This is a genomic window from Streptomyces yaizuensis, from assembly GCF_034961445.1.
Classification (GTDB): domain Bacteria; phylum Actinomycetota; class Actinomycetes; order Streptomycetales; family Streptomycetaceae; genus Streptomyces; species Streptomyces yaizuensis.
On record NZ_BSBI01000017.1, the window covers coordinates 115,344 to 209,263 of the forward strand.

70 protein-coding genes and 2 pseudogenes (1 of these 72 only partly in view) are annotated in these 93,920 nt (G+C 72.9%); 47 read left to right on the forward strand and 25 right to left on the reverse strand.

The features are described from left to right. The 3 genes from SYYSPA8_RS32345 to SYYSPA8_RS32355 form a co-directional block, all read left to right on the forward strand. A protein-coding gene (locus SYYSPA8_RS32345; protein WP_323451041.1) for a thiamine ABC transporter substrate-binding protein crosses the window boundary here: on the forward strand, window positions 1-90 show its 3' end. The gene continues 1,011 nt to the left of window position 1, outside the view; 90 of the gene's 1,101 nt are visible here — the last part of the coding sequence; its start codon lies off the left edge, out of view; its stop codon occupies window positions 88-90. Between the two features lie 113 nt (window positions 91-203). Beyond that, entirely contained in the window at window positions 204-1,823 is a 1,620-nt protein-coding gene (locus SYYSPA8_RS32350) for an ABC transporter permease (RefSeq protein ID WP_323451042.1), read from the forward strand. Continuing rightward, window positions 1,823-2,845: an ABC transporter ATP-binding protein gene (locus SYYSPA8_RS32355; RefSeq protein WP_323450969.1), complete on the forward strand. Its 1,023-nt coding sequence runs from the start codon at window positions 1,823-1,825 to the stop codon at window positions 2,843-2,845. Before SYYSPA8_RS32350 ends, SYYSPA8_RS32355 begins: the two co-directional genes overlap by 1 nt. A 56-nt stretch (window positions 2,846-2,901) precedes the next feature. Here the strand turns inward: SYYSPA8_RS32355 and SYYSPA8_RS32360 are convergent, their stop codons facing one another. The 5 genes and pseudogenes from SYYSPA8_RS32360 to SYYSPA8_RS32380 form a co-directional block, all read right to left on the reverse strand. Beyond that, window positions 2,902-3,339, reverse strand: coding sequence for a nuclear transport factor 2 family protein (locus SYYSPA8_RS32360; protein ID WP_323450970.1), 438 nt, complete (start codon window positions 3,337-3,339; stop codon window positions 2,902-2,904). 123 nt (window positions 3,340-3,462) lie between these two features. Beyond that, entirely contained in the window at window positions 3,463-4,566 is a 1,104-nt protein-coding gene (locus tag SYYSPA8_RS32365) for a hypothetical protein (protein ID WP_323450971.1), read from the reverse strand. Next, window positions 4,548-5,192: pseudogene (locus tag SYYSPA8_RS32370) on the reverse strand (ABC transporter ATP-binding protein); the annotation flags it as partial. The gene SYYSPA8_RS32365 and the pseudogene SYYSPA8_RS32370, both read right to left, overlap by 19 nt. Before the next feature lie 328 nt (window positions 5,193-5,520). Then, window positions 5,521-6,900, reverse strand: coding sequence for an aspartate aminotransferase family protein (locus tag SYYSPA8_RS32375; RefSeq protein ID WP_323450972.1), 1,380 nt, complete (start codon window positions 6,898-6,900; stop codon window positions 5,521-5,523). Further along, window positions 6,885-7,400: an Lrp/AsnC family transcriptional regulator gene (locus SYYSPA8_RS32380; RefSeq protein ID WP_323450973.1), complete on the reverse strand. Its 516-nt coding sequence runs from the start codon at window positions 7,398-7,400 to the stop codon at window positions 6,885-6,887. Before SYYSPA8_RS32380 ends, SYYSPA8_RS32375 begins: the two co-directional genes overlap by 16 nt. Before the next feature lie 172 nt (window positions 7,401-7,572). On the opposite strand from SYYSPA8_RS32380, the gene SYYSPA8_RS32385 reads away from it, so the two are divergent. Then, window positions 7,573-9,012: a gamma-aminobutyraldehyde dehydrogenase gene (locus tag SYYSPA8_RS32385; protein ID WP_323450974.1), complete on the forward strand. Its 1,440-nt coding sequence runs from the start codon at window positions 7,573-7,575 to the stop codon at window positions 9,010-9,012. A gap of 132 nt (window positions 9,013-9,144) precedes the next feature. On the opposite strand, the gene SYYSPA8_RS32390 is transcribed toward SYYSPA8_RS32385, so the two are convergent. From SYYSPA8_RS32390 to SYYSPA8_RS32405, 4 genes are all read right to left on the reverse strand, one after another. After that, window positions 9,145-9,930: an SAM-dependent methyltransferase gene (locus SYYSPA8_RS32390; RefSeq protein ID WP_323450975.1), complete on the reverse strand. Its 786-nt coding sequence runs from the start codon at window positions 9,928-9,930 to the stop codon at window positions 9,145-9,147. An 85-nt stretch (window positions 9,931-10,015) separates the two neighbouring features. After that, on the reverse strand, window positions 10,016-10,780 hold the full coding sequence (locus SYYSPA8_RS32395; protein WP_323450976.1) for a glycerophosphodiester phosphodiesterase: 765 nt from the start codon (window positions 10,778-10,780) through the stop codon (window positions 10,016-10,018). 32 nt (window positions 10,781-10,812) lie between these two features. Further along, complete coding sequence (locus tag SYYSPA8_RS32400) at window positions 10,813-11,838, reverse strand: adenosine deaminase (RefSeq protein WP_323450977.1); 1,026 nt, start codon at window positions 11,836-11,838, stop codon at window positions 10,813-10,815. A gap of 135 nt (window positions 11,839-11,973) precedes the next feature. Beyond that, window positions 11,974-12,552 carry an NADAR family protein gene (locus tag SYYSPA8_RS32405; RefSeq protein WP_323450978.1) on the reverse strand — a complete coding sequence of 193 codons (579 nt, stop codon included), beginning with the start codon at window positions 12,550-12,552 and terminating at the stop codon, window positions 11,974-11,976. A gap of 294 nt (window positions 12,553-12,846) precedes the next feature. Between SYYSPA8_RS32405 and SYYSPA8_RS32410 the strand changes: the two genes are divergently transcribed. The 8 genes from SYYSPA8_RS32410 (at window position 12,847) to SYYSPA8_RS32445 (ending at window position 23,104) form a co-directional block, all read left to right on the forward strand. Next, window positions 12,847-14,358 (forward strand): gamma-aminobutyraldehyde dehydrogenase, encoded by a 1,512-nt coding sequence (locus SYYSPA8_RS32410; protein WP_323450979.1) that lies wholly within the window; start codon window positions 12,847-12,849, stop codon window positions 14,356-14,358. Window positions 14,359-14,626: 268 nt separating this feature from the next. Further along, a complete protein-coding gene (locus tag SYYSPA8_RS32415) occupies window positions 14,627-15,874 on the forward strand; it encodes a polyamine ABC transporter substrate-binding protein (RefSeq protein ID WP_323450980.1) in 1,248 nt (415 codons plus the stop codon). 154 nt (window positions 15,875-16,028) lie between these two features. Beyond that, window positions 16,029-17,234 (forward strand): ABC transporter ATP-binding protein, encoded by a 1,206-nt coding sequence (locus tag SYYSPA8_RS32420; RefSeq protein ID WP_323450981.1) that lies wholly within the window; start codon window positions 16,029-16,031, stop codon window positions 17,232-17,234. Continuing rightward, window positions 17,231-18,175 carry an ABC transporter permease gene (locus SYYSPA8_RS32425; RefSeq protein WP_323450982.1) on the forward strand — a complete coding sequence of 315 codons (945 nt, stop codon included), beginning with the start codon at window positions 17,231-17,233 and terminating at the stop codon, window positions 18,173-18,175. Before SYYSPA8_RS32420 ends, SYYSPA8_RS32425 begins: the two co-directional genes overlap by 4 nt. Beyond that, window positions 18,175-18,975: an ABC transporter permease gene (locus tag SYYSPA8_RS32430; protein ID WP_323450983.1), complete on the forward strand. Its 801-nt coding sequence runs from the start codon at window positions 18,175-18,177 to the stop codon at window positions 18,973-18,975. Before SYYSPA8_RS32425 ends, SYYSPA8_RS32430 begins: the two co-directional genes overlap by 1 nt. 50 nt (window positions 18,976-19,025) lie before the next feature. Continuing rightward, window positions 19,026-20,441: an NAD(P)/FAD-dependent oxidoreductase gene (locus tag SYYSPA8_RS32435; RefSeq protein WP_323450984.1), complete on the forward strand. Its 1,416-nt coding sequence runs from the start codon at window positions 19,026-19,028 to the stop codon at window positions 20,439-20,441. Between the two features lie 154 nt (window positions 20,442-20,595). Beyond that, window positions 20,596-21,057 carry a hypothetical protein gene (locus tag SYYSPA8_RS32440; RefSeq protein WP_323450985.1) on the forward strand — a complete coding sequence of 154 codons (462 nt, stop codon included), beginning with the start codon at window positions 20,596-20,598 and terminating at the stop codon, window positions 21,055-21,057. A gap of 208 nt (window positions 21,058-21,265) precedes the next feature. Beyond that, complete coding sequence (locus SYYSPA8_RS32445; RefSeq protein ID WP_323450986.1) at window positions 21,266-23,104, forward strand: chitinase; 1,839 nt, start codon at window positions 21,266-21,268, stop codon at window positions 23,102-23,104. Here SYYSPA8_RS32445 and SYYSPA8_RS32450 read toward each other — a convergent pair. Next, window positions 23,055-23,636, reverse strand: a complete 582-nt coding sequence (locus tag SYYSPA8_RS32450) for a phosphatase PAP2 family protein (RefSeq protein ID WP_323450987.1) — start codon at window positions 23,634-23,636, stop codon at window positions 23,055-23,057. The genes SYYSPA8_RS32445 and SYYSPA8_RS32450 overlap by 50 nt on opposite strands. Window positions 23,637-24,117: 481 nt before the next feature. Next, entirely contained in the window at window positions 24,118-25,452 is a 1,335-nt protein-coding gene (gabT, locus tag SYYSPA8_RS32455; protein ID WP_323450988.1) for a 4-aminobutyrate--2-oxoglutarate transaminase, read from the reverse strand. Window positions 25,453-25,797: 345 nt separating this feature from the next. On the opposite strand from gabT, the gene SYYSPA8_RS32460 reads away from it, so the two are divergent. The 10 genes from SYYSPA8_RS32460 to SYYSPA8_RS32505 all read left to right on the forward strand — a co-directional run bounded on the left by SYYSPA8_RS32460 (window position 25,798) and on the right by SYYSPA8_RS32505 (window position 41,291). Continuing rightward, the gene (locus SYYSPA8_RS32460) at window positions 25,798-28,005 is read left to right on the forward strand and encodes an ATP-binding protein (RefSeq protein WP_407706129.1); all 2,208 of its coding nucleotides are present in this window, start codon (window positions 25,798-25,800) and stop codon (window positions 28,003-28,005) included. 165 nt (window positions 28,006-28,170) lie between these two features. After that, on the forward strand, window positions 28,171-29,775 hold the full coding sequence (locus SYYSPA8_RS32465; protein WP_323450990.1) for a PucR family transcriptional regulator: 1,605 nt from the start codon (window positions 28,171-28,173) through the stop codon (window positions 29,773-29,775). A 168-nt stretch (window positions 29,776-29,943) separates the two neighbouring features. Then, window positions 29,944-31,389: an aldehyde dehydrogenase family protein gene (locus SYYSPA8_RS32470; RefSeq protein WP_323450991.1), complete on the forward strand. Its 1,446-nt coding sequence runs from the start codon at window positions 29,944-29,946 to the stop codon at window positions 31,387-31,389. 295 nt (window positions 31,390-31,684) lie between these two features. After that, window positions 31,685-33,649 (forward strand): acyl-CoA dehydrogenase family protein, encoded by a 1,965-nt coding sequence (locus tag SYYSPA8_RS32475; protein ID WP_323450992.1) that lies wholly within the window; start codon window positions 31,685-31,687, stop codon window positions 33,647-33,649. Window positions 33,650-33,852: 203 nt separating this feature from the next. Next, on the forward strand, window positions 33,853-35,115 hold the full coding sequence (dxr, locus tag SYYSPA8_RS32480; protein ID WP_323450993.1) for a 1-deoxy-D-xylulose-5-phosphate reductoisomerase: 1,263 nt from the start codon (window positions 33,853-33,855) through the stop codon (window positions 35,113-35,115). Beyond that, window positions 35,112-36,413, forward strand: coding sequence for a M50 family metallopeptidase (locus SYYSPA8_RS32485; protein WP_323450994.1), 1,302 nt, complete (start codon window positions 35,112-35,114; stop codon window positions 36,411-36,413). The genes dxr and SYYSPA8_RS32485 overlap by 4 nt, the downstream gene beginning before the upstream one ends. Before the next feature lie 166 nt (window positions 36,414-36,579). After that, window positions 36,580-37,734, forward strand: coding sequence for a flavodoxin-dependent (E)-4-hydroxy-3-methylbut-2-enyl-diphosphate synthase (ispG, locus tag SYYSPA8_RS32490; RefSeq protein WP_323450995.1), 1,155 nt, complete (start codon window positions 36,580-36,582; stop codon window positions 37,732-37,734). A gap of 256 nt (window positions 37,735-37,990) precedes the next feature. Next, on the forward strand, window positions 37,991-38,836 hold the full coding sequence (locus SYYSPA8_RS32495) for a GNAT family N-acetyltransferase (RefSeq protein ID WP_323450996.1): 846 nt from the start codon (window positions 37,991-37,993) through the stop codon (window positions 38,834-38,836). Between the two features lie 70 nt (window positions 38,837-38,906). After that, a complete protein-coding gene (locus SYYSPA8_RS32500; protein ID WP_323450997.1) occupies window positions 38,907-39,455 on the forward strand; it encodes a GNAT family N-acetyltransferase in 549 nt (182 codons plus the stop codon). A 138-nt stretch (window positions 39,456-39,593) separates the two neighbouring features. Beyond that, window positions 39,594-41,291, forward strand: a complete 1,698-nt coding sequence (locus tag SYYSPA8_RS32505; RefSeq protein ID WP_323450998.1) for a proline--tRNA ligase — start codon at window positions 39,594-39,596, stop codon at window positions 41,289-41,291. Window positions 41,292-41,684: 393 nt separating this feature from the next. Here SYYSPA8_RS32505 and SYYSPA8_RS32510 read toward each other — a convergent pair whose 3' ends face one another. Continuing rightward, the gene (locus SYYSPA8_RS32510) at window positions 41,685-42,572 is read right to left on the reverse strand and encodes an aminoglycoside phosphotransferase family protein (RefSeq protein ID WP_323450999.1); all 888 of its coding nucleotides are present in this window, start codon (window positions 42,570-42,572) and stop codon (window positions 41,685-41,687) included. Between the two features lie 99 nt (window positions 42,573-42,671). Continuing rightward, window positions 42,672-43,079, reverse strand: coding sequence for a ferritin-like domain-containing protein (locus SYYSPA8_RS32515; protein ID WP_323451044.1), 408 nt, complete (start codon window positions 43,077-43,079; stop codon window positions 42,672-42,674). Window positions 43,080-43,809: 730 nt separating this feature from the next. On the opposite strand from SYYSPA8_RS32515, the gene rimP reads away from it, so the two are divergent. From rimP to SYYSPA8_RS32560, 9 genes and pseudogenes are all read left to right on the forward strand, one after another. Then, entirely contained in the window at window positions 43,810-44,310 is a 501-nt protein-coding gene (rimP, locus tag SYYSPA8_RS32520; protein WP_323451000.1) for a ribosome maturation factor RimP, read from the forward strand. A gap of 2 nt (window positions 44,311-44,312) precedes the next feature. Next, window positions 44,313-45,392 carry a transcription termination factor NusA gene (nusA, locus tag SYYSPA8_RS32525; RefSeq protein WP_323451001.1) on the forward strand — a complete coding sequence of 360 codons (1,080 nt, stop codon included), beginning with the start codon at window positions 44,313-44,315 and terminating at the stop codon, window positions 45,390-45,392. 300 nt (window positions 45,393-45,692) lie between these two features. Next, complete coding sequence (locus SYYSPA8_RS32530) at window positions 45,693-45,977, forward strand: YlxR family protein (RefSeq protein WP_323451002.1); 285 nt, start codon at window positions 45,693-45,695, stop codon at window positions 45,975-45,977. 148 nt (window positions 45,978-46,125) lie between these two features. Then, window positions 46,126-49,233 carry a translation initiation factor IF-2 gene (infB, locus tag SYYSPA8_RS32535; protein ID WP_323451003.1) on the forward strand — a complete coding sequence of 1,036 codons (3,108 nt, stop codon included), beginning with the start codon at window positions 46,126-46,128 and terminating at the stop codon, window positions 49,231-49,233. A gap of 242 nt (window positions 49,234-49,475) precedes the next feature. Next, window positions 49,476-49,769: a DUF503 domain-containing protein gene (locus tag SYYSPA8_RS32540; RefSeq protein ID WP_323451004.1), complete on the forward strand. Its 294-nt coding sequence runs from the start codon at window positions 49,476-49,478 to the stop codon at window positions 49,767-49,769. Between the two features lie 37 nt (window positions 49,770-49,806). Then, a complete protein-coding gene (gene rbfA / locus SYYSPA8_RS32545; RefSeq protein ID WP_323451005.1) occupies window positions 49,807-50,328 on the forward strand; it encodes a 30S ribosome-binding factor RbfA in 522 nt (173 codons plus the stop codon). Next, a complete protein-coding gene (gene truB, locus SYYSPA8_RS32550; RefSeq protein WP_323451006.1) occupies window positions 50,325-51,224 on the forward strand; it encodes a tRNA pseudouridine(55) synthase TruB in 900 nt (299 codons plus the stop codon). The genes rbfA and truB overlap by 4 nt, the downstream gene beginning before the upstream one ends. Before the next feature lie 1,263 nt (window positions 51,225-52,487). After that, window positions 52,488-53,729: pseudogene (locus tag SYYSPA8_RS38430) on the forward strand (serine protease); the annotation flags it as partial. Window positions 53,730-56,407: 2,678 nt separating this feature from the next. Further along, a complete protein-coding gene (locus SYYSPA8_RS32560) occupies window positions 56,408-57,352 on the forward strand; it encodes a bifunctional riboflavin kinase/FAD synthetase (RefSeq protein ID WP_323451007.1) in 945 nt (314 codons plus the stop codon). A gap of 29 nt (window positions 57,353-57,381) precedes the next feature. Here SYYSPA8_RS32560 and SYYSPA8_RS32565 read toward each other — a convergent pair whose 3' ends face one another. The 9 genes from SYYSPA8_RS32565 to eccE all read right to left on the reverse strand — a co-directional run bounded on the left by SYYSPA8_RS32565 (window position 57,382) and on the right by eccE (window position 69,273). After that, the gene (locus SYYSPA8_RS32565; protein WP_323451008.1) at window positions 57,382-58,359 is read right to left on the reverse strand and encodes an ABC transporter ATP-binding protein; all 978 of its coding nucleotides are present in this window, start codon (window positions 58,357-58,359) and stop codon (window positions 57,382-57,384) included. Between the two features lie 40 nt (window positions 58,360-58,399). After that, a complete protein-coding gene (locus SYYSPA8_RS32570; RefSeq protein ID WP_323451009.1) occupies window positions 58,400-59,623 on the reverse strand; it encodes an ABC transporter ATP-binding protein in 1,224 nt (407 codons plus the stop codon). Beyond that, window positions 59,620-60,507, reverse strand: a complete 888-nt coding sequence (locus SYYSPA8_RS32575; RefSeq protein ID WP_323451010.1) for an ABC transporter permease — start codon at window positions 60,505-60,507, stop codon at window positions 59,620-59,622. Before SYYSPA8_RS32575 ends, SYYSPA8_RS32570 begins: the two co-directional genes overlap by 4 nt. Continuing rightward, window positions 60,504-61,523, reverse strand: a complete 1,020-nt coding sequence (locus SYYSPA8_RS32580; protein WP_407706135.1) for an ABC transporter permease — start codon at window positions 61,521-61,523, stop codon at window positions 60,504-60,506. The genes SYYSPA8_RS32575 and SYYSPA8_RS32580 overlap by 4 nt, the downstream gene beginning before the upstream one ends. A gap of 15 nt (window positions 61,524-61,538) precedes the next feature. Then, window positions 61,539-63,362, reverse strand: coding sequence for an ABC transporter substrate-binding protein (locus SYYSPA8_RS32585; protein ID WP_323451011.1), 1,824 nt, complete (start codon window positions 63,360-63,362; stop codon window positions 61,539-61,541). A gap of 161 nt (window positions 63,363-63,523) precedes the next feature. Beyond that, window positions 63,524-66,217, reverse strand: a complete 2,694-nt coding sequence (locus SYYSPA8_RS32590) for an SCO5717 family growth-regulating ATPase (protein ID WP_323451012.1) — start codon at window positions 66,215-66,217, stop codon at window positions 63,524-63,526. Between the two features lie 526 nt (window positions 66,218-66,743). Beyond that, window positions 66,744-66,977, reverse strand: coding sequence for a DUF397 domain-containing protein (locus tag SYYSPA8_RS32595; protein ID WP_323451013.1), 234 nt, complete (start codon window positions 66,975-66,977; stop codon window positions 66,744-66,746). Between the two features lie 257 nt (window positions 66,978-67,234). Then, complete coding sequence (locus tag SYYSPA8_RS32600) at window positions 67,235-67,945, reverse strand: hypothetical protein (RefSeq protein ID WP_323451014.1); 711 nt, start codon at window positions 67,943-67,945, stop codon at window positions 67,235-67,237. Continuing rightward, window positions 67,942-69,273: a type VII secretion protein EccE gene (gene eccE, locus SYYSPA8_RS32605; RefSeq protein ID WP_323451015.1), complete on the reverse strand. Its 1,332-nt coding sequence runs from the start codon at window positions 69,271-69,273 to the stop codon at window positions 67,942-67,944. Before eccE ends, SYYSPA8_RS32600 begins: the two co-directional genes overlap by 4 nt. Window positions 69,274-69,429: 156 nt before the next feature. Between eccE and eccB the strand changes: the two genes are divergently transcribed. The 7 genes from eccB (at window position 69,430) to SYYSPA8_RS32640 (ending at window position 76,785) form a co-directional block, all read left to right on the forward strand. Then, on the forward strand, window positions 69,430-70,959 hold the full coding sequence (gene eccB, locus SYYSPA8_RS32610; protein ID WP_323451016.1) for a type VII secretion protein EccB: 1,530 nt from the start codon (window positions 69,430-69,432) through the stop codon (window positions 70,957-70,959). Between the two features lie 104 nt (window positions 70,960-71,063). Continuing rightward, on the forward strand, window positions 71,064-72,266 hold the full coding sequence (gene mycP, locus SYYSPA8_RS32615; RefSeq protein WP_323451017.1) for a type VII secretion-associated serine protease mycosin: 1,203 nt from the start codon (window positions 71,064-71,066) through the stop codon (window positions 72,264-72,266). Window positions 72,267-72,391: 125 nt separating this feature from the next. Continuing rightward, a complete protein-coding gene (locus SYYSPA8_RS32620) occupies window positions 72,392-72,892 on the forward strand; it encodes a hypothetical protein (RefSeq protein WP_407706130.1) in 501 nt (166 codons plus the stop codon). Window positions 72,893-72,897: 5 nt separating this feature from the next. Then, a complete protein-coding gene (locus SYYSPA8_RS32625; RefSeq protein ID WP_323451019.1) occupies window positions 72,898-74,658 on the forward strand; it encodes a hypothetical protein in 1,761 nt (586 codons plus the stop codon). A 26-nt stretch (window positions 74,659-74,684) separates the two neighbouring features. Beyond that, the gene (locus SYYSPA8_RS32630; protein WP_407706131.1) at window positions 74,685-75,932 is read left to right on the forward strand and encodes a S8 family serine peptidase; all 1,248 of its coding nucleotides are present in this window, start codon (window positions 74,685-74,687) and stop codon (window positions 75,930-75,932) included. A 96-nt stretch (window positions 75,933-76,028) separates the two neighbouring features. Then, window positions 76,029-76,391 carry a WXG100 family type VII secretion target gene (locus SYYSPA8_RS32635; RefSeq protein ID WP_323451021.1) on the forward strand — a complete coding sequence of 121 codons (363 nt, stop codon included), beginning with the start codon at window positions 76,029-76,031 and terminating at the stop codon, window positions 76,389-76,391. Window positions 76,392-76,488: 97 nt separating this feature from the next. Next, window positions 76,489-76,785, forward strand: coding sequence for a WXG100 family type VII secretion target (locus SYYSPA8_RS32640; RefSeq protein ID WP_323451022.1), 297 nt, complete (start codon window positions 76,489-76,491; stop codon window positions 76,783-76,785). Between the two features lie 199 nt (window positions 76,786-76,984). Here the strand turns inward: SYYSPA8_RS32640 and eccCa are convergent, their stop codons facing one another. Next, on the reverse strand, window positions 76,985-80,953 hold the full coding sequence (gene eccCa / locus SYYSPA8_RS32645; RefSeq protein WP_323451023.1) for a type VII secretion protein EccCa: 3,969 nt from the start codon (window positions 80,951-80,953) through the stop codon (window positions 76,985-76,987). Between the two features lie 373 nt (window positions 80,954-81,326). Here eccCa and eccD point away from each other — a divergent pair, with 373 nt between their 5' ends. The 6 genes from eccD to SYYSPA8_RS32675 all read left to right on the forward strand — a co-directional run bounded on the left by eccD (window position 81,327) and on the right by SYYSPA8_RS32675 (window position 88,622). Next, entirely contained in the window at window positions 81,327-82,856 is a 1,530-nt protein-coding gene (eccD, locus tag SYYSPA8_RS32650; RefSeq protein WP_407706132.1) for a type VII secretion integral membrane protein EccD, read from the forward strand. A 214-nt stretch (window positions 82,857-83,070) separates the two neighbouring features. Further along, window positions 83,071-83,361 (forward strand): 30S ribosomal protein S15, encoded by a 291-nt coding sequence (gene rpsO, locus SYYSPA8_RS32655; protein ID WP_006346214.1) that lies wholly within the window; start codon window positions 83,071-83,073, stop codon window positions 83,359-83,361. Window positions 83,362-83,757: 396 nt separating this feature from the next. Next, window positions 83,758-85,974: a polyribonucleotide nucleotidyltransferase gene (locus tag SYYSPA8_RS32660; protein ID WP_323451025.1), complete on the forward strand. Its 2,217-nt coding sequence runs from the start codon at window positions 83,758-83,760 to the stop codon at window positions 85,972-85,974. Then, window positions 85,971-87,350, forward strand: coding sequence for a M16 family metallopeptidase (locus SYYSPA8_RS32665; RefSeq protein ID WP_323451026.1), 1,380 nt, complete (start codon window positions 85,971-85,973; stop codon window positions 87,348-87,350). The genes SYYSPA8_RS32660 and SYYSPA8_RS32665 overlap by 4 nt, the downstream gene beginning before the upstream one ends. A gap of 66 nt (window positions 87,351-87,416) precedes the next feature. Beyond that, window positions 87,417-88,169, forward strand: a complete 753-nt coding sequence (dapB, locus tag SYYSPA8_RS32670) for a 4-hydroxy-tetrahydrodipicolinate reductase (RefSeq protein ID WP_323451027.1) — start codon at window positions 87,417-87,419, stop codon at window positions 88,167-88,169. 3 nt (window positions 88,170-88,172) lie between these two features. Further along, window positions 88,173-88,622 carry a hypothetical protein gene (locus SYYSPA8_RS32675; RefSeq protein WP_323451028.1) on the forward strand — a complete coding sequence of 150 codons (450 nt, stop codon included), beginning with the start codon at window positions 88,173-88,175 and terminating at the stop codon, window positions 88,620-88,622. Window positions 88,623-88,633: 11 nt separating this feature from the next. Here the strand turns inward: SYYSPA8_RS32675 and SYYSPA8_RS32680 are convergent, their stop codons facing one another. Both SYYSPA8_RS32680 and SYYSPA8_RS32685 read right to left on the reverse strand, forming a co-directional pair. Then, complete coding sequence (locus tag SYYSPA8_RS32680; RefSeq protein WP_323451029.1) at window positions 88,634-89,182, reverse strand: hypothetical protein; 549 nt, start codon at window positions 89,180-89,182, stop codon at window positions 88,634-88,636. A gap of 96 nt (window positions 89,183-89,278) precedes the next feature. Continuing rightward, window positions 89,279-89,524: a hypothetical protein gene (locus SYYSPA8_RS32685; protein ID WP_323451030.1), complete on the reverse strand. Its 246-nt coding sequence runs from the start codon at window positions 89,522-89,524 to the stop codon at window positions 89,279-89,281. A gap of 197 nt (window positions 89,525-89,721) precedes the next feature. Between SYYSPA8_RS32685 and thyX the strand changes: the two genes are divergently transcribed. The 3 genes from thyX (at window position 89,722) to SYYSPA8_RS32700 (ending at window position 93,498) form a co-directional block, all read left to right on the forward strand. Next, window positions 89,722-90,462, forward strand: a complete 741-nt coding sequence (gene thyX / locus SYYSPA8_RS32690) for an FAD-dependent thymidylate synthase (RefSeq protein ID WP_323451031.1) — start codon at window positions 89,722-89,724, stop codon at window positions 90,460-90,462. A 300-nt stretch (window positions 90,463-90,762) separates the two neighbouring features. Further along, a complete protein-coding gene (gene dapA / locus SYYSPA8_RS32695) occupies window positions 90,763-91,662 on the forward strand; it encodes a 4-hydroxy-tetrahydrodipicolinate synthase (protein ID WP_323451032.1) in 900 nt (299 codons plus the stop codon). A 150-nt stretch (window positions 91,663-91,812) separates the two neighbouring features. Beyond that, on the forward strand, window positions 91,813-93,498 hold the full coding sequence (locus SYYSPA8_RS32700) for a ribonuclease J (RefSeq protein WP_323451033.1): 1,686 nt from the start codon (window positions 91,813-91,815) through the stop codon (window positions 93,496-93,498). Window positions 93,499-93,920 lie beyond the last annotated feature (422 nt).

The following is a 93,920-nucleotide window of genomic DNA, read 5'->3' on the forward strand; positions in this document are numbered from 1 at the left end:
ATCGCCACCCCGCCGACCGTGGCCCCCGAGAAGATCGCGAAGAACCGGGAGCAGTGGATCCAGTCGTGGTCCTCGACCGTTCTGAAGTAGCGGCCCCCGCACCGGAGCCCGCACCGGCCCCCGCCGCCGCCGCGTCACCGGCCGTCCCGCTCCGCACGCGGGCCGGCCGTGCGCTGCGGCGCGACGCGGGCCCGCTCGCCCTGATGGCCGTGCCGCTCGCGTTCTTCGCCGTCTTCTTCGCCCACCCCGTCGCCGCGATCGTCGGCCGGGGCCTGAAGGCGGACGGCGGGTGGCAGTTCGGCCGCTTCGCCGAGGTGCTGGGCCGCGACGACCTCCAGCGGGTGCTCTGGTTCACCACCTGGCAGGCCGTCGCCTCCACCGTGCTCACCCTGCTGATCGCCCTGCCCGGCGCCTATGTCATGGCCCGGTTCGCGTTCCCCGGCAAGAAGCTGCTGCGCGCGGTGATCACCGTGCCGTTCGTGCTGCCGACGGTGGTCGTCGGCAGTGCCTTCCTGGCACTGCTGGGGCGTGGCGGGCTCCTGGACGAGCTGTGGGGCGTACGGCTCGACACCACCGTCTGGGCCATCCTGCTCGCCCATGTCTTCTTCAACTACGCCGTCGTCGTGCGGACCGTCGGCGGGCTCTGGGCCCAGCTCGACCCCCGCCAGGAGGAAGCGGCCCGGATGCTGGGCGCGAGCCGCCTGGCCGCCTGGCGCCGGGTGACGCTGCCGGCGCTCGCACCCGCCGTGGCGGCCGCCGCGCTGATGGTCTTCCTCTTCACCTTCACCTCCTTCGGCGTGGTCCAGATCCTCGGCGGCCCCGGCTACGCCACGCTGGAAGTGGAGATCTACCGGCAGACCGCGCAACTGCTCGACCTGTCGACGGCCGCCGTGCTGACCCTGGTGCAGTTCGCGGCGGTCGGCACCGTGCTGCTGGTGCACGCCCGGACCGTACGGCGCCGGGAGGGCGCGCTGCGGCTGGTGGACCCGGCCCGGACCGCCCGCCGGCCGCGCGGCGCCGGGCAGTGGGCGCTGCTCACCGGGGTGCTCACCACCCTGGTGGTGCTGCTGCTGACCCCGCTGGGGGTGCTGGTGGAGCGCTCGTTTCGCACCTCCGGGGGGTACGGGCTCGACTACTACCGCTCCCTGGCCACCCTGGACGAGGCGGGCGGGGCGTTCCTGGTGCCGCCGATCGATGCGGTGGGGAACTCGCTGGAGTACGCGCTCGCCGCGACGGCCGTGGCCCTCGTGATCGGTTCGCTGGCCGCCGCCGCCCTCACCCGCAGGGCCGGGCGGCTGACCCGGGGCTTCGACGCGCTGCTGATGCTGCCGCTGGGGGTGTCGGCGGTCACCGTCGGCTTCGGCTTTCTGATCACCCTGGACGAGCCGCCGCTGGACCTGCGGTCGTCCTGGATCCTGGTGCCGCTGGCGCAGGCGCTGGTCGGCGTGCCCTTCGTGGTACGGATCATGCTGCCGGTGCTGCGGGCGATCGACGGGCGGCTGCGGGAGGCGGCCGCCGTGCTGGGCGCGTCCCCGCTGCGGGTCTGGCGGGAGGTGGACCTTCCGATGGTCGGCCGGGCGCTGCTGATCGCGGCCGGGTTCGCGTTCGCGGTCTCGCTGGGGGAGTTCGGGGCGACCGTCTTCCTCGCCCGGCCCGACCAGCCGACGCTTCCGGTTGCCGTGGCCCGGCTGCTGAGCCGGCCCGGCGAACTGAACTACGGGCAGGCGATGGCCCTGAGCACGATTTTGATGGTGGTGTGCGCGGTGGCGCTGTTCCTCCTGGAGCGGACCCGGGTCCGCTCCTCGACGGCCGGGGAGTTCTGATGGCACTGCTGGCACTGGACCAGGTGACCGTACGCTTCGGTGAGCGGGCCGTCCTGGACTCCGTGTCGCTCACGGTCGCCGAGCACGAGACGGTGTGCGTGCTCGGGCCGAGCGGCAGCGGGAAGTCCACGCTGCTGCGGGTGGTCGCCGGGTTGCAGCCGGTGGACGGCGGCCGGGTGACCCTGGCCGGGGTGGACCAGGCGGGTGTCCCGGTGCACCGCCGGGGCGTGGGCCTGATGTTCCAGGACCATCAGCTCTTCCCCCAGCGCGATGTCGGGGGCAATGTCTCCTTCGGCCTGCGGATGCGCGGGGTCGGCGGTGCCGAGCGGCGGCGCCGGACGGCGGGGCTGCTGGACCTGGTGGGGCTGCCGGGGTCCGAGCGGCGGGCCGTGGCCTCGCTCTCCGGCGGTGAGCAGCAGCGGGTGGCGCTGGCGCGGGCGCTCGCCCCGGAGCCCCGGCTGCTGATGCTGGACGAGCCGCTGGGCCAGCTGGACCGGGGGCTGCGGGAGCGGCTGGTGGTCGAGTTGCGCGGGCTCTTCGGGCGGCTGGGCACCACGGTGCTCGCCGTCACCCACGACCAGGGCGAGGCGTTCACCCTGGCCGACCGGGTGGTGGTGATGCGGGACGGCAGGATCGCGCAGACGGGGACCCCGCTGGAGGTCTGGCAGCGGCCCGCCGACGCGTTCGTGGCGCGGTTCCTCGGTTTCGACAACGTGGTGCCGGCGACGGTCTCCGGGGCGGTCGCCGACACCGTCTGGGGCCGGGTCCCGGTGCCGGCCGGTTCCCCGGAGGGCGCCCGTACGCTGCTGATCCGCCCCGGTGGGATACGGGTCGGGCCGGCCGCGACCGGTCTGCGCTGCGTCGCCGAGGCCGCCGTCTTCCGGGGGGACCATGTGGCGGTACGGCTCCGTCCGGCCGAGGGGCCGGCGCTGGAGGCGGAGCTGTCGCTGGGCGAGGCCCCCCGGGAGGGCGCGGAGGTGGGCGTGGTGTTCGCCGCCGGGGACGTCGTGGTGCTGGACTGACCCCGCTGCGACCGACGCACTCTGAGATCCGACCCGCCTCGCGCGGGGCCCGGGCCTCAGGGGGTGCAGGCCGCCGCGACGGCGAGACTGTCCTCGTACACCCGGAATCGGGTGATCTGTCCGCCCCTGACGGTCAGCCGGGTGGCGAACGGGGAACGGAAGTACTTGCCCGTGCTGTGGACCGTGCCCGCGAGGAAACCGCTGATCATGGCCTCCTCGCCCTCGACGACGACGGCCTCGATCGCCGTGCCGTCCGGATCGGCCCGCCGGCCGGCCGCCAGCGCGCGGAAGTGGGCGGCGACGTCCGACCGGGTGCGGCGGGGGCGGATCCAGGGGACGGCCGGGTTCTCGGCGATCAGCCAGTCCACCTCCGGCGCGAAGAGCTCGGTGATCAGGTCGGGGTCGCCGCCCCCGAGCCGCTCCAGGAAGAGGGAGACGGTGGCGCGGGTCAGCGCGGTGGTGGCGGCCTTGCTCCGGGTGGCGGCGTCGCTCATGGATCCCCCTCGTGATCGTCCGGGCGGCGGTCCCGCCCGGCTGCGACGATCATGCGCCGCCGGTCGGGGGCCGGTCGATGACCTCGCAGGTAATGCCGCCGCGCCCGGGACCGTATCCGCAGGTCAGCGCGGTGGGAGGGAGGCGGCCAGGGTGCCCACCGCCCAGACGACGGGGACGAAGACCAGCAGCACCGCCGCCACCCGCAGCAGGGCCGCCAGCCGCAGGGGTGCGGCGGGTGCGCCCAGGCCGCGCAGCCGGCCGGTGAGCGCGGCCCGGTCCTGACGGGCCTCGACGGCCGCCGTCAGCAGGGTGGCCGTGGTGCAGACGACGACCAGCCCCGCGCCGAGCCCGGTCAGCGGCCCGAAGGGGAGCGGCCGCGAGCCGTACAGCGACCAGGTGGTGACGCCGGCCGCCGCGACCGCGCTCACGACACCCAGCGGGCGCCCGATCCGGCGGGCCTCGGCCATCAGGACACGGCCCGCGAGCAGCCGGACCGCCCCGGGGCGCGCGGACTGGAGGAGCTGTCCGCAGAACCGGGTGAGGGAGGGCCCCGCGCAGGCGAGCCCGAGGGCGGTGAGCGCCCAGCCGACGAGGATCCCGGCCCGGTCGCCTGGCGCGTCCTGGCCGGTCAGGGAGGTCAGGGTGGAGGCCGCGAGACCCGCCGTGACCAGCGCGCAGCCCCAGGGCAGGCCGCCCGGCGGGGACCCGGGGACAGGGCCGGGCTCCGTGCCGCGCGGGCGCAGGGCGAACGCGGTGACGAGCGTGGTGACCAGCGGGGGCAGACAGAGCAGCAGGAGCACCGCCCCGGCGGGCAGCGGGATGTCCGCTCCGGCCGCCCCGCCCAGCAGGGGCAGGGCCCGCTCGCCGCGCAGCCGCAGGAAGAGCGGCAGGGCCAGCGCGCTGCCGAGGGCCGCGGCGAGGGCGGTGGAGACGGCGGCGAGCAGCGCCAGCCGGGCGGGCCCGAGGCCGAACGCGGTCAGCCCGTCGCGCGGGCGGGTCGCCGGGTCGGTGCGGGCCACCGCCACCGCCAGCTGGGCGGCGGCCGCGAGCGGGAGGGCGCACCAGGCCAGCCGGAGCAGGGCGGCGGCCGGTTCGCCGGGGTGGGCGAGCGCGTAGCCGAGCGAGGAGAGCAGCAGCAGGCCGACGCCCGTGCACGCGGTGGTGACCAGCAGCCGGCGCAGCAGCGCGAGGGGACCCGTACCGAGGGTCAGACGGAGAGCGAGCACGCGGCCACGCCTTCCGCTGCGGTGGCGGCCGGGGTGTCGGCGCGACGGCCGTCGAGCAGGACGACCGTGCGGTCGGCGAGGGCGGCGATCCGGGGGTCGCAGGTGGCGAGCACCGTGGTGACGCCGTGGCTGCGGACGGCGGCGAGCAGGGTACGGAGCATCAGGGCCCCGTCGGCGCCGTGCAGGGGGGCCGTCGGATCGTCGGCGAAGAGCAGGGACGGGGGGCCGGCGAGGGCGCGCGCGAGGGCGGTGCGCTGCTGCTGGGAGGGGGTGAGGCGGGCGGGCCGGTGTTCGGCGACGCCGTCGATGTCCAGGCGTTCCAGCCACTCCAGGGCGCGGGGTCTGGCCCGGCGGGCGCTTTCGCCGCGCAGCAGCAGGGGCAGGGCGGCGTTCTCCCAGACGGTGAGTTCGGGGACGAGCGCGGGTTCGGCGCCGATCCAGCCGAAGTGTTCGCGCCGCAGCCGTTCGCGCCGGGGCGGGCTCAGGGTGTGCACGGGGGAGCCGTCGTAGTGGACCTCGCCCCCGTCGGGGACGAGCTGGCCGCTGAGCGTGCGCAGCAGCGTCGTCTTGCCGCTGCCGCGCGGTCCGAGGACGGCCACCACCTCGCCGGGGCGGACCCCGAGCGAGACATCGGTGAGCACGGGTGCGCCCGCGCGCGAGCAGTGCAGGGAGCGGGCCAGGAGGACGTCGTCGTCCGGCGGGGCGGCCATGGCGTACACCTCGGTTCTGCGCTGCGGCACCGTACCGTCCGGCACATGGGGAACGCGGCGGTCCGGTCGGTCACCCGCACGCGGCGCTCCGGTCGGCCACTCGCGCGCGGGTCCGTCGGACCGACCCTAGGCAGCCGGGTGCGGGGTCCGGGGAAACACACGGCCCGGGTGCGCGCCATCCACTCGGATGGGCGTACCCGGGCCGGGGGGCGGGGCCGGTTTCGGTGACCGGCCCCGCAGTCGCTCAGAGCTTGGTCCAGGCCTCCGTGAGGACGGCCCGCAGGATCTGCTCGATCTCGTCGAACGTGGACTGGTCGGCGATCAGCGGCGGCGCGAGCTGGATGACCGGGTCGCCGCGGTCGTCGGCCCGGCAGTACAGACCGTTCTCGAAGAGGGCCTTGGAGAGGAAGCCGTAGAGGATCCGCTCGGTCTCCTCCGCGTCGAAGGACTCCTTGGTGGCCTTGTCCTTCACCAGTTCGATGCCGTAGAAGAAGCCGTTGCCGCGGACATCGCCGACGATCGGCAGGTCGTACAGCTTCTCCAGCGTGGCCCGGAAGGCGCCCTCGTTGTCCAGGACGTGCTGGTTGAGGCCCTCGCGCCGGAAGATGTCGAGGTTGGCGACGCCGACGGCGGCGGAGACCGGGTGGCCGCCGAAGGTGTAGCCGTGCAGGAAGGTGTTGTCGCCCTTGTAGAACGGCTCGGCGATCCGGTCGGAGACGATGCACGCGCCGATCGGGGAGTAGCCCGAGGTCATGCCCTTGGCGCAGGTGATCATGTCCGGGACGTAGCCGAACTTGTCGCAGGCGAAGGTGGTGCCGAGGCGGCCGAAGGCGCAGATGACCTCGTCGGAGACGAGCAGCACGTCGTACTGGTCGCAGATCTCGCGGACCCGCTGGAAGTAGCCGGGCGGCGGCGGGAAGCAGCCGCCGGCGTTCTGCACGGGCTCCAGGAAGACCGCGGCGACGGTGTCGGGGCCCTCGAAGAGGATCTGCTGCTCGATCTGGTCGGCGGCCCAGCGGCCGAAGGCCTCCGGGTCGTCGCCGAAGATCGGGGCGCGGTAGATGTTGGTGTTCGGCACCTTGTGCGCGCCGGGGACCAGCGGCTCGAAGGGGGCCTTGAGGGCGGGCAGGCCGGTGATGGACAGGGCGCCCTGCGGGGTGCCGTGGTAGGCGACCGCGCGGGAGATGACCTTGTACTTGGTGGGCTTGCCCTGGAGCTTGAAGTACTGCTTGGCCAGCTTCCAGGCGGTCTCGACCGCCTCGCCGCCGCCGGTGGTGAAGAAGACCTTGTTGAGGTCGCCGGGGGCCTCGTCGGCCAGCCGCTCGGCCAGCTCGACGGCCTTGGGGTGGGCGTACGACCACACCGGGAAGAAGGCCAGCTCCTGCGCCTGCTTGAAGGCGGTCTCGGCCAGCTCGGTGCGGCCGTGACCCGCGTTCACCACGAACAGGCCGGCGAGGCCGTCGAGGTAGCGCTTGCCCTTGTCGTCCCAGATGTAGGTGCCCTCGCCGCGGACGATGGTCGGTACGGGGGCGTTCTCGTACGACGACATGCGGGTGAAGTGCATCCACAGGTGGTCGTAGGCGGTTTTGGAGAGGTCCTTGCTCACGGCTATCGGGTTCCCCACATGTAGGTCTGCTTCTTGAGCTTGAGATAGACGAAGCTCTCGGTGGACCGCACACCGGGGAGCGCGCGGATCCGCTTGTTGATCACTTCGAGCAGGTGGTCGTCGTCCTCGCAGACGACCTCCACCATCAGGTCGAAGGAGCCCGCGGTCATGACCACGTACTCGCACTCGGCCATGGCCGTCAGCGCGTCCGCCACCGGGTCGAGGTCGCCCTCGACCCGGACGCCGACCATCGCCTGCCGCCTGAATCCCACGGTGAGCGGGTCGGTGACGGCGACGATCTGCATCACGCCCTGGTCGAGCAGCTTCTGGACCCGCTGTCGCACGGCCGCCTCCGACAGGCCCACGGCCTTGCCGATGGCGGCGTAGGGACGGCGTCCGTCCTCCTGGAGCTGCTCGATGATCGCGAGGGAGACGGAATCGATCGCCGGGGACTGTGCTTTCCCGGCCGACCCGTTCCTGGAGTCTGCGCTTCGACTGGCCACGAATTCACCATGCACCCGGACTCGTCTGTCATGCAAGTCCTGAGCGATGAAATTCGTTGTCGATCACGATGAATAGCACTGAATCCGAAGGAGGGGCGGGTCAGGGCTGTCGAAAGCGTCACTCCTGGGTCTAGGGTGGGTGTCTCACCCATCGGACATTCGGAGATTCGGACAGGAGGGTGGCACAGTGACCACCGAGCTGCGTCGTCTGCGCAACTACATCAACGGGGAGTTCCGGGACGCCGCCGACGGCCGGACGATCGACGTCATCAACCCGGCCGACGGCGAGGTCTACGCCGTTTCCCCGCTCTCCGGGCAGGCCGACGTCGACGCCGCCATGGACGCTGCCGAGGCCGCCTTCCCCGCCTGGCGCGACACCACGCCGGCCGAGCGCCAGCGGGTGCTGCTGAAGATCGCGGACGCGGTCGAGGAGCGCGCCGAGGACCTGATCGCCTGCGAGTCGCAGAACACCGGCAAGCCGCTGGAGCTGGTCCGCACCGAGGAGATCCCTCCGATGGTGGACCAGATCCGCTTCTTCGCGGGCGCCGCGCGGATGCTGGAGGGCCGCTCCGCCGGTGAGTACATGGAGGGCTTCACCTCGATCATCCGCCGGGAGCCGGTGGGCGTCTGCGCGCAGGTCGCCCCGTGGAACTACCCGATGATGATGGCGGTGTGGAAGTTCGCCCCGGCGCTCGCCGCCGGCAACACCGTGGTGCTCAAGCCCTCCGACACCACCCCCGCCTCCACCGTGCTCCTCGCCGAGATCATCGGCGCGCTGGTGCCCAAGGGCGTCTTCAACGTCATCTGCGGCGACCGGGAGACCGGCCGTGCCATGGTCGAGCACCCGACCCCCGCGATGGCGTCCATCACCGGCTCGGTCCGCGCGGGCATGCAGGTCGCGGCCTCCGCCGCCAAGGACGTCAAGCGGGTCCACCTGGAGCTGGGCGGCAAGGCGCCGGTCGTGGTCTTCGAGGACACCGACATCGCCAAGGCCGTCGAGGACATCGCGGTCGCCGGCTACTTCAACGCCGGCCAGGACTGTACGGCCGCCACCCGTGTGCTGGTGCAGGAGTCCATCCACGACGCGTTCGTCGAGGCGCTGGCCAAGGCCGCCGCCGAGACGAAGACCGGCGCCCCGGACGACGCGGACGTGCTCTACGGCCCGCTGAACAACGCCAACCAGCTCGCCCAGGTGTCCGGTTTCATCGACCGGCTCCCGGCGCACGCCAAGGTCGAGGCGGGTGGCCACCGCGTCGGCGACAAGGGCTACTTCTACGCCCCCACCGTGGTCTCCGGCCTGAAGCAGGACGACGAGATCATCCAGAACGAGGTCTTCGGCCCGGTCATCACCGTCCAGTCCTTCGCCGACGAGGCCCAGGCCCTCACCTGGGCCAACGGCGTCGAGTACGCCCTCGCGTCCTCCGTCTGGACCAAGGACCACGCCCGTGCCATGCGCATGTCCAAGGCGCTGGACTTTGGCTGCGTGTGGATCAACACCCACATCCCGCTGGTCGCCGAGATGCCGCACGGCGGCTTCAAGAAGTCCGGCTACGGCAAGGACCTGTCGGCGTACGGCTTCGACGACTACACCCGGATCAAGCACGTCATGACCTCGCTCGACGGCTGATCACACGGATCCCCGGTCACCGGGGGCCCGGTGGTACGGATGAGGGGCGCGGGAGGACATCCCGCGCCCCTCGCCCGTACCGGGTACGCCTCACCCGCATCCGGTACGCCTCACCGCATCCGGTACGGGGAACTACGGCTTGATACCCACCGCGCCGTACTGCGCCACCAGCGCGGGCAACTCCCCGGCAGGGTCCGGGTGCCACCGGGAGCAGGACACCACGCCCGGGTCCAGGATCTCCAGGCCGTCCAGGAACGAGGTGATCTCCGCGCCGGTGCGGGCGGTGATCGGCGGGGTGGCGTTCTCGTTCCAGAAGGCCATCGCTTCCTCGTTGCCCTCGCCGCCCAGCTCCAGCGTCGGGTGGGTCACCACCAGGAAGCTCCCCGGGGGGACCGCGTCCATCAGGGTGCGTGTGATGGCGCGGGCCTTGCCGGTGTCCAGGACGAAGTTGAGGATGCCGAGCATGATCACGGCGACCGGGCGGTCGAGGTCGAGCGTCGGCTCCACCGCGCGCAGGATCCCCTCCGGGTCGTGGGCGTCGGCGTCCAGATACTCCGTACGCCCCTCGGGCGCGCTGCTGAGCAGGGCGCGGGCGTGCGCCAGCACGATCGGGTCGTTGTCGACGTAGACCACCCGGGAATCCGGCGCGACCCGCTGGGCGACCTCGTGGGTGTTCTCGGCGGTGGGCAGCCCCGTGCCGATGTCCAGGAACTGGCGGATGCCCCGCTCGCCGGCGAGCCGGGTCACCACCCGGCCCAGGAACGCCCGGTCGGCGCGGGCCACCTCGCCGATGCTCGGGTAGAGGCCGGTGATGTGGTCCCCGACCCTGCGGTCGACGGGGTAGTTGTCCTTGCCGTGCAGCCAGTGGTTCCAGACCCTGGCGTTGTGGGCGACGTCGGTACGGATCCTGTCGGTCATCTGCTGTGCTCCTTCGCCGGGGTGCGGGCCCGGCCGTCCATGATGCCGGAAGGATCAAGCAGGCCGTACGGCGGGGGAGTTCGGCTCAGTGGCCGGCGGCCCGGGCGGCTCCGGAGGCTTGGGCGGCGGCCCCGGCGGCCCGGGCGTCCTGCGTGGCGCCGGTGGCCAGGAGGACCGAGCGCAGGGTGCCGACCCGGTTGGTGGTGATCGAGTCGACGCCCGCCGCGACCAGGGCGCGCATGGAGCGCCGGGTGTCCGCCGTCCATGCGGAGACCAGCAGCCCCTCGCCGTGCACCCGGTCCGCGAGGGCCCTGCCGACCAGGCCGAAACGGTAGTTCAGGGTGCGCGGGCGGAGCGCCTGGAGCAGCACCGGGCGCGGCGGGGCGAGCGAGGTCCAGGTCAGGGAGATCTCGGCGGCGGGGTCGGCGTCCCGCACGGCGAGCATGGTGCGCGGCCCGGCGCAGTAGTACGCGCGCTCTTGGGCGCCCGCCTCCCGCACCACGCCCACCACCGTACGGACCGTCTCCGCGTCGGCGCCCGGCAGATCGATCATGACCCGGGGGCCGCCCAGGTCCGCGAGGACGGCCAGCGCCTCGGCGAGGGTGGGGACCCCGCCGCCGGTCACCCGGGCCACCTGCTCACGGGTCAGCGAGCCCAGCCGGCGGTCATGGCCCCAGAGCCGTTTCAGCGTGGCGTCGTGGAGCAGCACCGGGACTCCGTCCCGGGTGAGGCGGACGTCGATCTCGACGGCGTCCGCCCCGTTGCCGACGGCCGAGCGCAGCGAGGGCAGCGTGTTCTCCCGGACGAGGTACGGGTCCCCCCGGTGTCCTACGGCGGTGACGGTACGCATGGGCCCATTCTCCCCCGGGGTCCCGGCGCCGCTCAGCGGGTGAGCCAGGCGGTGGTGTACGTGTCGATCTCGGCGCTGATCCGGGCCTTGCCCGCCGGGTCCAGGAACGACGCCTCCACCGCGTTCTTCGCGAGGCCGGCGACGCCCCGCGCGTCGAGGTCGAGCAGGCGCGCGGCGACCGCGTACTCGTTGTTGAGGTCGGTGCCGAACATCGGCGGGTCGTCGCTGTTGATCGTGACGAGGACCCCGGCGGCGACCATCTCCCGGATCGGGTGCCGGTCGAGGTCGGGCACGGCCCGGGTGGCGATGTTCGAGGTGGGGCAGACCTCCAGCGGGATCCGCCGCTCGGCGAGGTGGGCGAGGAGCGCCGGGTCCTGCGCGGAGCTGGTGCCGTGGCCGATGCGCTCGGCCCGCAGCTCGGTCAGGGCGTCCCAGACGGTCTGCGGCCCGGTGGTCTCCCCGGCGTGCGGCACCGAGCGCAGCCCCGCCGCGATGGCCCGGTCGAAGTACGGCTTGAACTGCGGCCGGGGCACACCGATCTCGGGGCCGCCGAGACCGAAGGAGACCAGGCCCTCGGGGCGCAGGTCGACCGCGAGCCGGGTGGTCTCCTCGGCGGCTTCGAGCCCCGCCTCGCCGGGGATGTCGAAGCACCAGCGCAGCACGATCCCCAGCTCGGCCTCGGCCGCCTTGCGGGCGTCCTCGATCGCCGCCATGAAGGCCCGGTCCTCGATCCCGCGCCGGATGGAGCTGAACGGGGTGATGGTCAGCTCCGCGTACCGGATGTTCTGCCGGGCCATGTCCCGGGCCACCTCGAAGGTGAGCAGCCGGACGTCCTCGGGGGTGCGGATCAGGTCCACGACCGAGAGATAGACGTCGATGAAGTGCGCGAAGTCGGTGAAGGTGAAGTAGTCCGCCAGCGCGTCGGGGTCGGTGGGGACCCTGGAGTCGGGGTGGTGGGCGGCGAGTTCGGCGACGATACGGGGGGAGGCGGACCCGACGTGGTGCACATGCAACTCGGCCTTGGGAAGGCCGGCGATAAAGGTGTGCAGATCGGTCATCGGGTCCTCCGGAACGGTGTCAGTGGTGTCAGTGTCGGTGGCGGCTGCCGGCGTCGCGCACCTCATCGTAGGCGGCGGGCCCGCCGTGCCTCTGCCGGGCTCCCGCCGGTCTCCCGGCACCCTCGCCGGCTCACGTCAGCCCGCCTGGGCCCGCTGCCGCAGCTCCGCGCGGGCCGCCATCAGCGCGAACCCCAGCAGATTGAGCCCCTGCCAGCGCGCCGGGTCCTCGGCCCGCTCGTCGCCCGCGGCCAGCCCGATGCCCCAGATCCGGTCACGCGGGCTGGCCTCCACCAGCACCCGCTCCCCGGTCGTCAGCAGGAACTCCCGCAACTCCTCGTGCTGCCCGAACTTGTGCACACTGCCCGCGGTCACGACGGCGAACCGCTCGCGCGCCCATATCTCCTCGTCGAAGCCGCGCACCAGCCGGCCCGCCCGCTTGGCCTCGGCCGGGCTTCCCGCCGCCAGCGCCAGCGCCTCGGCCCGGGGATCACCGAACAGCCGGGCCTTGGCCGCCATCATCCAGTGCTCGGCCGTGGCGTACTCCACCCCGTCGACCGTGAAGGGCGAGGGCCACCACTGGCTCAGACAGCTCGGGCCGATCCGCCCGTCGTGGCGCGGCGCGTGCCCCCAGAAGTGCAGATACCTCACCCGCTCACCGGCGCCGGCCCGGTGGAGCAGCTCTGCCACGCACAACGGTTCCCTCGCGTCGTTCATGTCCAGAAGTCTGGCACCCGCCACTGACACTCCGTACGGTCCGGAGCCCGCAGACCCGACAGAAGGTCCACCGATTCCGTCGCGTGACCAAAAGGCAACAACGGAATCACTTGTTGCCCAGGGGGCCCTCTGCCAGGATCGGCACTCAATTCGCGCTGGGGCGACACCTCGGCACCCATCGGAGGAGCGTCCGGGGCCGCGGCCCGGCGGCGGAGGTTCCCCGGTGGTGTGCGGACCGGGGTCCTGCGAGCGGGGATGCCGGGAGCACGGAGAGCCGGGAGTACGGAGAGCGTCATGAGCAACCGCTACCAGGTGCCGGACCGTTTCGCGGCGGGCGCGCAGTTCATCGGCGGCCGGCTGCGGCCGGGCACCGCCGGATCCACGCAGGACGTCGTGGACCCCGCCACCGGCAGGACCGTCCATACGTACGCGGCGGCCGGCCCCGCCGACGTCGACGCGGCCGTCGCGGCGGCCCGCGCCGCCTTCCCGGCCTGGGCGGGCGCGACCCCCGGCGAGCGCTCCGACGCCCTGCACCGGCTCGCCGCCGTCCTCGCGGACCGCTCCGGCGACCTCGCCCGGACCGAAACCCTCCAGTGCGGCAAGCCCATCAGGCTGAGCGGCGAGTTCGACGTCCCCGGCACCGTCGACAACACGGCCTTCTTCGCGGGCGCCGCCCGCCATCTGCCCGGCCAGTCGGCCGGCGAGTACAGCGGGGACCACACCTCGTACGTCCGGCGCGGGCCCATCGGCGTCATCGGTTCCGTCGCCCCCTGGAACTATCCGCTCCAGATGGCCGCCTGGAAGATCCTCCCGGCGATCGCGGCAGGCAACACGATCGTGCTCAAGCCCGCCGAGATCACCCCGCTGACCTCGCTGATGTTCGCCGAGGCCGCACAGGAGGCGGGCATCCCCGACGGCGTGGTCAACATCGTCTCCGGCACCGGCCGCCGGGCGGGCGAGCACCTGGTGGCCCACCCGGACGTCGCCATGGTCTCCTTCACCGGCTCCACCGCCGTCGGCAAGCGGATCGCCGCGCTCGCAGGCGCTTCCGTCAAGCGGCTCCACCTGGAACTCGGCGGCAAGGCCCCCTTCGTGGTCTTCGACGACGCCGACGTGGAGGCCGCCGTGCGGGGCGCGGTCGCCGGCTCGCTCATCAACGCCGGTCAGGACTGCACCGCTGCCACCCGCGTCTATGTCCAGCGCCCCCTGTACGAGCGGCTGGCCGAGGGCATCGCCGATCTGATGGCGACCGTCCGCGCCGGCGACCCCTTCGACCCGGACACCGACCTCGGCCCCCTCGTCTCCCGGGTCCAGCGCGACCGGGTCGCCGCCGTGGTGGAGCGCGCCCGCTCGTACGCCACCGTCCGCACCCCGGGCACGGTCCCCGGCGGCGCGGGCGCCTACTGGCCGCCCACCCTGATCACGGACGCCCCCCAGGACAGCGAGGCCGTCCAGTGCGAGATCTTCGGCCCGGTCCTCGCCGTCCTGCCCTTCGACTCCGACGACGAGGGCATCGCGCTCGCCAACGACACCCCCTACGGACTGGCCGCCTCCGCCTGGACCCGGGACGTCTTCCGCGCCAACCGCGCCACCCGCGAGCTGGCGGCGGGCTGCGTCTGGATCAACGACCACATCCCCATCATCAGCGAGATGCCGCACGGAGGTTGGCGCGCCTCCGGCTTCGGCAAGGACATGTCGGTCTACTCCTTCGAGGAGTACACGCAGGTCAAGCACGTAATGTTCGACAATACGGGCGTGGCGTCGAAGGGCTGGCACGGTACGGTTCTCGGCGGACCGCGGGGCTGACCCCGCCGTCCGGCCGGTCCCCGGCGGACCGCTCCCACCGGGGATCCGGGCCCCAAACCCACCGGCGCCCACCCCGGAATCCGCCCGGAACCACCCCCGGTACCACCCCCCGGAACCGACCCGGCATCCTTGTGGCGCCGTACCGGCACCGGGCCGACCGGCTGGTACGCCCCCCACCGCACCACCCCGCACGGCACAGCCATGCACCGCACGACCCCACCCCCGACCGTCCCGCCCGCGCGGGCCTGACCCGAAAGGGCACAGCGTGATGGATCCCTACGAGCCCGACGGCCTGTCCGAGGCCCAGTCGGCGGCGATACGGCGCAGCATCGCCGGTGGCCGGGGCGCCCTCACCCGGCGGTCGCTGCTCCGCGCCTCGGGCGCCGGAGCGCTCGGCCTCGGCGCGCTCGCCGCCCTCGCCGGCTGCGGCATCCCGCCCGCCCGGCGGGACGGCGGCGGAGAGAACGCCGACGACCACTCCGCGAAGGAGAGGACCGTCGTCTTCTCCAACTGGACCGAATACATGGACGTCGGCGACGACAACACGTCCCGCCCCTCGCTCGCCGCCTTCACCCGGCGGACCGGGATCAAGGTCAAGTACACCGAGGACATCAACGACAACGTCGAGTTCTTCGGCAAGATCCGGCCACAGCTGGCCGCAGGACAGAGCACCGGCCGCGATCTGATCTGCGTCACGGACTGGCTGGCCGGCCGCATGATCAGCCTGGGCTGGGCGCAGAAACTGGACACCGCGCTGCTGCCCAACGCGTACGCCCGGCTCTCCGCGCAGTTCCGCGCCCCCGACTGGGACCCCGGCCGGGCCTACACCTACCCCTGGACCGGGATCTCCACCGTCATCGCCTACAACATCAAGGCGACCGGCGGGAAGACGGTCGACTCCGTCTCCCAACTGCTCGACGACCGCTCCCTCAAGGGCCGGGTCGGGCTGCTGACCGAGATGCGCGACACCGTCGGCATGGCCCTGCTCGACCTCGGCAAGGACCCCGCCCGCTTCACCGACGACGACTACGACAGCGCCCTGGCCCGCCTCCAGAAGGCCGTCGACAAGAAGCAGATCCGCCGCTTCACCGGCAACGACTACACCTCCGACCTCGGCAAGGGCGACCTCGCGGCCTGTCTCGCGTGGGCCGGTGACGTCATCCAGCTCCAGGCCGACAACCCGGACATCCGGTACGCCATCCCCGCCGCCGGATATCTCACCTCCACCGACAATCTGCTGATCCCCGCCGGGGCCCGGCGCCGCGCCAACGCCACCCGGCTGATCGACTACTACTACGAGCCCGCCGTCGCGGCCCGGCTCGCCGCGTACATCAACTACGTCTGCCCGGTCGACGGCGTCGCCGCCGAACTCGCCAGGATCGACCCCGCCCTCGCGAGCAATGCGCTGATCGTCCCGGACAAGGCCATGGCCGCCCGCTCGCACGCCTTCCGCTCGCTGACGAGCGAGGAGGAGAAGGCGTACGAGGAGAAGTTCGCCAAGCTCATCGGCGCCTGAGCGGCACGGCCCGTACCGATCGCACGGCCCGTACCGACCACACGGCCCGCACCGGCGCCCGAGCGGCACCGGCCCCCTCGGCGCCGGGCGCGCCGCCGGCCGGCCTCCACGCCCGGAACCCTCCGTTCACCCGCTACCACTGGGACCGCGACCCATGACCGAGACACCAGCGGGCGGCGATGTCCGCCTCGTGGGGATCAGCAAGACCTACCCCCACTCCGCCTCCACCGCCGTGCACCCCCTGGACCTGACCGTCCCCCAGGGCGCCTTCTTCGCCCTCCTCGGGGCCTCCGGCTGCGGCAAGACCACCACCCTGCGCATGATCGCCGGACTGGAGGACCCCACCACGGGCGCCGTCCTCCTCGGCGACCGCGACGTCACCCGGCTTCCGCCGCACAAGCGGCCCGTCAACACCGTCTTCCAGAGCTACGCCCTCTTCCCCCATCTGACGATCTTCGAGAACGTCGCCTTCGGCCTCCGCCGCCGGGGTGTGACCTCCGTGAAGAAGCAGGTGGCACAGATGCTGGACCTCGTCCAGCTCGGCGAGTTCGCCGGCCGCCGCCCGCACCAGCTCTCCGGCGGCCAGCAGCAGCGGGTCGCCGTCGCCCGCGCGCTGATCAACCACCCCCAGGTGCTGCTCCTCGACGAACCCCTCGGCGCGCTCGACCTCAAGCTGCGCCGCCGGATGCAGCTGGAGCTCAAGCGCATCCAGACCGAGGTCGGCATCACCTTCATCCATGTCACCCACGACCAGGAGGAGGCCATGACCATGGCCGACACCGTCGCGGTGATGAACGGCGGCCGGGTGGAACAGCTGGGCGCGCCCACCGAGCTGTACGAGACGCCGCGCACCGGGTTCGTCGCCAACTTCCTCGGGACGTCGAACCTCATCGCGGCCACGGTCACGGGCGTCTTCGGCGGCACGGTCACCGTCACGGCGGGCGGCACGGAGCTGAAGGTGCCGGCGGACCGCTGCGCCACCACGCCCTCCTCCGGCGGCCGGCTGCTCGTCGGCATCCGCCCGGAGAAGGTCTCCTTGGTCCACGCCGACGACGCCGCCGTGGCGGGCACGGTCCCCGACGGGCGGAACCGTTTCTCCGGAACCATCACCTCCGCCAGCTTCCTCGGCGTCTCCACCCAGTACGCCGTCGCCACCCCGGCCTGCGGAACGCTGGAGGTGTACGTCCAGAACACCGGGCGCGACAGCCGGCTGGCCCCCGGTGCCCCCGTCGTCCTGCACTGGGACCCCGAACACGCCTTCGGCCTCGACGGCACACAGCCCGACGCCGTAGAACCCGATCCCGTACAGCCCGATCCCGTACAGCCCGATGCCGCGGCGTCCACCGGGGAGCGCGCGTGACCACCACCACCGCGCCCCCGGCCCCCGGGGAATCCGCGCCCGCGCCCGCACCGGCCGAGCGCCGCCACCGGCCCCCGCTGCGCCGCGCCCTCGTGCCGTACTGGCTGCTGCTGCCCGGCATCCTGTGGCTGCTGGTCTTCTTCCTGCTGCCCCTCGTCTACCAGGCGTCGACCTCCGTCCAGACCGGCTCCCTGGAGGAGGGCTACCGGGTCACCTGGCACTTCCCCACCTACACGGACGCCCTCGCCGAGTACTGGCCGCACTTCGTCCGCTCGGTCCTGTACGCGGGCACCGCGACCGCCCTGTGCCTGCTGCTCGGCTATCCGCTCGCGTACCTCATCGCCTTCCGGGCCGGCCGCTGGCGGAACCTGCTGCTCGTCCTCGTCGTCGCGCCCTTCTTCACGAGCTTCCTCATCCGCACCCTGGCCTGGAAGACGATCCTCGCCGACAGCGGACCGGTGGTGGAGTTCCTCGACGCCACCGGCTTCCTCCACCTCACCGCGCTGCTCGGCATGACCGAGGGGGACCGGGTCCTCGCCACCCCCCTCGCCGTGGTCACCGGCCTCACCTACAACTTCCTCCCCTTCATGATCCTGCCGCTCTACACCTCGCTGGAACGGATCGACCCGAGGCTCCACGAGGCTGCCGGCGATCTGTACGCCGCCCCGGCCACCGTCTTCCGCAAGGTGACCTTCCCGCTCTCGCTGCCCGGCGTCGTCTCCGGCACCCTGCTGACCTTCATCCCGGCCAGCGGCGACTACATCAACGCCGAACTCCTCGGCTCCACCGACACCAAAATGGTCGGCAACGTCATCCAGTCGCAATTCCTGCGGGTGCTCGACTATCCGACCGCCGCCGCGCTCTCCTTCCTGCTGATGGCCGTGGTACTGATCGTGGTCACCATCTACATCCGGCGGGCCGGAACGGAGGAACTGGTCTGATGGCCTGGCTGAGACGCAATGTCGTCGTCCTCGCTGGACTGTGCACCCTCGCCTATCTGGTGCTGCCGAACATCGTCGTGATGGTGTTCTCCTTCAACAAGCCGGCCGGGAAATTCAATTACACCTGGCGTGAATTCTCCACCGACGCCTGGCGGGACCCGTGCGGCGTGCCCGACCTGTGCGGCTCGCTCGCGCTCTCGCTCCAGCTCGCCCTCTGGGCGACCCTCGCCGCCACCGCGCTCGGCACGATGATCGCCTTCGCCCTGGTCCGCTACCGCTTCCGGGCGCGCGGCGCCGTCAACGCGCTGATCTTCCTGCCCATGGCCATGCCCGAGGTGGTCATGGCCGCCTCCCTGCTGACCCTCTTCCTCAACCTCGGCGCCGAACTCGGCCCGCTCACCGTCCTCATCGCCCACATCATGTTCTGCCTCAGCTTCGTCGTGGTGGCGGTCAAGGCCCGGGTCCTGTCCATGGACCCCCGGCTGGAGGAGGCCGCCCGCGACCTCTACGCGGGGCCCGTGCAGACCTTTCTGCGGGTCACCCTGCCGATCGCCGCACCCGGAATAGCCGCGGGCGCGCTGCTCGCGTTCGCGCTCTCCTTCGACGACTTCATCATCACGAATTTCACCTCGGGCTCCACCGTCACCTTCCCGATGTTCGTCTGGGGCTCCGCACAGCGCGGCACCCCCGTACAGATCAATGTCATCGGTACGGCCATGTTCGCCATCGCCGTACTGATCGTGATCGCCGGACAGGTCATCACCGGCCGGCGAAAAAAGAACAGCGCATCCGCCCGCTGACGGACCGGCGCAAGGGCCCGGCCGCAGCGGACACCTAAGGAGTGGAAAGCATGGCCGCCAACGCCATGAACTTCGCACCATCCCTTGCCGACGCCACACCGACCCCCTACTGGCTGGACGATCCCGCCCGGCCTCCCGTACGGCCCGCCCTCACCGGCGACGAGCACTGCGACCTGCTCGTCGTCGGCGGCGGCTACAGCGGCCTGTGGACGGCGCTGCTCGCCAAGGAGCGCGACCCGGCCCGCGATGTCGTCCTGATCGAAGGACGGGAGGCGGGCTGGGCCGCCTCCGGCCGCAACGGCGGCTTCTGCGCCGCCTCCCTGACCCATGGCCTCGCCAACGGTCTCGCCCGCTGGCCCGGGGAGATCGCCGCCCTGGACCGGATGGGCGAGGACAACCTCGACGCCATCGAGCGGACGGTGGCCGACCACGCCATCGACTGCGACTTCGAACGCTCCGGCGCCATCGACGTCGCCACCCGCCCCCACCATCTGACCGAACTGACGGAGCTGTACGAGCGGGCCCGCGGGCTCGGCCTCGGCGACGGGCTCGCACTCCTGGACCGGGACGCGGTACGGGCCCGGGCGAACTCGCCGACCTTCCTCGGCGGCCTCGTCGACAGCCGGGGCACCGCGCTGCTCCACCCGGCGAAGCTGGCCTGGGGCCTCAAGCGCGTCTGCCTCGAACGGGGTGTCCGCATCCACGAGAACACCCCGGGGCAGCGGCTCGCCGCGACCGGCTCCGGGATGGCGGTGAGCACCCCGTACGGGAGGGTGTTCGCCCGCCGGGTCGCCCTCGGCACCAACGTCTTCCCCTCCCTGGTCCGCCGGGTGCGGCCGTACACCGTCCCCGTCTACGACTACGCCCTGATGACCGAGCCGCTGACCGAGGCCCAGCGGGACGCGATCGGCTGGCACGGCCGGGAGGGGCTGGCGGACGCGGCCAACCGGTTCCACTACTTCCGGCTCACCGCCGACCACCGGGTCCTGTGGGGCGGCTACGACGCGGTCTACCCCTTCGGCGGGCGGCTCAACGCCGACCTGGACCAGCGGCCCCGGACGTATCTGACCCTCGCGGGGAACTTCTTCCGCTGTTTTCCGCAGCTGGAGGGGGTCCGCTTCACCCACGCCTGGGGCGGGGCGATCGACACCTGCTCGCGGTTCTCGGCGTTCTTCGGCACCGCCCACCGGGGCCGGGTCGCCTACGCGGCCGGCTACACCGGGCTCGGCGTCGGCGCCAGCCGCTTCGGCGCCGACGTGATGCTCGATCTGCTGGCGGGGGAGCGCACCGGGCGCACCGCGCTGGAGATGGTGCGCACCAAGCCGCTGCCGTTCCCGCCGGAGCCCGTGGCCTGGGCCGGGATCGGGATCACCCAGTGGTCGCTGGCCCGGGCCGACGACCGGGGCGGCCGGCGCAACGCCTGGCTGCGGACCCTGGACCGGCTGGGGCTCGGCTTCGACAGCTGAACCCCCGTATGCCGCGTTCCGCTGTGCCCGGTGACGCGGGTCACCGCGGAAGAACCGCGGAAGGTGCGCCAACCCGCGTCATAACCGCCGCCCGTCCCGCTCTCCCCCCGTGAAGGCGCTTATCGCGCACGGGACGACGGACGGAGGCCGGGCGATGGCTGGCTCAGGGCCCAGGGCAGCGGTGGAGTGGCTGGTATCGGTGGCGCCCGACCCGGACGCCTGCCGGTGGGAGTGGGAGCGCAGTCCCCTGGGGATCACGCTGCTGCCCGCCGGGCACCGCTGGGACGTGCTCATCCTTCCGGGACGGCTGGGGTACCGCACCCTCGATGTGCTGAACCGGCTGGTCCACCGGACCGGTCCGGTACTCGCCGACTTCGGCGACGCCCGGCTCGGCTTCTTCGTACCGCCGGGGACCACCGGGCACTGGCTCGGCACCGGCATCCGGGGGGTCGGGGCGGGGAACTGGCTCGTGGTGCCGCATCCGGGGCGGGCCGCCGGCAGCGGCATCCGCTGGCTGGTCGCCCCGGACGGCTCCGGCGTCCTCACCGATCCGGAGCTGTTGGAGGCGGCGATGCACGAGGCGACGGCGCTCATCTCCCTGGACGAGGACGGGTGAGAGGGGCCGCCGTGTCCTGCCGCGGGCCCGGTGCGCCGGTCACCTCGGCCGGGTACGCCCCGCCGGGCAGGGCGGTCATGGCGGTGCCGACCGCCCTGCCCGCCGCCGCCGTGCGTGCCCACCTCCTGCGCGGAGTCTTGACAACCCCATTGGTCTGGACCAAATTGTGCGCGCTCCCACTTCCATCCCCCCACGTTCGGAGGCAGTTGTGGAACGCACCAGAGACCGGGCCGCGCGCTCCCCCCGCCGCAGGGGCCGCGGCCGGCTGACCGCCGTCCTCGCCGCCGTCGCACTCGCCGCCGGCGGGCTCGTGGCGACAGCCGGCCCCGCCCAGGCCGCCGACACCGAACTCGCCGTCAACGGCGGCTTCGAAGCGGGCCTCACGGGCTGGAGCTGCTCCGCCGGCAGCGGCAGCGCCGTCACCACCCCCGTCCGTACCGGCACGGGGGCGCTCAGAGCGACCCCGTCCGGCGGCGACAACGCCCGATGCACCCAGACCGTCACCGTCCAGCCCAACTCGGCGTACACCCTCAGCGGCTGGGTCCAGGGTGGCTACGCCTATCTGGGGGTGACCGGCACCGGCACCACCGACAGCTACGCCTGGACGCCGTCCGCTCCCAGCTACCAGAGGCTGTCCACCACCTTCCGCACCGGCGCCACCACCACCTCCGTCACCCTCTACACCCACGGCTGGTACGGCACCGCCGCCTACCACGCCGACGACATCTCCCTCTTCGGACCGGGTGGCGACCCGGTACGGGTCCCCGACGCGCCCACCGGCCTCGCCGCCGGAACCCCCTCGGCCACCTCCGTACCGCTGAGCTGGAACCCGGCCGCCCGCGCCACCGAGTACCACGTCTACCGGGGCGCCACCAAGGTCGCGTCGGTGAACGGCACCTCGACCACGGTCGGCGGGCTCACCCCCGAGACCGCGTACACCTTCCAGGTGAGCGCCGCCAACAGCGCGGGCGAGTCGGCGAAGTCCGCCGCCGTCAACGTGACCACCCCGGCGGGCGGCACCGGCGGCGGGCTCCCGCCGCACGCCCTCGTCGGCTATCTCCACAGCAGCTTCGCCAACGGCTCCGGCTACACCCGGATGGCCGACGTCCCCGACTCGTGGGACGTCATCAACCTCGCCTTCGGCGAACCCACCTCGGTGACCTCCGGCGACATCCGCTTCTCCCTCTGCCCGGTGACCGAGTGCCCGAACGTCGAGTCCGTCACCGAGTTCAAGGCGGCCATCAAGGCCAAGCAGGCGGCGGGCAAGAAGGTGCTGATCTCCATCGGCGGCCAGAACGGGCAGGTGCAGCTGGCCTCCACCGGCGCCCGGGACGCCTTCGTCACATCCGTCTCGCGGATCATCGACGAGTACGGGCTCGACGGCCTCGACATCGACTTCGAGGGCCACTCCCTCTCACTGAACACCGGGGACACCGACTTCCGCGCCCCGACCACCCCCGTGATCGTCAACCTGATCTCCGCGGTGAAGACCCTCAAGGCGCGCTACGGCCGTGACTTCGTGCTCACCATGGCGCCGGAGACGTTCTTCGTCCAGCTCGGCTACCAGTTCTACGGCTCGGGACCCTGGGGCGGCCAGGACCCGCGCGCCGGCTCCTACCTTCCGGTCATCCACGCGCTCCGGGACGATCTGACCCTGCTCCACGTCCAGCACTACAACTCCGGGCCGATCATGGGCCTGGACAACCAGTACCACACGATGGGCGCCGTCAACTTCCATGTCGCCCTGACCGACATGCTGCTCACCGGCTTCCCGGTGGCCGGCAACCAGTCCCGCGTCTTCCCGGCGCTCCGCCCCGACCAGGTCGCGATCGGTCTGCCGGCCTCCACCCACGCGGCGGGCGGCCACACCGTGCCCGGCGAGGTCACCCGGGCGCTGGACTGCCTGACGAAGGGCACCAACTGCGGCACCTACCGGCCGCGCGGCACCTATCCCGCCCTGCGCGGGCTGATGACCTGGTCGATCAACTGGGACCGCTTCAACCAGTGGCAGTTCTCGCGGAACTTCGACGCCTACGTCTGGAGCTGACCGCCCGGACGGCCGGGAGCAGCACCCCGCACCAGAGCAGCACACTGCCGATCACGTCCAGCGGCCAGTGGTACCCGCGCAGCACCAGACCGATGCCCGTCGCCAGGGTCAGCACCCCGGCGGCGGGCATCGCCCAGCGGATCCGGCCCTGGTACGGGGCGATCAGCAGGGCCGCGCCGGCATAGGCCACCAGGGCGGTCGCCGTGTGACCGGAGGGGAAGTGGCCGGTGGCGTCCGTCAGCGGGCCCGGCCGGTCGGTGAGCGCCTTCAGCGGGACGACGAGGGCGGGTACGGCGGCGAGGGCGGCTGCGCTCAGCAGCACCTCGTACCGCCGTGCCCGCCCGTCCCGCCACAGGGTGTACGCGGCGGCCAGCGCCAGGACCGGCAGGGCGAGGGCGACGCCGCCGAGGTCGGCGAGGAGTTCGGTGAGCGGCCGGGGGCCGTGGCCGACGGCGGTCCGGCCGATGCGCTCGTCCAGCCGGCGCAGCGGGCCGTCCGCCATCACCTGCCAGGTGACCAGGGCGAAGAGCACCGTACAGACGGCCGCGACGGCGGTGTGCCGCGCGGGCCGGGGGGAGCCGGGGCCGGGGAAGCGAAAGGCCGGCCGCTCCGGAACAGGGGGGGTAGTTCCGGAGCGGCCGACGGGACCGGGCCGCCGCAGGCCCCGGGGGGTTTGGGACGAGCGGCCATCCGATCGGTGAGGAGTTCCGGAGCCCGAAGCTCCGGTGGTGTGCGCAAGGGCACGACCGGAACTGGGCTGGGGAAGCCCCGGACCGGCATCGCTCGCAGTCCCCTGCGAGCGGGGTGTTTCTCTCATCTGCAGAAACCGTACGGCAGGCGGCGGGGGGACCGACAGCCGGATCTCCATCCCGCCATCGGGCCCCCACACGTTCTTCACAGGTAGTGACCGTTCCGCCGGAGCGGAGGGTGCCGGTCCAGGGCGGGCGGCGTCCGTTCGCCCCGGACCGTCACCCTGTGTCCCCGGCTGCCGTTCCCGGCGGCCGTCCCCCCGCTCAGAGGCGGGCGAGCGCCTGCTCGATGATGTCCAGGCCCTCGTTCAGCAGGTCCTCGCCGATCACCAGCGGCGGCAGGAAGCGCAGCACGTTGCCGTAGGTGCCGCAGGTGAGGACGAGCAGCCCCTCCGCGTGACACGCCTTCGCCAGCGCGGCGGCGGCCGCCGCGTGCGGCTCCTTCGTGGCCCGGTCCTGCACCAGCTCGATCGCGATCATCGCGCCACGGCCCCGGATCTCGCCGATGACCGGGAACTTCTCCTGCATCGCCGCCAGGCGGCCCTTCATGACCTCCTCGATGCGCCGGGCCTTCGCGTTGAGGTCCAGCTCCTTCATCGTCTCGATCGCGCCGAGGGCACCGGCGCAGGCCACCGGGTTGCCGCCGTACGTGCCGCCGAGGCCGCCCGGGTGCGCGGCGTCCATGATCTCCGCGCGGCCGGTGACGGCGGCGAGCGGCAGACCGCCCGCGATGCCCTTGGCGGTGGTGATCAGGTCCGGGACGACGCCCTCGTCCTCACAGGCGAACCACTGGCCCGTGCGGCAGAAACCGGACTGGATCTCGTCCGCGACGAAGACGATGCCGTTCTCGCGGGCGAACGCGGCGAGCGCCGGCAGGAAGCCCTTCGCGGGCTCGATGAAGCCACCCTCGCCGAGCAGCGGCTCGATGATGATCGCGGCGACGTTCTCGGCCCCGATCTGCTTGCTGATCTGGTCGATCGCCATGGCCGACGCCTCGGCACCGGCGTTCTCCGCCCCGGTCGGCCAGCGGTAGCCGTACGCCACCGGCACCCGGTAGACCTCGGGGGCGAACGGGCCGAAGCCCTGCTTGTACGGCATGTTCTTCGCCGTCAGCGCCATCGTGAGGTTGGTCCGGCCGTGGTAGCCGTGGTCGAAGACCACGACCGCCTGGCGCTTGGTGTACGCACGGGCGATCTTGACCGCGTTCTCGACGGCCTCGGCGCCGGAGTTGAACAGGGCGGACTTCTTGGCGTGGTCGCCCGGGGTCAGCTCGGCCAGCGCCTCCGCGACCTCCACGTACCCCTCGTACGGCGTGACCATGAAACAGGTGTGCGTGAAGTCCGCGAGCTGCGCGGAGGCCCGGCGCACGACGGCCTCGGCGCTCGCGCCCACGCTGGTGACGGCGATGCCCGAGCCGAAGTCGATCAGCCGGTTCCCGTCGACGTCCTCGATGATCCCGCCCCCGGCCCGCGCGGTGAACACGGGCAGCACCGACCCGACGCCCGCGGCGACCACGGCGCTGCGCCGGGCCTGGAGCTCGATCGACTTCGGTCCGGGAATCGCGGTGACGACGCGGCGCTCCTGGGGGATGGCGGTCATGGGGGCTCCTGGGTGTTCCGGGGATCCGCGCGATCAGGATCCGGGGTTCGGGGGCGGGGTTCCGGGTGCTGGCCCCGGGAGGGTGTTGCGGATCTCGTGGATTCCGTTATGCGCAGACCCTAGGGGTGGGGGAGCGGGGTGGGCATGCGCCGTTCGGGAGTGTTGGGGGTGAGGGGTTGTCCTCGCCGGACATAGGCGGGCCGGGGGCGATCTCCCGGTGACCCGATCCGGCCGGACGGGGCCGGCCCGGCCGAATCGGTGAACTGCCCCCGCCGGGACAGTAGATTGACGGGGCACAGGACGGGGCACAGAGCGGGCCTGGCTGGTCAGGGGGGAAGAGGGTTCATGGACACCGAAGGCGCATTCGACGCACGCGGCACGGGGCACGAGCCCGGGGCAGGGGTTCCGCCCCGCTCCCCGGACGGGCCCCCTGCCCCCGGCCCCGGGACACCGCCGCCGCCGTCCGTGCCGCCCGCCCGGGCCGTGCCTCCGGTGCCCCCCGCCGCGCCGCCCGCGGCCTCGTCACCGACCCCGCCGCCGATGCCCGGCCACGCCCCCGCCCCCCGGGCCGCCGTCGTCGACTGGCTGCGCACCCCCCGGCCCGCCGCCGACCCGGGGATCTGGCGCTTCGGCCACCGCCCCCGGGCCGCCGTCGAACCCGACCAGGTGCCCGCCCGCCGGCTCTTCGCCGGCGCCATCATCGCCCTCCTCAGCGGCTGGCTGTTCTGGTCGCTGCTCTGGAACGGCTACCTCGGCGACTACTGGATCTGGCCCCTCCTGGTCCTCACCCCGGACGCCTGGATGGCGGACGGGCGGACCTTCTCCATCGTCAGCGGCCTCTACTACGCCGCCGTCGGCGGCGGCCTGCTGGTCTTCTGCGCCCGCCTCGGCCATGTCTCCGAGATCTGGCACCGCTACGCCGGGCGCGGACGGCGCCAGGCCCCGCCCCGGCCCCGCACGCCCGACGCCGACCCCGTCGAATGGCCCGAGCTGCGGACCGCCGGGCTGACCGACGCCGCGCACCTCCTCACCGAGGCCACCCGTGCGGGCGCCCTCGGCGACGTCGACTACGCCAGGATCCGCACGGCCTGGCACTCCGCCCGCTCCCGGCCCGAGCTGCTGGCGTCGTTCGCCGACAGCGTGCGCGCGCGGGGCGCCGGCGCCTGCGTCCACCCCTCCGGAGCGCGGGACCTGCCCCGGCGGACGGCCGTCCACGACCTGGCCACCGGGCAGGTGCGGATCGGGACCGCCGTCGACGACCCCCGCAACCCCTACCCCCGCCGCACCACCGGAGTCGCCCTCGACCCCGCGCTCCTGGGGACCTCGCTGCTCGCCGTCGGCCCGTCCGGCGTCGGCAAGAGCGACCGGCTGGTGCGGCCCGTCGTGGAGTCGCTGTGCCTGCTCGCGCTGGCCAACCGGGCCGCCGTGGTCGCCGTCACCGCGCAGGGCGCGGGACTCGCCCCCGACGACGCCTTCGACCTGGTCATCGCCCTCGGCCGGGCCGGAGCCACGCACGACCTGGACCTCTACGGCGGCGCCGACGACCCCGACGAGGCGGCCCGCACCCTCGCCGAGGCGCTGATCGGCGATCTCGCGGCGGGGCTCCCCGGCGGCGAGAGCGGCCGCGCCGCCACCGCGCTGGCCCAGCTGATCGGCCCCTACCGGAGCGTCCACGGCCGCTTCCCCGCCGTACCGGAACTGCGCGAGCTGCTGGGCGGGGTGCCCGCTGTGATCGACGGGCTGCGCGAGGCGCTGCGGCGGCAGGCGGGCCCGGGAGCCGCCGCCCAGCTGCGCGAGCTGGATGCCCGGGAACGGCAGGCCGCCCGCGCCGACGATGTCGGCGTGCTCCTCGCGGAGCGGATCGCCTTCCTCGACCGCCCCGCCTTCGCCCCCTTCTTCCGTACCGACGGCACCGGACGGCAGTTCTCGCTGCGGGCCGTCGAACACCCCCTCCGGGTCCGGATCGACCTCCCCGAACGCGGCCACGCCGAGGCGTCCCGGATCATCGCCCGGCTGGTGCTCGCCCAGTTCGCCGAGGCCGCGCTCGCCCGTACCGACCGGTCGCTCTTCGCGGCCCTGGTGCTCGACGACGCCATGGCCGCCGTCACCCCCGACGCGGTCCGCGCCATCCAGCGGCTGCGCTCCGCCAACGCCGGTGTGGTGCTCGCCCTGCGCACCCTGGAGGAGGTCCCCGAGTCCCTGCGCGGACCGCTGCTGGGCGCGGTCGGCTGCCGGATGGCGTTCGCGGGGCTCGCGCCCTGGGACGGCAACCGGTTCGCCGAGGCCTGGGGCACCGAATGGGTGCAGACCCGCGATGTCACCAACCGGCAGATCCTCTCCGACGAACCCCTCACCAAGGCGATGCACCTGATGCGCCGCCTGGTCACCGGCAAGGCCGTCACCGCCGAGGCCGTCACCGTCCGCGAGGTTGAACGGGCCCGCTGGTCCGCCTCCGACCTCGCCCACCAGGTGCCCGCCGGGCACGCCGTCCTCTCGCTGACGACCGTACGGGGGGAACACGCCCCGCCCCTGCTGGTGGACCTGCGGGGCTGACCCCGGGCCGGGGACACGCGTCCGCGCCCGAGGCAACCGCCCCGACCGCTACGGGCTGGCAGAATCGGATCCGCCACCCCGACGGGACGGAGCACGGGGCGGGGCGAAGGCCCCGGCCGGCGCGCCGTCCCTCCCGGCCCCGCCCGGTCGCCGACTGAAGGTCCCATGCCGCCCACTCTCGCCTCCCTCGTCCAGCACTCGGCGCTCCGGCTGACCGTCCGCGCCGGAGCGGACCGACTGGCGACCCCGGTCCGCTGGGCCCACGTCAGCGAGCTGGCCGACCCCGTTCCCTATCTGGAGGGCGGCGAGCTGCTGCTCGTCACCGCCATGACCCTGGACGCCGAGGACCCCGAGGCCATGCGCCGCTATGTGCGCCGGCTCGCCGGGGCGGGCGTCGTCGGCCTCGGCTTCGCGATCGGCGTGAACTACGACGACATCCCCGACGCCCTGCTCGAAGCGGCCCGCGAGGCGGACTTCCCGCTGCTCGCGGTGCCCCGCAGGACTCCGTTCCTCGCGATCAGCAAGGCCGTGTCGGCGGCGATCGCGGCCGATCAGTACCGTGCGGTCACCGCCGGTTTCGAGGCCCAGCGCGAGCTGACCCGGGCCGCGCTCACCGGCGGGGCCGCCGCGGTCGTCGCCCGCCTCGCCGCCCACGTCGACGGCTGGGCCGCCGTGTACGACCGCTCCGGCGCCGTGACCGCCGCCGCGCCCGAGTGGGCCGCCCGCCGGGCCGCCCGGCTCACCGCCGAGGTGACCCGGCTGTGGGAGCGGCCCGCTCCCGGCAGCGCCGTCGTCGCCGACACCGGCGACGACCGGGTGGAACTCCAGTCGCTGGGCACCGGACGGACGGCGCGCGGCATCCTCGCCGTCGGCACCGGTGCCGCGCCGGGCACGGCGGAGCGGTACGCGGTGCACTCGGCCGTCGCCCTGCTCACCCTCGTCGGCGAGCGCTCCCGCTCGCTCCAGGAGGCCGAGCGGCGGCTCGGCGCGGCCGTGCTCGGCATGCTGCTCTCCGGGGAGCCCGACCACGCCCGCGCGGTGGCCGGAGACCTCTACGGCACACTGCTCGACGCGCCCTTCCGGCTGCTGATCGCGGAGCCCGCCGGCGACGCCGCCCCCGCGACCGGCGGCGGGGAGGCCGGGGACGGGAGCCCGCTCCAGGATCTCGCCGACGCCCTGGAGGCCGCCGCGTCCCGCGCGGGCGAGGCGCTGCTGGCCGTCCCCACGGGCGCGGACCGGCTCGTGGTCCTCGCCACCGACGGCGGCGCCGTGCTCGCCGAGTGCGCCCGTGCCCACACCGCCCGGGAGGCCGACGAGACCCGGGTGGCCGCCGGCCTGTCCGCCCCGGCCGGGCCGAGCGCGGCGGGCACCGCGTACCAGCAGGCCGAACAGGCCCTCTCGGTGGCCAGACGGCGCGGCCTCGCCCTGGTCGAGCACCAGGAGCTGGCCTCCGGTTCGATCGTGCCCCTCCTCGCCGACGACGCGGTCCGCGCCTTCGCCCAGGGCATGCTGCGCGATCTGTACGCGCACGACGCGACGGGCCGCGGCGACCTGGTGGCCTCCCTGCGGGCCTGGCTCTCCCGCCACGGCCAGTGGGACGCGGCGGCGGCCGACCTGGGCGTGCACCGGCACACCCTGCGCTACCGCATGCGCCGGGTGGAGGAGATCCTGGGCCGGTCGCTGGACGACCCGGACGTCCGGATGGAGCTGTGGCTCGCGCTCAAGAGCAGCCCGGGACCGGGCCCGGCCGCCCGTCCCGCCAAACCGTAGGACCGCCCGCCCCACCCAGCCACAGGATCGCCCGCCCCGACCGCCGGGGCCGCCCTGCCAAACCGTAGGGAAGGCGACCCCCACCACTCCACCCCGGACAAGCGCCCGATGGGCCTCCCGGTCCTACCGTGGTCGGACGCACCCCATCTATCTCGGAAGGGCCGGGACATGACCTCCACCCACGCCTTCTGGCTCGCCGGCCGCCAGGCCACCGGCGAGACCTCCTTCGACGTCACGAACTCGTGGGACGGGCGGCTCGTCGGCACGGTCTCCGTCCCGACCCAGGCCCAGGTCGAGGAGGCCGTCGCCGCCGCGTACGCGGTCCGTGACGAGTTCGCCGCCACCCCGGCGCACGTACGCGCCGCCGCCCTCGACCACGTCTCCCGCCGGCTGGCCGAGCGCACCGAGGAGATCGCGCGGCTGATCTCCGCCGAGAACGGCAAGCCGATCAAGTGGGCGCGGGGCGAGGTCGGCCGCGCCGTCTCCGTCTTCCGGTTCGCGGCGGAGGAGGCCCGCCGCTTCAACGGCGGCGAGGCCCAGCGGCTGGACACCGACGCGGGCGGCACCGGCCGGCTCGCGCTGACCCGCCGGATCCCCCGGGGCGTGGTCCTCGGCATCGCGCCGTTCAACTTCCCGCTAAACCTCAGCGCCCACAAGGTCGCCCCCGCGATCGCGGTCGGCGCGCCGATCATCCTCAAGCCCGCCCCGGCCACCCCCATCTCCTCGCTGATCCTCGGCGAGCTGCTGGCCGAGACCGACCTCCCGGCCGGCTCCTGGTCGGTGCTGACGGTCCCCAACGACCGCATGCCCGCCCTGGTGCAGGACGAGCGCCTGCCCGTGATCTCCTTCACCGGCTCCGGGCCCGTCGGCTACGCGATCATGGACTCGGTGCCGCGCAAGCACTGCACCCTGGAGCTGGGCGGCAACGGCGCGGCCGTCGTCCTCGGCGACTGGAACAGCGAGGCCGACCTCGACTGGGCGGCGAGCCGGATCGCCACCTTCTCCAACTACCAGGGCGGCCAGTCCTGCATCTCGGTCCAGCGGGTCATCGCCGACGCCTCGGTGTACGACCGGCTGCTGCCGAAGATCGTCGCGGCGGTCGAGGCCCAGGTCACCGGCGACCCCTCCGACGCGGCCACCGATGTCGGCCCGCTGGTCAGCGAGGACGCGGCCCGCCGGGTCGAGTCCTGGGTGGACGAGGCCGTCGCCGCCGGGGCGAAGCTGCTCGCCGGCGGGGTGCGCGACGGTGCCACGTACGCCCCGACCGTGCTCACCGAGGTCCCCTCCGGTGTCACCATCGCCTGCGAGGAGGTCTTCGGCCCTGTCCTCACCGTGACCCGGGTGGACGGCGAGGCCGAGGCGTTCGCCGCCGTCAACGACTCCCCGTACGGGCTCCAGGCGGGTGTCTTCACCCACGACGTGCGGACGGCGTTCCGCGCCCACCGCGCGCTGGAGGTCGGCGGCGTGATCGTCGGCGATGTGCCCTCGTACCGCGCCGACCAGATGCCGTACGGCGGGGCCAAGCAGTCCGGCGTGGGCCGCGAGGGCGTCGCGCACGCCATGGCGGACTACACGTACGAGCGGGTGCTCGTCCTGACCGGTCTGGCCCTCTGACGGACGAAGGACCGGACGAAGGATCGGACGAAGGACCACAGGTCCACGGCCGGAGCCCACTGTGCGGGGGCTCCGGCCGTTCCCGTGCCCCGGCCGTCGTCTTCGCGGGGGTCCCGTGCCACCGTCACGTTCCGCTGTCGCCCGACCGAGGTAAGGAGACTGGTGGCGGGGTCCGGAATCAGGTAGTACGGACGAGTAGCACCAACCGGTACAGGGCTCGGCCCCGAGCCCCGGCCCGCCCGGCCGCGTCCGGCGTCACGGGCCCCGGCTCCCGACTCGCGGCGAGGTGAACCTCATGACCGCACCACTGGAGAAGAACCGGCCCGACCGGCCCCCCAAGGTCAGCGAGCGCGAGGCCCGGCAGGTCGCCGAGGCCGCGCGCGAACGGGACTGGCGCAGGCCCAGCTTCGCCAAGGAACTCTTCCTGGGCCGCTTCCGGCTCGACCTCATCCACCCCCATCCGCTGCCCGCCGCGCCGGACACCCGCCGGGGCGAGGAGTTCCTGACCCGGCTGCGGGAGTTCTGCGAGAACGACATCGACGGGGCCCGCATCGAACGCGACGCGAAGATCCCCGACGAGGTGATCGAGGGCCTGCGCCGGCTCGGCGCCTTCGGTATGAAGACCGACATCAAGTACGGCGGTCTCGGGCTCACCCAGGTCTACTACAACAGGGCGCTGGCCCTCGTCGGCTCGGCCAGCCCCGCCCTCGGCGCACTGCTCTCCGCGCACCAGTCGATCGGCGTGCCCCAGCCGCTGAAACTCTTCGGCACCGACGAGCAGAAGGACACCTTCCTGCCCCGGCTCGCCGCCGGCGACATCTCCGCGTTCCTCCTCACCGAGCCCGATGTCGGCTCCGACCCCGCCCGGCTGGCCACCACCGCCGTCCCCGACGGCGACGACTACCTCATCGACGGCGTCAAGCTGTGGACCACCAACGGCGTCGTCGCCGACCTGCTGGTGGTGATGGCCCGGGTGCCCCGGTCCGACGGGCACCCCGGCGGGATCACCGCCTTCGTGGTGGAGGCCGCGAGCGAGGGCGTCACCGTCGAGCACCGCAACGCCTTCATGGGCCTGCGCGGTCTGGAGAACGGGGTCACCCGCTTCCACCGGGTCCGGGTCCCGGCCGCCCACCGCATCGGCCCGGAGGGCGCCGGGCTGAAGATCGCGCTCACCACCCTCAACACCGGCCGGCTCTCGCTGCCCGCGATGTGCGCCGGCGCGGGCAAGTGGTGTCTGAAGATCGCCCGGGAGTGGTCCGCCGCCCGCGAGCAGTGGGGCAAGCCGCTCGCCCGCCACGAGGCCGTCGGCACCAAGATCTCCTTCATCGCCGCCACCACCTTCGCCCTGGAGGCCGTGCTCGACCTCTGCTCCCAGCTGGCCGACGAGGACCGCAACGACATCCGGATCGAGGCGGCCATCGCCAAGCTGTACGGCTCGGAGATGGCCTGGCGGATCGCCGACGAGCTGGTGCAGATCCGGGGCGGCCGGGGCTACGAGACCGCCGACTCGCTGGCCGCCCGCGGCGAGCGCGCCGTCCCCGCCGAGCAGATGCTGCGCGATCTGCGCATCAACCGGATCTTCGAGGGCTCCACCGAGATCATGCATCTGTTGATCGCCCGGGAGGCCGTCGACGCCCATCTCACCGTGGCGGGCGATCTGATCGACCCCGACAAGACCCTCGGCGACAAGGCGCGCGCGGGCGCGGCGGCCACCGCGTACTACGCCCGCTGGTTCCCGAAGCTGGTCACCGGACCCGGCCGGGTGCCGGGGTCGTACGGCGAGTTCCACCCCGCCGGGCACGCCGACCTCTCCGCCCATCTGCGCTATGTCGAGCGCTCCTCGCGCAAGCTGGCCCGCTCGACGTTCTACGCCATGTCCCGCTGGCAGGGCCGGATGGAGACCAAGCAGGCGTTCCTCGGGCGGATCGTCGACATCGGCGCGGAGCTGTTCGCGATGAGCGCCGCCTGTGTCCGCGCGGAGCTGCTGCGGGGCGGCGGGGAGCACGGCCGGGAGGCGTACCGGCTCGCCGACGTCTTCTGCCGGCAGGCCAGGCTCCGGGTCGAGGAGCTGTTCGGCAGGCTCTGGTCCAACACCGACGACATCGACCGCCGGATCGTGGACGGGGTGCTCGCGGGCCGGTACGCGTGGCTGGAGGAGGGGATCGTCGACCCCAGCGGGGACGGCCCCTGGATCGCGGACGCGGAGCCCGGCCCGTCCGTACGGGAGAACGTGCACCGCCCGATCCACCCGGACAGCTGAGCCCGCCCGGTCCACCCCGGCGGCTGAGCCGGCTCGATCCACCCGGAGCACCAGGCCGACCCGGGCCGACCCGGTCCGCCCCGGGAACCGGATCCGGCCGCCGGACGGTGTCCCGCGGCCGGATCCGACCGTGCGGGCGGCCGGACCTGACCAGGACGGGACGCGTTGTCCACCCGCGGGCGCCGGACAGCCACAATGGGGGGATGAGCGACCGTCCTCCACACCCCCTTGCCGATCCGCACACCCTCTTCGACGCCGTCGAGGGCCGCCGGGACATCGTCGTCCTCGGCAGCACCGGTTCGATCGGAACCCAGGCCATCGACCTCGTGCTGCGCAACCCCGACCGCTTCCGGGTCACCGCGCTCTCCGCCGCGGGCGGACGGGTGGAGCTGCTGGCCGAGCAGGCCCACCGGCTGCGGGTCCCGGTCGTCGCCGTGGCCCGCGAGGACGCCGTCCCCGCGCTGTGGGAGGCCCTGTCCTCGCGGTACGGCACCGAGCCGCTGCCCGAGATCCTGGCGGGCGCCGACGCCGCGACCGACCTGGCCGCGAGCGAGTGCCACACCGTACTCAACGGCATCACCGGCTCCATCGGTCTGCGGCCCACCCTCGCGGCGCTGGCGGCGGGCCGGACCCTCGCCCTCGCCAACAAGGAGTCGCTCATCGTCGGCGGGCCGCTGGTGAAGCAGCTGGCCCGGCCCGGCCAGATCATCCCCGTGGACTCCGAGCACACCGCCATCTTCCAGGCGCTGGGCGCCGGCACCCGGGCCGATGTGCGCAAGCTGGTCGTCACGGCCTCCGGCGGCCCCTTCCGCGGCCGCACCCGGGCCGAACTCGACACGGTCACCCCCGCCGACGCCCTCGCCCACCCCACCTGGGCCATGGGCCCGGTGATCACGGTCAACAGCTCCACCCTGGTCAACAAGGGGCTGGAGGTCATCGAGGCCCATCTCCTCTACGACGTGCCCTTCGACCGCATCGAGGTCGTGGTCCACCCCCAGTCCTACGTCCACTCCATGGTCGAGTTCCTGGACGGCTCCACCATCGCCCAGGCCACCCCGCCGGACATGACCGGCTCCATCGCCATCGGCATCGGCTGGCCCGGACGGGTGCCCGACGCGGCCCCCGCCTTCGACTGGACCAAGGCGTCCACCTGGGAGTTCTTCCCCCTGGACACCGAGGCGTTCCCCTCCGTCGGGCTCGCCCGGCACGTCGGAGAGCTGGGCGGAACGGCTCCGGCGGTGTTCAATGCGGCCAACGAGGAGTGCGTCGACGCGTTCCTCACCGGACGACTGCCGTTCAACGGGATCATGGACACGGTCACCGAGGTCGTCGCCGAGCACGGCACCCCCGTCCGCCAGGGGCGGGGAACCGCGCTCACCGTGGCCGACGTCCTGGAGGCGGAGAGCTGGGCCCGTGCCCGCTCCCGGGAACTGGCGGCGAAGGCCACGGCGGAGGCACGCGCATGACGATCTTGTTGACGGTTCTCGGCATCGCGCTGTTCGCCGTCGGCCTGCTGCTCTCCATCGCCTGGCACGAGCTGGGCCACCTCTCCACCGCCAAGCTCTTCGGCATCCGGGTGCCCCAGTACATGGTCGGCTTCGGCCCCACCCTCTGGTCCCGGCGCAAGGGTGAGACCGAGTACGGCATCAAGGCCATCCCCATGGGCGGCTACATCCGGATGATCGGGATGTTCCCGCCCGGACAGGACGGCCGGATAGAGGCCCGCTCCACCTCGCCCTGGCGCGGCATGATCGAGGACGCGCGCAGCGCCGCGTACGAGGAGCTGGAGCCGGGCGACGAGAAGCGGCTCTTCTACACCCGCGCGCCGTGGAAGCGCGTGATCGTGATGTTCGCCGGCCCGTTCATGAACCTGGTGCTCGCGGTCGCGCTCTTCCTCGGCATCGCGATGACGTTCGGCTTCGCCACCCAGACCACCGAGGTCGCCGGCGTCCAGAAGTGCGCCATCGACCAGCGCGAGCAGCGCGACACCTGCGCCAAGAGCGACCCCGTCTCCCCGGCCCAGGCCGCCGGGCTGCGGACGGGCGACAAGATCGTCGCCTTCCAGGGCGACAGGATCACCTCCTGGCCGGAACTGTCCGAACGTATCCGCGAGACCATCGGCCCCGCGACCATCACGGTCGAGCGGGACGGCGTCGAACGGGTGCTTCAGGCCACTCTCATCAAGAACGAGGTCGTCAAGAAGGACGGCGACGGCGAGGTGATCCCCGGCGAGTACGTCCCGGCGGGATACCTCGGCTTCGTCGCCCAGACGGAGATCCTCCCGCTCTCCTTCACCGACTCCGTCGACCGCATGGGCGGCATGATCGAGAACGGTGTGGAATCGATCATCGCCCTCCCCACCAAGGTCCCCGACCTCTGGGACGCGGCCTTCGGCGACGGCGAGCGCAAGGAGGACTCCCCGGTCGGGGTCGTCGGCGCCGCCCGCATCAGCGGCGAGGTCATGAACCTCGACATGCCCACGCAGAACATCGTCGCCAGCTTCCTCATGCTGCTCGCCGGCTTCAACCTCTCCCTCTTCCTCTTCAACATGCTGCCGCTGCTCCCCCTGGACGGCGGTCATATCGCGGGGGCGATGTGGGAGTCCGTGCGCCGGCGCGCGGCCCGGGTGCTGAAGCGCCCCGACCCCGGTCCCTTCGACGTGGCCAAGCTGATGCCGGTCGCCTATGTCGTGGCCGGAATCTTCATCTGCTTCACCCTGCTGGTGCTGGTCGCGGACCTGGTGAATCCAGTCAAGATCAGTTGAGTGCCCGGTGGACCCACGGCGGCCGGGTGTACTTTGTGCCCCGGCCGCCCTGTCGTACGGCGGGTTTCCCCGGACGATGTGCTGACGGCAACCGCGGTGCCGTAATCTCGACTGCTGAGCCCGGCGATGCCGGGACCTCGATCCACACCTTGGGGTTGCACAGCTGATGACCGCGATTTCTCTCGGGATGCCTGCCGTTCCGGCCAAGCTCGCTGACCGTCGGGTCAGCAGGAAGATCCAGGTTGGGTCCGTGGCGGTGGGAGGTGACGCGCCCGTCTCCGTCCAGTCGATGACGACCACCAGGACCTCGGACATCGGTGCGACCCTCCAGCAGATCGCGGAACTCACCGCCTCCGGATGCCAGATCGTCCGCGTGGCCTGCCCCACCCAGGACGACGCCGACGCGCTCGCCACGATCGCGCGCAAGTCGCAGATCCCGGTGATCGCGGACATCCACTTCCAGCCCAAGTACGTCTTCGCGGCGATCGACGCCGGCTGTGCGGCGGTCCGGGTCAACCCGGGCAACATCAAGCAGTTCGACGACAAGGTCAAGGAGATCGCCCAGGCCGCGGGCGACGCCAGGATCCCGATCCGGATCGGCGTCAACGCCGGCTCGCTGGACGCCCGGCTGCTGAAGAAGTACGGCAAGGCCACCCCCGAGGCCCTGGTCGAGTCCGCGCTCTGGGAGGCGTCCCTCTTCGAGGAGCACGGCTTCCGGGACATCAAGATCTCGGTCAAGCACAACGACCCGGTCGTGATGGTCAACGCCTACCGCCAGCTCGCCGCCCAGTGCGACTACCCGCTCCACCTCGGCGTCACCGAGGCCGGGCCCGCCTTCCAGGGCACCATCAAGTCCGCCGTCGCCTTCGGCGCCCTGCTCGCCGAGGGCATCGGCGACACCATCCGGGTCTCCCTCTCCGCCCCGCCCGCCGAAGAGGTCAAGGTCGGCATCCAGATCCTGGAGTCGCTCAACCTGCGCCAGCGCCGGCTGGAGATCGTCTCCTGTCCGTCCTGCGGCCGCGCCCAGGTCGACGTCTACAAGCTGGCCGACGAGGTCACGGCCGGCCTGGAGGGCATGGAGGTCCCGCTGCGCGTCGCGGTCATGGGCTGCGTCGTCAACGGGCCCGGCGAGGCCCGCGAGGCCGACCTCGGCGTCGCCTCCGGCAACGGCAAGGGCCAGATCTTCGTCAAGGGCGAGGTCATCAAGACCGTCCCCGAGTCGAAGATCGTCGAGACCCTGATCGAAGAGGCGATGAAGATCGCCGAGGAGATGGAGAAGAGCGGCGTGCTGTCGGGCGAGCCCGAGGTCACCGTCGGCTGACCGGCACCCCTGCCGCCGCCCACCACCTCCCGCACCGCTCCCTCTCCCGTCTCCCTCTCCTGTACGGCCGCACCTGCCCGCGTGATGCGTCGCTTTCCGTAGCGATCCGCCGCGAACCGTAGTGATCCGTAGTGATCCGTAGTGAACCGGCCCCGCCACGCCGCCCCGCGTGCGCGGGGCCCGCTTCCCCACTCGGCACCCGGCCCACCCGGCAGGTACAGTTCGGAGATCAGCAGATGGTAGGTGAGGCCCCCTCGTGTTGACGCAGACCACCACCCGGGTCCTCGAACCCGGCGACCTCGACGCCGCTCTCGCCGTCCTGGAGAGCGACCCCGTCACCAACGCCTTCGTCACGGCGAGGGTCCGCGTCGCCGGACTCGACCCCTGGCGGCTCGGCGGCGAGATGTGGGGCTGGTACGCCGAGGGGCGGCTGCGCTCGCTCTGCTACTCCGGCGCCAACCTCGTCCCCATCTGCGCCACCCCCGAGGCCGTCCGCGCCTTCGCCGACCGCGCCCGCCGGGCCGGCCGCCGCTGCTCCTCCATCGTCGGCCCCGCCGGCCCCACCGCCCAGCTGTGGCGGCTCCTCGAACCGGGCTGGGGCCCCGCCCGCGACATCCGCCCCCACCAGCCGCTGATGGTCACCGACCGGCTCCCCGACGGCATCGAGCCCGACCCCTACGTCCGCCGGATCCGCAAGGACGAGATGGACGTGATCATGCCCGCGTGCGTGGCCATGTTCACCGAGGAGGTCGGCGTCTCGCCGATGGCCGGCGACGGCGGACTGCTCTACCAGGCCCGGGTCGCCGAGCTGGTCGGCGCGGGCCGCTCCTTCGCCCGGATCGAGCACGGCCGGGTGGTCTTCAAGGCGGAGATCGGCGCGGCCACCCCCCGCGCCTGCCAGATCCAGGGCGTCTGGGTCGACCCCGACCACCGCGGCCGGGGCCTCGCCGCCGCCGGCATGGCCGCCGTCCTGCGCTACGCCCTCGCCGACATCGCCCCCGTGGCCAGCCTGTACGTCAACGACTACAACGCCCCCGCCCGCGCCACCTACCGGCGGGTCGGCTTCCAGGAGGTCGGGGCGTTCATGAGCGTGCTCTTCTGACCCGATTCCGCTCCCATTCCGACCCGATCCGTGCGGCCCACGACCCGGTCGCTTTCAGTAGGGTGCCGGTATGGCAGCACTCCCCGTAGTCGTCATCGAACCGGTCGATCTCGCCGCCCTGCTGGACGAAGCCCTCACGGTCCAGGCCCTGGCCTTCGGCCTGAGCGCCGACGAGGTCGAGGTGCGCCGCCCCATCGTCCAGCGGCATCTGCGCGAGCCCGGCGCCCGCGCCCTGGGCGCACTGGCCCCGCCCGGCGTCCTCGTCGGCTTCGTCTACGGCATGCCCAACGACCGCCGCCACTGGTGGTCCACCGTCGTGGAGCCCCCGCTGCGCCACAGCGGCCACGACCACTGGCTGGACAACTCCTTCGTGATCACCGAACTCCATGTCCACCCCGCGTTCCAGGCCCGGGGCATCGGCCGCGCGCTGATCACCGGCATCACCGACACCGCCGCCGAACCGCGCTCCATCCTCTCCGCGATCGACACGGAGTCACCGGCCCGCGGCCTCTACCGCTCCCTCGGCTACCGGGACCTCGCCCGCCGGGTGCTCTTCCCCAGTACGAGCAGCGCGTACGCCGTGATGGGGGCCCCGCTGCCGCTCCGCCGCGCGTACTGACGGCCCCGCCCGGACCCCTGCCCGGATCCCCGCCGGGCCCTGCCCGGACCCCCGCCCGCGCCGTCCGAATTTCCGCCCGTGCCCGCCGCCCGGCTAACCTCCTGCACATCACCTTTTCTTGACGCAGGAGAATCTCCCATGGCAGCCCAGGTCCAGCGCATGTCCCGTCTCATGGTCAAGACACTGCGCGACGACCCGGCCGACGCCGAGACGCTCAGCCACAAGCTGCTGGTCCGCGCCGGGTACGTGCGGCGCAACGCGGCCGGCATCTGGTCCTGGCTGCCGCTGGGCAAGAAGGTCCTGGAGAACGTCACCCGCGTGGTGCGCGAGGAGATGGACGCCATCGGGGCGCAGGAGGTCCTGCTCCCGGCCGTCCTCCCCAAGGAGCCGTACGAGGCCACCGGCCGCTGGAGCGAGTACGGCGCCGAGCTGTTCCGGCTCAAGGACCGCAAGGGCGCCGACTACCTCCTCGGCCCCACCCACGAGGAGATCTTCACCCTGCTGGTCAAGGACCAGTGCACGTCCTACAAGGACCTGCCGGTGATCCTCTACCAGATCCAGACCAAGTTCCGCGACGAGGCCCGCCCCCGCTCGGGCATCCTGCGCGGCCGCGAGTTCCAGATGAAGGACTCGTACTCCTTCGACACCACCGACGAGGGCCTGTCCGAGGCGTACGGGCTGCACCGCGCCGCGTACATCCGCATCTTCCGGCGGCTCGGGCTCGACCACCGGATCGTCTCGGCGGTCTCCGGCGCGATGGGCGGCTCGGCGTCCGAGGAGTTCCTGGCCCCGGCCGCCGCCGGCGAGGACACCTTCGTCCACTGCACGGCCTGCGACTACGCGGCCAACACCGAGGCCGTCACCTTCACCGCCCCGGCCGCGACCGCCGTGGACCACCCGGCGGTCGAGGAGCTGGACACCCCGGACACCCCCACCATCGAGACCCTGGCGGAGCACCTGGGCGTGCCCGCGTCCGCCACCCTGAAGAACCTGCTGGTGAAGGTCGACGGCGAGATCGTGGCCGTCGGCGTCCCCGGCGACCGCGAGGTGGACCTCGGCAAGCTGTCCGACCACCTGGCCCCGGCCGAGGTGGAGCTGGTCACCGCCGAGGACTTCACCGGCCGCCCCGACCTGGTGCGCGGCTATGTCGGCCCGCAGGGCCTGGAGAAGGTCCGCTACCTCGCCGACCCCCGGATCGCCGCCGGCACCGCCTGGATCACCGGCGCCAACCAGGAGGGCAAGCACGCGCGGAACGTCGTCGCCGGCCGTGACTTCGAGGTCGACGAGTACGTGGACGTCGTGGTCGTCGAGGACGGCGACCCCTGCCCCGCCTGCGGCACGGGCCTCAAGCTGGACCGCGCCATCGAGATCGGCCACATCTTCCAGCTCGGCCGGAAGTACACCGACGCCTTCCAGCTCGACGTCCTCGGCCAGAACGGCAAGCCCACCCGGGTGACCATGGGCTCGTACGGCATCGGCGTCTCCCGGGCCGTGGCCGCGCTCGCCGAGCAGACCGCCGACGACAAGGGCCTGTGCTGGCCCGCCGAGATCGCCCCGGCCGACGTCCACGTCGTTGCGGCGGGCAAGGCGCTCCAGACCGAGCTGGCCCTCGACGTCGCCGACCAGCTGGCGCAGGCCGGGCTGCGGGTCCTCGTGGACGAGCGCCCCGGGGTCTCCCCGGGTGTGAAGTTCACCGACGCGGAGCTGATCGGCGTCCCGAAGATCCTCGTCGCGGGCCGCCGCTCCGCCGAGGGCGTCGTCGAACTGAAGGACCGCCGCACCGGCGAGCGCGAGGAACTCCCGGTCGCCGAGGCCGTCGCCCGCCTGCGCGGCTGACACCCTCTCCGGGCGTGTACGCCCCCGCCCCCGCCACTGGCTCCGTGCCGGTGGTGGGGGCGTTTCCGTGCGGAGACGTCGTCGGTACGGGGCGGGGGCGCGGGGCGCTGTGCCGCGCGGGGTCGCCGTGCCGCAGGGCCGCTGATGCCCCGGGGAGCCGGGCACCTGGGGGACGACCGGCACACGGCCCGGGTTCGGGGCCGGGGCCCTGGGAGCGCTGCCCCGTGCATCATGCGCGACTGTGCGAGGGCCGCGATGACCGCTGACCCCCTGGGGCGGTGCACCCCGTGTCGGCCGGGCCCGGCATGACGCGGCGGACGATCGGTACGAGTACGGGGCTCCGGGCCGGGTCCGGGCCCACCCGGCCGTCCGGCGGGTCGCCGCCCCCTGGCGTCAGAGCCAGGAGGCGAACTCCAGCGTCGACTCCGCCTCCTGGACGCGGCCCGCCGCCAGGGCGCGCGTACCCGACTCGACGGCGCGGAAGAGCGCCCAGCCCCGCAGCCGGTCGGGGTCGACGTCGAGGGAGTCGGCCAGCTTGTTCACCCGGCGGCGGGCCGCCGACGCCCCCGAGGAGGCCGCTACCAGGTCCTCCGCGCGGTCACGGACCAGGCGGGCCAGGTCGTAGGCGCGTTCGCCGACCACCGGACGGGGGCCGACCGCGAGCCAAGGGGCACGGTCGCCGCCCAGGACCTTGCCCTGGCGGAAGGAACCGTGCAGCAGCAGCGCCTCGGGGGCGTCCTCCACCAGCCGCTCGCGGGCGTCGACCGCCGCCGTCGCCAGTGGTTCGCCGAGGTCCCGCAGCGCGTCCGCCTGCCGGGCGGTCCGCTCGGCCACGGTGGTGAAGCCGTGCCCGGCCGGGGGCTCCACCCACAGCCGCCGCACCGTCGCCGCCGCCTCCAGGAGCGCCTTCGCCTGCGGCAGCGACCGCAGCGAGACCTCCGGGCGCAGTCGCTCCAGCAGCAGCGCGTCCTCCGTACCGGTGTCGCCGATCACCCGGACCGCGAACCGGCCGTCCCAGTGTTCCAGGGCCGCCCGCTCCCGGGCGGCCCGCCCGCCCGGCGGGATCAGCTTCAGGGCGGCCGGGGTGCCGTCGGCGAGCTGGACCAGGAGGATCAAGCTGCCCCGGCCGCCCGGTGCCACCACCCGCCCGGCCGTCAGACCGAGCCGGGCCACCGTCTCCCCGGCGAGAGCGGGCAGCCCTTCCAGCCAGGTGTGCCATGCGCGCCGGTCGCCGCTCTCCGAGAGCGCCCGCACCAGACGCCGGGGCGCTTCAAAACCCATGCGCGAACTGTCCTTCCCGCGCTTACCGCGATGTTTCCCGCGACTGCGGCGGATCTGCGGGCCTGTCCGGGGGTGTCCCGGACCGTCCCGCCGGTGGGGTCACCGGCCGCCCGCCCGTTCGGCGAGCCCAGGAAAGGCTACGCCGCTGCCGCGCCACCGCACGGACCGGACCGCCGCTTCCCGCAGCGAGGCCGCCGCCTCCTGCCGCAGCGGGCCGTCGGCGGCGCGCACCAGGTCGGAGTAGACACCGGCCACCCGGTCCTCCAGATACGCGGCCAGCCGGACCGCCGCCGCCCCGTCCGGTACGGGGAACGGCAGGTCGTAGGCGGGCGCGGCGGCCACCGGCTCGTCGCCCAGGTCGCGGGCCGTGCGCGCGAGCGCGTCCCGGCGGGCGCGGTGGGCGGCGTACCCCTCCCGGGCCTGGGCCGCGCGGGCCTTCCCGGCGCGGGCGCCGACCACCCCGTACCCGTACACCGCGGCGTGTTCGGCGGCGAGCGCGGCCCGCACGGCGGCGGTCGCACGGTCCCTCTTCCGGCCGCCGCCCGCGCCCGCGCGCCCGGCCGGGCCGGCCGGGTCGCCCGACCCGGCCCGTTCCGCCGTCCCCGGCACCTCCCTCAGCAGATACGCGTGGGTCGTGCCGGCGGCCGCGAGGGAGGCGTACAGCCGGGCCTGCTCCGGCTCCGCGAGCCGGAGCAGCCCGGTGCGGAGGGCGGCGGTCTCCCGTTCCGCCTGCGCGAGGGCCCGCAGCGCCCCCGGCTCGTCCGGGGGGACGGCGGCGCGGACCGCCGCCGGGGACGGCGAGGGGGACGGCTCCGGCTTCGGGTCGAGCGCGGCGGCGTGCGCGACCACCGAGGCGCGCAGCGGGGCCAGCCGGGAGCGGAGCCCCGGATGGCGGGCGATGGTCGCGTCGTACCGGTCCCGCAGCGCCCGGCTCGCGGCCGCCTGCTTCCGGTTCAGGTCCACCCTGACGACGTCCGCCTCCCCGCCCGGGGAGGTGTCGCCGGAGCATCCGGCGAGGGCTCCGGCGGCCACCGCCACCGCCCCCGCCAGCACACCTCTGCGCGTCGTCCAGGTGTGCCCCACGCGTGTCTCCCTCGGCCGCTTGGTGATCATCGCCGCAGGCGAGCGTACCCGTGGGCACGGCCCGGATGGACGGCAACACCCTGTGGGACCCGATACCCTTTGAGGCGACACGCGACGAACCCACAACAGCACACGCGGCCGAGGAGTCACCCGGATGAGCACCACCCAGAGCGAGAGGCTGCGCGAGCTGCTGGAACCGCTCGTCACCGCCGCCGGCCTCGATCTCGAAGAGATCGAACTCTCCCGTGCCGGCCGCCGCCGCCAGCTGAGGATCGTCGTCGACTCCGACGAGGGCGCCACCCTGGACGTGTGCGCCGAGCTGAGCCGTGAGGTCTCCCAGCAGCTGGACGAGACCGATGTCATGGGCGACGAGGAGTACGTCCTGGAGGTCAGCTCCCCCGGTGCCGACCGCCCCCTCACCGAGCGGCGCCACTACGCCCGCGCCACCGGCCGACTGGTGAAGTTCCTGTCGAACGAGGGGGGCGAACTGGTCGCCCGCGTGGTGGCCCTGGACGACGACGGGCTCGACGTGGAGGTCCCCGGAGTCAAGGGCCGCAAGCCCACCGCCCGCCGGATCGAGTTCGCCGACATCGCGCGCGCCCGGGTGGAGATCGAGTTCAACCGCAAGGACACGAAGAAGGAAGAGGAGGCGTAGCCATGGACATCGACGTAAAGCTCCTGAAGGGCTTGGCACAGGAGAAGGAGATCCCCTTCGACCTGCTGGTCGAGGCGATCGAGTCGGCCCTCCTCATCGCGTACCACCGCACCGAGGGCAGCCGCCGCCACGCGCGCGCCGAGCTGAGCCGCCAGAGTGGCCATGTGACGGTGTGGGCCAAGGAGGACCCGGCCGATCTGGAGGACGGGCAGGAGGCCAAGGAGTTCGACGACACCCCGTCGGACTTCGGCCGGATCGCCGCCACCACCGCCCGCCAGGTCATCCAGCAGCGGCTGCGGGACGCCGAGAACGACGTCACCTTCGGCGAGTACGCCCGCCGTGAGGGCGATGTCGTCTCCGGCCAGGTGCAGCAGGGCAAGGACCCGAAGAACGTCCTGGTCAAGCTGGACGACAAGCTGGAGGCGATCCTGCCGGTGCAGGAGCAGGTCCCCGGCGAGGAGTACCCGCACGGGCTGCGGCTGCGCACCTACGTGGTCCGGGTCGCGAAGGGTGTGCGCGGGCCCTCCGTGACCCTGTCGCGGACCCACCCCAGCCTGGTCAAGAAGCTCTTCGCGCTGGAGGTCCCCGAGATCGCGGACGGCAGTGTCGAGATCGCGGCGATCGCCCGCGAGGCCGGCCACCGCACCAAGATCGCGGTCCGCTCCACCCGTTCCGGGCTCAACGCCAAGGGTGCCTGCATCGGCCCCATGGGCGGCCGGGTCCGCAATGTGATGGCGGAGCTGCACGGCGAGAAGATCGACATCGTGGACTGGTCGGACGACCCGGCCGAGATGGTCGCCAACGCCCTCTCCCCGGCGCGGGTCAGCAAGGTCGAGGTCGTGGACCTCGGCGCGCGGTCCGCCCGGGTCACCGTCCCCGACTACCAGCTCTCCCTGGCCATCGGCAAGGAGGGGCAGAACGCGCGGCTCGCCGCCCGGCTCACCGGCTGGCGCATCGACATCCGCCCCGACACCGAGCAGGGCGACCAGGACGACCGGGACAGCCGGAGCGACCGGGACAGCAGGGACAGCCGGAACGACCGGGGTGACCGGAACGGCCGGGACGCTTTCCGGCGGGACTGAGTCCGCGGCCGGCGGGCCATGGGCCCCGGCGAGTGCCCCACAGGCCTTCGCCGGGCGGTCCGCCCGAAAAGCGGTGGAAGAAATCCGGTGCGTGCGGTGTTCTGTCAACGACAGGGCGTCACCGCGCGAGCGGCGCGTCGCCGTGGCAGCCCCACGGGGACGACGCCGAGTCACGTCGTACCACCTGTACGAGAGCGTGTCACCGGTGCCGGTGAACGGGGTCAAGGCCGAGATCCGGACAACGAATGTTCGATTTTTGCCCCGCAGGGGTGAGGTCGGCGCGGGGAGGTAGACTAAAAGGTGTCTGGCCGGACGCATGCCTGCGCACGCCCTGAGCGCACCTGTGTGGGGTGCCGGGAGCGGGCGGCCAAAACCGATCTGCTGCGCATCGTGGCGGTCGGGGGTGAATGCGTCCCCGACGAACGCGGTACGCTGCCCGGCCGGGGTGCCTATGTGCACCCCGCCGTGGGTTGTCTCGATCTGGCTGAACGACGCCGGGCGTTTCCCCGGGCCCTCAGGGCCATGGGACCGCTCGACACGGCCGGAGTGCGCCGGAGCATCGAGGCGCCGCGGATCCCGCAGTGAAGGAAGTACGGCACGGAGACACCGTGCGATCAGGTACCTCGCGAGTTGGAAGTAGGTCGAGATTGCGATGAGCACTCGATGAGTACGCGATGAGTACGCCCATGAAGTAGCGACGGTCCGGCGGTAACCCGGACCTCAAAGGAGCGAAGTGGCTAAGGTCCGGGTATACGAACTCGCCAAGGAGTTCGGTGTGGAGAGCAAGGTCGTCATGGCCAAGCTCCAGGAACTCGGTGAATTCGTCCGTTCGGCTTCCTCGACGATCGAGGCGCCGGTGGTACGCAAGTTGACTGACGCGCTGCAGGGACCCGGCTCCGCCGGCAAGCCCGGCGCGAAGCCGGGTGCGCCCCGCAAGGCCGCGCCCACCCCCGCCGCCCCCCGTCCGGGTGGCCCCGTCCCCGGCACGGCCTCCCCGGCCGCGCCGCGACCCGCCGCGCCCAAGCCCGGTGCACCGGCTCCCAAGCCGGCCGCCTCCGGTGCTCCGGCAGGCACCAGCGCGCCGGCGGGCGCGCCCTCCCCGGGCCCCCGCCCGGGTCCCAAGCCCGCTCCGGCGCGGCCCGCGGCCCCCGTGCCCCAGGCGGAGTTCTCTGCTCCGCCGGCGGCCCAGCCCGCGGCCCCGCAGGCCCAGGCCCCCCGTCCCGCCGCCCCCGGCCCGCGTCCCGGCGCTCGTCCGGCCGCTCCCGGTGGTCAGCGTGACGGCGGTCAGCGCCCCGGTGGCGACCGCGGTGACCGCGGCGACCGCGGTGGTCGTCCGGCCCAGGGTCAGGGCGGCCCCCGCCCCGGCGCCCGTCCGGCCGGTCCCCGTCCGGGCAACAACCCCTTCACGTCCGGTGGCTCCACCGGCATGGCGCGTCCGCAGGCGCCCCGTCCGGGCGCCCCGCGTCCCGGCGGCGCCCCGGGTGCCCCGCGTCCGCAGGGCGGCCCCGGCGGCGCTCCCCGCCCCCAGGGCGGTCAGGGCGGCGCGGCCCGTCCCACTCCCGGCTCGATGCCGCGTCCGCAGGCGCCCCGCCCCGGTGGCGGCCCCGCGGGCAACCGCCCGAACCCGGGCATGATGCCGCAGCGTCCCGCTGCCGGACCGCGTCCCGGTCCCGGTGCGGGCGGTCGTCCCGGCGGCGGCCCCGGCGGCCGTCCGGGCGGCGGTGGCGGTGGCGGTCGTCCCGGCTTCGCCGGTCGCCCCGGTGGTCCCGGTGGTGGCGGTGGCGGTCGTCCCGGTGGCGGCGGCGGCTTCGCCGGTCGTCCCGGTGGCGGTGGTCCCGGTGGTGGCGGCGGCGGCTTCGGCGGCGGTCGTCCCGGCTTCGCCGGTCGTCCCGGCGGCCCCGGTGGCCGTGGTGGCACACAGGGTGCGTTCGGCCGTCCCGGCGGTCCGGCCCGTCGTGGCCGCAAGTCGAAGCGGCAGAGGCGCCAGGAGTACGAGGCCATGCAGGCCCCGTCGGTCGGCGGCGTGATGCTGCCCCGCGGCAACGGCGAGCCCATTCGTCTGTCGCGCGGTGCGTCCCTCACCGACTTCGCGGAGAAGATCGGCGCCAACCCGGCGTCGCTCGTCGCGGTCATGATGAACCTCGGCGAGATGGTCACGGCCACGCAGTCCGTCTCCGACGAGACGCTGCAACTCCTCGGCGGCGAGATGAACTACACGGTTCAGATCGTCAGCCCCGAGGAGGAGGACCGCGAGCTGCTGGAGTCCTTCGACATCGAGTTCGGCGAGGACGAGGGCGGCGACGAGGCCCTGGTCTCCCGTCCGCCGGTGGTCACCGTCATGGGTCACGTCGACCACGGAAAGACCCGGCTGCTCGACGCCATCCGCAAGACGAACGTCATCGCGGGCGAGGCCGGTGGCATCACCCAGCACATCGGTGCCTACCAGGTCGCGACCCACGTCAACGGCGAAGACCGGAAGATCACCTTCATTGACACCCCGGGTCACGAGGCGTTCACCGCCATGCGTGCCCGCGGTGCCAAGTCGACCGACATCGCGATCCTCGTGGTGGCGGCCAACGACGGTGTGATGCCCCAGACGATCGAGGCGCTGAACCACGCCAAGGCGGCCGACGTGCCGATCGTGGTCGCGGTCAACAAGATCGACGTCGAGGGTGCCGACCCGACCAAGGTGCGCGGTCAGCTCACCGAGTTCGGTCTGGTGGCCGAGGAGTACGGCGGCGACACCATGTTCGTCGACATCTCCGCCAAGCAGGGCCTGCACATCGAGGAACTGCTGGAGGCCGTGGTCCTCACCGCGGACGCCTCGCTCGACCTGCGGGCCAACCCGGAGCAGGATGCGCAGGGCATCGCCATCGAGTCCCACCTCGACCGTGGTCGCGGTGCCGTCTCGACGGTCCTGGTCCAGCGCGGAACGCTGCGGATCGGCGACACGATGGTCGTGGGCGACGCCTACGGCCGGGTGCGCGCCATGCTCGACGACAAGGGCGAGAACGTGGAAGAGGCGGGTCCGTCGACCCCGGTCCTCGTCCTCGGTCTCACCAACGTCCCGGGCGCCGGCGACAACTTCCTCGTCGTCGACGAGGACCGCACCGCGCGTCAGATCGCCGAGAAGCGCGCCGCCCGTGAGCGCAACGCCGCGTTCGCCAAGCGCACCCGCCGGGTCTCCATCGAGGACCTGGACAAGGTGCTCAAGGCGGGCGAGGTCCAGCAGCTCAACCTCATCATCAAGGGTGACGCGTCCGGTTCGGTCGAGGCCCTGGAGTCCTCGCTCCTCCAGCTCAACGTGGGCGAAGAGGTCGACATCCGGGTCCTGCACCGCGGCGTCGGCGAGGTCACCGAGTCCGACATCAACCTGGCCATGGGCTCCGACGCCATCGTCATCGGCTTCAACGTCCGCGCGGCCGGCCGTGCCTCGCAGATGGCGGAGCGCGAGGGTGTCGAGGTCCGGTACTACTCGGTGATCTACCAGGCCATCGAGGAGATCGAGGCCGCACTCAAGGGCATGCTCAAGCCCGAGTACGAAGAGGTCGAGCTGGGCAAGGCGGAGATCCGCGAGGTCTTCCGCTCGTCCAAGCTGGGCAACATCGCCGGTGTGCTCATCCGCTCCGGCGAGGTCAAGCGGAACACCAAGGCCCGTCTCATCCGCGACGGCAAGGTGGTCGCCGAGAACCTCAACATCGAGGGTCTGCGCCGCTTCAAGGACGACGTCACCGAGATCCGCGAAGGCTTCGAGGGTGGTATCAACCTCGGAAACTACAACGACATCAAGATCGACGACGTCATCGCGACGTACGAGATGCGCGAGAAGCCGCGAGGCTGATCGCCGGATCGTACGAGGCCGTGGGGAGCCGCCCGCAAGGCGCGGCTCCCGGCGGCCGGCGAAGGACAGCGCCCGGGGCCGGTCGGCGGGAGGATTTCCGCCGGCCGGCCCCGGCCCCGTACCGGATCCGGCGGGAGGAATTCCCGTCGATCCGCGACGGCCCGGCGTGTACGGTTCAGATGTCCCTGCCAAGCGCTGGCAGGCGTCATGAACCCGAACCGGCGGGACATCCGGGTACACCTATGTATGTGGGGACGCTCTCCTTCGATCTGCTTCTCGGCGACGTACGGTCGCTCAAGGAGAAGCGCTCCGTGGTCCGCCCGATCTTCGCCGAGCTGCACCGCACATGCGCGGTGAGCGTGGCGGAGACCGGCGACCAGGACCTCCACCGCAGGGCCGAGATCGGCCTCGCGGTGGTCTCGGGTGACACAGGGCACCTCACGGAGGTACTGGACCGGTGCGAGCGACTCGTCGCCGGCCGGCCCGAGGTGGAACTGCTGTCGGTTCGACGCAGGCTCCACAGCGACGAAGACTGATGGCAAGGCAAGCAGCAGGTAAGAAGGAGAAGGACCAGTGGCCGACAACGCGCGGGCGAAGAAACTGGCGGACCTCATCAGGGAAGTGGTCGCCGAGAAGCTACAGCGCGGCATCAAGGACCCGCGGCTCGGCACCCATGTGACCATCACGGACACCCGGGTCACCGGCGATCTGCGGGAGGCCACGGTCTTCTACACGGTCTACGGCGACGACGAGGACCGGGCCAGCGCCGCCGCCGGGCTGCAGAGCGCCAAGGGCGTCCTGCGCTCCGCCGTCGGTGCCGCCGCCGGCACCAAGTTCACCCCGACGCTGACCTTCGTCGCGGACGCCCTCCCGGAGACCGCCCGGACCATCGAGGACCTCCTCGACCAGGCCCGTGCCTCCGACGCCCGGGTGCGCCAGGTGTCCTCCGGGGCCAGCTACGCCGGTGACGCGGACCCGTACCGCAAGCCGGAGGACGCCTCCGACGACGACGAGGCGGCCGAGGCCGAGGCTGAGGACACGGCTGAGGCCGAGGGCAAGGACGGAGCCGAGGGCAAGGGCGAAGCCTCCGCATGACACAGCGTCCCACCACGCCCGACGGCCTTGTCATCGTCGACAAGCCGTCGGGCTTCACCTCGCACGACGTCGTCGCCAAGATGCGCGGGATCGCGAAGACCCGCCGCGTCGGCCACGCGGGGACCCTCGACCCCATGGCCACCGGCGTCCTGGTGCTGGGCGTCGAGCGCGCCACCAAACTCCTGGGGCACCTCGCCCTCACGGAGAAGGAGTACCTCGGCACCATCCGGCTCGGCCAGAACACGGTCACCGACGACGCCGAGGGCGAGATCACCTCGTCCACCGACGCCTCCTCGGTCACCCGCCAGGCCGTCGACGCCGGGGTCGCCGCCCTGACCGGCGCGATCATGCAGATCCCGTCCAAGGTCAGCGCCATCAAGATCGACGGCAAGCGGTCCTACGCACGGGTCCGCAGCGGCGAGGAGTTCGAGATCCCGGCCCGGCCGGTCACCGTCTCCTCCTTCCGCGTCTACGACCTGCGCGAGGACACCGCCGATGACGGCACCCCGGTGATCGACCTGGTGGTCTCCGTCGTCTGCTCCTCCGGTACGTACATCCGCGCCCTCGCCCGCGACCTCGGCGCCTCCCTCGGCGTCGGCGGCCACCTCACGGCCCTGCGCCGCACCCGGGTGGGCCCCTATGGGCTGGACGCGGCGAAGACGCTCGACCAGCTCCAGCAGGAGCTGACCGTCATGCCGGTCGCCGAGGCCGCCGCCGCCGCGTTCCCCCGCTGGGACGTGGACGAGCGCCGCGCCCGGCTGCTCGCCAACGGCGTACGGCTGGACATGCCGCACCACGAGCGGAACCCGGTCGCCGTCTTCGGCCCCGAGAACCGCTTCCTCGCCCTCGTCGAGGAGGACCGGGGCAAGGCCAAGAGCCTCGCCGTCTTCGTCTGAGCCCGCGGCACGCGCAGCACTCGCAAGCGCCCGCTGCTGAGCCCGCGCCGCCCCGGTGGCAGGGGCTCCGCAGCGGTGCGCGGTGCTTCGCAGCGGCGCTTCGAAGCGAACCGAGGCGCGCTCCGGGGGCGCGTTCCCGAGGCGTTCTTCACCCCCTGACCAGCCGCGTCCTACCGTCGGACCATGGAACGCGGTGAACAGACGACGCTCGTACACCTCCGCGATCTGGCGGGCCGCCCGCGCGGGACCGGCTTCGTCGCCGATCAGCTCGGTACGGTCGTCACCAGCCACGAAAGCGTCGACGGGCTGGGGCGGGTGGTGCTCCAGGCGCCCGGGGAACGGATCTGGCTCGCCGAGGCCGACGCCATCGTGCCGCTGCCGGGCGCCGGGCTCGCCCTCGTGCGCACGCAGGACCTGGCGGTACGGCCCGTACCCATCAGCGCCCGCCGCCGGATCGTCCCCGGCACCCGGTTACGGCTCTTCCTGCGCGGCTGGCGCGAGGCCCGCGCGCTCGGCTCCGTCCAGGCCACCTACACCGCCACCGACCGCTACCACCTCATCGAGGAGGCCGCCGGTCTCGCCCTCGCGCCCGGCGCCGGCGACGCGCTCCGGCTCGGCAGCCCCGCCACCGGCGGACCCGTCCTCGACGCGGTCACCGGCGCCGCCATCGCCGTCCTCGGCACCGCGCTCCACTCCGCCCGCAGGGCGCCCGGGCTCGCGTTCCCGCTGCGCTCCCTCGCCACCCGCGACGAGCGGCTGGACGCGCTGCTGCGGCGCAACGCCGCCACCGTCCCCGGCTACGGCGACGATCTCAACCTCGCCGCCGTCCTCGAACTGACCGCGACCTCCCTGGGCCCCCTCGTGCCACCCGACCGGTTCGTACCGCGCCCGGGGGCCCTCGCCGGGCTCGACGGGTGCACCGCGCCGGTCCTCGCCCTCGTCGGCGGGCCCGGCACCGGGCGGACGACCGAACTCCTCGCGCTCGCCGCCCGCCGCACCCACGGGCCGGAACCCGCCCCCACCGTCTGGCTGCGCGGCGCGGACCTCCGGGCCGGGGACGGCTCCGTCGCCGACGCCGTCGCACGGTCGCTGGCCCGCTCCGGGCGCATCCTGGCGGCCTCCGGCACCGCTTCCGCTCGGGGGCCGGGGTACGGAGCGGGATACGGGACGGCATACGGGACGGCTTACGGGACGGGGCGCCGAGGGGGATACGAGACGGGGTACGGGACGGGATACGGGACGGGGTACGGCGGCGCCGGGCAGGCGGCCGCCCCCATCACGCCCGAGCGCGCCGCCTACCTCGCCCGGGAGGCGGGCCGCCCGCTGCTCGTCATCCTGGACGGGCCCGAGGAGATGCCGCCGCAGCTCGCCCACCGGCTGCCCGACTGGACCGCCGCCACCGTCCACTGGCTCGTCAGCCGCGGCGCCCGGATGATCGTCGGCTGCCGCCCGGAACACTGGGAACGGGCCGAACCCCTCCACCCGCCCGGCGCGCTGCGCCGCCCCGCCGTCCGGATCGCCGCCCTCTCCCCGGCGGAGGCGGACCAAGCGCGGCGGCGGTACGCACTGCCCGCCGGGGCGATCACGGCCGCCGCCGGACGCCATCCGCTGGCGCTGCGGCTGCTCGCGGAGGTGCGGGAGGCCCTGCCCGCCGGCGTACCCGGCCGGCCGGACCTGTCCGACGTCCTCACCGCCCATCTCGACCTGCTCTGTCTGCGGATCGCGGTCCGCATCGCCGCCGCCTCCCGGCCGGCGCCACGGGGGGCCGCTGTGCGCCGGCTCGCCGCCCGCGTCGCCGGCCGGGTCCACGAGGCCGCCCGCCGCTGTCTGGGACCCCGCCACGGCGAACTGGACCGGGAGTCCTTCGAGGAACTGTTCCCCTGGCGGGCGGGGTGGGCCGCCGCCGTGCTCACGGAAGGGCTGCTCGTCCCGGCGGGCACGGGGTACCGCTTCGCCCACGAGCAGGTCGCCGAATGGCTCCAGGGCGCCCATCTCGACCTGGACGCGGCACTCCGCTCCCTGGTGCACCGGACCGGCGGTGACCCGCCACCGGCCGGGCTGCCGGCCCGGCAGCCCTGCGGGGCCCGTACGGAGGGGTACGTACCGCCACCCCCGGGCTCGGCCGTGCTGCGGCCCCCGCCCACGCTGCCCGTGCCCCGGCACCGCGCGGGGCCCGTGCTCCAGGCCCTGCTGCGGCTGGACCGCTCCCCGGGCCCGCCGGCGCTCATCCGCAGACTCAAGGAACTGATCGACGCGGCGGAACGGCTCGACCCGGGCGCCGACGCCCACTGGTGGGCGGTCCGGCTGCTCACCGGCACGCTGCGGGGGGTCCCCGACCTCACGGACTACCTGCCCATGCTGCGACTGCTGGCCACCAGGATCACCCGCACCTCCCGCCGCTCCTCCCTGGCCCCCTTCGGCCCGGCCTTCTGGCTCCGCCTCCCCCTGCCCGCCGCCGACCGCCTCGACCTCCTCCGCCTCCTCCTCCCGGCGGACGGACCCCCGTCCCCGGCGGAGGCCCCGGGCGCGGAGGGTCCCGTACCGGTCCCGGCGGGGGAGCATCGACAAGCCGGCTTGGGTGATTCCGGGGTTTCCGGCGCTCCGGGGACGCGGCTGCCCGGCGCGGGCGGTGTTCCCGTACCGGGCCGGCCGACGGCGGGAGGCCCGGTGGAGCGTCCCGGGGCCCGGGTAGGGGCGGCCGGGGAGGTGCCGTCCGCGCGGGCCGGTGGCGCCGCTCCGGATGCGTCGGGGCGCGGCGGTCGCGGTGGGCCGGCCGGGGGCTCCGGTGGTGCGGTTCCGGCGTCGGTGGCCGGTTCTGAGGGTCTGCTGTCGGCTACGGGTGGTTCCGGCCCTGTGTCGGATGCGTCGGGGGCGTCTGCTGCTGTGACGCGGTATGGCGGTAGCGGTGGGTCGGTCGGGGCATCGGGTGGTGTGTCTCCTGTGGTCCCGGGGTGGGGGGCCGGGGGCTCCGGTGGTGCGGTCCCGGTGTCGGCGGCCGGCGCGGAGAGCCCGCTGCCGGCCACGGGCGACCCCGGCCCCGTATCGGACACGGCGGGGGAGGCACAGGCACCTGCCGGGAGCGGTACGGGACCGGGGGCGGAGCACCCGATCGGGTACGGGGGCCCCGGCGGGCCCCCCGCGTCGGCGGCGCGCGATGCGGGGACGGGACCCCGGGAACGGGCCGGGGCCCCGAGCGGGGTCGCGACCCGGGGCACCGCATCGGCCCCGGCGGATGTGCGCGGCGCGGCGGTTCCGGACGGCGGTCGCGGCGGGCCTGCCGCAGCTCCGATCCGGCCGGGCGGTGCTCCGGTCGCGGGGTCCGGTGTCGCGGCGGACGTGCGGTCACCCGCGAGCGTTGATGTTCCCGTTGCGGCGTTGGCGGCGGAGGCCCCCGGCGCCCCGGTGGGGCCGGACGCGGGGACGCGGCACGGCGGTCGTGGTGGGTCGGCCGGGCCACCGGAGGATGCTTCCGGTACGGGGCCGGATGCGCGGGACCCGTGGGACACGGGGGAGGCGCCCGCAGCCGGCGGCGTCGGGGGAGAGGCACCCGGCGGGGCGGAGGGCCCCGGTGTCGCCGCAGTTCGCGACGGTGCTTCCGGTGGACCGGGGCGCCGGGTTCCCCGTACGGGACCGGAGGAGCGGGCCGGGGTCGGCGGCGGTGTCGCGGCGGGCGACCCGCCACCACCGGCCGGGAGCGGCCGCGGCACCGGGGCGGCCCACGGGGACGGCCCCGCCCCGGCCGCCGCCGACGGAGCCGCCGCACCGGCCCGGTCCCGGCGGTTCCTGGACGCCGTCGTCGCGTGCCTGGAGGCCGACCCCGTCCGCGTACAACCCCTCCTGTGCCGGTGGTTCACCGACCACACCCCGCTGGCCACCGGCCCCGGCGCACCGCCCGGGGTGCCCGGCCCCACCGTCGGCGCCGCCGCGCAGGCGCTGCTCTACAGCCGGCGCCGGCTGGCGGTCGACGACCTCGTCGAGACGCTCGCCGACACCGACCACCCCCGGGCCGCCGAACTCCTCACGGCCCTCGCCGAGGACGAACCCTCCGCGCTCTGCCGGGCGGTCGACCGGTGGGCCCACGGCCCCCGGTCCGAGCGGCGCGCGGCGGCGGCCCGGTACGCCCTCGCCGTCCGTCCCCACATCACCACCGACGCGGACCTCCGGCTCCTGCGCTACGCCGCGTGCGCGCTCCTGGAGGCCGTACCCCGGGACCCGGCGGTGCGCGGTCCCGCCCTCGCGCTGCTGCTGGCCGATCCGCGCACCCGGGCGCGGTTCCTCCGCCCCGCGCTGGCGGCCTTCGCGGAGGGCGTCCCCGGGCTCTCCCCGGACGCCCTCGCGCCGGCTCTGACGACGCACCCGGGGCCCGTGTTCGCGGCCCTGCGGGACCGGCTCGCCGACGACGACGGCGCGGGGGAGGTGCTGCGGGCCCTCGCCGGGGTCACCGTGCCCGCGCTCGCCCGCCGGGCCGCCGCCCTCGTCGGCGAGTACCTGGCACGCCACCCGGAGGGAGCCCCCCACGCGGCCGTCTTCGCCGACCGCCGTCTCGACCAGGGCCCCGCCGCGAGAGCGGTGCTGTTCCCTCTGCTCAGCGGCCTGCTCCGGGAGGGGCCCTGCGAGGTGCTCCGGGCCCTCGCCCCGGTGCTCGCCGCGCCCGGCCGCGCCCCGTCCCGGCCGCTCCGCGCCGAACTGCTCGATCTGCTGCTGGAGGTCTGCGCCTCCCGGTGCGCGGACCCGGACCACTCCGCGCACCGGGAGACGCACCAGGTGCTCGACGCGGTGCTGCGGGCCGCCGCGCTGGGCCACCGGGACCGCCCGCGCGCCGAGACCGCGGCGCTGCTGCGCCGTACCGCCGCGGTGTTCGCGCTCACCCCCGAGGGCGCGGCCCGCCTCGGCCGGCGGGTACGGCGGCTCGCCGAGGAGCACCCGGGCTTCGGCGAGCTGGTCGCGGACCGGCGGCCCGCAGCCCCCGGCGACAGCGGCGAACCCGCTCCGGAAGACGGTCCGGAAGGTGCTCCGGAGGCCGGTCAGGAAGGCGGTCCGGATCCCCCGGACCCCCGCGCCGGACCGGCCGCCCCGGTACCGATGCCGACCGACGGACGCGGGCATGGCAGTCTTAGACCTGCATAGTCGGCAGTCGTTGAAGCGGCATTCGGTACACAGGGTTCGGGCGAGGAGCGGTCACAGTGCAGCGCTGGCGTGGCTTGGAGGACATCCCCCAGGACTGGGGGCGCAGCGTCGTCACCATCGGCTCCTACGACGGGGTGCACCGCGGACACCAGCTGATCATCGGGCGGGCGGTGGAGCGCGCCCGTGAGCTGTCGGTGCCGTCGGTCGTCGTCACCTTCGACCCGCACCCCAGCGAGGTCGTCCGCCCCGGCAGCCATCCGCCGCTGCTCGCACCGCACCACCGCCGCGCGGAGCTGATGGCCGAGCTGGGCGTGGACGCGGTGCTCGTGCTCCCGTTCACGGCGGCGTTCTCGCAGCTGTCACCTGCGGACTTCATCGTCAAGGTGCTCGTGGACAAGCTGCACGCGCGGCTGGTGGTCGAGGGGCCCAACTTCCGTTTCGGCCACCGCGCGGCGGGCAATGTCGCATTCCTGGCCGAGCTGGGGACCACGTACGACTACGAGGTCGAGGTCATCGACCTCTTCGTCTCGGGCGCTGCGGGCGGCGGGGAGCCGTTCTCGTCCACCCTGACCCGCCGGCTCGTCGCCGAGGGCGACGTCGAGGGCGCGGCGGAGATCCTGGGCCGTCCGCACCGGGTCGAGGGCATCGTCGTCCGGGGCGCGCAGCGCGGCCGCGAGCTGGGCTTCCCCACCGCCAATCTGGAGACCCTGCCGCACACCGCGATCCCCGCCGACGGGGTGTACGCGGGCTGGCTGACCGCCGACGGCGAGCGCATGCCCGCGGCGATCTCGGTCGGCACCAATCCGCAGTTCGACGGTACGGAGCGCACGGTGGAGGCGTACGCCATCGACCGTGTCGGTCTCGATCTGTACGGGCTGCACGTGGCGGTGGACTTCCTCGCGTACGTCCGCGGGCAGCTGAAGTTCGAGTCCATCGACGCGCTGCTCGTGGCGATGGGCGACGACGTCGCCACGTGCCGTGAGCTGACGGCCGGCCGCTGACGCGAGGGCCCCGGTGCGCCGGGCGCCCCTCAGGGCGTGGGCGTCGGCCCGGCCCGGTGACAGGCCGCACCGGGGCCCGTGAGCACCGCGATCTCCTCCGTACGACAGCGCTCGGCGATCCCCGCGCGTTCCGCTTCGCCCGACGCCAGCACCGGGCAGCGGACGTGGAAGCGGCAGCCGCCGGGGATCCGGGAGGGGTCGGGCGGCTCGCCCGCCAGCACCACCGGCGGGAGCGCCGATTCGGGCAGCACCGACAGCAGTGCCCTGGTGTACGGGTGCCGGGGCGCCGTCAGCACCTCGCCCACCGGTCCCGATTCGACGATCCGGCCGAGGTACATGACGGCCACCCGGTCGGCGATGTTCCACGCGAGTCCCAGGTCGTGCGTCACCACCAGCGCTGACAGCCCCAGTTCGGCGCGGAGCCGCAGCAGCAGGGCCAGGATCTCGCCGCGTACGGAGGCGTCGAGGGAGGCCACCGGCTCGTCGGCGACGATCAGTTCGGGCGCCAGGACCAGCGCCCCCGCGATCACGACCCGCTGGAGCTGACCGCCGGACAGCTCGTGCGGATAGCGCAGCAGGAAGCGCTCCGGGGGGCGCAGCCCGGCGCGGGACAGGGCGTCGGTGACGGCGGCGTGTTCGTCTCCGCCGACGCGGTGGATCCGCAGCCCCTCGGCGACGGCGTCGTACACGGTGTGGCGCGGGTTGAGCGCGCCGCGCGGGTCCTGGAGCACCAGCTGCGCCCGGCGCCGGTACGCCTTGAGGCCGCGCACGCCGTAGTCGAGCGGGGTGCCCCGGTAGGAGATCCGGCCGTGCGCGGGGCGTACGAGGCCGAGGAGGGCGCGGGCGAGGGTGGTCTTGCCGCAGCCGGACTCGCCGACGAGGGCGACGATCTCGCCCCGGCCGATCTCCAGGTCGACTCCGTCGACGGCGCGGGCGGGCGGGCCGCCGTGGCGTCCGGGGAAGGACACGTGCAGGCCGTCGGCGGTGAGCAGGGATTCCCCGGTCATCCGCTCCTCCGAGTCACCTGAGTCACCTGAGTCATCCGAGTCATCCGAGTCCTTCTGCGAACAGTGCGGGGTGTCCGACGCGTACGCAGGCGGCGCGATGTGCGCTGTCCACCGGTTCGGACGGTTCGGACGGCTCGGAGCGTGCTCCCGCCTCCACGGCGCCGTCCCTGCCGTCCCCGCGGTCGCCCCGGGGATCCGTGGGCCCGGTGGGGCTGTTCGCCGTCTCCGCGCCGGTTCCGGTTCCGGTCGGGGTGCGCCGGGTCTCCGCCGCCTTCCCGCCGGTTCCGCTTCCGGTCGCGGTGCGCCGGGTCTCCGCCGACACGTCCGCCGCCTCCCCCGCCCCGTACTCCGTCAACCGCTGCTCCTCCTCGGCGCACCGCGCCACCGCGACCGCGCACCGGGGATGGAACGCGCACCCCGGTGGCAGCGCCGACGGATCGGGCGGGTCGCCCGGGAGGCCGCTCGGGGCGAGCCGGGACGCCGGGTCGCCGACGCGGGGGAACGCGGCCGCGAGCGCCCGTCCGTACGGATGGAGCGCCGCCGTGAACACCGTACGGGCGGGCCCCTCCTCGACCACCCGCCCCGCGTACATCACCGCCAGCCGGTCGCAGACGTCCGCCAGGACCGCCAGATCGTGGCTGATCATCAGCAGGGCGATGTCCTGCTCGGCGACGAGCCCGCCGATCAGCCCGAGGATCTGCGCCTGGACCATCACGTCCAGCGCCGTGGTGGGCTCGTCGGCGACGATCAGCCGGGGGTCGCAGGCGAGCGCCATGGCGATCATCACCCGCTGCCGCTGCCCCCCGGACAGCTCGTGCGGATAGGCGGCCGCCCGCGCGGCGGGCAGCCCCACCTGGGCCAGCAGCTCGCCGACCCGGGTCCGGGCCGCCCCGGGCGTCGCCGCCCGCCGGTGCAGCAGCAGCGGTTCGGCGATCTGGTCGCCGACCTTCCGGACCGGGTTCAGCGCGTGCATCGCGCCCTGGAAGACGATCGACGCGCCCGCCCAGCGGACCGCCCGCAGCCGCCCCCAGCCCATGGTGAGGACGTCCTCGCCGTCGAGGAGGATCTCGCCGCGCAGCCGGGCCGACGGGGGCAGCAGCCGCAGCAGCGCCAGCGCCACGGTGGTCTTGCCGCACCCCGACTCCCCGGCGACCCCCAGTTTCCGGCCGGCCTCCAGCCGCAGATCGACGCCGCGCACGGCGGGCACGGCCGTGGCGCCCGTCCCGTAGGTCACCCGCAGGTCCCGGATCTCCAGCAGGGTCACCGGCCCGCCCCCCGTCCCGGGTCGAGCACCCGCTCGACCGCCCGTCCGCACAGGGTGAACGCGAGCGCCACCAGGGCGATCGCCAGTCCGGGCGGGGCCAGGTACCACCAGTGCCCGGACGAGACCGCTCCGGCGGCCCGCGCGTCCTGGAGCATCCCGCCCCAGGAGATGACCTCGGGGTCGCCGAGCCCCAGGAAGGCGAGCGTCGCCTCGGTGAGGATGGCCGCCGAGATGCCCAGGGTGGTCTGCGCCAGCACCAGCGGCATGACGTTCGGCAGCACATGCCGGCCCATGATGTGACCGTGCCCGCCGCCGAGCGCCCGCGCGCGTTCGATGTACGGGCGGGCCTCCACCGCGATCGTCTGCGCCCGCACCAGCCGGGCCGTCGTCGGCCAGCTGGTCACACCGATCGCGATGATCACCGTCCACAGGCCGCGGGACATCACGGTCGCGAGCACGATCGCCAGCACCAGCGCCGGCATCACCAGGAACCAGTCCGTCACCCGCATGAGCACCGTCGAGAACCAGCCACCGTAGTGGCCGGCCAGAATCCCGGCGACCGTGCCGATCGCCACCGACAGGGCCGCCGCGAGCAGCCCCACCGCGAGCGACACCCGCGCCCCCACGAGCAGCAGCTCCAGCAGCGACCGCCCGAACTGGTCCGTGCCCAGCCAGAACCGCGCCCCGGGCGCCTCCAGCGGCTCCCCGGGCGCCCCCGTGACCTGCTGGATGTCCGGGTCGACCAGGAGCGGCGCGGCGAGCGCCAGCACGCCGATCAGCGCCAGCGCGGCCAGGCCGCACAGCCCCGCCCGCTGGGTGCGGTACGCGCGCCACAGCCGGGCCGCCGTCCGCCGGCGACGCGCCCACACCAGCGGGGCGCTCACCGCGACACCCGGGGGTCGAGCAGCGGATAGAGCAGATCGGCGAGGAGGTTCATCAGGATCATCGCCCCCGCGAACACCATGAACAGGCCCTGCACCAGCGGCAGGTCCGGCACCCGCAGTGCCTGGTAGAACAGCCCGCCGAGCCCCGGCCACGAGAACACCGTCTCCACCAGGATCGATCCGGCCACCACATGGCCGAGATTGATGAAGACCATCGTCACTACGGGGAGGAGCGCGTTCGGTACGGCGTGTCGGCGGCGGACCGCCGCGTCCCGCAGCCCCTTCGCCCGCGCGGTGGTCAGATAGTCGCCGCCCATCTCGTCCAGCAGCGAGGACCGCATCACCAGCAGCGTCTGCGCGTAGCCGACCGCCACCAGGGTCAGCACCGGCAGGACGAGATGGTGCGCGATGTCGACGGCGCGGGCGGCGCCCGTGGTGTCGCCGGACTCCATGCCTCCGGTGGGGAACAGCCCGGGCACGGGGCCCACCCCCACCGACAGGGTGACGATCAGCAGCAGCCCCAGCCAGAACGAGGGCACCGACCACAGCGTCAGGGCGATCGCCGTGTGCACCCGGTCGGCCGTGCCGCCGTGCCGCCACGCCGTGCGGGTCCCCAGCCGGAGCCCGATCGCCGAGTACAGCACCACGGCCACACCGGTCAGCAGCAGCGTCGCGGGCACCTTCTGCGCGATCAGCTCCCCGACCGGCGCCCGGAACTGGTACGACATCCCCAGATCGCCGCTGAGCGCGCTGGTCACGTACTCGGTGAACTGCTGCCACAGCGGCTGGTCGAGACCGAACTGCCGGCGCAGAGCGGCCAGCTCCTCCGCCGTCGTCGGGGTGCCCTGGGTGAGCACCTTCACCGGGTCCCCGGGGATGATCCGGAAGATGAAGAACCCGGTGACCAGTACGGCGAACAGGGAGACGGCCGCGCCGCCCAGCTTCCCCGCCGCGTAGCGCGCGTACCCCCGGGCGGCGGCCCGCCGCCCGGGAGCGGTGGCGGCCACGGCGGTCACCGGGGCCACCGGGGGCTACTCACGGGTGTCGGCGGTGGCCCGCCGGCGGAGCGCCATCGCCACCCCCACGGCGGCGGCGAGCGCCACGGCCCCGCCGATGCCCAGGACGACCCCGGTGGCGGACCCGCCGTCCGAGCCGTCGCGGTGGCCCCGCGCGGGCACCGCCGACCACCAGCTCCAGTAGCCGTCCTGCCCCCAGAGGTTCCCGGCCGCCGCCGGCATCGTGGTCATCGACGCGATGTGGTCGGTGCGGTACGCCTCCACCGCGTTCGGATAGAGCAGGACGTTCATCAGCCCCGTCTCGTAGAGGCGGTCCTGCATCCGTTTCACGAGTCGGGCGCGGACCACCGGGTCGTACTCGGCCCTCTGCCGCTCGTACAGCTCGTCGTAGCGCCGGTCGCAGATGAAGTTGTCGGTGGAGCCGGTGGCGTCCGGGGTCGCGGGCAGCGCGCCGCAGGTGTGGATCGACAGCACGAAATCCGGGTCCGGATTGACCGACCAGCCGTCGAAGGCCAGGTCGTAGTCCCCTTTCAGCCAGGGGTCCGAGACGTTGTCCAGGCACTCCAGACGGGTGTCGATGCCCAGCTTCCCCCACACGCTATCCAGGTACTTGCCGATATGGGTCTCGCTGGGGTCGGTGGCGTGGCACAGCAGCCGGAAGGTGAGCGGTCTGCCGTCTTTGCCGAGCCGCCGCCCGTCGCCGTTCTGCCGGTAGCCCGCCGCGTCCAGCAGCGCGTCGGCGCGCTCCGGGTCGTGCACCCGCTTCTGCCGGGCGTCGGGCTGCCAGTGGTAGGCGCCGAAACGTGGCGGGATATAGCCCTCGCCCTCCACGGCGTGGCCCCGGTAGACGGTGTCCACCAGCTCCCTCCGGTCGATCGCGTGGAACAGCGCCCTGCGCACCACCGGGTCCCGCAGCGCCGGGTGCCCCGTACCGAAGGTCCGCCCGTCCCGGGAGCGGGCACCCGGGTTCACGGCCAGCGCGAGGAACCGCCGCCCCGGGGCGTCGTTGACCTTGATGTCGTCGGCCTTCAACAACGCCGCCGCCTGTGCCGGCACCAGCCCCTGGACGAACGACACCTCACCCTTGCGCAGGGCCGAGACCGCCGCGTCGCCGTCCTTGTAGAACCTCAGCATCAGCTCATCGAATTTCGGCGCGCCCCGCCAGAAAGTCTTGTTGGGCTTCAGCCGGACGAACTGGTCGACCTTGAATTCCGTGATGACGAACGGACCGTTCCCGACCACCGGGAAGGACGTGTCGTTGTTGAACGTCCCGAAATCGCCGACCTTCTCCCACACATGCCGGGGCACGATCGGCACATCGAGTGCCGTCATCGTCGCCTGCGGCTTCTTCAACTCGACCACCAGGGTGCGCGGATCGGGCGCGGTGACCCTGCGGAAATTGGCCGTGAAATTGCCGTTCGCCGTCGCCGCCTTCTCATCGGTCATCATCTTCGTGAACGTGAAGGCGGCATCGTGGGCCGTGACCGGTCTGCCGTCCGACCAGGTGGAGTTCTTGCGGATCGTGTAGGTCCAGGTCAGCTTGGACGGCGAGGACTTCCAGCCGGTGGCGAGACCCGGGATCGTCCGCCCGTCGGCGGCGTCGTAGTTCGTCAGATACTCGTAGGTCAGCCGGTGGATCGTGGTGGACACCAGCCGCTGCGCGAGAAACGGGCTGAGCGAGTCGACACTCTGCGCCAGCGCGATGGTCAGGACCTTCCTCCCGCCATCGGCGCCCCCGTCCGCCAGGGCCGTAACCGGTCTCACCGGGACGGCGAGGACGGCCACGGCCGCGCCTAAGGCCAGCAGCGAACGGGTGCGGGACGAGACCTCTATGACCATGACGATGACCTCGTGTCGTCCTTCGCGAAAGGGTGGGAGCGAGATCTACCAGGGGCGGTCCGAGTACGTCAACGGATCGCGGGATTCGGCGTGCATGGCCAGAACGCGCCGGTGGCCCCGTACCGGCGCACTCGGTACGGGGCCACCACACGGGCCGTGGGTCAGGAGGCGGGCGGCGGCTGCTCGCCCCGCTCCCGCTGCTCCGGGGACGGCTCTGCCTGCCCCGGCTGCGGCCCCTGCGGAGGCGTCGTCGGCTGATGGGCCGGCTGCGCGGGCCATCCGGCGGGCGGCTGCGGAGGCGTCGCCTGCTGCGGCGGCGCGGCGGGTGCCTGCGGCGCTTCCGGAGCCCCCGGTCCTGGCCAGCCCGGGCCGGGATACGGCGGCTGCGGAGCCCCGTACATCTGCTGCGCGGGCGGCGGACCCTGCGGACCGGGACCCTGCGGCCCGGGACCCTGCTGCGGCGGCATCCCCTGCTGCTGAGGCGCCTGCTGAGGCGGCGGACCGTACGGCGACGGCCCCGGGTACGGCCCGGACTGCGGGGGCACCCCCTGCATGCCCTGCATCCCCTGCGGCCCGGGCTGCTGCGGCCCGGGCCCCTGCTGCTGCGGATACCCCGGCATCGGCATCGGCGGCGGCATGGTCGGCGGCGGGTTGCCGTCCGCCGTCCACAGCCCCTGCTGCTGCTGGGCGCGGATGAAGTCCTCGGCGATCAGGGCGGACAGATGGAAGTACGCCTCCCGGGTCTTCGGCCGCATCATGTCGAGATCGACCTCGGCGCCCGCCGCGAGATGCTCGTCGAACGGCACCACGACCACACCCCGGCAGCGCGTTTGGAAGTGCGCCACGATGTCCTCGATCTTGATCATCTTTCCGGTCTCGCGCACACCGGAGACGACCGTGACCGACCGCTGGACCAGCTCCGCGTACCCGTGCGCGGAGAGCCAGTCCAGCGTCGTTGAGGCGCTGCTCGCGCCGTCCACGGAGGGCGTCGAGACGATGATCAGCTGGTCGGCGAGGTCCAGGACGCCCCGCATGGCGCTGTAGAGCAGCCCGGTGCCGGAGTCGGTGAGGATGATCGGGTACTGGCGGCCCAGCACCTCGATCGCCCGCCGGTAGTCCTCGTCGTTGAAGGTCGTGGAGACCGCCGGGTCCACGTCGTTGGCGATGATCTCCAGACCGGAGGGCGCCTGCGAGGTGAACCGCCGGATGTCCATGTACGAGTTGAGGTACGGGATCGCCTGCACCAGGTCGCGGATGGTGGCCCCGGTCTCCCGGCGCACCCGCCGGCCGAGCGTGCCCGCGTCCGGGTTGGCGTCGATCGCCAGGATCTTGTCCTGCCGCTCGGTGGCGAGCGTCGAACCGAGCGCGGTGGTCGTGGTGGTCTTGCCGACCCCGCCCTTGAGGCTGATCACGGCGATCCGGTAGCAGGAGAGCACCGGCGTGCGGATCAGCTCCAGCTTGCGCAGCCGCTCCAGCTCCTCCTTCCGGCCGCCGAGCCGGAAGCGGGACGCGGCCGACGGGTTCCGGCTGGACCGGGGCTTCTGCCGGTTGTTGCGCAGCAGCCGGTCGGAGGACAGCTCCACGGCGGCGGTGTAGCCGAGCGGAGCCCCCGGCACCGCGCGCTCCCGCTGGTCGTGGGCGACCGGCGTGGGCCACGGGGCACCCGTACGGGGGTCGAACTGCTGCCCCTGCGGCGGGTACTGCTGCTGCGGAGGCAGGGGTACGGGGCCCTGCTGCTGCGGATAGCCGTACCCCGGCTGAGGCTGCGGCTGCTGGTGCGGCGGCCCGGCGTGCGGCGGAGCCCCGTGGTGGGGTCCGCTGTGCTGCGGTGCGCCGTGCGGCGGCTCTCCGTGCTGCTGCGGTACGGCGGGCGGCAGCGGCGGCGACTGCTGCTGCTGTGCGGGCAGCGGCTGCGCGTGCGGCTGCGGCGGGCCGAACGGGCCCGGGGCGGGCTGCTGCGGATAGCCGTACCCGGACTGCGGCGGCGGACCGAACGGCCCCGGCTGCTGCGGCACCGGCGGTGCGGGGGGAAATCCCCCGGGGCCGCCGTCCGCCGGGGGCGCGGGCCACCCCGGGGCAGGCGGGGGAGCGGCGGGCTGGAACGCGGGCGGCAGCGGCGGCACGCCCGACTCCGGCGCGGGCGGCGGCGCCCAGGGCAGGCCGCCGTCGCGGGGGGCGTCCGGTGCCGCCGGGTGCGCCGGTGCCGCCGGGTCCTGGACCGGGGGCTGCGGCGGTACGGCGGGCGGTGCCGCGCCGTCGGCGTCCGGGGCGGAGGCGGTGCCCGCGGCGGCGGAGTCGTCACCCGGGGCGGCGGCCGGCCCACCCGTCCCCCCGGTGCCGGTGCCGCCGTCGGTGCCGCTGTCGGCGGTCCCGGACCGCGCGGCCTCCTTGGCCTCCATCGCCTTCTTCGCGGCGTCCAGCGCGGCGAACTCGCGCTTCAGTGCGGCGGGGGAGAAGCGCATCGTGGCACCCGACTCCATCCCACCGCCGCCGAGCGGTTCCGCCGCCGCGTCGGGGGCGGCGACGGGCGCGGGCTCCGGCGCGGGCGCGTGGGCCTGCTGCGGAGACGGCTCAACAGGCGCGACAGGCGCGACAGGCGCAACAGGCGGAGCGGACGGGCCGGGAGGAACAGGAGGGCCGGGCGGGGCGGAGTGGGCCGCCGGTCCGGGCGGAACCGGCGGTCCGGGCTGGACCGGTGCCGGTGGCCGCGGCGCCTCACCCCCGGAGTTCTGCGTGTACCAGGCCGGCGGGGTGTAGTCGATGGTGAACTCACCCGTCAGCTCGGCGGGCTCCGCGTCGGACTCGTCGGCGGAAAGGTCCCACTCCCCGCGGATCTCGTCCCGATCGCTGTTCACTGTGCCTCCTGGAATGGTCGAACACCCGGGTACCGGCGCGGGGCCGGCGACCGTCGACCGTCGTCGTCCGGTCCGCCCCTGCCCTCCGCCCGGGTCAGCGGTGGGCAGTCCCCGCAGGTTCTCCTGCCACTGTCCATACCAGCCTAGTCGCCGGGCGGCTCCGCACGGCAGGCCGACCACCGGCCCGCCACCGTCCCGTACCCCAGCCTTCACCTCCCCGTGTCCCGCCCTTCGGGCCACCTGGCCGAAAGATTCCCGGCGTTACCGGCAAAAGCACCGAAAGGAATTCGAAAGGGATTCGAGAGGGTTGCGAGGGGAAGGGGAAGCGGCACACCGTGCGAGGGGGCGCCCGTCCCCCCGGAGAACACGCGGTACAGACCGGCCGCTTGACCTGCATGCCGTACCCGCCCTATCACCGCGCGTACGACCCGTACCGCCTACCGGGCAGTGCGACGACCCGGGGGCCGGACGGCGCGTCAGCGGCGCCCCGGCCCCGTCCGGACACCCCGGCGCACGGGCGTGCCCGTCACTTCAGGTCGAACTCCCCGTCCCGGGCCCCCAGGACGAACGCGTGCCACTCCGCCTCCGTGTAACGCAGCACCGTGTCCGGGTCGAGCGAGGACCGCATCGCGACCGCCCCGCCGGGCAGATAGGCGATCTCCACCCGCTCCTCGTCCTTCTCGGTGCCCGGGGCGCTGACCCATTCGACGCCCGAGATGTCGAGGGCGTACAGCTCGTCCCTCTCCTGTGCGCTGCCCATCGTCCTGTTCCCCTTCCGGTAGACGGCCGGCCCCGCCGCCGCCCCCGGCGCCCATGGACGCCCCGGGCCCGGCGACGGCCCGCATCACGGAGGATCCTATGCCGATCACAACCGGTGATCCGAGAGGGAACCATCCGTACGAACGGAACAGCGGACAGACGTACGAACGCCACCGCCCGCTGCGGCCGTTCCGCCCCCCACCGGCCGTTTGATCCGTTTCGGACACCTCGGCCGAAAGGGAATGCTCTCCGGCTCGGTCAGTCCAGCCGGCGCGCGCCCCCGAGCAGCGATGTCTCCGGCTGCGTGGGCACGGTCCGCACCCAGTGCCGGTCCGGTCCCGCGCACCAGAGCGTGACATCGTCCGCCAGCTGCGGCAGCGTCTCGACGTCCCGCCGCGACAGCCCCAGGATCCGCCCGATCTGCTCGGCCTCCTGCGGCGACACCCGCTGCACCCCCACCAGCGTCGCGTCCCGCATCAACCGGGGCGCCACCGGGCTCAGATACGGCAGCAGCGTCAGCACCGACTGCCACGGCGACGACACCACCCGCCCGCGCGGCGGCCGCATCCCGCAGTCCCGTACCACCACCACCGGACTGGCCACCGTCGCGCCCATCGGCGGCACCCGGCCCACCGCATGCAGCGTCACACAGTCCAGGCCCGCGCCCGCCGACTGCGCCAGCGCCGTCCACACCTGCGGGCGGCCCGTCTCCACCACCACCCGGGCACCCGTGCCGGCCGCCCGCAGCGCCAGCACCTGCGCCGTCCACAGACCGCCGATCAGCAGCACGTCGTACCGCGTCGACCGGTGCAGCCCGAGCACCAGCGAACGGTCCTCCGGATCGTCGCCGATCACCACACCGTCGTCGCCCACCGGCAGCGACAGCGCACCCAGATCGGCGACCGGCAGCGTGTGCCCCGCGTGCCGGGGACCCAGCAGCCCGCGCGCCGCCCGCACCGCGCCCCTCATCGCGCACCGCCCAGCGGCAGCGTCGCCAGCGCGCCCGGCAGCTGCTCGCGGTCCAGCCGGACCAGACCCACCCGGGCCGTGCGCGCCGTCTGCTCCAGCGACCGGCGCACCCCCACCAGCTCGGTGTCGGAACCACCCGTCACCCGCACATGACCCGACACGGACATCCCTCCCTGATGGGCACCCCGCCGCAGCGTGAGGCTGAGCGTCGTCGCGTACGCCGGGACCGACGTCAGCATCGACACCACCTTCGGCAGCGGAGCGGCGCCCCGCCCCAGTTCCGGCCAGCGGCCCACCGCGTACGTCGTGTGCCAGCGGTCGTCGCAGCGCCACACCCGCGAGGTCTCGGCCGTCCGCCGCTGCGGAGCCGCGTCGGGCAGCCCCGCCCGCGCGGTCAGCCGGGGATTGGCGCACGCCGCCGTCGCCAGCGCCGCGTTCAGCTCCTCCTGGTCCAGCACCACCGCCTGGAACCCGGCCCCGGTGACCCGGCTCGCCACATGGTCGGCCACCCGCACCAGCGCGCGCTGCGCCCCCTCCAGGCCGCCGCCGCGCGCCTGCACGGCCTCCCGGCACAGCTCCGGGTCCAGCTTCACCGCCACCCACGTCATCCGCAGCGCCGGAGCACCGGTCCGCTCCTGGAGGGGCGCGTACGAGAGCCGCGCCAGCGCCTGCTGCGGCAGATGCGGCGCGGGCGCCGAACGCACCTGCTGCACCAGCTGCACCGACTCGACCACGATGTCGTCCACGGTGAGCGCCCCGCCCAGCACGGCCAGGGGGAACGCCCGCGCGCCGAACGCGGGGCGCAGCCCGTCGCCGCTCGCCTCGACCCGTACCACCGCCGTCAGGAACGTGCCGTCGCCGGCCATCCCGACCGTCCGCCGGCGGCGGTCCACGTACGGATACGGGCCGAAGCCCGGCACGCACTCCGCCACCGGGGCCAGCGCCGGATCGCAGTCCACGGGGGCCGACCCGCCGCGCCCGCGCGCCCGCAGCGCCAGGGCCGCCGCCAGCCAGTCCTGAAGTGCCTGGCCGCGCCGCCGGAAGAAGGCCAGAACGAGCAGGACGCAGCCGGCCGCGACGGCAGGAATCAGCCACAGGCCGCCGACGGCGACCCCGATCGCGGCCAGCGCCAGCGCGATCTCCACCAGCGCCAGCTGGCGCAGTTGCAGCGGGCCGATCCGGCGGGTCCGGGACAGGGGCCGGAGCGTGGTGGTCGCCGGGGGCCCCGACGGCCGCGGCGCTCCGGCCTGCCGCTCCCCGCGCCCACGGGGGGCTCCGCGCCGCCGCCCGGAACTCCGCCCATCGCGCGCACGCGTCGCCGTCGCCATCCCCCGCTGCCCCCTGTGTCCGTAATTACCAAATTCATATGGGCGTTGACCGGGCGATCACCCTACCTGAGCGGGGAACGGCCACCGGCAGCAGGCATAGTAGGGGCCCGCGGTACGAGGGCGAGGTCGCCCAGCGGGGAGAGGGACAGCAGACAGATGGCATCACGTCGGGATGAACTCAACGCATACACCTTCGCGAAAAGAAGGCTGATTGCGCAGTTCCTCCAGCCCAGCACGACCGGTTCGGAAGAGGGCGCTCCGCGTCCGTTGCGCGCCGTGGTGCCCGGTGTCATTGTCGGCGTGGTCATTCTCGGCGGATTCGCCGCCTGGGGAATGTTCCGGCCGGTGGCCCCCAAAGGCTGGGACAAGCCCGCCGAGAACGTCATCATCGCCAGCAAGTCCACGACCCGTTATGTGGTGCTGGAGACCGACGGGGAAAAGCGGCTCCACCCCGTACTGAACATGTCGTCGGCGAAGCTGCTGCTCGACCCCGACAAGGGGAAGATCATCAAGGTCGCCGAGTCCGTCCTCGACAAGGGCGACATCCCGCGCGGGGCCACCCTCGGCATCCCCTACGCGCCCGACCGGCTGCCCTCCGCCGAGGAGGCCGGCGGCACGAAGCGCTGGGCCGTGTGCGAGCGCCCCGGCGACGGCGGGCGCACCATCCAGAAGGCGGCCTTCCTCTTCGCCGAGCGGGAGCGGACGAAGACCGACGGCACCGACCGGCTGCACGGCGGGGAACTGCTCTACGTGGAGGGACCCGACCGGACCCGGTACATCGTCGACGCCGGCGGCACCGCCTACCCCCTCGCCGACGAGGAGCAGCTGCTGCGGCAGGTCGCCGGACAGGACCGCACCCCCCAGCGGGTCTCCCAGTCGTGGCTCGCCACGCTCCACCGGGGCGACCGCGTCGACTTCCCCGAGATCCCCGGAACCCCCGGCACCGACGCGGCGATCCCCGCCGGTGATCTCGACCCCGGACTGAACAAGGTCGGCATGGTCCTCGAAGCCAGCGACGGGGCCCGCGAGCAGAAGTACGTGGTCCTGCCCGGCCGGGTCGCCCCCGTCTCCGACTTCACCGCCCGCCTCCTCCTCAACAGCGAGGCCCTGGTCGACCTCGGCCAGGCAGGCAAGGCCCGGCGCCTCAGCGGCGGCGCCTTCACCCCCGGCAAGGCGTTCAACCAGGACAAGAAGTGGCCGCAGTCGCTCCCCGAGGCCGTCAACTCCGCGAGCACCGCCAAGAACAGCCGTAACACCGTCTGCAACGTGCTGCGCTCCGTCGACCACGACACCGGCGCCACCACCCTGAGCACCTGGGCGGGCACCACCTACCCCGAGCAGCTGCCCGCCGGGTCGAGCAGCGCGTACGTCACACCCGGCTCGGGCCAGCTCTACCGCCAGTTCCAGGGCACCAGGACCGACACCGGATTCCTCTTCCTGGTCACCGACACCGGCCTGCGCTACGCGATGCAGTCCAACAGCGACAGCGGCACCGACGCTTCCGGCATCGGCTCCTCGGGTACGGAGCAGGACCGCCGCGCCGACGAGCAGGAGGTGCAGAAGGCGCAGAACCGCCTCGGCTACAAGAGCGTCGAGCCGAGGCCGGTGCCGGCGGCGTGGTCCGCGTTCCTGCCGACCGGTCCCCGGCTGTCCACCGGATCCGCGAACCAGCCGCAGGGGTCGTGAGGCCCGCGATGACCGCTGCTTCCGCTTCCCCCTCCCGTCCTTCCGCCTCTCCCCGTCCTTCCGCTTCGTCCCGCCCCTCCGGGGTGCCCCTCAGGGTCCTCGCCGTGGCGGCGGCCACCACGTTCACCTGCCTCGGTCTGCCGCTGCCCGCCGTCGTCGCGGACACCCCCACCCAGTGCACCTATCCCGGCGAGGTCTACGGGGGCCGCCCGTGGGCGCTCCAGCGGGTCCTGCTGGACGAGCTGTGGAAGCAGTCCACAGGCAAGGGGATACGGGTCGCCGTCATCGACACCGGCGTCGATGTCCGCCACCCCCAGCTCAAGGAGGCGGTGGACGCCGGCAGCGGCGCCAATCTGATGCCCCGGGACCTCAAGGACGCGAGCGGCAACGAGGTCGAACGCGGCAAGGAGGACGGCACCACCGACGTCGTCGGCCACGGGACCAAGGTCGCCGGCATCATCGCGGCCCGCCCCCGGGCGGGCACCGGCTTCACCGGGCTCGCCCCCGGTGCCACGATCATCCCCGTCCAGCAGAACGACGCCGACGGCAACGGCACCGCAGCGACGCTCGCCGAAGCCATCGACCACGCTGTCGAGCAGGAGGCGGACGTCATCAACATCTCCCAGGACACGGCGAAGGCCGCGGAGCCCACCCCGCTGCTGCGGCAGGCCGTGGAACGCGCGCTCGCGGCACAGGTGGTGGTCGTCGCCTCGGCCGGCAACGACGGCCTCGGCGGCAACGTGAAGAAGACGTACCCCGCCTCCTACCAGGGCGTGCTCGCGGTGGCGTCCTCCGACCGCAACAACGAGCGGGCCGCCTTCTCCCAGTCCGGCGACTTCGTCGGGGTCGCCGCCCCGGGCGTCGACATCGTCACCACCGTGCCCGGCGGCGGCCACTGCGCCGACAACGGCACCAGCTTCTCCGCCCCGTACGTCGCCGCCGTCGCCGCGCTGATCAAGGCCAAGCACCCGCGCTGGACGGCTCAGCAGATCGTGGCCCAGATCCAGCAGACCGCCGAACGGTCGACGCCGGGGTACGACCGCCTGGTCGGCTGGGGCGTCGTCGACCCGGTCCGCGCCCTCACCGAGGACGACCGGCCCCCCACCCGGCCCGTCGCCCGCGAAGGACTGGACCGGGCCGAGGCGCCCACGCCCGCCGAGGTCCACCTCGGCGAGTCCGCCGACGAGCGCGACGCCCGTCTCGCCACCTATGTCCTGGTCGGCGGCGGCGTCCTGGTCGCGGTCATCGGCGGCGGCGCCGTGGCCGTACGCGACGCCCGCCGCCGGGCCGGGGCGACAGGCGGATGAGGCCCCCGAACGCCGGTCGGTACCGGTAAGTAACCGGTCGGGCAAGCGGCTTGGGAGTGTCAGAGGCAGTGGATAGAGTGTTCAGCTGATGATCGGCACGGATCGGGACGATCCCTTCACCGGTCATGACGAGGGACAGCGGTACGTCAACGGGGAGGACGGGCATCGTGCTCGATGCGGAGAGCGGTGGAGTCGGAGGGCCGGGCGGGTCCGGCGATCTCGCGCGCGGCATTGGCGCGCTGAAGAATTTCCATCAGCAGGTCACCACACTCCTGGCGGAATTCGAGGGCGGCGAGGGCGGCAGCGCCAAAGTCGCCGAACAGCGCGTGGCGAGGGCCTCCTTCAGCGGGGCCAATCTGCCTTTCGCCGAGGCGGACGGGTTCTTTCAGCAGTACCAGCGGGTCCACACGTCCCTGGTGTCGCTCTCCCGGTCCCTCGGCCGGCAGATCGAAGCCCTGACGATCGGCGTCCACGCGGCCGATGTCGGCTACGACAACGTGGAGGAGGAGATGCGGCAGCGCTTCCACTCCATCGAGGCGCAGCTCAAGCAGGAGCGGGACCGGGTCACGGCGGCCGAGCGGCCGAAGCTCACCGATGACTCCCGCGTGCCGACGGATCTGGGGTAATCCATATGGGTGAGAACAACAACCAGAATCTGACCCCCGAGCAGCAGCAGGCGGCGGACACCACCCGCATCGAAGGCCAGTACGCCGCCACCAACGTCGCCGAGAAGGTCACCAACTTCCTCGACCGGCTGGGCTTCGGCACCCGGGGCCCCGGCGGCGTCTTCGGCCGCACCGACTTCGAGAACGCCCGGCTCAACGACATGCTCGACCTGCTGGAAGGCTCCAACCCGGCGGACCTGGAGAGCGCGGGCGACGCGATGGAGCGGGCCACCCGGGCGCTCAACAGGGCGGCGAAGGAGCTGGAGACCCACGTCAAGGGCACGGAGTGGAAGGGCGTCGCCGCGACCGAGTTCGAGCGCTACGGCCTGGAACTCGCCCGGTACGCGGCCGACCTGGGCACCTACGCCAACGCGGTCGGCAGCCAGATGAAGGTCGCCAGCGAGGGCCTGACCTCCGTCCGCAACTCGAAGCCCCCGCGCGACGGCCGCGCCGACCCGCGCAAGGCGGCGGACTTCCCGCCGGACGAGCGCAAGATGGAGAACGCCGAGTACGCGGCGGCGGTGAAGGCGGAGAAGCACCGCCAGGAGGCGATCAACCAGCTGAACCGGCTGGCGTCGTTCTACGCGGTGTCGGAACAGTCGCTGGCGGGGCAGGAGCCGCCGAGGATGCCGGAGCGGCTGGCGGCGGCGGTGCCCAAGCCCCGGACGGGTGGACGTGACATCGTGCCGGGCGACCCCGGGGCAGGCTCCGGACCGCGCGGAGCAGCCGACTTCGCATCCAGCCCACGTCAGGTTCGCGGTGTCGCGGACGGGGGGCCGTCGTCTCCCGCCGCCGTCCCTCCGGCTGCTGCTGTGCCCCCTGCCGCCCCGCTGCCGCAGGTTCCCGCTCCGGACACGTCGATGGAACTCGACACTGTGACGGCGCCGCCCGCTCCACCCGTGTCGCCGGGCACTCCCACCACGCTTCCGCCCACCCCGGGTGGTCCCCCGGCCAACCCGGTGCCTCCTGTGGGCCCTGGCATTCCCGGCATCAACCAGAACAATCAGAACAATCAGAACAAGACAGCGCCGACCAAGAGCGCGCCGTCCGCGCCGAAGACCGGTGGAGGACAGGGCCAGTCCGCGACCCGCCCTGGGGCGGAGAGCGCCGGTGCTCCGCCGCTCCGACGGGTCGACTCCGCAGGCCGACCGGGGTACGCGAACGGCAGCGTGCCCGCCGTGGGAGGCCCCGGCCAGGTAGGCAGCGCAGGCCCGGGGGGACGGCCCGGTACGACCGGCCCCGTGGGCTCCACGGGACCGGTGTCCGGTGGCGCCCCCACGGCGGGCCGCGCGGGCGGCATGGGTCCGATGGGTCCCATGGGGCAAGGCCCCATGGCAGGCCGGGTATCCGGGCGGGCCGACGGGATCGTCGGCGGCACCCCGCAGCGGGCCGGAGGCGGCTCTCCCGGGTCGCGCTTCCCCGGAGGCACGGTCGTCGGCGCCGACGGAGCCGTCGGTTCCCGGTCCGCCAATGGTGCGCCGGGAGGCTTCCGGGGCGCCCCCGGCAACAACGGGATCGTGGGCACACCCAGCGCCGGCCGGTCGGCCGGCCGGTCCGGTGCGAACGGGTTCACGGCGGGCGGTGCCGGACTGGTCGGAGGACGGCCCGGTCGGCAGCAGCCCCGCGAGGAGGAAGAGGAGCGCTCCGGCACTCGTCCCGACTATCTGACGGAAGACGAAGAGACATGGGCGGTCCGGCGACGGGTCGTTCCACCGGTGATCGAGTAGAGACAGCGGAAGGTTCGGAAGCCAGGATGTCGTCGGGAATGAACCAGGTCCGGAAGTGCGGGCTGGTCTGTGCTGTGGCTGCGGCCTTGGCTGTGGGCCTCACGGGTACCACGTCGGCAGTCGGCGCGGAGAACGTACGGTCCCAGCAGTGGTACCTGGATGCCATGAAGGTGGACACGCTCTGGCAGAAGGCCACCGGGGAGGGCATCAAGGTCGCTGTCATCGACTCGGGCGTGAATCCGGCGACGCCCTCATTGACGGGGCAGGTCCTCAAGGGGGCCGACTTCACGGACACTCCCGGGGACGAGACCGATGACTACGACGGCCATGGGACCACCATGGCGGAACTCATCGCAGGGACCGGCAAGGGAGGCGGCCTCCAGGGACTCGCCCCCCAAGCCAAGATCATTCCCATGCGTGTGGTCACGGCCGACCTCAAGGTGAAGAAGGTGAACGAATGGAGCATTCCAGACGCCATCCGAGCCGCAGCGGACAGTGACGCAAAGATCATCAGCATGTCGATCGGCAACGAGTTCTCCGACCCCAAGGAGGAAGCGGCCGTCAAATACGCGCAGAGCAAGGGAAAGCTGCTCTTCGCTGCTGCGGGCAATACCGGCAACAGGGACAACAAGCCGGAGTATCCCGCGATGTACCCCGAGGTCGTAGGCGTCTCCGCCTCCTCCGCCGAAGGAAAGATCGACGACTACTCCCAGCACGGCGAAGTCGTTGATCTGGCAGCCCCTGGAAGTGGCATCCCCGGCTGGTGTGATGCCACCTTCACTCGCTACTGCGACAGGAACGGCACCAGTGCCGCCACCGCCGTCGCCTCCGCCTCCGCCGCGCTGATCTGGTCCGCGAACCCCGACTGGACCGCGAACCAGGTGCTGCGGGTCATGTTCGAGAGCGCGGGCAAGGGGGCGGACGGCAAGGCCGAGGGCATCAGCCGTTACTACGGTCACGGTGTCGTCCGGCCCGGGGCGCATCTCAACCGGGGGCTCGGGAAGCCCGGGGATCCGGACATCAGTCCGCTGACCAACAAGAAGACAGGTGGCGCCGCCTCGGCGGAACCGTCCGACGGCAGCGCTTCATCCCCGCCCGAGGACGGCGGCAAGGCCGGGGACCAGCCCCAGGCGGGCGAGAAGCCGGCGGCCGGGCAGAAGGCCGCCGCCGAGGACGACGGCGGGCAGACGGGGCTGATCATCGGGGGCGCGGCCGCCGTGGTCGTCGTCGCCGGAGGCGTCCTCTTCGCCGTACGCCGGCGCCGGTCCGCCTGACGGCGCGGCCCACGGGGGGCGGCCCGGCCGCCCCCCTCATGAACCATCACCCATCACGGATCATCGAGCAGGAACACAGGGAAGGAACGACCCCGCATGGCAGTGCAGAAGGTCACAGACGAGTACCTCGTCCAATTCCAGTCGGAGATCACCGGGAACTTCGACAGCCTCAAGGGGCAGCTCCAGCAGCTCCAGGGCGTCATCGACAGCCTGGAAGGCAACTGGAAGGGCATCGGCCACGGCGCGTTCGACGCCAAGCAGGCCGAGATCAACCAGGGCATGGTGCGGATCGCGAAGATGCTGCTCCACTTCCAGGAGGCCATCGAGGTCACCCGGGTCACCGCGGGCAACACCGACGACGAGGTGCGTGCCGCGCTCCAGGGTGTCGATGTCGTGGGCGGGTACTCCGGCGACGCCGCGGCGACGAACCGCGCGACCTCCAACCTCAGCAGCTACTGACCGGGCAGCTACTGACCCGCCCGTCACGTAGCCGCACATAGCTCCACGTACCAAGCACCACACCAGACTCAGCACAGCACAAGCAGTCGGAGGATTCATGTCGGACAGCGCGGGACAGCTCGTAGTCACGTATGCCTCGCTGGACCAGGCCGCGGTGACGATCGAGAAGCAGGCCGCGAAGCTGAACGAAGGGCTGGAGAGCCTCCAGTCCAAGCTGCGCAGCATCTCGGACGGCTTCGAGGGTGAGGCAGCGACCGCCGCGGACGCCTACCACAAGCAGTGGGACAAGGAGACGCGGATGATCCACGAGGCGCTCAAGGGCATCGCGCGCGCCGTGCGCGAGGCGGCCCCCGCCTACCAGGCCGGTGACCGCAAGGCGGCCGGCTACTTCTAGTCGGCAGCCGCGTCGCGTCGCGTCGCGCCGCACCGGCCCCGGCTTCGCCATCGCCATCGGCCCACGGGCCGGTTCCCCGGGGCGGGCATGCGCGTGGGCATGCGCGGGAGATGCCCACCCGCCGTCACCGGTCCGGGGAGCCGGCCCGTGGAGCCGGTCCGGGGACCCGCCGTCCGACGGGCCCCCGGACCGGTGACGCTCACTGCACCGGAGGCATCAGCCCCGTCTGCACCAGCGGATTGCCCCGCTGCCGGGAGACGAAGACGCCCCGGCCCGGCGGCATCGGCCGCATCCGGACGCCGCCCAGGACATCGCCCTCCATCGGGTCGCCGGAGAGCAGCACGCCCTGCGCGCCGAGTTCCATCATCCGCTGGAGGAAGGACTCGTACCCCGCCCTGCTCGCCCCCGCCGAACTGCGGGCGATGATGAACCGGACACCCACGTCCCGGGCGAAGGGCAGCAGCTCCGTCAGCTTGTTCAGCGGGTTGCCGCTCGACGTGGACACCAGGTCGTAGTCGTCGACCACGACGAACACCGACGGTCCGCGCCACCAGCTGCGGTCCCGCAACTGCTGCGCGGTCACGTCGGCCGACGGCGTACGGCGCTGCATCAGGTCCAGCAGCGCGTCGACGTGGTGGTCCATGGCGTTCGACATGGGGACGTACTCGGCCAGGTGCGAGGGCGGGGTGACGTCCAGCAGCGCCCGCCGGTTGTCGATGACGAAGAACTTGCAGGAGTTCCCGTCGTACCGCTCGCTCAGCTGCTTGATGAGCAGCCGCAGCAGGTTCGACTTGCCCGCCTCGCTGTCGCCGAAGACCAGCAGGAACGGATCGCGTTCGAAGTTGACGAAGACCGGTTCCAGGTTGTTCTCGTCGATGGCGAAGGCGACCCCGCGGTCGGGGGCCGCCATCCCCGCCGGCAGGTTCCCGGCGGGCAGTTCGCGCGGCAGCAGCCGGACCTTCGGGGCGCCGTGCTCCGGCCAGTGCCGGGCCACTTCCTGGTTCATCGCGGTCGTCGCCTCGGACAGCTCGTTGCCGGAGCTGATCCCGTCGATCCGCGGCACCGCCGCCATGAAGTGCAGCTTCTCCGGTGTCAGACCGCGCCCCGGCACGTTCTGCGGCACGTTGACGGCGGCCTTGCGGTCCAGCTCCGAGTCCATCGTGTCACCGAGCCGCAGTTCGAGCCGGTTCATCAGATGGTCCTTGAGGTTGGCCCGGACCTCCATCGAACGCGAGGCCGTGAGCACCAGGTGGATGCCGTAGCCGAGGCCGCGCGAGGCGATGTCCAGCACCAGGGGCTCCAGGCCCTCGTACTCCGTACGGAAGCCGCCCCAGCCGTCGATCAGCAGGAACACATCGCCGAACGGCTGCTCCTGGACGGAGATCTCGCCGCGCGCCCGCAGCCGGCGGTACGTGGCGATGGAGTCGACGCCCGAGGTGCGGAAGTACTCCTCGCGCCGGGTCAGGACCCCGTACACCTCGGCGACCGTGCGCCGGACCCGCTCGGGGTCGAGCCGGGAGGCCACCCCGCCGACGTGCGGCAGGGCGGCGATCGCCGACAGACCGCCGCCGCCGAAGTCCAGTGCGTAGAACTGCACCTCGCGGGGGGTGTGGGTCAGGGCGAAGCCCGCCACCAGGGTCCGCAGCAGCGTCGACTTGCCCGACTGCGGGCCGCCGACGATCTGCATATGGCCCGCCGCGCCGGAGAAGTCCCGGTACAGGGTGTCCCTTCGCTGCTCGAAGGGCTTGTCCACGACGCCCAGCGGGACGACGAGCCGGCCGGCGCCCTCGTAGCCGGGGAGGGTCAGGCCCCGGCCCTCCACTCCCGTCAGCCCGGGCAGCAGTTCGTCCAGCGCGGGCGGGTTGTCGAGGGGCGGCAGCCACACCTGGTGGGCTTCCGCGCCGCGCCCCTCCAGCCGCCGGACGATCACGTCCAGGACGGAGTCGGCCAGCGCGTCGTCCTCGGAGGGACGTGCGTCCGGTACGGCCTGCGCCGCCGCCGGGCGGACGTACCGCACCGGCACCGGGGCCGCCGTGAACACCACCGGCCGGCGGTCCACCGGCAGCGGCCCGCCCGGTGCGACCCGCTGCCCGCCGGTGCGGTAGACACCGGAGACGTACGCGGCCTTGAACCGGACCATCTCGTCGGTGCCGTACTTCAGATAGCCCGAGCCGGGCACGTTCGGGAGGGTGTACGCGTCCGGCACGCCCAGCGCGGCCCGGGACTCCGCCGCCGAGAAGGTCCGCAGACCCACCCGGTACGACAGATAGGTCTCCAGGCCCCGCAGCCGGCCCTCCTCCAGACGCTGCGACGCCAGCAGCAGATGGACGCCCAGCGACCGGCCGATCCGGCCGATCTGCACGAACATCTCGATGAAGTCGGGCTTCGCGGTCAGCAGCTCGCTGAACTCGTCGATGACCAGCACCAGCGAGGGCACCGGCTGGAGCGGGGCCCCGGCCGCGCGCGCCTTCTCGTAGTCGTGGATGTTGGCGTAGTTGCCCGCGTCCCGCAGCATCTCCTGACGGCGGTTCAGCTCGCCCCGGATGGAGTCGCCCATCCGGTCCACCAGCGTCAGATCGTCCGCGAGGTTGGTGATGACCGCCGCCACATGGGGCATGTGCGACATACCGGCGAAGGTGGCGCCGCCCTTGAAGTCCGCGAGGACAAAGTTCAAGGTCTCCGACGAGTGGGTGACCGCGAGCCCCAGCACCAGCGTCCGCAGCAGCTCCGACTTGCCGGAACCGGTCGCGCCCACGCACAGCCCGTGCGGGCCCATGCCCTCCTGCGCCGCCTCCTTGAGGTCGAGCATGACCGGGGTGCCGTCCTCGCCGACACCGATGGGCACCCGCAGCCGCTCCGACTGCGACCTCGGCCGCCAGGTGCGGGCGACGTCGACGGAGGCCGCGTCGCCGAGGTTCAGCAGATCCGTGAAGTCCAGGTTCGCCAGCAGCGGCTGGTCGTCGTCGCCGCCCGTGCCCACGCGCAGCGGCGCGAGCTGCCGCGCCAGGGCCTCGGCGGCGGCCGGGCTCAGCCGGTCCGGGACCCCGTCGTAGACCATGCCGTGCCCCGACTCCAGCCGCAGCGTGTCCGGGGTGACCCGGACCGACAGTCCGCCGAGCGGGCCCATGACCTCGCCGGGCAGCACCTCGACGACCGTCACCCCCTGGAGGCCCTCCGCCGCCGCCAGCACCGAACCGCCCGGCACCGACTGCCCGTCCAGCACGACCACCACATGCGGCTGGTCCAGCAGCGGATGCCCGCCGCCGTGGAACCGGGGCCGGCCCTCCAGCCGGGCCGCCAGCAACTCGTCCAGCTCCCGCGCGTCGGTGGTGATCAGCCTGCGGCTGCCGGCGCCGTCACCCGGGCCCGGGGCCTGCGTGTGCGGCAGCCACTTCGTCCACTCCCAGTGCTCCGCCGCGTCCGGCCCGGCGGCCACCGCGATCACCAGGTCCTCGGGGGAGTGGAGCGCCGCGAGCGAGCCCACCATCGCCCGGGCCGTGGAACGCACCGACTCGGCCTCACCGCTCACCGTCAGGTGGTAGAACGCCCGCAGCGACACCGCCAGCGGCAGCCCCTCCACCGTGCTGTGCGCGGTGAGGAACTGCCGCATCGCGCCCGCCGTCAGCGGCTCCAGCTCGTCCACCGGAGCGGTCTCCGGCGCTATCAGCTCGGTGGCCAGCCGCTGGCTGCCCAGACCGATCCGCACCTGCGCGAAGTCGCCGTCGCCCACCCGCCGTTCCCACAGCCGGCTGCCTTCCGCCACCAGTGCCCACAACTGCTCCGGCGAGGGGTGCAGATAGTAGGCGGAGTCCCGCTGGAGCCGCGCGGTCCGCAGCACCCCCTTGCGGGTCTGCGTCAGGTACTTGAGATAGTCCCGGCGCAGATCGGCGAGTTCGCCCTGTGTCCCCCGCCGGTAGCGGACCAGCATCGCGATCGCCATGGCGACCGTCGACGCGATCATGATCATGCCCATGATCCGCATCACGGGATTCGGCGTGATGAAGAAGAAGACCACCGAGCCGCCCATGCCCAGCATCGGCAGCAGCTGCATCAGCGCGCCCTCCTGCTGCCCGCGCGGCAGTTCGGGAGGGGGTTGCAAGCGCATCTGCTCGCTGGGCACCTCAGCGGGCAGCGCCCGTGGCGGGCGCTTGACGACGATCTGACTCACCAGCTCACCCAGTTCCCTTGCCGGACGGGAAAATGTTCCTATCGGCGCCCCCGTGGCGACGGATCCGTCCGCGGGGACGGATCCTACTTGCGGCACGCCCCGCGCACGGGCGGTAGGGTGACGCGTTGTTCGCGGAGCGCCGGGCGGGCGCGGACACGGACAGGGCCGGCGAACCGCCCCGTACGCCCCCATCGGTCCCGGTCATGGCGACGGCCACGGTCACGGCCACGGCCGCGCCGCAGGACCGGCCGACAAGTACCGTGCACCGGGAGCCCGCAGGCCCCCGGCCCGGGACCGCCCGGACCCGCCACCCGCGACGACGACGATCACCGACCACACCCACTACTGACCACTGATCACTGATCACGAGGGGATGCAGCAGGTGAGCATGACGGCCTCAGCGACAGCGCGAGGAACGGCCGGCGGAACCGGCCAGCCGGGCCAGACGGCCCCGTCGGCCAGCGCGACCGGCTTCTGCCGCGTCACCGTCGTCGCCCCCGACGGCCGCGTCGACGTCGCCCTCCCCGAGGACATCGCCGTCGCCGACCTCCACCCGGAGATCCTGCGGCTCTCCGGACAGAGCCCCACCCCCGGCGCCCCCGTCGGCTACCACCTCGTCCGCCGCGACGGCACCGTCCTCGACAGCGCCCGCTCCCTCGCCGCCCAGCGGATACCCGACGGCGAACTCCTCTCCCTGCGCCCCTTCGCCGAATCCCTCCCGCCCGCCGTCTTCGACGACGTCACCGACGCCGTCGCCACCGCCGTCGCCCGCGACCGCAGCCTGTGGAGCGACGCCCTGATGCGCGGTGCCGGACTCCTCGCCGGCTCGGTGCTCCTGGTCCTTCTGGGCTTCGTCCTCTGGCACTCCGAGCCCCGCCACGACATGCACGGCCTCCAGGGCATCCTGGCCGCCGTCGCCGCCGTGCTGCTGCTCGCCCTCGCCTGCGTGCGCGCCCGCGTCTACGACGACCGCGCCTCCGCGGTCGCCCTCGGCATCGGCGCCATGGCCAACGCCGCCGTCGCCGGCTCCGGACTGCTGCCGCCCGCCGACGGACAGGGCATCGGACGGCTCCACTTCCTGCTCGCCTGCGCCGCCGTCCTGGTCGTCGCGGTGATCCTCACCATCGTCTCGCCCAGCGGCGACGGCCCCTTCGTCGCCTTCGTCCTCGCCTCCGCCATCGGTGCGCTGGCCACCTTCGCCGCCATCTGGTTCCGGCTGGAGCCCATCGAGACCGCCGCCGTCTGCGCGCCCCTCGCCGTGGGCACCCTCGCCTTCCTCCCCGGCCTCGCCACCCGCTTCGCCCGCCTCCCCATCGGCTTCGACCCGCCCCGCACCGCCATCGGCAGCGGCTACGACGCCGACGCCGAGACCCCCGGACCCGTCGACGCCGAGCGGATCGCCGCCCGCGCCCGCCGTGGCCACGAACTCCTCGTCGGCCTCGTCGGCGGCTGCGCCCTGGTCGCCGTCGGCTCCGCCGCCGTCCTCGGCTTCTCCGACCACCTCTGGGGCCTCCTCCTGGCCCTCGCCACCGGCGTCGCCATGCTGATGCGGGCCCACCTCTTCCGCTACACCGCCCAGGTCGGCTGCGCGCTCGCCGCAGGCCTCGCCGCGCTCGTCCTGCTCGGCCTCGGGCTCGCGCTCGAACCGCCCGCCGGGATCATGCGCGAGGCCCTGCGCGGCGACAGCTCCGCGCTCGACCTGCGGACGATCTGGCTCGCCGCCGCCGTCGCGGGCGTCGCCGCGCTGATCACCGCGATCGGGCTGATCGTCCCGCGCACCGGCGTCACCCCCTTCTGGGGCCGCTTCCTGGAGATCGCCGAGACCTGCGTCCTGCTCACCCTGATCCCGCTGACCCTCGCGGTCTTCGACGTCTACCACGCCATCCGGGCCACGACCTCCTGACCGACCCCTGACCGACCTCCTGACCGACCTCCTGACCGGCGCCGACACGCGCCCGCCCGGCGGGCTGGTACGCTGTGTGACGGCCGTTTGTGTACGCGCTCCCGGATCTTCTGGGATCTGCGCTCATCGGACCTTCGCCTCCGAGTGATGGAAGCCACCTGAGATCAAGACCAGGGGCACTCGTGGGCGCTTCGAACACCCAAAAGGAGTACGCGTGTCTCTCGACGCCGCCACGAAGAAGCAGATCATGGCCGAGTTCGGCACCAAGGAGGGCGACACGGGCTCCCCCGAGGTCCAGGTCGCGATGCTGTCGCGCCGGATCTCGGACCTGACCGAGCACCTCAAGACCCACAAGCACGACCACCACTCCCGCCGTGGTCTGCTGATCCTCGTCGGCCAGCGCCGCCGCCTTCTCCAGTACCTGGCCAAGAAGGACATCCAGCGCTTCCGTACGCTGGTCGACCGCCTCGGCATCCGCCGTGGTGCGGCCGGCGGCGCCAAGTAAGACGCCGTGAAGGGAGCGGTTCCCACCCCCGGGGGCCGCTCCCTTTTGCTGTTGTTCCCCCCGGCCCGCGCCACCGGTGCGGGCCCGCCCCCGCCATGTACAACCCGTACACGCTGTACCTGCGTGACGCGCTGTACGTGCGCGAGCCGCCGGACGCCAATTAGTCTGGTCGCAGCACGACGTCAGTATGTGACGTCACGACGTCAGCACGACGTGACGACAGATCCACCAAAGACCTGAGAAGCCGACTCGCCGCCGCCGGTCCTCGGTAGTGGCCCCCGGAGCGACGAACCCCGGGTGCTTCGATCGAAGACCGGCCCAGTACGAGAGCTTCTCCGCAGGTCCCCGCCACACGGGCGCGGGACACAAAGACGCAACGTAACGGAGAAAACACTAGTGGAGAACGAGACCCACTACGCCGAGGCCGTCATCGACAACGGCTCCTTCGGCACCCGCACCATCCGCTTCGAGACGGGCCGCCTGGCCAAGCAGGCCGCCGGCGCCGCCGTGGCGTACCTGGACGACGACACCATGGTGCTGTCGGCCACCACCGCGTCCAAGAAGCCCAAGGACCAGCTGGACTTCTTCCCCCTCACGGTCGACGTCGAGGAGCGGATGTACGCGGCCGGGAAGATCCCCGGTTCCTTCTTCCGCCGTGAGGGCCGTCCCTCCGAGGACGCCATCCTCACCTGCCGGCTGATCGACCGCCCGCTGCGCCCCTCCTTCAAGAAGGGCCTGCGCAACGAGATCCAGGTCGTCGCCACGATCATGGCGCTCAACCCCGACCACCTGTACGACGTCGTGGCGATCAACGCCGCCTCGGCCTCGACGCAGCTGGCCGGCCTGCCCTTCTCCGGCCCGATCGGCGGCGTCCGCGTCGCGCTGATCAAGGGCCAGTGGGTCGCCTTCCCGACCCACAGCGAGCTGGAGGACGCCGTCTTCGACATGGTCGTCGCCGGCCGTGTCCTGGACGACGGCGACGTCGCGATCATGATGGTCGAGGCCGAGGCCACCGAGAAGACCATCCAGCTGGTCAAGGACGGCGCCGAGGCTCCCACCGAGGAGATCGTCGCCGCCGGTCTGGACGCCGCGAAGCCCTTCATCAAGGTCCTCTGCAAGGCCCAGGCCGACCTGGCCGCGAAGGCCGCCAAGCCCGAGGGCGAGTTCCCGGTCTTCCTCGACTACCAGGACGACGTCCTCCAGGCGCTCTCCGCCGCCGTCAAGGACGAGCTGGCCCAGGCGCTCACCATCGCCGGCAAGCAGGACCGCGAGAACGAGCTGGACCGCATCAAGGCCGTCGCCGCCGAGAAGCTGCTCCCGCAGTTCGAAGGTCGCGAGAAGGAGATCTCCGCGGCCTACCGCTCCCTGACCAAGTCCCTGGTGCGCGAGCGCGTCATCAAGGACAAGGTCCGCATCGACGGCCGCGGCATCACGGACATCCGCACCCTGGCCGCCGAGGTCGAGGCGATCCCGCGCGTGCACGGCTCCGCCCTCTTCGAGCGTGGCGAGACCCAGATCCTGGGCGTCACCACCCTCAACATGCTCCGCATGGAGCAGCAGCTGGACACCCTCTCCCCGGTGACCCGCAAGCGCTACATGCACAACTACAACTTCCCGCCGTACTCCGTCGGTGAGACCGGCCGCGTGGGCTCGCCCAAGCGCCGCGAGATCGGCCACGGAGCGCTCGCCGAGCGCGCCATCGTGCCGGTGCTGCCGACGCGCGAGGAGTTCCCGTACGCGATCCGCCAGGTCTCCGAGGCGCTGGGCTCCAACGGCTCCACCTCGATGGGCTCGGTCTGCGCGTCCACGATGTCGCTGCTGAACGCCGGTGTGCCGCTGAAGGCCCCCGTCGCCGGTATCGCCATGGGTCTGATCTCGCAGGAGATCGACGGCCAGACGCACTACGTCGCCCTCACCGACATCCTCGGTGCGGAGGACGCCTTCGGCGACATGGACTTCAAGGTCGCCGGCACCAAGGAGTTCGTCACCGCGCTCCAGCTCGACACCAAGCTCGACGGCATCCCGGCCTCCGTCCTGGCCGCCGCCCTCAAGCAGGCCCGTGACGCCCGCCTCCACATCCTCGACGTGATGATGGAAGCGATCGACACCCCGGACGAGATGTCCCCCAACGCCCCGCGGATCATCACCGTGAAGATCCCCGTGGACAAGATCGGTGAGGTCATCGGCCCCAAGGGCAAGATGATCAACCAGATCCAGGAGGACACCGGCGCCGAGATCACGATCGAGGACGACGGCACCATCTACATCGGTGCCGCCGACGGCCCGGCCGCCGAGGCCGCCCGCGCCACGATCAACAGCATCGCCAACCCGACCATGCCGGAGGTCGGCGAGCGCTACCTGGGTACGGTCGTCAAGACCACCACCTTCGGTGCCTTCGTCTCCCTGCTCCCGGGCAAGGACGGCCTGCTGCACATCTCGCAGATCCGCAAGCTGGCCGGCGGCAAGCGCGTCGAGAACGTCGAGGACGTCCTCGCCGTCGGCGCCAAGGTCCAGGTCGAGATCGCCGAGATCGACTCCCGTGGCAAGCTCTCCCTGATCCCCGTGGTCGAGGGCGAGGAGAACGAGGACCAGAAGGACGACACCGCCAAGTGACGTCGCGTAGTTCCCGAGCGACGGCCCGCGCCTCTTCCCAGGCGCGGGCCGTCGCCCGTACCCAAACCCTTCTCCAGGGGCATGACGGCATCGGTACCGTCCGCCGCACCACCCTCCCCGGTGGTCTGCGCGTGGTGACCGAGACCCTGCCCTCCGTACGCTCCGCCACCTTCGGCATCTGGGCCCACGTCGGCTCCCGGGACGAGACCCCGTCCCTGAACGGCGCGACCCACTATCTGGAGCACCTCCTCTTCAAGGGCACCGAGCGCCGCTCGGCCCTCGACATCTCCTCCGCCCTCGACGCGGTCGGCGGCGAGATGAACGCCTTCACGGCGAAGGAGTACACCTGCTACTACGCCCGGGTCCTCGACACCGATCTGCCGCTCGCCATCGATGTGGTCTGCGACATGCTCACGGGTTCGCTGATCCTCCAGGAGGACGTCGACGCCGAGCGCGGCGTGATCCTTGAGGAGATCGCGATGACCGAGGACGACCCCGGTGACTGCGTGCACGATCTCTTCGCGCAGACCATGTTCGGCGACACCCCGCTGGGCCGTCCGGTCCTCGGCACCGTCGACACGGTCAACGCCCTCACCGCGGACCGGATCCGGCGCTTCTACAAGAAGCACTACGACCCGACCCACCTGGTCGTGGCGGCGGCGGGCAACGTCGACCACGCCACCGTCGTACGGCAGGTCCGCCGCGCCTTCGAGAAGGCCGGCGCCCTCACCCGTACCGACGCCACCCCGCTGGAGCCCCGGGACGGTCTGCGGACCGTGCGCACCGCGGGCCGGGTCGAGCTGATGGGCCGCAGGACCGAGCAGGCCCATGTGGTCCTCGGCATGCCCGGTCTCGCCCGTACCGACGAGCGGCGCTGGGCGCTGGGCGTGCTGAACACCGCTCTCGGCGGCGGCATGTCCTCCCGGCTCTTCCAGGAGGTCCGGGAGAAGCGCGGCCTCGCCTACAGCGTGTACTCGTACACCTCGGGCTTCGCCGACTGCGGCCTCTTCGGCGTCTACGCGGGCTGCCGCCCCAACCAGGTCCACGACGTCCTCAAGATCTGCCGGGACGAACTGGACCGGGTCGCGGCCGAGGGGCTCGACGACGACGAGATCGGCCGTGCCATCGGCCAGCTCTCCGGGTCCACGGTGCTCGGCCTGGAGGACACCGGCGCGCTGATGAACCGTATCGGCAAGAGCGAGCTGTGCTGGGGGGCGCAGATGTCCGTGGACGACATGCTCGCCCGGATCGCGGCCGTCACCCCCGACGAGGTCAGGGAGGTCGCGGGCGAGATCCTCGGCCACCGTCCCTCGCTCGCGGTGATCGGCCCGCTCAAGGACCGCCAGGCGGACCGGCTCCACGAGACGGTCTCCTGACACCCCCGGGGGCCCCGGCGGCCCCCGGGGTCCCCGAGAGTTCCCACCTCTGTAAGGACAGGACTGATGAGCAAGTTGCGCGTGGCGGTCATCGGCGCCCAGGGCCGTATCGGCTCCGAGGCGGTACGGGCCGTGGCGGCCGCCGACGACCTGGAACTGGTCGCGGCCCTCGGCCGGGGCGACCGGCTGGAGACCCTGGCCGAGACCGGGGCCCAGGTCGCCGTCGAGCTGACCCACCCCGACTCGGTGATGGCCAACGTGGAGTACTGCGTCGGCCAGGGCATCCACTCCGTCGTCGGCACCACCGGCTGGAACGACGACCGCCTCGCCCGGCTGCGGTCCGCGCTCGCGGCCTCGCCCGCGACCGGGGTGCTCATCGCCCCGAACTTCTCCATCGGCGCCGTCCTGACCATGGCCTTCGCCCAGCAGGCCGCCCGCTGGTTCGAGTCCGTCGAGGTGGTGGAGCTGCACCACCCGAACAAGGCGGACGCCCCCAGCGGCACCGCGACCCGGACCGCCCAGCTGATCGCGGCGGCCCGCGAGGCGGCGGGCAGCCCGCCGCAGCCCGACGCCACCGTCACCACCCTGGACGGGGCACGCGGCGCGGATGTCGACGGTGTGCCCGTGCACTCCGTACGGCTGCGCGGTCTCCTGGCCCATCAGGAGGTCCTGCTCGGCACCGAGGGCGAGACCCTCACCATCCGCCACGACTCGCTGCACCACAGCAGCTTCATGCCAGGTGTCCTGCTGGGGGTCCGCCGTGTGGTGGACACCCCCGGCCTGACCTTCGGCCTGGAACACTTCCTCGACCTCGGCTGACCGATGCGCGCGAAAATCATCTACCTGGTCACGGCCGCCGTCCTCGCCGTCTACTTCGTCCTGGTCGGCAGCCGTGGCGTCATGCTCATCCAGCAGGGCACCCTGCTGACCGTCGCCTTCGGGATCGCGGTGCTGGTCCTGCCGGTGATCGGGGTCTGGTTCCTCTGGAAGAACACCCAGTTCGTCACCCGGGCCAACCGGCTCGCGGCCGAACTGGAGGCCGAGGGCGGGCTGCCCGTCGACGACCTCGCCCGGACCCCGAGCGGCCGGATCGACCGGGACGCGGCGGACGCGGCCTTCGCGGTCCGCAAGGCGGAGACCGAGGCGTCCCCCGACGACTGGCGCTGCTGGTTCCGGCTCGCGGTCGCCTACCACGACGCCCGGGACACCCCCCGGGCCCGGAAGGCGATGCAGCGCGCGATCACCCTCCGGGAAGGCGCCCGCCAGGTCTGACCCGCGCCGGCTCAGGAGGGGCGGTACTGGGAGCCCCACGCCTCCACCGTGTCCGCGGCCCGGTCGAAGGCCTCCACCCGGCCGAGGAAGTCGGCGTTGTGGTCGGTCAGCAGCGCGATCGGCTCACCGGGCCCCTGGCGTACGAGGAGCAGCGCCTGCCCCTGCACCGTGCGGGGCAGGCCCAGCCAGCGCACCGGCTGCTGGGCGGTGCGCACCGACGAGATCCGGTTCCACGCCACCGTCGAGGTGCGCAGGAAGCCGACCCGGCGCAGCCCGTGACGGCTCACCCAGACGCCCATCCGCAGCAGCCGCAGCGCCGCCGCGATCACGGCAAGACCCAGGAGCAGGCAGACCAGCGCCCCGGAGAGCGCCCCCGCGAATACGATGATCATCGCGGCGAGCAGGACGAACGAGGCGAACAGCAGCAGCACGGCACCCGTTCCGACCCGCCAGGGTCCCGGCCGGTAGGGCCTGCGCCACTGGTCGTGATCGTCGAAGGGCAGGGCGACGTCTTCGTTCGCGTCAAACGCACGGTCGGCCGTCAGAAAGGGCAGGGGCACGACGGATCCTCACTCACCAGCACACTCGATCGGTTGCTGTGACGGGTGAGGCTACCGAGGCGGTTCCCGGCCGACCACCCCAGGGGGCCTACCGGTTCAGCGGCGCTCGGTCGCCTCGGACTGCTGGACCTTGCCCCGCGCCGGGGCGGAATCCAGGGCGGGCATCCCGAGGAGCAGAGAGCCGACCAGCCCGGCCACGACGGTGAGCCCGATCAGCGTACGACCCGTCAGCTGGGGCAGCGTGGGACGTCGGCGCGGCGGGGGAGTGACATTGCTGGAAAAACTGTCGGCCTCCGTCCGGGACACGAACGCGAACGGGACGGCTTCTCGCCGGGGGGACATCGGGCACTCTCCTCGTACTCGGTGGTCCTGACGGTCCCGGGGCGCCGACGGCCGCGAAGGGCTCAGGCGGCCTCCGCGATCCCGTACGAAGCGGGACCCTCTGCTCGTACAGACGCACGGAACGCCGGTTTGGTGCCCTCTCCTACCGAATCGATAGAGTGGTCGACGGACTGCTCAGCTCTGGAAGGACCCACCCGGTGACCGATACACCCACCGAGACCCCCACCGCCACGTTCCGCGGCGACATCACCGTGGAACTGGTCAAGCACACGGCGGCGGACAGCGATGTGCTGTGGGCCGCCCGGGTCTCCACCGCAGGTGAGCAGTCCCTCGAAGAGCTCCAGAAGGATCCGGAGCGCTCCAAGGGGCTGATCAACTACCTGATGCGGGACCGCCACGGCAGCCCCTTCGAGCACAACTCGATGACCTTCTTCATCAGTGCGCCGATCTTTGTCTTCCGCGAGTTCATGCGGCACCGCGTCGGCTGGTCCTACAACGAGGAGTCGGGCCGCTACCGGGAGCTTCAGCCGGTGTTCTACGTCCCCGCCCAGGACCGCAAGCTGGTCCAGGAGGGCCGCCCCGGGAAGTACGTCTTCGTCGACGGCAGCCCCGAGCAGCACAAGGTCGTCACCGACGCCATGATCGACTCCTATCGGCGTTCGTACGAGACGTACCAGGAGATGCTGGCCGCCGGCATCGCCCGCGAGGTGGCCCGCGCGGTCCTGCCCGTCGGGCTCTTCTCCTCCATGTACGCGACCTGCAACGCCCGCTCGCTGATGCACTTCCTCGGCCTGCGCACCCAGCACGAGCTGGCGAAGGTGCCGTCCTTCCCGCAGCGGGAGATCGAGATGGTCGGCGAGCGCATGGAGGAGGAGTGGGCCCGGCTCATGCCGCTCACCCACAGCGCCTTCAACGCGAACGGCCGTATCGCCCCCTGAGACATCCCGGCACTGCCGGAGCACCGAATTCCGCCGGATCCGCGGCGACGGTCCGCCCACCGCCCGGCGCGGGGAAACCGGACCGGCGACCGGCCCGGAACCAGCGCCACCGGGAGCACGGAGGCGCAAAGTGTCCGCATTGCGGTATTTGATGAAGTTCATCTAGGCTGATCAAACGGACCCGGCACTGCTTGAACCCCCGAGCAGGCAGTGCCGGGCTCCGCATCAGCCCACCCCGCGACGCGTACGTCACGTCCGGGAGGGGGCACAGCGTGCTGAGCAACGAGTAGCGTGTAACCCATGGCTCCGATCTCCACCCCGCAGACCCCGTTCGGGCGCGTCCTCACCGCGATGGTCACGCCCTTCACGGCGGACGGCGCACTCGATCTCGACGGCGCCCAGCGCCTCGCCACCCACCTGGTGGACGCCGGCAATGACGGCCTCGTCGTCAACGGCACCACCGGGGAGTCACCGACCACCAGCGACGCGGAGAAAGACCGGCTCGTCCGGGCCGTCCTGGAGGCCGTCGGAGACCGGGCCCACGTCGTCGCGGGCGTCGGCACCAACGACACCCGGCACACCGTCGAACTCGCCCGCGCCGCCGAGCGCGCCGGCGCACACGGTCTGCTCGTGGTCACCCCGTACTACAACAAGCCCCCGCAAGAGGGGCTGCGCCGCCACTTCACGGCCGTCGCCGACGCCACCGCACTGCCGGTGATGCTGTACGACATCCCCGGCCGCAGCGGCGTCCCCATCGACACCGAGACCCTGGTCAGGCTCGCCGAGCACCCCCGCATCGTCGCCAACAAGGACGCCAAGGGCGACCTGGGCCGGGCCGGCTGGGCCATCGCCCGCACCGGCCTCGCCTGGTACTCCGGCGACGACATGCTCAACCTCCCGCTGCTCTCCATCGGCGCGGCCGGCTTCGTCTCCGTCGTCGGCCATGTCGCCACCCCGGAGCTGCGCGCCCTGCTCGACGCCCACCTCAGCGGCGATGTGCAGAAGGCGACGGAGATCCACCAGCGGCTGCTCCCGGTCTTCACCGGCATGTTCCGCACCCAGGGCGTGATGACCACCAAGGCGGCCCTCGCCCTCCAGGGCCTGCCCGCCGGTCCGCTGCGGCTCCCGCTGATCGAGCTGTCCCCGGAGGAGACCGCCCAGCTGCGGATCGACCTCTCCGCCGGCGGAATCCAGCTCTGACCTCGAACTTCACAATTGAATAATCGATGAACTGAATATCTGACCCTGCCCGCCGGGTATCCGCCGGACAGGAACCGAACAGCAAGTGCACGAATGTCACGTACGCCACGTGCCCCCGCGGTACGTGGCGTACGTGGTGAGGAGAGTCTTTTGAGTCATCCGCATCCAGAACTCGGCCGTCCCCCGAAGCTCCAGAAGGGCGGTCTGCGCGTCACACCGCTCGGCGGCCTCGGCGAGATCGGCCGCAACATGACGGTCTTCGAATACGACGGCCGACTGCTCATCGTCGACTGCGGCGTCCTCTTCCCCGAGGAGGAGCAGCCCGGCATCGATCTCATCCTGCCGGACTTCACCACCCTGAGGGACCGGCTGGACGACATCGAGGGCATCGTCCTCACGCACGGCCACGAGGACCACATCGGCGGAGTCCCCTATCTGCTCCGGCTGAAGCCCGACATCCCGCTGATCGGCTCCAAGCTGACCCTCGCCCTGATCGAGGCGAAGCTCCAGGAGCACCGCATCCGCCCCTACACCCTGGAGGTCTCCGAGGGGAACCGGGAGCGGATCGGCCCCTTCGACTGCGAGTTCATCGCGGTCAACCACTCCATCCCGGACGCGCTGGCCGTCGCCATCCGCACCCCCGCGGGCATGGTGGTGCACACCGGCGACTTCAAGATGGACCAGCTGCCGCTGGACGGCCGGCTCACCGACCTGCACGCCTTCGCACGGCTCAGCGAGGAGGGCATCGACCTCCTGCTGTCCGACTCGACCAACGCGGAGGTGCCCGGCTTCGTCCCGCCGGAGCGCGACATCTCCAACGTGCTGCGCCAGGTCTTCGCGAGCGCCCAGAAGCGGATCATCGTCGCCAGCTTCGCCAGCCATGTCCACCGGATCCAGCAGATCCTCGACGCCGCCCACGAGTACGGGCGCCGGGTCGCCTTCGTCGGCCGCTCGATGGTCCGCAACATGGGCATCGCCCGCGACCTCGGCTACCTGCGGGTCCCCGCCGGGCTCGTGGTGGACGTCAAGACCCTCGACGACCTCCCGGACGAGCAGGTCGTGCTGGTCTGCACCGGGTCCCAGGGCGAGCCGATGGCCGCGCTGTCCCGGATGGCCAACCGCGACCACCAGATCCGGATCGTCCAGGGCGACACCGTCATCCTGGCGTCGTCCCTCATCCCGGGCAACGAGAACGCGGTCTACCGCGTGATCAACGGCCTGACCCGCTGGGGCGCCAATGTGGTGCACAAGGGGAACGCCAAGGTCCATGTCTCGGGCCACGCCTCGGCCGGCGAGCTGCTGTACTTCTACAACATCTGCAAGCCGAAGAACCTGATGCCGGTGCACGGCGAATGGCGCCATCTGCGGGCCAACGCCGAGCTGGGCGCGCTGACCGGGGTCCCCAAGGACCACATCGTCATCGCCGAGGACGGCGTCGTGGTCGACCTGGTGGACGGCAAGGCCCGGATCGTCGGCAAGGTCCAGGCCGGCTATGTCTACGTCGACGGCCTCTCGGTCGGCGACGTCACCGAGGCATCGCTCAAGGACCGCCGCATCCTCGGGGACGAGGGCATCATCTCGATCTTCGTGGTGGTCGACTCCACCACCGGCAAGATCGTCGGCGGCCCGCACCTCCAGGCGCGCGGCTCCGGCATCGACGACTCCGACTTCAACGGAGTCATGCCCCGGATCGAGGAAGTCCTCGCCAAGTCGGCCGCCGACGGCGTCGGCGAACCCCACCAGCTCCAGCAGCAGATCCGCCGCGTGGTGGGCAAGTGGGTGTCGGACACCTACCGCAGGCGTCCCATGATCCTTCCGGTCGTGGTCGAGGTCTGACCTCCCGACGCTCTGACGTCGTGTTTCCTGGGCCGGGCGCCTCGATTTGCATCGGAGCGCTCGGCCCAGTAGGTTTACGGCTCCGCCCAAGGGGAACCCGACGCAATCTCGCGCCGGACCAAGTGAACCGAGCGGGTGGGAAATTCCGACTCAGAACTTCTGATAAAGTCGGAGCAGCCGAAAGGCGAAAGGCCAGTCCAACTGGCCGCCGGATCTGAAAGTCCGAATCCCGGGTGACCGGGAGGCGGGAAAAGGATCTGGTAGAGTTGGAAACGCCGAAAGGCAAGAAGGAAAAAAGAAAAACCGAAGGGAAGCGCCCGGAGGGCCTGGTGAAACAGGACCGAAGGAAGCGTCCGTTCCTTGAGAACTCAACAGCGTGCCAAAAGTCAACGCCAGATATGTTGATACCCCGTCCGGGAGCA

Bases quoted from the DNA above. Each gene is read 5' to 3' on its own strand.
- SYYSPA8_RS32540 (WP_323451004.1), top strand. From the start codon at position 49,476: ATGTATGTGGGGACGCTCTCCTTCGATCTGCTTCTCGGCGACGTACGG.
- SYYSPA8_RS32440 (WP_323450985.1), top strand. From the start codon at position 20,596: ATGGCTGGCTCAGGGCCCAGGGCAGCGGTGGAGTGGCTGGTATCGGTG.
- SYYSPA8_RS32625 (WP_323451019.1), top strand. From the start codon at position 72,898: ATGGGTGAGAACAACAACCAGAATCTGACCCCCGAGCAGCAGCAGGCG.
- nusA (WP_323451001.1), top strand. From the start codon at position 44,313: ATGGACATCGACGTAAAGCTCCTGAAGGGCTTGGCACAGGAGAAGGAG.
- SYYSPA8_RS32475 (WP_323450992.1), top strand. From the start codon at position 31,685: ATGACCGCACCACTGGAGAAGAACCGGCCCGACCGGCCCCCCAAGGTC.
- gabT (WP_323450988.1), bottom strand. From the start codon at position 25,452: ATGACCGCCATCCCCCAGGAGCGCCGCGTCGTCACCGCGATTCCCGGA.
- dxr (WP_323450993.1), top strand. From the start codon at position 33,853: ATGAGCGACCGTCCTCCACACCCCCTTGCCGATCCGCACACCCTCTTC.
- SYYSPA8_RS32675 (WP_323451028.1), top strand. From the start codon at position 88,173: ATGCGCGCGAAAATCATCTACCTGGTCACGGCCGCCGTCCTCGCCGTC.
- SYYSPA8_RS32390 (WP_323450975.1), bottom strand. From the start codon at position 9,930: ATGACCGACAGGATCCGTACCGACGTCGCCCACAACGCCAGGGTCTGG.
- SYYSPA8_RS32585 (WP_323451011.1), bottom strand. From the start codon at position 63,362: ATGGTCATAGAGGTCTCGTCCCGCACCCGTTCGCTGCTGGCCTTAGGC.
- SYYSPA8_RS32410 (WP_323450979.1), top strand. From the start codon at position 12,847: ATGAGCAACCGCTACCAGGTGCCGGACCGTTTCGCGGCGGGCGCGCAG.
- SYYSPA8_RS32350 (WP_323451042.1), top strand. From the start codon at position 204: ATGGCCGTGCCGCTCGCGTTCTTCGCCGTCTTCTTCGCCCACCCCGTC.
- SYYSPA8_RS32470 (WP_323450991.1), top strand. From the start codon at position 29,944: ATGACCTCCACCCACGCCTTCTGGCTCGCCGGCCGCCAGGCCACCGGC.
- SYYSPA8_RS32465 (WP_323450990.1), top strand. From the start codon at position 28,171: ATGCCGCCCACTCTCGCCTCCCTCGTCCAGCACTCGGCGCTCCGGCTG.
- eccE (WP_323451015.1), bottom strand. From the start codon at position 69,273: ATGGCGACGGCGACGCGTGCGCGCGATGGGCGGAGTTCCGGGCGGCGG.
- eccD (WP_407706132.1), top strand. From the start codon at position 81,327: ATGCAGCAGGTGAGCATGACGGCCTCAGCGACAGCGCGAGGAACGGCC.
- SYYSPA8_RS32395 (WP_323450976.1), bottom strand. From the start codon at position 10,780: ATGCGTACCGTCACCGCCGTAGGACACCGGGGGGACCCGTACCTCGTC.
- SYYSPA8_RS32565 (WP_323451008.1), bottom strand. From the start codon at position 58,359: ATGACCGGGGAATCCCTGCTCACCGCCGACGGCCTGCACGTGTCCTTC.
- SYYSPA8_RS32635 (WP_323451021.1), top strand. From the start codon at position 76,029: ATGGCAGTGCAGAAGGTCACAGACGAGTACCTCGTCCAATTCCAGTCG.
- SYYSPA8_RS32485 (WP_323450994.1), top strand. From the start codon at position 35,112: ATGACGATCTTGTTGACGGTTCTCGGCATCGCGCTGTTCGCCGTCGGC.
- SYYSPA8_RS32420 (WP_323450981.1), top strand. From the start codon at position 16,029: ATGACCGAGACACCAGCGGGCGGCGATGTCCGCCTCGTGGGGATCAGC.
- SYYSPA8_RS32355 (WP_323450969.1), top strand. From the start codon at position 1,823: ATGGCACTGCTGGCACTGGACCAGGTGACCGTACGCTTCGGTGAGCGG.
- SYYSPA8_RS32415 (WP_323450980.1), top strand. From the start codon at position 14,627: ATGGATCCCTACGAGCCCGACGGCCTGTCCGAGGCCCAGTCGGCGGCG.
- rimP (WP_323451000.1), top strand. From the start codon at position 43,810: ATGAGCACCACCCAGAGCGAGAGGCTGCGCGAGCTGCTGGAACCGCTC.
- SYYSPA8_RS32460 (WP_407706129.1), top strand. From the start codon at position 25,798: ATGGACACCGAAGGCGCATTCGACGCACGCGGCACGGGGCACGAGCCC.
- SYYSPA8_RS32595 (WP_323451013.1), bottom strand. From the start codon at position 66,977: ATGGGCAGCGCACAGGAGAGGGACGAGCTGTACGCCCTCGACATCTCG.
- dapA (WP_323451032.1), top strand. From the start codon at position 90,763: ATGGCTCCGATCTCCACCCCGCAGACCCCGTTCGGGCGCGTCCTCACC.
- dapB (WP_323451027.1), top strand. From the start codon at position 87,417: ATGAGCAAGTTGCGCGTGGCGGTCATCGGCGCCCAGGGCCGTATCGGC.
- truB (WP_323451006.1), top strand. From the start codon at position 50,325: ATGACACAGCGTCCCACCACGCCCGACGGCCTTGTCATCGTCGACAAG.
- SYYSPA8_RS32360 (WP_323450970.1), bottom strand. From the start codon at position 3,339: ATGAGCGACGCCGCCACCCGGAGCAAGGCCGCCACCACCGCGCTGACC.
- SYYSPA8_RS32505 (WP_323450998.1), top strand. From the start codon at position 39,594: ATGGCAGCCCAGGTCCAGCGCATGTCCCGTCTCATGGTCAAGACACTG.
- SYYSPA8_RS32405 (WP_323450978.1), bottom strand. From the start codon at position 12,552: ATGAACGACGCGAGGGAACCGTTGTGCGTGGCAGAGCTGCTCCACCGG.
- SYYSPA8_RS32435 (WP_323450984.1), top strand. From the start codon at position 19,026: ATGGCCGCCAACGCCATGAACTTCGCACCATCCCTTGCCGACGCCACA.
- ispG (WP_323450995.1), top strand. From the start codon at position 36,580: ATGACCGCGATTTCTCTCGGGATGCCTGCCGTTCCGGCCAAGCTCGCT.
- SYYSPA8_RS32400 (WP_323450977.1), bottom strand. From the start codon at position 11,838: ATGACCGATCTGCACACCTTTATCGCCGGCCTTCCCAAGGCCGAGTTG.
- SYYSPA8_RS32500 (WP_323450997.1), top strand. From the start codon at position 38,907: ATGGCAGCACTCCCCGTAGTCGTCATCGAACCGGTCGATCTCGCCGCC.
- eccB (WP_323451016.1), top strand. From the start codon at position 69,430: ATGGCATCACGTCGGGATGAACTCAACGCATACACCTTCGCGAAAAGA.
- SYYSPA8_RS32430 (WP_323450983.1), top strand. From the start codon at position 18,175: ATGGCCTGGCTGAGACGCAATGTCGTCGTCCTCGCTGGACTGTGCACC.
- SYYSPA8_RS32630 (WP_407706131.1), top strand. From the start codon at position 74,685: ATGTCGTCGGGAATGAACCAGGTCCGGAAGTGCGGGCTGGTCTGTGCT.
- SYYSPA8_RS32620 (WP_407706130.1), top strand. From the start codon at position 72,392: ATGACGAGGGACAGCGGTACGTCAACGGGGAGGACGGGCATCGTGCTC.
- SYYSPA8_RS32600 (WP_323451014.1), bottom strand. From the start codon at position 67,945: ATGAGGGGCGCGGTGCGGGCGGCGCGCGGGCTGCTGGGTCCCCGGCAC.
- SYYSPA8_RS32640 (WP_323451022.1), top strand. From the start codon at position 76,489: ATGTCGGACAGCGCGGGACAGCTCGTAGTCACGTATGCCTCGCTGGAC.
- SYYSPA8_RS32685 (WP_323451030.1), bottom strand. From the start codon at position 89,524: ATGTCCCCCCGGCGAGAAGCCGTCCCGTTCGCGTTCGTGTCCCGGACG.
- SYYSPA8_RS32510 (WP_323450999.1), bottom strand. From the start codon at position 42,572: ATGGGTTTTGAAGCGCCCCGGCGTCTGGTGCGGGCGCTCTCGGAGAGC.